The organism is Bacilliculturomica massiliensis (genome assembly GCF_900605495.1).
GTDB classification, from domain to species: domain Bacteria; phylum Bacillota; class Clostridia; order Peptostreptococcales; family Anaerovoracaceae; genus Bacilliculturomica; species Bacilliculturomica massiliensis.
On the sequence record NZ_LR027603.1, the window covers coordinates 844,023 to 959,365 of the forward strand.

Sequence of the window (115,343 nt, forward strand, 5' to 3'; positions counted from 1 at the left end):
GATCACCGATGCGGTCCACGAGTACAAGCCGGAGATCGTTATCTACGGCGCGACTCACATCGGCCGCGACCTGGCTCCCCGTGTGGCTGCCAGACTGAACACCGGTCTGACCGCAGACTGCACCAGACTGGACGTAAAAGTTTCCAGCTACATCGACTATGCGAAGAAGAACACCACGCTGGATACTTCCGATCTGGATCCCGAGTCCGATGATAAGGGTCTGAAGCAGACGCGTCCGGCCTTCGGCGGAAACCTGATGGCTACCATCATCTGCCCGAAGACGAGACCGCAGATGTCCACCGTACGCCCCGGCGTAATGAGCAAGAGAGAGAGAGATCCTCAGGCCACCGGCGATATCATCAAGGTCGATGTTAAGCTGGCGGAATCCGATATCAGAACCAAGATCGTGGAGATCGTAAAGGCTGCCAAGGAAATGGTATCCCTGACCGACGCCGACATCATCTGCTCCGGCGGACGTGGTCTGGGCGGTCCCGAAGGCTTCGAACTGATCCAGAAGTTCGCCGACAAGGTAGGCGGAGTTGTGGGTTCCTCCCGTGCCTGCGTGGATAACGGCTGGATCGATCACTCTCACCAGGTCGGACAGACCGGAACAACCGTTAAGCCGAAGATCTACTTCGCCTGCGGTATCTCCGGAGCCATCCAGCACCTGGCCGGAATGCAGAATTCCGAGATCATCGTTGCCATCAACAAAGATCCCGACGCTCCGATCTTCGGCGTTGCCGACTACGGCATCGTGGGCGACCTGTACAAGGTTATCCCTGAGATCATCGAAGAGTGGGAGAACGCGGAAGCGCTGTTCGACGCTCGTCAGGCCGGCAAATAAAAACCGGCGGTACGGGCGCTGCATCTGCTGATGCCGGCGCGGTCCGGCAAAGAGCGGGCAGCCGATGAAAACAAGATAGAATCAAAGGCGGTTGTAAAACAGCCTGAATAAAAATTCCCTGGGGCATCTCTCGATGCCCCAGGGAATTTTTTTGGCTGATGTGCGGTTCTGGACGGAAAGACTGTTTTGCCTGCCGGCTTCACTGGTTTTCGCGTATGGTATCCGCTAGGATCTTCAGGGCCTTTTCGATATTCTTCCGGGAGAGACCCGCGTAGGAAAGACGGATATGATCGCCGGGCTGGGTAGAATAGACTGCCTCAGGGTTGACTAAGACGCCGCGCTCGATACAGCGATAAAAGAGCCTGGTCATGGAAACTGGCCGGGTGATATGCAGCCAGATATAGATGCCCCCCTGAGGCGCGTCCCACCGGGCGATGTCCGTAAAGTATTTGTTCAGTATCTCCAGCATAAAGTCCCGCCGGATCTTCATTTCGCGGCGGAGGGAACTCAGGTGCGTTTCGTAAAGCCCCGTGCGCAGCAGTTCGCTCATAGCCAGCTGGGACAAGGTGCTGGCGCCGGTGTCGACCTGCGTTTTGATATCGGCAAGGCGATCGATCACCTGTTTGGGACCCACGATCCAGCCCAGCCGCAGGCCGGGAAAAAGCACCTTGGAGCAGGTTCCGATATATAGTACCAGATCGTTGTCGTCGTAAGCCTTTAACGGCCGGGGCGCGTCGCTGCCGAAATAGATCTCCCGGTATGAATCATCCTCGATAATGGGCAGTTTTCTGGTCCGGCACAGGGCCATCAATTCCTTTTTCTTTCCTTCAGTCATTACAGATCCAGTAGGGTTATGCATGTTTGGGATCGTATATAAAATCGAAGCTTTTGTCTGAATATGCGTCTTTTCCAACACGTCCAGTTTTATCCCCTGATCGTCGATGGGAACTCCGTAGAGCTTCATGCCGGCGGATTGAAATATGTTGACGAAATAGATCCAGGAGGGATTTTCCGTCAGAATGGTGGAGCCTTTGTGCAAAAGGCCTACTGCGATCAGATAAATGGCCTGCAGCGCCCCGGATACGATCAAAAGCTGATCGGGAACGACCCGAATGCCGCTCTTCTTCAGATATTTGCAGAGTTCAACGCGCAGGGAGCAGGTGCCGTTTTGATGTTCATATCCCAGTTTCTCCGCATCTGTCAGGCAGCTTTCAGATATCAGCGTCATCACATCTTTCTGAAAGAGTTCCGGAGCGATCTCCGGCCGGCTGAGACAGAGCATGTTTTCCTGATGCTCATAATAATTGATCGCGCGCACGATGTTTTTATTTGCCTGATAGTTTCCGGCCTGTATGTAAGAGACCCAGTCAGGCGGCGGGGGCGCGTTTCGGGATATGTGGTCGTTTTTCACCGACGTGCCGGATTTTCCTCTGCTTTCCAGCAGGTCTTCCGCTATCAGTTCGTCCAGAGCTGTAATGATCGTGCTCCTGTTTACATCGAACTGCCTGGCCAGCTGACGCTGAGTGGGAATCTTTGCGCCGATGGGAAGCTGACCTGAAGCGATCTGATGGCGAAGGAAATCGCGGATCTGTACATAAAGGGGAGTGGGACTCATTTTATCGGGTTTCCAGTCCTTGAACACAGGGTACCTCTCATGATTTATGGTTGGGATGGGCGATGCCAAAGCCGTTATTCGTATGGGCATTCTGATTTTCTGGTTGGGTGGTCTATTTTTTTCTGGATGAAGACAATCGCCGTAAATGTGGTAAACTGAAAAAAATTCACTTAATGATAACACTGAATGATGCAGATTGACAAGCCGGTTTGAGAGAAAATCATAACAGTGCAGGCGGCCGCTGCCGTTATGGATGGGAAGAGTGAGACGGAAGTTATCATGGGTGAACTCGCTCATTCGATGTAAAAAGGAGAAATGAAATGAGAAAAATAACCTTTAACGACATTTTAGAAGCGAAAAAAAGAGTGGATGGGATCATCAGAAAAACACCCTTCGAATACTCGCAGGATCTCTCGGAAATGTTCGATGCGGAAATCTATCTGAAGATGGAATTCCAGCAGAGATCGGGGTCGTTTAAGCTGCGCGGAGCAACGAATAAGATCTCCCTTCTGAGCGAAACGGAACTGGAGAAGGGAATTATCGCCGCATCTTCCGGCAATCATTCACAGGCCGTCGGTTATGTGGCCAGGGAAATGGGGATAGACGCTCTGATCGTCCTTCCTGAGAATGCTCCTGTCACCAAGATCGAACGGACGAAGAGATATGGAGCGGCGGTCAAAGTGGCAGGCAGGGATTTCGACGCCTGCGAGGCCGTCGCTCACGAGATCGAGAGAGAGACGGGAAGGACCTTTGTCCACGCCTTTGCCGACCCCGACACCATGGCAGGGCAGGGTACGCTGGGTTTTGACATGATGGAGGAACACCCGGATCTGGACATGGTGCTGGTGCCCGTGGGAGGAGGAGGCCTGATGACCGGCGTGGGCACTGCTGTGAAGGCCATGAATCCCAACACCAGGGTGATCGGCATCCAGACGGAAACATCCAAGCCCTGGGTGGAGGCATTCCGGCATAAAAAATATGTCAAAGTCAGCATCGAAGACTCTCTGGCGGACGGACTGCCGGGAGATATTATCGAACCGGAAATGATAGAGGGCTTTAACGCGGTGGTGGACCACATGATCGCCGTTGACGAGGAACCCATAGCAGAGGCTATTTTCTTCATGCTGGATAAGCACCATCAGGTAGTAGAAGGTTCCGGCGTCGTGGGGATCGCCGCGCTTCTTTCAGGGAAGCTGGACGTAAAGGGAAAAAAAGTCGGCATCGCGCTCACGGGGTGCAGCTGCGATATGAAGACACTGAAGGAGATCATAAACAAGTACGTATAAGAGCGAGTTGGCAGGCGAGCAGACGTCCGGACTTCGGAAAGGAGAAAAATGTGAGATGGATACAGTATTGCTGAATGCAAAAGAGGTCGAAGGACTGATCTCGATCGAAGATATAGTGGATGCAGTGCGGGAGGGCTTTAAAGCGTACAGCCAGGGAAAGGTCGCTCAGCCGCCCATCGTGTCCATTGAAACGGACAACGGCGGAGAAGTCGATTTCAAAACAGGCTATTCCCGGCAGGAAGAGATCATTGGGTTCAAGATGGCGGGTGGATTCTGGGATAATCCAAAAAAATATGATCTTGCTTCCACGATCGCGATGATCTGTCTGTTCGATGGGAAAAACGGAGTTCCTATCTGCGTTATGGACGGAACGCTGATCACGGCTTATCGAACGGCGGCCGCAGGCGCCCTGGGGGCCATCTGCCTGGCGCGAAAGAACTCCAGAAGGGCTGCCGTGATCGGAACAGGCGCCCAGGCGAGAATGCAGATCAGGGCCCTGGAAAAGTTTTTCCCGCTGGAAGAGGTCAGCGTCTACGGGAGAAGCCGCTGCGAAGCATATGTAGAAGAGATGTCTGCGCTGCTGCCACGGATCGAATTTACCGCAAAGCAAACAGTCAAAGAGGCCGTGGAGGATGCGGATATCATCGTGACGGCCACGGCCGGCAGACAGGCGCTGGTCATGGATGAATGGATAAAGCCAGGCACTCACATCAATGCGATCGGATGCGATATGGAAGGAAAACAGGAACTGGATCCTGAGATATTCCGAAGGGCAAAGGTGGTAAACGACAGCAGGGAGGAGTGTGTGAAACGCGGCGAAACGCAGCACGCGTTTAGGAAAGGATATCTTGAAGAAAATGAAATTTACGGTGAGATCGGCGAGATCCTTCTCGGCGAAAAAAAAGGACGAATAAGCGATGAAGAGATCACGATCTTTGACGCCACAGGGATGTCTGTACAGGACATCAATTCAGCGCTGTTTCTTTACCGAAAGGCGCTGCGTCAGAATGTGGGCCGTCGTATCGATGTAATCTAGAGATTTCCGACCAAAAGGCAAATATGGAAACGGTCATGCTGCAGGCATGGCCGTTTTTTTTTGCAGGAGAAAAAAGGAAGTCCGGCCCATTCATGATTTCACAGAGGTCGGGAAATACTATCATCAGCGAAGAAAATGACGATATGGAGGGAGTAGAAGTGAAGGATAAGGAGAAAGAACAGAGAAAACAGGAAGAGAAAAAGAAGCAGGCCAAAGAGTATGAACAGTATGTCAAGCAGTTCACGCCCAGCCCGAAATATTTCTCAAACTGCCTGAAGGCGTTTATCGTCGGAGGGCTGATCTGTGTGGCGGCGTTCTATGTCCAGGGACTTTTCATGGACAGGGGTATGAATGAGAAGGACGCAGGTACGCTGATCACAGTGATTCTGGTTTGTTCCGCCCAGCTGCTGACAGGTCTGGGCGTCTACGATACGATCGGAAAGTTCGCGGGAGCGGGCTCCATCATACCCATCACGGGATTTGCAAATTCCATGGTGGCGCCGGCGATCGAATATAAAAAAGAAGGTATCGTGCTGGGCGTGGGAGCGAAACTGTTCAGCCTGGCCGGACCGGTACTGGTCTGCGGGATCTCCGCTTCCGTTATCATCGGTATCGTATATTACTTTATATAGGAGGCGGAACATGGCAGCGCAGTCAAATAATAAGCAGTCAAATAATAAACAGTCAAATAATAAGCGGTCGGACAACAGGACGGGGAAACAGACCTTTGTATTTCACAATCGTCCCAATATCATCGGAGCCGCAGCCGTGGTCGGCGAGAAGGAAGGACAGGGACCGCTGAGTCAGTGGTTCGATCTGATCCTCGACGACGATACTTACGGGGAAAAGACATGGGAAAAATCGGAGAGCAAGATGTTAAAGAAGGCTATCACCATGGCGATGGATAACTCGGGAAAGACAAAGGATCAGATGGACGCCATGCTGAGCGGCGACCTGATCAACCAGCTCATGTCCTCGTCGTTTATGGCCCGGGATCTGGAGATCCCCTTTCTGGGGATGTACGGGGCCTGCTCCACGATGACAGAATCCCTGACATTAGGGTCTGTTTTAATAGATGGAGGCTACGCGGACAACATCGTTGCCGCAGCCTCCAGCCATTATTGTACGGCGGAACGACAATTCCGCATGCCCCTTGAACACGGAAATCAGAGACCGCCGTCAGCCCAATGGACGGCAACGGCCTCCGGCGCCATGATCCTGTCCTCCGGTCCCAGGGAGGGCCAGCAGCTCATCGGAGGAAAGCAGGCGCGCAATATCTGCGTCACACACGCCACCATCGGCAAGATCGTAGATGCTGGGATCAAAGACGCCAATCAGATGGGCGCGGCCATGGCCCCTGCCACCGTGGACACCATTTATCAGCATATGCAGGATACCAACAGGGAGCCTTCCTTTTACGATGTCATTCTGACCGGTGATCTGGGCCATATCGGCAAAAAGATCGCGGTAGACATGCTGCGGAAAAAGGGGATGGATCTGGATCCGGTCTACAATGACTGCGGAGCCATGCTGTTCGGCGAAGAACAGGATACCCACAGCGGCGGAAGCGGCTGCGGCTGTTCCGCGTCAGTGTATGCGGGCAGGATCTTCAAGGAAATGCGCGAGGGAACGATCAAAAACGCGCTTTTGATCTCCACAGGCGCGCTGCTCTCGACGATCAGCTCGCAGCAGGGAGAATCCATTCCGGGCATTGCCCACGCAGTAGCCCTGCACGCGGAGTAGAAGGGCTTGAGGAGGTAAAGATATGATGGATTATATTTGGACTTTTGTGATCGGCGGGGCGATCTGCGTCATCGGCCAGATCCTTATGGATACGACGAAATTGACGCCGCCGAGAATACTTGTCATTTTCGTGGTGGCAGGCGCCGTGCTGCAGGCCTTCGGGCTGTATCAGCCGCTGGTGGATCTGGCAAAGAGCGGCGCTACGGTCCCGCTGCCCGGTTTCGGATACGCTCTTGCCAAGGGAGCGATGGAGGAGGTCGCTAAAAACGGCTTTATAGGAGCCCTTACCGGCGGGATCACCGCCACAGCCGCCGGCGTCGGCGCTGCCATAGCCTTTGGATATCTGGTGGCCGCCGTCTTTTCGCCCAAGTCCATCCGATAATAGTCTAGTCGCGGAAAAGAGAGCCTGCGGGCTCTTTTTTTTGTTGAATTTTTAGAATTTTCTTGTTTAAGATTGACAGAAACATGGGAACGTGCTATTTTAAAAATAGGTACTACAATAGTACAGAAGTACTTTTGAACCTATCTAACAATAGAAAGGTCATTGGAGTCAGCTCAAAAAATTGCAGCAGGTTGCAGGCATTTGCCGGGAGGAAGACATGAGGATTACTAAAATTAAGGTGACAAGGCTGAAAATACCCCTGAAAAAGCCATATGTCTTGTCGAAGGAGTATGGCGTTTTAAAGGATACGCAGCCGGTGATCGTGACGGTATATACCGATCACGGTACGGAGGGATACGGCGAATGCGATCCATGGCCGCTGTTTACGGGAGACAGCGCGCCCATCAGTTATCTGGCGCTCTGCGCGCACATAGGGCCGGCGCTGATCGGAGCCGATCCCTGCAATATCAGCGAGATCCATCAGATCATGGACCGTACGATCCGCAATATGCAGCTGACGAAATCCGCGGTGGACATGGCGTGTTACGATATTCTGGGAAAACACTGCGATGTTCCGGTGCACTGTCTGCTTGGAGGCAAGCGGAGGGATGAGATCCCTGTCATGTGGTCGGTAGGTGGAGGATCGCCGGAAGAGATGGCCCAGGAGGTCCTGAAGGTCAAGGAGGAAGGCTATCAGGGCTGCATGATCAAAGTGGGAGGCGCGGATCACAAACTTGACGCCCGGCGCGTCATTCAGGTCAGACAGGCTGTGGGCCCGGATTTTCCTCTGGTGGCGGACGCCAATCAGGGATGGGATGTAAACACGGCGATCCGGTTTGCCAGACAGGTGGAAGAGTGCGGACTGATGTTTTTCGAGCAGCCTGTCCAAAGCTGGGATACGGAGGGACTGGCGCGGGTCAGAAGAAGCGTCCCCATGCCGGTATCGGCGGACGAGGGCGTCGCTACCATTCAGGATGCGGTCAGACTGGTGAAAGAGAAAGCCGCGGATATCTTCAGCATTAAAGTCACAAAACACGGGGGGATCGGACCGGCGAGGGAGATCTGTTCCTATGCACGGGCGAACGGGATCCAGCTTTTTTTCAACTCCATGATCGAGGAAGGGATCACACAGGCTGCAAGTCTGGCGCTGGGGGCGTGGGCGGAGGACCTTGTGCCTATGGGTCACGCCTATTTTTCACCGCTGCGGCTGGAGCGTGATATTTCTACTTTCTCAAGCCAGATCCACAGCGGCTTTATACAGGTGAACGGCTTGCCGGGTCTTGGCGTGGAGTTGGACGGGGAGGCGATCGAACGTTATTCGGAAGAGAGTTACACGGTGGAATGAAGTGACGACGTGACACGCGTCAGGAGGTTTCTCTATGAATATGTTGGTATTATCCGTAATCGGGTTCGTGGTCCTCATGCTTGTGGTGGGAATTATCGTATCAAAGAAGGTCAACGACGCGGAAGATTTTTTCGTGGGCGGACGTCAGGTCCCCGCCTTTCTGATCATTGCCACGCTTCTCGCCTCGGAGGTAGGAGGAGGAGTTATGCTGGGGTCTGTGGGTCTGGCATACTCTCACGGCTGGGGAGCCGTGTGGTATGTGGCTCCGGTGTCGGCCGGACTGATCCTGTTTGGAATTTTTATGTCGAGACGGTTGAAGCGCGATGCAGACGAAAAGGGGTATCAGTCGATGTTCGACTGGCTGGCCGGACGTTTTGAAAATTATAAGCCCCTTCGAGCCGTAGGCGGCACCGTTATGCTCATTGGCTTCATCGGCGCGCTGGCTTCACAGTTTGTGGCGATGGGGACCGCGCTGACCAGCGTTACGAACCTGAGTATGTCGGCTGCGATATTTATAGGCGGCGCGGTTATCGTGCTGTACAGCACCATGGGAGGATTGCTCTCCGTCATGTGGACGGATCTGCTGCAGGCCTGCGTCTTTCTGTTCGGAATGATCGTTTTGATGCCCATGCTGCTCAGCAGACCGGAGGTGGGAGGATTTTCGGGCCTGGCCGCGTCTGTGCCGGACAGTTTTTTCGACGTCTGGAATGTGAATACGGGCCAGTGGCGCCTGACTACCCTGGTAACAATGTCCATCGCGCCTTTTGTCCGCCAGTATTATTACCAGCGGATGTTTGCCGCCAGGACGCCGGCCGTCGCACAGGGGAGCATCTTCGCCCAGGCTGTGCTGGTGCTGGTGATCACAGCCTGGACCTGCGTGGTGGGGATGTGTACCTATCTGATCAATCCCAATCTGGAGAATCCGGAAAGCGCCATGCCCTGGGTGCTCTCCACGGTGCTGCCTCCTGTAGTAGCCGCCATCTTGCTTGGTGCGATCACAGCCTGCGTTATGTCCACGGCGGATACCTTCGTCAACTCTGCGTCGCTTACCTTTGTCCGCGACGTCTATGGGGCCATTGCGGGGGAACTGGACGGAAAGAAAGCGCTGAAGCTGGCGCGGGTATCCTCGCTTGCCATCGGCGCGCTGGCTCTGGTCATCGCACTGTTTTCCAGTTCTGTCATCAGTGCCATCATGAATGCGTGGGCCATACTGGGCGGAGGGCTGTTTGTGCCGATGATCGTCTCGTATTTCTGGAAGAAGGCCAGAAAGGAGGGCGTGATCGCGTCCATGGCAGGGGGACTGCTGATGACCCTGGCGCTGACGCTGTTAAAGACCCGGGTGCCGGCCATCATAGGCGGAGTGCTGGTGTCCTTCCTGTTGCTGGTGACGGTCAGCATTTGGGTGGATAAAACAAGATCGGTATCGCAGAAAAAAGTGGGGTGAGCATGATGAAAGAAAAAAAGTGGGCAGTGATAGGAGCGGGGAACGGAGGACAGGCGGTGGCCGGCCATCTGGCCCTGCTGGGACAGACCGTGAGGATTTTCGACGTAGTCAGGGAAACGGTGGACGAGATAAACCGCCGGGGCGGCATCTCCGTCTCACATGCACTGAGCGGGTTTGGAAAAATCGAATTTGCCACGTGCGAGATGGAGGAGGCGCTGAATGGGGCGGACAATGTGATGATCGTCCTGCCGTCGATCCACCATGAAAGCATCGCGGCAAAATGCGCGCCGTTTCTCAGGGACGGGCAGGTCGTACTGCTCCATCCGGAGGCTTCCTGCGGCGCATTGGCCTTCAGGAAGGCGCTGAGCGACGCGGGCTGCCGGGCGGATATAACGCTGGGAGCGGTCAACACGCTTCTTTATTCCTGCAGGTCCGTGGCGCCAGGCGATGTTTATATCTACGGCATCAAGAAGGAGGTCCAGCTGGCCGCCATGCCGGCGTCCAGGATCGTCACCCTGTCGGAAAATATCTGTTCGGTTTTGCCGTGGATGAAGCCTGTGGCCAATGTTCTCGTGACCAGCCTGAGCAATCCCAACGCTATGATGCATCCGGCGCCTATGCTGCTCAACACCTCCAGACTTGAATCCAACCAGCCCTTTGAGTATTATCATGAAGGAATTACGCCCAGCATCGGCCGATTTATAGAAAATATGGACCGGGAACGGCTTGCTCTGGGCGAAGCATTCGGTCTGAGACTGGACAATATACGCGAACTCTATGTAAAGATGTACGGCTGTGATAACGCAGATACGCCGCTGTATCAGATCTGCAGGAACAATCCATCCTATGAGGGGATCATGGCTGGAGATACCCTTCGGACCCGGTATGTTCTGGAGGATATCCCGTATTCCCTGCGGTCGATACAATCCCTGGCGCATATTGCAGGCGTGGAGACGCCTCACATTGATACCATCGTTTCTCTGGCTGAAGAGATGCTGCCCGGCGAGATCGACGAGGGCAGAACGGAAGCCGCATTGGGAATTGCAGGCATGAGTCCGGACCAGCTCCTGGGATACATAGGGTAGGCTTCTTATGCCGCGTGCATGGGGAATGTCTGAAAGGCGGAAAGGCGGGGACGGCCGGTGTGCTGTCCCCGCCTTGTATTGACATGAAAATGAAAAGTGAATATAATAGATAAATAGATAGAAATGGTAATTCGAGTCAGACATAAGGAGATGTGTATGATTCCCACTGTGAAAAAAGTAAATTTGAGCACGCAGCTGGTCGAAGCAATGGTGAAGCTGATCGAAACGGGCGACTGGAAGATCGGAATGAAGCTGCCCAGCGAGGTGGACATGGCTGTGTCGTTTCATGTGAGCCGCAATATCATGCGTGAATCTCTGAAGGTGATGGAAAAATTCGGGATACTGGATTCGCAGGCGGGAAAGGGGACCTTCGTCTCCGATACGGCGGTCATCAATATACACAACATGCACTTTTTCGAGAGCTTGAAAAGTAATTCTTCCATCGAGATGCTCCTGGAGACGAGGCTGATCATAGAACCGGAGCTGACCTATTATGCGACGCTGCGGTGTACGGATGAGGAGATCAGAAGTTTGCGGGATATTCTGCAAAATGATGTGAAGAAGCATGAGATCCTGAACTTTTTTCACACGGACGACTTTGATTTTCACGTTTACATCGCCCGGTATTCCCGAAATACCATCCTGTCCAATCTGCTGTTTACCATACTGGATCAGCTGAAATCCAGCGATTACGCAAAGTTCAATAATTATGTGGACGTGGATGTAAAAAATGAGAGCTTCGTCGATCATCTCACGCTGCTTGAAGCTATGGAGAAACGGGACCCTCTGCTTGCCAGGGACATCATGTACGATCATATTTTTTCCAGGATCACGATCATCAATTCATCCTACGATACGGATATGATCCTCTCCCGGAAGAGAAAAGAGGAGCGCATGGCGGAGGAAAAGGAAAAATAAGCCGCCGGCGCGAGAAGACAAAGAGAAAGCGAACAAGGGAATAAGAGAAGCGAAGGATAAGGATTACGATACCATGGAGGGATGCTTATGGCGCTGCGGCCAATGGACCGCAGCGACAGCAAGCATCTTTTTTTGTGGATTTTTAGGCTGTTTTACAGGGAATGGGCTGGTAAAGGCGGGCGGTTTGAAGAAGATCTGCGGGAGCGGAGGGTCATCCATATTTCATCTATATTTCAGCCATATTGGGTCGTTTTTGCCTGGCAGAACGAAGTCTGGAAATAAAACGGCAAAATATATATTTGAAATTTTTGTAAACTGTGCTACAATAGTATATACCATAATATTACATATGGAAGATATTAAACTATATCGAATGTTATTTGACAGACGGAAGCGGCAAGGGAGAGGAGATCATCATGGGCTTAGAGATGAATTTGAAACTGGTCCTGAAGACGGAATTGGGGCATTGGGGCGAGACGGAGGCGTGCCGGTACCTGCGGCGCTGCGGATATGAGATCGTGGATCGAAATTTCCGCTGCCGGATGGGAGAACTGGACATTGTGGCGAGGAAAGGCGAGCTGCTCTGCTTTGTCGAGGTGAAGACGCGGCGCAGCCTCCGCTGCGGACTGCCCGGCGAGGCGATCAACGGGAGGAAGAAAAGTCACATACTGCGGGCGGTACAGTTTTATCTGGTGTCGCACTGCATCATCGATATGGATTTCCGGGTGGATGCCATCGAATTGCTGCAGTGGGAGGACCGGTTTTATATCAGACATACAGAAAATATATTATCGTAAACAGAACTGGCGCTTGCCGCGTCTAAGAAAGGGAGAGCGCGGATGCCCAGTCCTGGGGCGGAGAATCGCAGATGATCGAGATAGTGTGAGAAAAGGGGGTACTGAATGTACGCGAGAGTGGAAACGGGCGTGCTGTACGGGCTGGCGGCGGAGTCTGCGTCGGTGGAGGCCGATCTGGCTCCGGGGCTTCCGGGATTTTTTATCGTGGGGCTGGCCGATCTGGCCGTCCGGGAAGCGAAAGAGAGGATTCGGGCGGCGCTTGGCAACGAGGGCTGCCGTTTTCCCAGCCGCAGGATAACGGTGAATCTGGCTCCGGCAGGGATCAGAAAAGAGGGCACCCATTTTGATCTGCCCATTGCAGTCAGCGTACTGGCGGCGGAGGGCAGGATACCTGCGGAAGCCTTGTCCGGCTGCGCCTTTTTGGGGGAGCTGTCCCTGGACGGCAGGGTGACCAGGGTGGACGGCGTGCTGCCCCTGCTTATTGGCCTTCAGCAAAAGAAGATCACCCGGATCTTCCTTCCCCAGGATAATCTGGAGGAAGGACTGCTGCTGAAAGATCTGATGTTGTATCCGGTCTCCAGACTTGGCCAGGTCCTGGAGCATTTCAGGGGAGAACAGAGCATCGAGCCCCGGCGGGCTTCGGGGAAAAGCACAGTGAAAAGGGCGGGCCGGCCGGTGGCCGCAGCGATGGATTTCGCGGACGTGGCGGGACAGGAAAGCGTCAAGCAGATCGTCACAGCCGCTGCTGCGGCCTCCCATGGACTGCTTCTGGTGGGGCCGCCGGGGGTGGGAAAGACTATGATCTGCCGCCGGGTGGCGGGCATCCTTCCGCCGCTTACATACGAAGAACAGCTGGAGGTGACGAAAATATACAGCGTGGCGGGAAAGCTGACGGAATCACAGCCCATCATTGTGGAGCGTCCCTTTCGGGCGCCTCACCACAGCCTTACCGCGGCGGCCTTCGCAGGAGGCGGGGCCAGACCCTGCCCGGGCGAGATCTCACTGGCTCACCGGGGCGTGCTTTTTCTGGACGAACTGCCCCAGTTTCAGGGAAAGATACTGGAGCTTTTGCGGACGCCGCTGGAGGACGGGGCGGTGACGATATCGAGGATAGGCGGAGACGTGACGTTTCCGGCCGATTTTATGCTGGTCGCCGCCATGAATCCCTGCAAATGCGGGTATTTTGGGGATGAAAACCACAGCTGCACCTGTACGGAAGCTCAGCTTCAGGCTTATCAGAGCCGTCTTTCCGGCCCGCTTCTGGATCGCATCGATATCCGCGTGGAGATGTCGCCGTCTGCCTGCCTGCCGGGGGCGGCGGAACAGATGAAGGAACAGATGGCGGAACAGGGAACAAGCCGAAAGCGGCGTCCTCTTACCTCGGCGGATATGCGCACCCAGGTGGAGGAGGCCAGAAAAATACAGCGGGAGCGTTATCGCAGGGAAAACATTTTGTATAATTCTGAGTTAACATCAGGGTTAATAAAGAAATATTGTACGCTCTCCGTCCCCGGCCGGGAGCTTCTCAGAGCCGCTTATTCCCATTATCATCTCTCGGCCCGGGCGGGGGACAAGGTCCTGCGCCTGGCGCGGACCATAGCGGATCTCTCGGGGTGCCGGACGATCGGCGAAGAGCATCTGGCGGAGGCCCTCCAATACCGGTGTACAGAGAAGATCTACCGCGGAAGGAGCTGAGTTGATGAAACATCCGTACAGAACGCCGGCGGCAGGCAGGACAGGATCCGTACCGCCGAAAGATGAAGGGCCGGCCCATGGACTGCCGGTGTGCGCACCGCAGGAGAATAAACTGATATATGATCTGTGGATGGACTCGATCCGTGGGCTTTCCCCGCAGAAAAAGCGGGAGCTGGCAGAGCGTTGGGGCGGCAGCAGAGGTGTATTTGAGGCGGGCGCCGCGGAGATCTGCTTTGCCGCCACGGGGAAAAACCTGAGAGAGCATCCCGAAGGGGAACGCTGGAAGGCTGTGTTTTCCACAGATATGGACCAGCCGGAGAGAGTGCTTGCGGTTATGGAGAAAAAGGGGATCCGCGCCGCTGCTCTGACGGATCCGGATTATCCGGCAAGTCTTCTGGAGATCCAGGATCCGCCCTGGCTGCTGTATTACAGGGGCTGCCGTCCTGTCTGGGATCGGGCGGGGTTTGGCGTGGTGGGAGCCAGGCACTGTACAGAGTACGGCAGATGGGCCGCCTTTGAACTGGGCGGAATGCTGGCTGGAGCCGGTATCACAGTGATCAGCGGAATGGCCGCAGGGATCGACGCGGAGGCGCACCGGGGAGCTCTGAGGGGAGACAGGGACGGCGGGAAAGACAGATCGGCCCGCGAAAGGGCAGCGACCATCGCAGTGTTCGGCTGTGGTGTGGATATCTGCTATCCCAGATCCAATTCAAAATTGATGGGAGAGATACTGGAGCGCGGCGCGGTGGTGTCCGAGGTGCCTCCGGGAACGGAACCCCGGCCTTATTTTTTCCCCAGGAGAAACCGCATCATCAGCGGACTTTCCTCGGGGGTAGCCGTGATGGAGGCGGGACTTAGAAGCGGTTCGCTGATCACGGCTGGGCTGGCGGCGGAGCAGGGCAGGGACGTGTTTGCCCTTCCCGGAGATATCAGCCGACAGGCCAGTATCGGAACGAACATGCTGATCCGGGACGGCGCTGTTCCCATTGTGGCGTTTGCGGACGTTTTGGAGGAATTGGGACTGCCCATCGAGAATGACAGAAATTTTACGGTCCGGGAACTGGGAAAGGATGAGCTGGAACTGGTAAGAGAGGTGAGCGCCTGCGGCGGCGCGACGGTGGATCTGCTGGCCCTGCGGCTGGGTTTTTCCGTGGGAAAAGTGAACGCGCTGGTGACCGTTCTGGAAATGAAGGGAATATTACGGACCGCTTTGGGAAAAATTTTTATTGCAAAATCATAAAAGAACAAATATAATCATTCTTTGTAGCGAAGATTTATTTTTTTCTATATATAATAATGTAGAAATACAAGTTGAGATTTATTTAAAGGGAGCACAGAGGAGGAACGTCGGATGAGTAAATCGCTCGTCATCGTAGAGTCGCCCTCCAAGGCGAAGACGATTGGAAAATTTCTGGGAAGCAAGTATAAAGTAGTGGCTTCCGTAGGTCACATCAGAGACCTGCCCAAGAGCAAGCTGGGCATTGACGTGGAAAACCGCTTTGAACCGCAGTATATTTCTATCCGCGGCAAGGGGGATGTGATCAAAGCCATCAAAAAGGAAGCCAAAGCGGCGGATAAAATATATCTGGCAACAGACCCTGACCGCGAGGGAGAGGCCATCTCGTGGCACATCGCACATATTCTGGACATCGATCTCGATAAGCCCTGCCGCATCGTGTTCAACGAGATCACAAAGGGAGCGATCCAGAATGCGGTGAAGCATCCCAGGGCCATCGACCAGAAGCTGGTCGACGCGCAGCAGGCCAGACGCGTGCTGGACCGCCTTGTAGGCTATAAGATCAGCCCTCTCCTGTGGCGTAAAGTGAGAAGAGGACTCTCGGCGGGCCGCGTGCAGTCGGCGGCGCTGAAGATTATCTGCGACCGCGAAAAGGCCATCCGTGAGTTTATTCCGAAGGAATACTGGAATATCAGCGCTCTCCTGGGAAAAGAGCTGAAGAGCGGCGAGAAGGACAACAAGAAGAAGCATTTTTCAGCCAGACTGGCCGAGTATAAAGGCAAGAAGATCACGGTAGAAAATGAAGAACAGGCGCTGAAGGTCACGGGGGAACTGGATCCTTCCGCTTTTGTGGTGAAAAAGGTGGAGCAGAGAGAGCGGTCGAAGAGACCCATGCCGCCGTTCACCACCAGCAGCATGCAGCAGGAGGCTTCCAATAAGCTGGGTTTCTATACAAAGAAGACAATGCTCATCGCGCAGCAGCTCTACGAGGGCGTGGAAGTAAAAGGACACGGTACCATCGGTCTGGTCACCTACATCAGAACGGATTCTGTGCGTATCTCCGATGAAGCCCAGGCCGCTGTCAAAAACTATATCTCAGAGAAGTATTCCAAGGAATACCTGGGCAATAACGTGTATTCCAACAAGAAAAAGGATGTGCAGGACGCTCACGAAGCCATACGGCCCAGTTATGTGGAGCTGCACCCTGAGGATATAAAGGATTCTCTGACGAAGGATCAGTATAATCTCTACAAGCTGATCTGGTCCCGCTTTGTGGCCAGCCGCATGACCCCCGCCGTCTACGACGGGATCTCCGCGGAGATCACCAATAACGATTATATGTTCAGAGCCAGCGGTTCCAGATTGAAGTTCGACGGTTACCTGAGGATCTACAACAACGCCGGCGAGGAGGACGAAGACAGAATGCTTCCCGAGCTGGCCGAAGGAGAGAAGCTGACCATGCTGGATCTGCAGAGCGAGCAGAATTTCACCCAGCCGCCGTCCCGTTTTTCAGAAGCCGGGCTGGTGAAAGATCTGGAAGAGAAAAATATCGGCCGTCCCAGCACGTACGCGCCCATCATCGCCACGCTCATCGAGCGGAAATACGTGAGCCGCGAGAAGAAAACGCTCACGCCGACGGATCTTGGATTCCTGGTGACAGAGCTTATGGAGACCTATTTCAAGGAGATCGTGGACGCCGGATTTACCGCGGAGATGGAAGATAAGCTGGACGACGTGGAAGTAAAGAATGTGGACTGGAAGTCCATCGTAGAAGATTTTTACGGCCCGCTGGAAAAAGAGCTGGAGGTGGCGGACAAAGCCATCGAAAAAGTAAAGATCGAAGATGAACTCACCGACGAGGTGTGCGAACTCTGCGGGAAGCCCATGGCTGTCAAACACGGGCGGTTCGGAGAATTTTTGGCGTGCTCCGGCTATCCGGAGTGCAAGAATACCAAGCCGCGGGTGAAGAAGATCGATGTGAAGTGCCCCAAATGCGGCAAGGACATCGTGGCAAGAAAGAGCAAGACCGGCAAGCTGTTCTACGGATGTTCCGGCTACCCCGAGTGCAATCAGCTGTTCTGGAACAAGCCGGTCAGTCAGAAATGTCCCAAGTGCGGGGCGCTGATGATGGAAAAAAAGACGAAAACCAGCAATTTGGTGTGTTCCAACAGCGAATGCGGGTATAAAGAATAATCAGAGAATCGTTTCGTATCATATCAACAGGATCAGATAGATGAAGTCCGGGACGCCCGGCGGCAGAGAGATGCAGCCGCGGTGAAGTCCGGGACTGAACGGGAAAGGGGAGATCAGGAAAATGGTACAGTTTCATGCCACAACTATCGTAATGGCCCGCAGAGGCAAAGACGACGTGTGCGTCGGCGGCGACGGTCAGGTGACCATGGGAGAGACCGCCATCATGAAAAATAACGCAAAGAAGGTGCGCAAGATCTATAAGAATTCCGTAGTCACGGGATTCGCGGGTTCCGTATCCGACGCCTTCACGCTGACGGAGCTCTTTGAGAAAAAGCTGGAAGAACATTCCGGAAATTTAAAGAGAGCGGCCGTGGCGCTGGCTCAGCAGTGGAGATCTGACAAGGGAATGAGAAATTTGGAGGCGCTGATGCTGGCCGCGGATAAGGACAGCATGCTGATCATCTCCGGCAACGGGGAGGTCATCGAGCCCGATGAGGAATTCGTGGCCATTGGCTCCGGAGGAAATTACGCCTACGCGGCGGCCAACGCGCTGTATAACCACACGGATATGGGGGCGGAGGAGATCGTGAGAGAAGCCCTGCGCATCGCCTCTTCGATCTGCGTCTACACCAACGACCATATTTCTGTGGAGAAGCTGTAAAGGGGGAGAATCATGACAACTCTGTATGAAATGACTCCGAGACAGATCGTCGCGGAGCTGGATAAATATATCATCGGACAGAACAGCGCCAAGAAGTCGGTGGCCGTGGCTCTCCGCAACCGCTATCGAAGGAGCAAGCTCTCCGAGGAGATGCGGGAAGAGATCACGCCCAAGAACATTCTGATGATGGGACCCACCGGCGTGGGAAAGACGGAGATCGCCAGGAGACTGGCCAGACTGATGGACGCGCCTTTCGTGAAAGTTGAGGCCACAAAGTTCACAGAGGTGGGCTATGTGGGCCGCGATGTGGATTCCATGATCCGCGATCTGGTGGAAGCGTCTATTCGCATCACCAAGCAGAAACGCCTGGCGGAGAAGTATTCCATAGCCGAGGAGATGGCGGAGGAGAAGATCATCGAGGCGATCATCCCGGGCAAAAAGAAAAAACCCGCGGCTACAGGCGGAGTCAGAGGACCCTTCGACTTCATCATGGGAGGCGGATATATGGGCGGTCAGCAGCAGAATCAGGAGCAGGAGGAAAAGCCCACCCTGTCCGAAGGCGATGTGGAGCTGGCAAGGGAGCAGGTAAAGCAGCAGCTGAAGGAAGGGCTGCTGGAAGACCAGTTCATTGAGATCGAAGTGACAGAAGCGCCCAAGACCGGCAATCTGGATCTGGGACAGGAAGGCGCCAGCATTTCCATCGGCAGCATCTTCGGCGATATGATGCCCAAGAAAAAGAAGAAGAAAAATGTGAGGGTAAAGGATGCGCGCAAGATCCTCATCGAGCAGGAGGCGCAGAACCTCATCGACATGGATCAGGTGACTTCCGAGGCGCTGGAGAACGCGGAGCAGAACGGCATTATCTTCATCGACGAGATCGACAAGATCGCTTCCGGCGGCGGCTACAAATCGGGAGCGGACGTATCCAGAGAGGGCGTGCAGCGGGATATCCTCCCCATCGTGGAGGGCAGCGTGGTCAACACGAAGTACGGACCTGTGAAGACAGACCATATCCTCTTCATCGGCGCCGGCGCGTTTCACATCGCCAAGCCCACGGATCTCATTCCGGAGCTTCAGGGACGTTTCCCCATTCGAGTGGAACTGGAAAATCTCACGAAGGAAGATTTTATCGCGATCCTGACCGTTCCGGAAAACGCGCTGCTGAAACAGCACAAGCTGCTTTTGGAGACAGAAGGCGTGAGGATCAACTTTACGGACGACGCGGTGGAGGAGATCGCCACCATGGCTTCCCTGACCAACGAGCAGACGGAGAATATCGGAGCCAGACGTCTGCACACCATCATGGAAAAGCTGCTTGAGGATATCTCTTACAATATTCCCGACATGGAGGAAGAGGAGATCACCATCGACGCTGATTATGTAAAGGAAAAGTTTGAAGACAGAATTCACGCGGACGATATCGACCGGTTTATCCTGTAGGAAGGCCGGCAGAATAAAATTTTTAGACTTTTCAGTATAATATATTGAATATCCTTTGCATTTTCAGAATAGTTCCTTTATAATAGATAACGACGACAACTTTGATTGCCGCATTGAGACTGATTTAGGCTGCAGATGTACCGGTCGCCGGGACCGGAAAAAAGCAGGAAACAGTAAGAAGAACAAAAAGATGATCAATAGAAGAAACAGGAGGGAATATGGCAAAGGAATTATTAGAGAAGATAAGGAAGCTGAACTGGATGCTCCAGCAGAGCGTTGAGGGGGTGTTTTCTTTCAACGAGCTCTGCGCGATCTTGAGCGATCTGATGAACGCCAACGTATATATCGCCAATAAAAGGGGAAAGGTGATCGGCGTTCACTACAAGATCCGTTCAGACAGCTCCACGATCACGGACCCGGAGACCGGGAATGAAAAATTTCCTAACGAGTACAACGAGGCGCTGCTGCGCGTAACAGAGACTACGATCAATCTGAAGGCGGAGGAAGCTCTGGAGATCTTCAAATACGATTACGATACCTATGACAAGCTGCACTGCATCATCCCGATCTGGGGCGGCAAGGAACGTCTGGGCACGCTGATCCTGGCCAGATATAAACCGGATTTTGCCAGCGAGGACGTGGTGCTGGCAGAATATGGAGCCACGGTGGTGGGCCTTGAGATCAACAGGAGAAAGGCGCTGGAAGCAGAAGAGGAAGAGCGCAAGAGCGCCGTGGTCCGCATGGCTATCGGCACGCTGTCCTACTCGGAAGCGCAGGCCGTAAAGCAGATATTCGAGGAGCTTGAGGGCGAGGAAGGTCTTCTGGTCGCCAGCAAGATCGCGGACCGTTCCGGCATCACCCGATCGGTCATCGTCAACGCCCTGCGCAAGCTGGAGAGCGCCGGCGTTATCGAGTCCAGATCCCTGGGCATGAAGGGCACGCACATCAAGATCGTCAATGAAAAGTTCAAAGAAGAACTTGATAAGTTTGCTGTTAAATAGAGGAAAGAGACGGAATCAGGCACACAAAATCCCACGCTTGCATATACTGATATGTGAACGGGGGATTTTTTTATAACATAGGAACTATCGTCCGCAGATATTTCCGTATGTTTCAAAAAAGTTCACCTTGTGAAAGTGAGCCCGCAGGGCGGATCTGTTTCTGAAGGAAGCTTTTTTATTGTAAGGCACAGGCCGTGTGATAGAAAGGCCTCCCGCAATGAGAAACAGGCGCGGCCGGCGTCCGCAAAGGAGACGTCTCATGGGAAGAAAGCTATGGTTTTTGCTGCTGGTGGCTGCGCTGGTGACGGCGGGTTATCTGGTGGGATATACGGTACAGGTCATCAATCCGGCTTTTGCTTCCGTGGCGGAGCTGAAGGTGAGATCCATGATGGCAAAGAATGTGAACGAAGCGGTGCGGGAAAAATTCTCGGAGGAGACGGATGCCGACGAGCTTTTTCAGGTGACGAAAGATGACAGCGGGAAGATCGCCATGGTGCAGACCGATACCGCGGCTATGAACCGTCTCACGTCGGATCTGACCTGGCGGATCCAGAAGCGGATCTCCGGGATGGGGGACGAGCGGGTGGAGATCCCTGTTGGAACGGTGCTGGGAAGCTCTGTTTTGTCCCAGATCGGTCCTTCCGTGCCTTTGAAGATCATTCCCCTCAGTTCGGCAAAAGTCAACTACAAATCGGAATTTGAGGCCGCCGGCGTCAACCAGACCAGACACAAGATCTATCTGCAGGTGGACTGCACGGCAAAGATACTGGCCCCCTTTACGCCGCGGGAGGTGGAGCTGCACAGTCAGATCCTCATCGCGGAGACCGTGGTGGTGGGAGACGTGCCCCAATCCTACATCATCGTGCCGAAGGAAAACGTGCTGGACGCGCTGGATTAGCGGAACCGGACTGAATGATTTGCATTTTTCCATGCCGGTTGGTATACTAAGGGCGAAAACGAACAGAAAACAGAATGAGAAAAAGAGGAAAGGATAAATCCGAAAACTCCGCCGCAGGCCATGGGGCGGAGAGCGGAGCGGTGCGCGTATGCTGCGTTTTAATGAAGAAAATGAAGTGCTGACCGGCGAAGACTACAGAGCGATCCTCGTGGGTATTCAGCTGAACGAGGATATTTCCTACTCCATGGAGGAACTGGCGGGGCTGGCGGAGGCTGCCGGCGTGGAGGTCATCGGTGAGATGATCCAGAATAAGGAGCGGCCGGACCGGGTAACGCTCATCGGGAAGGGCAAGGTGGAGGAGCTTTCGGAAATGTGTGCAAACATGGAGGCGGACACGGTCATTTTCAACGACGAACTGTCCGGCATGCAGCTGCGCAATCTGGAGGACCGTCTGGGCGTGCGGGTCATCGACCGCACGATCCTCATTCTGGATATCTTCGCCGCCCGGGCTACCTCCAGAGAGGGCAAACTGCAGGTGGAGCTGGCGCAGCTTCAGTACAGACTGCCCCGTCTGCTGGGATTCGGGAAATCTCTGTCCCGTCTGGGCGGAGGTATCGGAACGAGAGGACCGGGTGAAAAAAAGCTGGAGACAGACCGGCGGCACATCGCCCGCCGGATGGATGAGATCAAGCGGGAGCTGGCCGAGGTAAAAGCCAACAGAGGCGTTCAGCGGGCCAAACGGGAACGTTCCGGGATCCCGGTGGCCGCCCTTGTGGGTTATACCAATTCCGGGAAATCGGCGATCATGAACCGATTGCTGGCTCTGTCGGAGAAGGAGGAGAAGTCGGTCTTTGAAAAAAACATGCTCTTCGCCACCCTGGACACGTCTCAGAGACTGATCCGGCTGGATTCCAACCACGAGTTTATCCTCATCGACACGGTGGGGTTTGTGAGCAAGCTGCCCCATTCGCTCATCGAAGCCTTCAAAGCTACGCTGGAAGAAGTGCGGTACGCGGATCTGCTCATTCACGTGGTGGACGCGTCCTACGAGGCCTGTGAGTTCCATATCGACGTGACGGAAAAAGTACTGTCGGAGATCGGGGCGGGGGACAAAGAGACCATATTTGTCTACAATAAGATGGATCTGGTAGATGGGGCGGCGGAAGCGGTCCTCTTCGGCAGACCGGGAATCGAGCTGTCGGCGCTGACCGGGCAGAATGTGGACGAGCTGATCGGAGCGATCAGATCTTCTCTGTTTTCGGACCAGAAGATGACCAGACTTCTGATCCCTTACCACAGAGGCGACATATCCTCTTATCTCTGCGAGAAGGCGAAGCCGGAGAAAATGGAGTACCGGGACGAGGGAACCTACTTTGAGATCAGTCTGGGCGAGGCGGACAGAAACAGGCTGCAGGCTTTCTGCGCCGACGAGTAAACGGGACGGACAAGCGGACGGCAGTTATACAGACCGCCGGCACATTTACGAAATTGAGGGGGAAGGACCAGTGATCCGATACAAAACAGTAAAACAGAAAGGGGAGGCGGAGCAGGTCATCGAGCGCTCCCGCTTTTTATCCTACGCCGCGCCTGTGAATTCGCGGGAAGAGGCGGAGGCGTTTATCGCGGGGATAAGAGACCTGCACCGGCAGGCGACCCATAACGTGCCCGCGTTTATCGTGGGAGAAAAATCCGAGCTGAAGTGGTGCAGCGACGACGGGGAGCCCCAGGGGACCGCGGGGGCTCCCGTGCTGCAGATGCTGGATCGGGAGGGATTGACCAACGTGGCGGTGGTGGTGACGCGCTACTTCGGCGGCGTAAAGCTGGGAACGGGAGGACTGGTCCGCGCCTATACTGGCAGCGCCAAGCTGGCGGTGGAGGCGGCCGGCATCCATCAGGTCCGCGAGACCGTCTTTCTCACAGCGGAGATCGGCTACACCTTTCTGGGGAAACTTCAGAATCTGGAAAAGGACGGCGCGTTCGTCATCGCAGACACGGAATTCAGCGACGTGGTCAGGATAACGCTCACCTGCGCCCCGGAAGACTTACAGGCTGTCGAGGGGCTGTTATCCGAAGTCACCGGGGGAGGCTGCCGGGTCCTTGACCGGGAGGAGAAACTGGTCTGAAGGACTTTTTCCCGTTGCGCAGGAAAAAGACGCTCAGACAGACGGCGAACAGTTGGGAAAGGGGAACGGAGAGCCAGGTTCCGACGATCCCCGCCCCGGGGGGCAGGATGAGCAGCAGGAGCCCCAGGGAAAGCGGCTCCCCGTAGATCAGGAAATACGCCCGGCGGTTTTCTCCTGTGGCGTAGAAGTAGGCGATGGTCACCCGGGAGATGCAGATCGGCAGGTAACCGCAGAGGAAGATGGGAAGCGCGGCGGCCACGTCCCGCGTGATCTGAGCGGATGCGCCGAAGAGCAGGGCCGCATTCTCTCTGAACAGAAACAGAAACACGATGCAAATTACGCTTACCAGGGCTGAGAAGCGGTACGCCAGATCGCGCACCGCTTTTGTTTTATCCATTTTTCCCTCGCCGCAGGACAGACTCAGCAGCGGCTGGCTGCCGTCGCTCACGCCTTGAAGCAGGAGGATGACCACGGCGGAAATGTAACTGATGGGCGCATAGCAGGTGACCGCCGCCGCACCGCCCACCAGGGCGGCGCTTTTATTTACCAGTATGAGCGTGATGTTGGGGGAGAAGGTGAGCCCGAAAGGCGACAGGCCCACCTGCAGGATTTTTTTCAGCAGATCCAGACCGGCGCCGCCGAAGGAAAGGACAGGCATTTCCTTTTTAACGATAAAGAACGCCAGACAGACCAGAAGCGTCACCGTCTGGCCGACCACGGTGGCCGCAGCGGCGCCCGTCATGCCCCAGGGCAGGCGCCACACAAGGAGGTAGTCCAGAAAGATATTGGTCATAAATCCTGCGATCATGGCGGCCATGGCGGTGAGCGCGCCGTCCATGTTCCGGATAAAGGGCACCAGGCCGGTGGCCAGGATCTGAAACAAGGCGCCTGCCGTGATCCAGCGGATGTATTCCAAGGCCAGCCCGTAGATCTTGCCTGACGCTCCGAAGAATCGAAGCAATATGGGAGAAGCGGACAGGAAAAGGATCGCGAGCAGAATGCCGGCCGCCATCAGGGCCCCGCAGGAAACGCCGAAATACTGCCTGCCCAGCCGCCGGTCTCCTGCGCCCAGGCTGATCGAATATTGAATGGCCCCGCCCATGCCGATCCCTGTGCCTGCGGCCTGAAGCAGCGCGGTGATAGGGTAAGCGATGTTGATGGCGGCCAGCGCGCTGTCACCCAGCGCGTTTCCCACAAAGAAACCGTCGGCGATAGCATATACGCCCGACAGAGCGAAAGCCAGCATGGACGGGATCACATATTTATAAAATTCTCTGCGTACGTTCATGGATCTCAGTCTCCTTTAAAAAATGTATTATACAGAGAGGTGATCCGGATCAGTTCACCCGCGCGTTCTTCTCCCAGTTTGCTGAGGACAGAGCACTCGTGTTCCTGGAGTTCCGCGGCCACCGCGCCGAGAGATTCCCGGCCGGATCCGGTCAGATGGATGGCCTTGTTGCGCCGATCGGCCCCACAGGGCGTCAGCTCGACCCAGCCGCGACTTAAAAAGTTTTTCAGGATGGTATTGACCGTCTGCTTCGGCAGCAGCCACTGAGCGCAGATATCCTTCTGCTTGCAGACGCCGTCGGCCTCCGTGAGGGAGAGAACGACCAGAAGTTCATAATAAGAGAGACCGTGTTTTTTCGCCCAGTCGCCGTACATGGCGTTAGCTTCCCTCCAGAGTGCATTGTATTGTTTTATCCGATCGGATGCGTTGAACATATGGTACCTCCAGCTGAATGGAATAAGACTGAAATAATTAGTCCGTTATCGGACTAATGGTAACACAAAGGTTTTCGTGATGTCAAGATCTGTTTTCCCCGTGATATTCTGTTGACAGGCTGGATTTTTCAGGATATTATAGTGTATATACACTGAAAATGTTGAGGATCATTCTAAGGAAACAGGAGGGTAAGGCCATGACTGATTTATTTTCGGAAATTACCGTAAGAAACTGCAGGATCAGGAATCGGATCGTGTTCCCCGCGATGGTGGTATGCGATCTGGAAGCGCCGGAAGGGAAAGTGACGCCAGCCCATCTGGCGCATTACCGATGGGTGGCGGACAGAGGTCCGGGGCTGATCGTTACGGGGGCCATGTGCGTCAGTCCGGACGGCAGGCTGAACGAAAATCAGCTGGGCATCTGGAGCGATCAGCTGGCAGAGGACTTGACTGAGATCCCGGAGATCTGTCATCAGCGGGGAGCCCGCGTGCTGATGCAGATCCACCATGCGGGATTCAGGACCGTTCCTTCTGTCTCCGATGATCCGGTGTCGTCATCGGACTATGAGGAGAACGGCGTGAGGGCCAGGGCGCTGACGGCGGGGGAGATCGCTGAATTGAGGGAGAAATATGTCGCCGCCGCGGTCCGGGCGGAGAAGGCCGGATTCGACGGCATAGAGCTGCACTGCGCGCACCTCTATCTCCTGGATCAGTTCTTCTCATCCGCCATCAATAAGCGGACGGACGAATACGGGGGAAGCGCCGCGAACCGCGCGCGTTTTGCCTTGGAGATCCTGGCGGGGATCAGAGAACGAACAGGACCGGATTTTATCATTTCCTGCAGAATGGGATGCAACACGCCGGATCTTGAGGACGCGGGGGAGATCGCCCGGCTGCTGGAACAGGGAGGAGCGGATCTTCTGGATATATCCTACAGCACCATTCCGCTGGCGCAGATCGTGGACGGAGGAGGTCTCCCGGTGCCGGAGGGATTTGAGCACAGCGGTTTTGTCTACGGAGCGAAAGGGATCCGGGATAAGGTAAACGTGCCGGTGTGCGCTGTGTGGCAGATCGGTACCAGGGAAGCGGCTCAGCTGGTTTCAGAGGGATTCGTCGACTTTGTGGCCGTGCTGAGAGGAATGCTGGTAGACCCTGACTGGGTGAGCAGGGCGCGCGCCGGAGAGGAGGGCAGCCGCTGCTATGACTGCAGACCGGTGTGCCGCTGGTATTCGGACAGGAACAGCTGCCCTGGGTGGCAAAAGCTGGACCCGGCCGTAAGACTGCAGAAATAAAGCCGGTCACAGGATCGCGTCTGTGACCGTGCAGTGTAATGATGAAAGAACAGGAGATCATATATGAAAGAGAGCGGGGAAAAGAAAAACAGCGCGTGCTACTGCATCAACCTGAGAAGGGCGGCCAACGCCGTCACAAAATACTATGATCGCCAGCTGAGGGAGGGAGGACTGACGCTGAATCAATATTCCCTGCTCATCAATCTGAGCAGGCTGCAGCCGGCCAGCGTTACGGCGCTGGCCGGCGCCGTGAAGCTGGAGCGCACCACCGTTACCCGGAATCTCAGGCCTCTTTTTGACATGGGGCTGATCGAGGATGCGTCGGCAGAAGGAGAGCGGGACCGGAGAATGCGGCTGACCCCGTCCGGCTCTGTCAGAATAGAGGAAAGTAAAAAACGATGGAGCCGCGCGCAGCGAAAGATCGAGGAGACCCTGGGACCGGATTCCCTGGAGTCGCTCATGAAAAATTTAATGACGCTGGAAGAATTGATCTAGCCATACGGAACAGATAAAATGGGAAAATCATGTAATTCATCTCAGCGGTCATAAAAGCGGACAAACCGGGCAAAATGAAGGAGGTGGTGGTTTCTGGGAAAAAACATGAAGAAAAGACGCATGTTTTGTATTGACAACAAAAAATCCTTGTGTTAATATAATTCTCGACCGTCAATGAGATGTGCAACGTTCCAAGGTAGCTCAATGGTGGAGCACTCGGCTGTTAACCGATAGGCTGTGGGTTCGAGCCCCACCCTTGGAGCCAGTTTGAGGGCTGCGGAGAGAGGAGAGATCCTCTCTCCGGAGTTTGTTCAAGAGACAGGCGCATCCCCGGTCTTCTTCAGAAGCGACAGCCCGGACCGTCTTCAGGGGCGGTGGAATAAAAAGTCGAAATTGAAGAGAAAAATAAAAAAATTGAAAATAACGCTTGACACTTTGAAAGAAATGCTGTATAGTTAATAAATGTGTCAGATAGTTAAAAAATGCAACACCAGGGCGCTTAGCTCAGCTGGGAGAGCACCTGCCTTACAAGCAGGGGGTCACAGGTTCGAGCCCTGTAGCGCCCACCATAAGAAATTATGGCCTGGTAGTTCAGTTGGTTAGAATGCCAGCCTGTCACGCTGGAGGTCGTCGGTTCGAGCCCGATCCAGGTCGCCATTTTTTTAACTGAGATACAGTCAAGCGATAATGCGCTGGCGTGGCTCAACGGTAGAGCAGCTGATTTGTAATCAGCAGGTTGTTGGTTCGATTCCGATCGCCAGCTCCACAACTTAAAATTGGAGGGATTCCCGAGTGGCCAAAGGGGGCGGACTGTAAATCCGTTAGCTGAGCTTTCGATGGTTCGAATCCATCTCCCTCCACCAATTAAATATGCGGAAGTGGCTCAGGGGTAGAGCATCGCCTTGCCAAGGCGAGGGTCGCGAGTTCGAATCTCGTCTTCCGCTCCAAATCTGCGGATGTAGTTCAATGGTAGAACTTCAGCCTTCCAAGCTGATAGTGTGAGTTCGATTCTCATCATCCGCTCCAACGTTTTCAAATGAGCGCCGGCGTTTGGGCGCCGACCTCATACAATACAGCGTCTGACTTGGCGAAAACTGCATGGGCCCATAGCTCAGCTGGATAGAGCAACGGCCTTCTAAGCCGTGTGTCTGGGGTTCGAATCCCTATGGGCTCACCAATTTTTATTTAAGAATGGGGTATAGCCAAGTCGGTTAAGGCAACGGACTTTGACTCCGTCATTCGTAGGTTCGAGTCCTGCTACCCCAGCCATATGACCCATTAGCTCAGTTGGCAGAGCACTTGACTTTTAATCAAGGTGTCCCGCGTTCGAATCGCGGATGGGTCACCAATAAACTGAAGGATGCAGAACTCATATAATGGAGAGGTGTCCGAGCGGTTTAAGGAGCTGGTCTTGAAAACCAGTGACTCCGAAAGGGGCCGTGGGTTCGAATCCCACCCTCTCCGCCAAGACAGCTTTTGCACCTGCACTGACGAGGAGAAGTACTCAAGTAGGCTGAAGAGGACGGTTTGCTAAACCGTTAGGGTTCGTAAGGGCCGCATGGGTTCGAATCCCATCTTCTCCGCCATTTTTATCAAGCAAGGTATTATAGGGGTATAGCTCAGTTGGTAGAGCAGTGGTCTCCAAAACCACGTGCCGTGGGTTCAAGTCCTACTGCCCCTGCCAAATTTTTTAAGGATTTGATAGCGGGGTGTAGCGCAGCTTGGTAGCGCAACTGGTTTGGGACCAGTGGGCCGCGGGTTCGAATCCTGTCACCCCGACCATCTTTGGTGTGGGCCATTAGCTCAGTTGGTCAGAGCATCCGGCTCATAACCGGCAGGTCCCGGGTTCAAGTCCCTGATGGCCCACCAAAACAATGCCTTACGATCTACAATTACATAAGTTTTACGTATGCCCAGATAGCTCAGTCGGTAGAGCAGAGGACTGAAAATCCTCGTGTCACTGGTTCGATTCCGGTTCTGGGCACCATTTTCCTAAAAGTAGCCTCTTGCTGACAATGAGTCCGAGGGGTTATTTTTTTATGCAAAATTTCCGAACTCAACTGACTGTCGCAAAAAATTTAAGTACTTTACATCAGTTTTCACCTATGTTAGAATGATTTTAAATTGAAGTGAGTGATCACTCACTTTTTAAGAGCGACAACTCAGAGCCGGGACGGGAGGAAGTCATATGGACAGCTGCATCTCGCTGAAGCATGTCAATCATTTTTTTGGAAAAAAACAGATCCTTTCCGATATCTGCCTTGAAGTTCCATACGGCTGCATTTACGGCCTATTGGGTCCTTCCGGCGGAGGAAAGACAACCATGGTAAAGATCATGGCAGGGATTTTAGCGCCAACGACGGGGGAGGCTTTTCTGATGTCAAAGAAGATGCCAGAGCGCCGTATCATGGGGCAGATCGGTTATATGACCCAGGGGGACGCGCTGTATCCGGCACTGTCTTCGGAAGAAAACCTCCGCTTTTTCGGCGCGCTGTACGGCATGGGGAGACGGGAGCTGGATAAACGGATCCCGGAGGTGATGGATTTAGTGGATCTGGCGGGGGATCGGGAAAAACAGGTGAAAAATTTTTCGGGAGGCATGAAGCGCAGGCTTTCGCTGGCTGCCGCGCTGCTGCACAGACCGGGGGTTCTGATACTGGACGAACCCACGGTGGGGATCGATCCTCTGCTGAAGAAGACTATTTGGGAGCAGCTCCGCAGGATCAGTGCGGGCGGAACGACCATCGTCATAACCACTCATGTAATGGATGAGACGCAGAACTGTCACCGGCTGGCCATGCTGCGGGAGGGAACGATCATCTCCGATGGCACGCCGGAAGATCTGGTCAGGCGCAGCGGTACCGCAAGCGTGGAAGAAGCGTTTCTCTACTACGAGAGAGAGGGGGAGCGTTTATGAGAGTAAAAGCTCTGGCGATGCGGATCTTATGGCAGATGCGCAGGGACAAACGGACACTGGCGCTCATGATCATGGCCCCCATCATCGTACTGACTCTGGTCTCCGTCGTACTTGCCGGCCCGGCCCTGCAGGTGACGGTGGCCGTAGTGAACGCGCCGTCCGCCTATATTCAGGCCCTGGACGACAACAATATCAGAGTGATTCAATGCGGGGAGGACGCGGCACGGGAAGCGCTGGAGACCGGCGCGGTGACAGCCGCCGTCCGTATTGACAGCGGCAAACTGTCCGCTCTGGTGGACGGAAGCGACACCGCTCGTTCTCAGATCGCAGTACAGGCGTTGACCGCGGCGCAGAATGGGATGACTCTGCGGGGGATCTCCGGCGGGCGGCCGGATCTGACACCGGATATCACCTATCTCTACGGCAGCGACGACCTGACCGATTTTGATCATTTTGGCCCGATGCTGATTGGAACGATCATCTTTTTTTTCGTGTTTCTCGTGGCCGGTATTTCTTTTTTGCAGGAGCGTAATTCGGGGACGCTGGAAAAGCTGCTCTCATCGCCGGTGCGCAGGTGGGAGATCGTGGCCGGTTATGTAACGGGTTTCGGTATATTTACGGTGCTGCAGTCCACGCTGATATCCGTCTATGTTATCTATGTGCTGGACGTGATGATGGTGGGGGCTTTTCCGTTGGTCATTCTGGTCACCGGGCTGACTGCTGTGACCGCGCTGACTCTGGGGATCCTGCTGTCGACTGCTGCCGGAAACGAGTTTCAGATGATCCAGTTCGTGCCCGTGGTCATCGTTCCGCAGGTGTTTTTTTCCGGGATCTTTGAGTTGTCTCCTGCAATGGAAGTCGTTGGAAGATTCATGCCGCTCTACTACGTGGCGGATGCCCTGGAAGGCGTGATGATCAGAGGAGAGGGACTGTCGGACATTATCGGCGACCTTGGTGTGCTTCTGTGCTGTGCAGCGGTTTTTATGACAGCAAACGTTCTGCTGCTGAAGCGGTATCGGAAAATTTGATGGAAGACAGAGACGGGCGGAGGCCAGGTATAGGAGGGGACTGCTGTGAAAAAAAGAGAAATGCGGGATCAACAAGGTAAGCAGGATCGCGCGGGAATATCAGAAGAACTGGAGCGGCAACTACGCGGTCTGCTGGCGCAGGATGAGAACAGCATGACGGAAAAGCAGTTCCGTATTTTGCTGACTGCCATCGTTCTGTTTGGAGAAAAAGGGTACGCATCCACATCCACCAAAGAGATCGCAGATGCGGCCGGAGTGGCGGAAGGTACGATATTCAAACATTTTGGATCGAAGAAAGAGTTGATGATGTATCTGTCCGAGCGGCTTGCAAGTCAGGTCATGCGGCCGCTGGCAAGCGCAGGATTAGAGGAGATATTCAGCGCAGACTATAACTCTCTGGAAGATTTTCTGTACGTGCTGATGCGCGACAGGTTTAAGCTGGCGATGAAGGTGATGCCGATCTTCAAGGTATTGCTTCAGGAGATCCCTTTTCAGCCAGAAGTGCGGGACATACTCATAAAAAATATGCCGTTGAGGGAACTGGAACAGCAGATGGCGGTCCTGCGGGATAAAAAGCTGGTGGTGGATCTGCCGGAGAACGCTCTGGCCCGGTTGTTTCTCAGTTGTCTGTTCGGATATGTTTTCACGCATTTTATGATGCTGCCGGAACAATTTGCGGGCAGAGAAGAAAAAGAGACGGAGTATTTTGTGCAGTTTATGACGCGGGGAATGAGGAGAGAATGTGATGCTGAGAATAAAGAACATCGGTAAGCTGATCCGCACATCAGCGGCCGGACTGTGCGTCCTGCTTTTGTTTTCCGGCTGCGCGGACAGCGGCACGTTGACATTGACGGGAGTCGTTGAGGCCGACGTGGCCGCTCAGGTGGCAGAGGTCTCGGGAAAGATCAAAGAGTTTCAGGCTGTGCTGGGCCAGCAGGTGGAGCAGGGCGACGTGATCGCGGTTCTCGATGATGAAGATGAGCGATACACGGTAGAGCAGCTTCAAGCGGTGCGTGATCAAAAGCAGGCTGCCCTGGACGGGCTGCAAAAGGGCGCTGACGGGGAGGAAGTGATTCAGGCGGACAATCAGGTGGCGATTGAACAGAGCAATGTAAACAGCGCCCAGGCGGCCTGTGAAAAGGCAGAGGAGGATCTGGCCAGAATGGAGATCTTATGGCAGGAGGGCGCAGCGGCTCAGGCTGACTACGACGAAGCGAAAGAACGGATGGTCACTGCCAGGGACGCGGTGAACAGCGCGCGGGCCCGCCTTTCAACGGCGGAGCAGCAGAAAAAACAGCTCCTGCAGGGGCCGGACGACTATGAGATCGGCCAGGCGGCCGCCGCGCTGCGTCAGGCGCAGTCGCAGCTGGATCAGGCGGCGGAGAAATTGAATAAATATGTAATCCGGGCGGGCTGCGGTGGAACTGTTATGAGTGTCAATTTCTCGGTGGGCGACGTGGTGAGCGCTGGAAGCAATCTGATGGATATTTCCGACCGGGGAGGACGCTATCTCGTCGTATACCTGCCGGAGGAAGATCTCTATGCCGTTTCTGACGGTCAAAAGGTAGGGATCGCCGGAAAAAAAGAGAACAGTGAGGGAGAGATCGCCTATATTGGCCTGACCGCCCAGTATACGCCGAAGGATATGCAGACTCAGGCTAACAAAAATAAAGAATGCGTGAAACTGAAAATTCGCCTGACCACCGAATCTTCGCTGAAGCCGGGGGAAAAGGCCGACGCGCTGATCCCTCTGGAATGATCCCAAAGGGGAATTGCGCCTTGATTTTGAACCATTTCTCGCTTAGAATAGGTAGGGACGATAGTTGATGATTGCCTTGCCGGTTCCGGCGGACGAGAAGAAGGAGAGCGAAACATGGCGCAGCTTTATTATAGATACAGTACGATGAACGCGGGAAAATCCCTTGAATTGATCAAGGTTGCATATAATTATGAGGAGCGGGGAAAAAACGTGTGGGTCCTGACTTCTGCTGTGGACGACCGTTACGGAGCGGGACAGGTGACCTCGCGTCTGGGAGTGAGCCGGGACGCGGTGATGATCAACGACGAGACGAACATCCTGAAACTGTTCATGGAGGCGGATACCTATAAGCGTATCGACTGCGTGCTGGTGGACGAATGTCAGTTTCTGAAAAAGCATCACGTGCAGGAACTGGTGGAGATCGTGGACAGCTTCGATACTCCGGTGCTGGCCTACGGTCTGAAAAACGATTTCCGCAACGAACTCTTTGAAGGCTCCTATTATATGCTGGTCTACGCGGATAAGATCGAGGAGATCAAGACCATATGCTGGTGCGGCAGAAAAGCCACCATGGTAGCCCGGGTGGTGGACGGCAAATTCGTAAAATCGGGAGAACAGATCGTCGTAGGAGGAAACGACATGTATGTATCCCTGTGCAGAAAACACTATAACGACGGGCGTCTGGGTCCTATGGAGGTCATCGAGGACCAGATCAAAATGTTTTAGCGCCCGGTGGGAATAACAACGCCCCGCGCGGCCGGCAAAAATGTTGAGCCGGTCTCCGGGGCGTTTCAGGTTTGTGAAGAAAAGATCCTGATTCTCCCAAGTCGCAGACGGCGGCCCGGGCTGCGATGAAGAACATGGAAAACGCCGGTCAACTGAGGAAAAAAATACAGGACGGCTGTGGTATAATGGCCAAAAGCCAGTATCGGCGGATGCAGTGCGCAGGGGACGCATGGGCTATCAAAATAGTGAGGGACAATAGATCGATCGAATGGCCGGACTAAGGGGAGGTTTAAAATGAGAGGGATCATAAGGCGTATGACAGGCGCCGCAATGGCGTTGACGGTGTTTCTGTGCGGGTCCTTCTGTGTTTACGCCGAAGAGACGGCAGGACCGGAGCCGCAGGGACAGTTCGTTTTCAGCGATATACCCAGCTGGGAATGGTATGAGCCATACGTAACGAGACTGAATGGAGCCGGGCTGATCAGCGGATACGAGGACGGGACATTCCGTCCGGAGAATACGATCACAGTGGGGGAATATATGGCGCTGTGCGTGTACGCGGTGGATGTGAAGGCTCCGCTGCGCGCCAGACGGGAGGGCGAGCACTGGGCCGCGCCTGTCTTTGAGTACGCTCTGAGCCGTGGGATCGTCACAGCGGAGGATGGATTTGACCGCGTGCTGGACCAGCCTGTCAGGCGGGAGGACATGGCATATATTTTGATGAACGCCGCCGCCTGCAGGGGCGAGAATATCAGGGCGGTGACAAACATCCGTTATATGATGACGGATCACGGTCAGATCGCAGCTGACCGCAGGGATGCCATGGAACGGGCGTATTCGGCAGGAATGATGGTGGGAACATACGGAATGTTTTATCCTCAGTCTTCCGCCACCAGAGCGGAGGCGGCCACTGTGCTGACAAAGCTTTTGTGGCCGGAAGAGCGGCCCAAGATCACGGTGGCCGACGTCCAGTTTGTCAATAAGGAGATGACCCCTGTTCAGGTCAGAACAGAAGCAAAAAAAATGGTCGCAGACATCGACAGGACCTGGGATCAGATCAATGACCTGTGGGTCAGATGGATGAATATAGAGAATGAAGAAAAATTATACTTGCTGGACTGGGAGGAAGGAAATCCGTATTTTGATCTGGATCGGCGCATGCAGGCTGCAAAAGACTCTGGGGACGCCGCGCTGACAGCAGAACTGTCGGCGCTTGCGCAGGAGTATGAGCGTAAACGGAAGCTGCATGAGGCGATCAATGACGTTTACCAGTCTCCGGACAACAGCGCCCGTCTGAACGCCCAGACGGACAGGATCCCGCAATTCACACAATATGCGGATACCTTTCCGCTGCAGCTCATCGCCGCTGAGACCAGCCAGTTTTTAACAGCGCTCAGGGGCAAGGAGTCCTGGCTGCAGGGTATTTACGACGAGTATATCGCTGCGGGCGCGGCGCGGCCCCAGTCCTGACAGAGAAGACGGATCAGGGGACTGTGCAGGATCTTCCCTGCCAGCTGTCCCGCCGCTTAAATTCCTTTTGAATGCCGTTGAGCACGGAGCGCTTGTCGGTGCTCCACAGGGGCGCCAGCAGTTCCTCCGGCGGCGCGTCGCCGGTGACCCGGTGAATGGTAATATCCTGGGGGAGACGTTCGAGTACATCGACGATCAGATCGATGTACTCTTTTTGTTCAAAGATATGCCAGTAGAAATCCGCGCCGGCATTCTCCGAAAAACGCAGCTGGTACAGATCCGCAAGAGCAGTATTTCTCATGACGTGCAGCATGTGCAGCTTGACGCCGAAGGGATGAAGAGCGCCCACATAATCTGCGGACTGAAGCATCATCTCCCGGGTCTCCCAGGGAAGCCCCAGGATCAGATGGACCACGGTGCGTATGTTCCGCGCGGACAGAGCGGCCATGGCCTGATCGAAGACGGCCAGCGGATAGCAGCGGTTCAGCCGCTGCGCCGTGCTGTCGTGGATGGTCTGAAGCCCCAGCTCGACCCACAGGAACGTTCGACGCTCATATTCGGAGAGAAGATCCAGCACATCCTCCGGCAGACAGTCGGGGCGGGTCGCCACGGCCAGTCCCACGACGCCGGGCTGTGAGAGGGCCTGGTCGAACAGGCTGCGCAGTGTCTCTGTGGGGGCGTAGGTGTTGGTGTGACTCTGAAAATAGGCGATATAGCTGCCCTGGGGCCATTTGTTGTGCAGCAGACGGATCTGGCCGGGTATATCGCTGGCGTAGTGACCGGCGCCGTCCTCAGAGCAGAAGATACAGCCGCCGGTCCCTTTGGAACCGTCGCGGTTGGGACAGGTAAAACCGGCGTCCAGCGACAATTTCATGACGCGGCAGCCAAACTCCTTTTTCAGCCAGGAACCGATGGTATTGAAGTGATTGCTGCCGAAGATATTTCCAGTTGTTTTCATGTGATCCTTACTCCAAAATTTGATACAAAAAACACGGGATCAGCAAAGTTTATTTGCCTGTCTCGTTTGCAGTGTGACTGATTTGTGGTATAATTATAACTTAAGTTGTCTGGATGTACCCTCTCCCGGCGTCGCTGCAGGGCGGGGCCAGGCGGGGGAGTCCGTGAATCTATTGAAGCACAAAAGGACGGAAAATGCAAGAATGCGAGGTGACGGGAATGAGCGGCGAAAAGGGAAACACGAGACCGGAGCTCCTGCTGCACAGCTGCTGCGGACCATGTAGTACGGCTGTGATCGAGAGGCTGATCTCCCGTTATCGCCTGACGGTTTTTTATTATAATCCGAATATAACGGAAAAAGCGGAATATGAAAAGAGAAGAGAGACGCAGAAGGCATATCTGGAGGTCTGCAATCAGTGTCTGCCGCCGGATGACTGGATACGATTTCTGGAGGGAACCTACGATCCACAGAGATATTTTGAACTGGTAAGGGGTCTGGAAGGGGAGCCGGAAGGCGGGGCGCGCTGTACCGTCTGCTTCCGCATGCGTCTCGCGGAGACGGCGGCGGAGGCCAAGCGTCTGGGATTTACTCATTTCACCACCACGCTTTCCGTCAGCCCTCACAAGAACTTTCCGCTCATCGCCGCCCTGGGCGAATCCATCGGCGCAGAGCAGGGCGTTTCGTTTCTGGCGGAGGATTTTAAGAAGAAGGCTGGTTATCAGCGTTCGGTGGAGCTTTCGAGAGAATGGGGGCTCTACCGTCAGAATTTTTGCGGCTGCGAGTTTGCCAAGGGCCATCTGAAGCAGACGGAGCCCGCGTCTGCTCTGAGACCACATACAGAGCAGAAATGACGGAATAAGGGTCCGGGGAGATACGGTCGAGATGAGATAAAAATTTGGAGAGATAAAAAATCAGTAAATGAAAACGAGGCAAAGGAGAAAAAAATGTCTAAAATAATTTTGCCGGAAGGGTATCGTCCCCTTCTGGATGTGATGGAAAGTCAGATCGCGATCAAAAAGGTAAAGGATTTCTTTCAGGTAGAGTTGGCGAAAGCGCTCCGGCTGCAGCGCGTCACGGCGCCGCTTTTCGTATTTCCGGAAAGCGGGCTCAACGACAACCTCAACGGAGTGGAGCGCACCGTTGATTTTACCATTAAGGATATGGATGAGAAGCGGGTGGAAGTCGTTCAGTCGCTGGCCAAGTGGAAGAGAATGGCTTTGGGAAAATACGGATTTGAGCCGGGAACGGGTCTCTATACCGACATGAACGCTATCCGCAGAGACGAGGAACTGGACAATCTCCATTCCATCTATGTGGATCAGTGGGACTGGGAGAAGGCCATCCGCAGGGAGGACCGGACGGAGGAATATCTGCGGGAGACGGTCCGCGCCATCTACAACGCCATGAAGAAGCTGTCGCGGTTCGTCTATGTGGAATACCCGCAGCTGCGTTTTGAGATGCCGGACGAGATCTGTTTCATCACCGCCCAGGAGCTGGCGGACCGCTACCCCGGAAAGACGGCGAAAGAGAGGGAAAACCTCATCGCGGAAGAGCAGAAGGCCGTGTTTATCATGAAGATCGGCGGCAGGCTGAAGTCCGGGGAGCCCCACGACGGACGGGCGCCGGACTATGACGACTGGGAGCTGAACGGGGATATTATACTCTGGAACGAGGTGCTGGGCATGGCCTATGAGATCTCGTCCATGGGTATCCGGGTGGACGAGACGGCTATGGAGCGCCAGCTGGCGCTGGCCGGCGCGGAGGACAGGAAGGAACTGGCCTTCCACAGAGCCATTCTCTCCGGAGAGCTGCCCTATTCCATCGGAGGGGGCATTGGACAGTCCAGACTTTGTATGTTTTTCCTGAAGAAGGCCCACATCGGCGAAGTCCAGGTGGCGGTATGGCCTCAGGACATGATCGAGGAGTGCGGCAGAAACGAGATCCATCTGCTGTAAGGACGGAACGCGTCTGCCGCAGCACAGAGGGGCCGCGCGCTTAAAGAGAGACGGGCCTCGCAGAGCGGTGAAAGGCGTTTTGAATGAAATATGTTAACGTGGTGATCGACAACAGCAGCGACAGCACCGACGGGTTTTACACCTACGGTTCGGAGGACGAGAGCATTCAGATCGGCGACAAGGTGCAGGTGTCCTTCGCCAGAGGGAAGAAGCTGCGCGATGCCTATGTCTTTGAAGTGATGGATGAACTGCCGTCGCCGGTCAAAGGGCTGAAATACATAGCGGAAAAGGATCCGGAGGTGTGTCTGGGCCAGGAGGCCGTGGCCACCTGCCGGTGGATGCGCAGCCGTTACCTCTGCCGCTACATCGATGCGGTAAAATGCTTTACGCCGGCGGGCAGCCCCTCCAAGCGGGGGAAAAAGAGAAATCCCCTGGGGGAGGCGCAGTTTTCTTCCACGGAAGCCAGAGCGCTGACGGAGGAACAGCAGAAGGCCATGGACGCCATGGAACCGGTGCTGGGCAAGGGCGTGCATCAGGTCTTCCTGATCAACGGCGTTACCAGCAGCGGCAAGACAGAGCTGTACATGCAGGCCATCGCCAGAGTGATCGAGGCGGGAAAAACAGCGATCATGCTGGTTCCGGAAATCTCGCTGACCACTCAGACCATCGAGCGGTTCATCGGTCGTTTTGGAGCGGAAAATACCGCTGTGCTCCACAGTAAACTGTCGCTGGGGCAGAGATACGACGAGTGGATGCGTGTGAAGAAGGGTGAGGTGAAGATCGTCATCGGAGCCCGCTCCGCCGTATTCGCGCCGCTTTCCCATATCGGGATCATCGTGCTGGACGAGGAACACGAGACCACATATAAATCCGATATGTCGCCCAAGTACGACACGGCGGAGGTGGCCATCAAGCGCGCCATGCTTCACGGGGCCGCGGTCCTTCTGGGCAGCGCTACGCCGTCTCTGCAGACAGCTTACCGCAGCAGAAACGGGATCTTTACGGAGCTTACGCTGAAGCAGAGGTACAACAAAACGCCTCTGCCTCAGGTCGAGATCGTGGATATGCGGGAGGAACTGCTGGCGGGAAACAAGAGTATTTTCAGCAGAGAACTGTTCCGGCAGATCAGCGGGACGCTGGAGAAAAAACAGCAGGTCATACTATTTTTGAACAGAAGAGGGTATTCTACCTTTGTATCCTGCCGGACCTGCGGTTATGTAGTCCGCTGTCCGGACTGCGGCATCTCCATGACTTACCACAAGGATGAGCGGTCCTGCATCTGCCATTTCTGCGGTAAAAGACAGACTCTGCCGGAACTGTGCCCGGACTGCGGAGGAAAGTACATCCGCTATTTCGGTACGGGGACGGAGAAGGTGGAGGAGGCCGTGAAGGAAATGTTTCCGGAAGCGGCGGCGGCCAGGCTGGACCTGGACACGGCCAGGAAAAAGGGCAGCGCCGACAAGATCCTGAAGGATTTCCGCAGGGGAAAAACAGACATTCTCATCGGCACCCAGCTTGTAGCCAAAGGTCTGGATTTTGCAGGCGTAGGGTTGGTGGGCGTGGTATCGGCGGACGTGTCGCTGAACATCCCGGATTTCCGCGCGCCGGAGAGGACTTTTCAGCTGATCACACAGGCGGCGGGCCGGGCCGGCCGGGGGAACGATCCGGGAACGGTGATCATCCAGACCTATACGCCGGATCACTATGCGGTGACCTGCGCCTCCCATCACGATTACGAGGCATTTTACAGTCAGGAGATCCGGCTGCGCAGGCAGATCAACTATCCGCCCTTCTGCGATCTGTTTCAGCTGATCGTCTCGGCGGAAAAGGAGAGCGACGCGGCGGAGGCGGCGGGCCGGGCGGCAGAGATGCTGCGGCGTCTCCTGGCAGGACAGAAGCGTCCGTGCGTCATGGGACCCAATCCGGCGCCCATGAATAAGATCAACGGATTTTACCGCTATCAGATCTTGATGAAAGCGCCGGCGGGCACGCGCAGAGCCCATGCTGCGGCAGTAATGGAGATGAAGCAGGAGCTGTTTGTGAAGAAAAAGACAGATGTGCTGCTGACGGTGGATATCAATCCCTTCAGCTTTATCTGAAGCGGGGAAAGACGGCCGCACAGGCGGCCGGAAGGTTTTCGGCGGGCCGGGATCAGGTCTGCAAAGGCGGGAATTTTCGCGGTTCTGATGGAAGCTTTGGAAAAACAGCGGCAGAAAAACGATTGAAAACGGGAGGAACGACATGGCAGTCAGAAATATAGTGATTCGGGGAGATCAGGTTTTGGCGAAGCGGGCCAAGGAGGTGGATGAGATCAACGATCATGTCCGCATGATCCTGGACGACATGCTGGACACGCTTCACGAGCAGCAGGGCATCGGGATCGCGGCTCCCCAGGTGGGGATCATGCGCCGCATGTTTATCGTGGAGCTGGACGATCATCTCTACGAGCTGATCAACCCGGAGTTTGTGGCCCAGGAAGGCACGCAGTTTGAGGAAGAAGCCTGTCTCAGCGTGCCGGGATACGCCGGAAAGGTAGAGCGGCCGGCCTATGTGAAGATAAAAGGACTGGACCGCAGCGGCCAGCCGGTGGAATACGAGGGCAGAGATCTGCTGGCCGCGGCCTTCTGCCACGAGTACGATCATCTGGACGGCATCCTCTACATTGATAAAGCGGTGGATGTGAGAAAGATGGATGAAGAACCGGAGGAAATGGAGTAAAATACCGATGAAAATCGTTTATATGGGTACGCCGGACTTCGCGGTGCCGGCGCTGCGGGGTCTCTGCGACAGCAGCTATGAAGTGTCCGCTGTGGTGACGCAGCCGGACAAGGCGAAGGACCGCGGGAAAAAAATACAGTTCACACCGGTGAAAGAGACGGCGCTGGAATACGGCATCCCGGTACTGCAGCCGGAGAAGGTGAAGGGAAACGAGGAATTTTTTGCTGAGCTTTCCGCCGCCGCTCCCGATCTCATCGTCGTAGCGGCCTACGGCAGGATCCTGCCGCCGGCCATTCTGGAACTGCCGCGTCTGGGTTGCGTGAATATCCACGCCTCGCTGCTGCCGAAGTACAGAGGAGCGGCGCCCATACACCGGGCCATCATCGACGGTGAGGAGACCACCGGCGTAACGCTGATGTACATGGCGGAGGGCATGGACACCGGAGACATGATCGCAAAGGCGGAGACGCCCATCGGCGATAAAACGGTGGCGGAACTCCATGAGGAACTGGCCGGCATGGGAACGGAGCTTCTGCTGGCCCAGCTGCCGCTCATCGAGGCGGGGACCAACAGCCGGACGCCGCAGGACGACGCTCTGGCCACTCACGCGCCGATGATCTTTAAGCAGGATTGTTTCGTGGACTTTCATCAAAGACCGGAACGGATCAAGCGTCTGATCCAGGGGACCAATTCCTGGCCGGTGGCGCATACGATGTATCAGGGACAGAGCGTAAAGCTCTGGGAGGCGGAAGTGCTTGACGGGGAAACGGAAGCTGGGGACGGCACGATCCTGGCCGTGGATAAGAGCGGAATGACCGTGGCTGCCGCGGGCGGAAGAATTCTCATCCGGAAGCTGCAGTTTCCGGGTAAACGGGCCATGTCGGTGGAAGATTATATAAAAGGAAACAAAATTGAAATCGGCGCGGTTTTAGGGTAAAATAGCCGTAGGGCGGCTATTTTACAAATTCTGTGCGCCGCAGACGCGATGCGCGGATTTTACCATGATCAATTACAGAAGACCTGGTGAGGGGGACACCGCAGGGGAGGTATAAATATGTTTTATGGATATGGATATTATAGTTCGATGATATTTTTGCTGCCGGCCATCATACTCACCATGTTTGCCCAGAGCAGGGTGAACTCCGCATACGCTACGTATGCGAGAGTGATGAGCCGCAGAGGTCTGACGGGCGCCCAGGTGGCGCGGATGATACTGGACAGAAACGGGCTCACCGGCGTGACCGTGGAGATGACCCAGGGCAGGCTTTCGGATCACTACGATCCGAGAAAGGGCGTAATGCGGCTCTCGCCGGCAGTCTACAGGGAGGCGTCTATCGCCTCAGCCTGCATCGCAGCCCACGAGTCGGGACATGCCATCCAGCACGGGAGAAGCTATATGCCGCTGATGCTGCGCAACGCGATAGCGCCGTTGGTATCGCTTGTCTCCAATCTGGCCTGGCCGCTTCTGATCGTTGGACTGATGCTGGGGCGTTCCTCTTCGGGAAATGTGGTGTTCGGCATCGGCGTACTGTTCTTTCTGGGAGCGGTGATCTTTCAGCTGATCACGCTGCCGGTGGAGTTCAACGCCAGCAGGCGGGCGCTGGCGCAGCTTTCGGAGATGGAGATCCTGTATCCGGAGGAAAACGAAGGGGCGAAGAAGGTGCTCTCCGCCGCGGCGCTGACCTACGTGGCGGCGCTGGCCATGGCTGTGGCCAATCTGATCCGTATTCTTGCCATGAGAGGGCGTGACTAAGTGGATAAAAACCGCAAGACAGCGTTTTTGGTTCTGAGAGATGTGGAGACGAAGGAATCCTATTCCAATCTGGCTCTGAACCACTATATGGAGGCGGAAAAACCGGATTCTCCCGCCTTTGTGCGGGAGCTGACCTACGGCGTTCTGGAGCGGAAACTGTGGCTGGATCACATGGCCCGTCAGCTTCTGGCAAATCCGAAAGCCCGGCTATCACCGGCGGTCCGGGTCCTTCTGCGGATGGGTATTTACCAGATCGCATTTATGGATTCCGTACCGGATTACGCGGCGGTGGACGGCTGCGTGAGACTGGCCAAAGCATTCTGCAGGGGACGCGAAGGCTTTATCAACGGCGTACTTCGCTCTTACCTGAAAAAAAAGGATGAACTTTCGCTGCCGGAGGAGGGGGAGGACCCTGCGGAATATCTGTCTGTGAGATATTCCTGCGCTCCGTGGATCGTCCGGCTCTGGCTCTCCCAGTACGGCAGGGAGGTCTGCGAGAAGCTGCTGGCGGCGGGAAACGAACGTCCGGAGCTCTCTCTGCGGGCAAACCGTCTGAAGATCACGCCGGAGGTCTTGACGCGGCGGCTGTTGGAAGAGGGAGCTGCGGTGAGTCCTGGAAAAGCGGTGCCGGAGGCGCTGCGCGTGTCCGGCGGGCAGCTTTTGGAAAGCAGTCTCTATCAGGAGGGCGCTTTTTCTGTTCAGGACGAGAGCTCCATGCTGGCGGTGGAAGCGCTGGACCCACAGCCGGGGGAGACTGTGGTGGATGTGTGCGCGGCGCCGGGGGGCAAGAGTCTCTTTGCGGCGGAGCGCATGAGAGACAGCGGAAAAGTTTATTCCCGGGACGTCTATGAGAAGAAGCTCCGGCTGATCCAGGCCGAAGCCAGGCGTCTGGGGATCCATATTATCGAGACAAAACAGTTCGACGGGGAGACCACCGACCGGGAGCTTCTGGGAAAAGCCCACCGGGTCCTGGTGGACGCGCCCTGTTCCGGGCTGGGAGTGATCCGGCGGAAACCGGAGATCAAATACAAGGAGGAGGCAGAAGAGGAAACGCTGCCGGAAAAGCAGCTCAGGATCCTGCAGACAGCCTCGCAGTACGTCCGGCCGGGGGGCGTGCTGGTGTACAGCACGTGTACGGTCAACCGAAGAGAGAACGAGGAGGTCGTCGCTGCGTTTCTCAGCGGGACTGAGGATTTCGCCGTGAAAAGTCAGCGGCAGATCTTTCCCTTCGAGGATGGGCTGGACGGATTTTTTATCTGCAAAATGGAGAAAAAGGGGAGAGAATAGAGGGGATAATCAATGGTGACCGCAGGCTTTAAAACAGATCAGGGAATGAAACGGGGCAACAATGAGGATGCCCTGTTTGTGCTGCCCGAACAAAAGCTTTACATCGTGGCGGACGGAGTGGGCGGTCACAACTCAGGGGAACTGGCCAGCCGCCTGGCCGTGGGAAATATCGCCGAGTACGTGGCGCTGCATCCCATACGGCAGATCACGGACGACAATCGTCTGCGCGATTATTTCACAGACTGTCTATCGGAAGCAAACCGCCTGATCTATGAGAAGGCGCACAGCGATCCGGAAAACGCGGGCATGGCCACCACGACGGTCATCGCCTATCTCAGTGAAAACAATAAGGCCTACATCGTGAATGTGGGCGACAGCAGGGCCTACCTGATCCGCGACAGGCGGATCTTTCAGATCACGGAGGATCACACGTATGTGAATCAGCTTCTGCGGGCCGGAAGCATTACGAAGGAAGAAGCAGAGCATCACCCGAGCAGAAATATGATCACACGGGCAGTGGGGGGAGAACGGAAAGTAGTGCCGGATTTCTTCCAGTTTGAGACGTATCCGGGGGATATGCTCATCCTGTGTACCGACGGTCTGTTCGGAGAACTCACAGATCAGGAGATCTGCGAGACGGCGCTGGCGCGCAAGTCCATGTACGGACTGGCGGGCGAGCTTGTAAAGATGGCAAACGAACGGGGCGGAAAAGACAATGTTTCCGTCATCTGTATTAAAATATAAACGGGTCTGATCAGGACAGCAGTGAAGGAAAATTTGAGGATACTCAGAAAATACGGAGAGAAAGTCACAGGAGGAGTTATATGAGCAGTAGAATACTCGCCGGGAGATATGAGCTGATCGAAAAAGTCGGTGAAGGGGGGATGGCCGTCGTCTATAAGGCGCGGGACCGTCTGCTCAACCGGTTCGTGGCGGTGAAGATCCTCAAGCCGGAATTTACAAAGGATCTGAAGTTCATCGAAAGTTTCCGCAGGGAATCCCAGGCAGCCGCCAGCCTGACCCATCCCAATATCGTGAATGTGTACGACGTGGGCAAAGAGGGAAATATCCACTACATTGTCATGGAGTACATAGAAGGGAAGGTGCTGTCGGATCTCGTCCGGGAAGAGGGGGCCATGGACCCCAGAAAGGCCGTTTCTGTGGCGAAGCAGATCGCTTCCGCCCTGAGTCTGGCCCATAAGAATCACATCATACACAGGGACGTCAAGCCTCACAACATCCTCATGACCGAGGATGGGGTGGCGAAGATAACGGACTTCGGCATCGCCAAGGCCATCAGCAACGCCACCATCGTGGGCAACCAGACGGGAACCATCATGGGGTCCGTCCATTACTTCTCGCCGGAGCAGGCCAGAGGCGGCTATGTGGACGAGAAGTCCGATATCTATTCTCTGGGGATCGTGCTCTACGAGATGCTGACGGGAAAGGTGCCCTTCGACGCGGACAATCCCGTGGCCGTGGCCGTGATGCACATGAACGAGGAAATGGTTCCTCCCTCGCAGATTGTGCCCAGTATTCCTCCGGATGTGGAGGCGATCGTCATGAAGGCCACCAGCAAGTATCAGGTCAACCGCTATAAAAGCGCGGATGAAATGCTGACAGCTCTGAATCTGGCCAATTATCATCCGGCCGTCCGCGGGGGAAGCGAGACGGATGAAACGGCGCTCACAGTGACGCCGGGACAGAAGGTGACGAAGACGGAACCAAAAGAAGGGGTAAAAGAGGATATGGGAAAAGACAAGAAGAAGAAAAAGTTCAGGATCAATAAACTGAAGATGGGGGCCATTATTCTGGCGCTGGTCTGCGCGGTGCCGCTCAGCGGCCTGATCTACGCCGGCATTCAAAATCTCACGGCGCCCAAGGTACTCACCGTACCGGACCTGAGAGGAAAGACGGAGGCGGAAGCCACGGCGGAGCTGGAAGAGATGGGGCTGAAGCTGCAGGTGGATCTGGAGGTCAACAGCGACGAATACGAAGCGGGCCAGATCGTTTCCCAGACGCCCAAGGCGGAAGCCGAGGTGAAGGAAGGCAAGACCATCACCGTCAATATCAGCAAGGGACAGAAGGGAAACAACAGCATTCCGGATATTACGGGAAGCACCATTTCCGACGCGGAATATAAGCTGGAGCAATACGGCTTTGTTCTGGGCAGCACCACGGAGGAGAGCAGCGACCGGCCGAAAGGCATTATTCTGGATCAGAACCCCAAGAGCGGGACGGAGGCGGAGAAAGGCGCGAGAGTCAACGTGACTGTCAGCAGCGGCGAGGACACTTCCGAGATCACCATGCCTAACCTGATCGGATTCGATCTGGACAAGGCCAAGGACGAGATCGTCAAGGCCGGGCTCAAGCTGGGCAGCACGGATAAAGATTACAGCAGCGCATACGCGAAGAATAAGGTCATCGATCAGAGCGTAGCCGGCGGAGCCACCGTGGCCCGGGGTACAGCCATCGATCTCACGATCAGCAAGGGAGCGGCGGGCCAGGTGAACAGCGTGGCCATCGACGTGCCCTTCGACAAAGCCAAGAATGATATTTTCAATATGTCTGTCATCGTTTCACTGGAAAACGGACAGGTAAGCACGCCCATCAGCAGCGAGACCAGATATAAGGAAGACGGGTCAGAGATCCTCAGCGTGTCCGGCAGCGGCAAGGGCACGGTGCAGATCTGGTTCGACAACGAGCTGGTCCTTCAGTATACGATAGACTTTGACAGCGGGGAAGTAAAATAATGGAAGGAACCATCGTAAAAGGCATCGGAGGCTTTTACTATGTGAAGACGGATGTAGGCTCTGTGCATGAGTGCAGAGCCAGAGGCATCTTTCGAAAAGACGGCGTGACCCCCTGTGTGGGGGACCGGGTGAAGATGACGCTCCGGGAGGAAGACGGGGAGGAAAAGGGCGTGGTCGACGAGATCCTGCCCCGCAGAAACGCCTTTATCCGCCCTCCAGTGACCAACGTGGACTGCTTCGTCATCGTCACTGCGGCTGCAAAACCTGAACCCAATCTGCTGGTACTGGACCAGTTCCTTGTCATGGCGGAAGAGCAGCGGACAGAGGTGGTGCTCTGTCTCAACAAGACTGATCTGGCCAAAAAAGATAAACTGGCGGAATTGAAAGAGATCTACGAAAAACTTTATCCTGTCTACCTGGTCAGCGGCAGATCGGGCGACGGGGTGGAAGAACTGAAAACAGCCCTCTACGGCAGGCAGGCGGCGCTGGCCGGACCTTCCGGCGTGGGAAAATCCACGCTCCTGAACCGTATTCTGGGCGGGACCCGCATGGAGACAGGGGAGATCAGCAGAAAGACCAGCCGGGGAAAGCACACCACGCGGCACGCGGAACTGTTTCCGGTGGAAGGAGGCGGCATGCTGTTTGACACGCCGGGGTTTACGTCCTTTGACGTGCTGGAGGCGGAGGAGGAAGAGCTGGCCTATCTGTTTCCTGAGATGGAGCCTTATGCGGGGCAGTGCCGCTACGACAACTGCAGACATCTGAAAGAGCCGGACTGCGCCGTGCGCCAGGCGCTGGCGGAGGGGAAGATCCATCCCTCCCGCTATGCCTCCTACGAGGAGTTTATCCGCATGATCCGGAGTAAGAAGAAGTGGTGAAACGGACTGAGAAAACGGAGGAATGGAAGAGATGAACAGATTAGCGCCGTCGATCTTATCGGCGGATTTTTCCCGGCTGGGAGAAGAAGTCAAGACTATTGAAGAGGCAGGAGCTCACGTGATCCACGTAGATGTGATGGACGGACATTTCGTGCCGAATATCTCCTATGGGGCCACGGTGATGAAAAGTCTGCTGGGAAAGACGGGACTTCCCTTTGACGTCCACCTGATGATCGAAAACGCCGACCGGTATATCGAATCCTTCGTGACTGAGAACACGGAGTACATAACGGTCCATGCGGAGGCCTGCGTCCACCTGCACCGGACGATCCAGCTGATCAGATCTTTCGGCGTAAAAGCCGGGGTTGCGCTGAACCCCGCTACTCCGCCGTCGGTTCTGGAATATGTTCTGGAGGATCTGGACATGGCGCTGGTCATGTCTGTGAACCCGGGGTTCGGCGGACAGAAGTTTATTCCCTCTGCAATGGACAAGCTGAGGACCCTGGCTGCCATGAAGGCGGAGAGAAACCCGCGCATGGTCATCGAGGTGGACGGCGGAGTCAGTCTGCAGAATGTTTCCCAGTTGACGGAGGCGGGAGCGGATCTCATCGTAGCCGGTTCCTCCGTATTCGGGGCCCCGGATATTTCCGCGAGAGTGAAGGAATTCCTGGCGCTGATGTAGACCTGGGATGAGAGGAAAAGAGAAGAACGAACGGAACGGAACAGAGCGCGTCCCTGGCGCGCGCACAGCGGCAGACCGGTCAGCGGCCGGTAAGGCCGCTGTTTTTTTTGTGTTTCCGCCTGTTTTCCAATGACGGGGGCAGGGCGTTTGCCGGAAATTGAGTCCTTCCGGCGTATGCCTGCCCGCCAAAACAAGATCGGCGCAAATCGGCGCAACAAAAAAACCAGGGAGACACATCCTGGTTTTTCGCGCTATACAGCTTGTGTGCATTTAACTTATGCACGGTGTGGGGACGGGTGAGATTATTCTGCCTTCTTCGCTTTGTTGTAAGCTCTGTTCATTCTGGAAACCTTTCTGGAAGCCATATTCTTATGAATAGTCTTCTTGGCCGCAGCCTGATTCAGTTTCTTTTCCGCCAGAGCCAGCTTCTCAGCCGCAGTGTTCAGATCGCCGGCAGCGATAGCCTTATCAAAATTCTTGATAATACCCTTCAGATGACCTTTAACTCTTCTGTTGGCAGCCGTTTTCTTTGCGATAACACTGATTCTTTTCTTTGCAGATTTAATGTTTGCCATATTGTTTCACCCCACTTTCGTAAAATATCGCAATTTGAAGTATATACGAATAGATTGAAAATTGCAAGGGAAAAATACGACTGAATGAAAAAAACAGCGAAAAACATGCGGCGGCGGGGCGTTGCGGCCCTTTGGAAGCCGTATTTGAGGAGAGGATGAAGGAAACATGATTCGCAGAACGGATTTGGCCATAGAAAATAAGGAGATGTTTGAAGAGGGAAACGGGGAGGGCAGTCAGATCCCCGGCGTCAATGTCAAGGCGGAACGGTACGGAGACGATGTGACCGTGACCAGGATCACCATCGAGGACGAGAGAGGAAGCGCCATCATGAATAAACCGCAGGGCAGATATATTACTGTGGAGATCAAAGGTGGAGTGAACGGGTCGGAGGAGATCAAGGAGATGGCGGCCAGGGCGGTGGCGGCGGAACTGACGGCGCTGATCCCGTTTCACCACTATCTGAAAGTGCTGGTGGTAGGACTGGGAAATGAGAAGGTGACGCCGGACTCGCTGGGGCCCCACACGGTGTCCAAGATCCGCGTGACCAGACATCTGTTTCTCCACTATGAGGTGGAAGGGGACGACGACCAGGCCAACGTCAGCGCCTTGAATCCGGGCGTCATGGCGTCTACCGGCATGGAATCCGGAGATCTGATCTACGGGGCGGCGGAGATCACCGATCCGGAGGTGATACTGGTGATCGACTCTCTGGCGGCCAGAAGCATTGAGAGGATCAACACCACCATCCAGATCACCGACACAGGCATATCGCCGGGAGCGGGGATGGGAAATCACCGCAAGGTGCTGACTTCTGAATCCATGGGCAGAAAAGTAGTAGCCGTGGGAGTGCCCACCGTCATCGACGCAGGGTCCATGGTGCTGGATTCTCTGGCCGATTATCTGTCGGACGCGGACAGAGCGGAGGATTATATTCAGCAGGCAAAACTGGACATGATCGTTACGCCCACAGACATCGACGAAGTGATCCACGATTTTTCGGAGATAATTGCTTCTGCCATAAATATTGCGCTGCATCCGGGCATATACTCTTAAAGGAACGGCCCGGAGACCGCCTTTGGCTGACAAAGGCGGCCAAGGGCAAGGAGGACAAAGCATGAGACGAAAATCACACAATCACCTGATCCTGATGTCGGTTCTTTTTTGGGTACTTCTGGCGGGCGGATTTCTGGCCTGGCTGTCCCAGGGAAGCGCGTCGGCCGATGGGCAGGAGACACAGGCGGAACAGCTGGTGGCGCAGCAGTGCATCGAAAATGCATTCCCCGTTATTTCAAGGGGCAGCGACGCCAGAGAAACGTCGGCAGAGCCGGCGGAGGGTTCCGCAGGTCTCTCAGAGGATCAGGGGACGGCAGAGGGCGGCGGGGCCGGTCCGGCAGCCAGAGAGCCGGAGGGACAGCCCGGCATTTTGAAAGCCATGATCGACCGGACTTTTCCTTTTATCGGAGGGGAGAGCGAAGAGCCCGGGCTCTCCGCGAATGCGGGAACGCAGCCGGGGGGAGAGACAGCGAAGGACGAAACGCAGACACAGGAAGAGAAAGACGGCGCGGATGCGGCAGGCGCGGAAAAGGAGCTTCAAGCCGCCGCTGAGCAGGAAAAACCAAAAGAAGTGCCGGTATTAGATACGGAAGAAAGCAAAAAACCGCTGGTATTGATCTACCACACCCATGCCACAGAGTCCTACCAGCCTGTCACCGAGGGAAATTTCCACTCGATCGGGGAGGATGGCACGGTACGGGAGGTGGGAAACGAACTGACGAAGGCCCTTGAAGCGAAGGGGATCCCCGTGATCCATGACAAAACGATCCACGACAATCCATCCTACAACCAATCCTATGACCGGTCCATACAGACGGCGAAAAATTATCTGGCGAAAAATCCCTCCATCAAGATCGTCATAGACCTTCACAGGGACGCCGCCAGCTACAGCGGAAACGTGGGCAAGACCGTCAACGTGAACGGGAACAAGGCGGCGACCTATAGCCTGGTCATCGGGAAGGGGAACGCCAACGTGGAAAAACTTCATCTGTTTGCCAACCGGATCAACGCGGAGGCGGATAAGCTGTATCCCGGCATGGCGGGAAAGATCATCGAGAAGCAATACCGGTTCAATCAGTACATATGCGATCAGGCCATGCTTCTGGAGGTGGGAAACAATGAAAATACCATCGATCAGGTGAAGCTGACCGGCAAATATTTCGCAGATATTATCGAGGCGTACTTGAAAGATTATCCGCCCCAATAGCGACAGCGGCGGAGCAGCGGGATGCGCCCCGATAGACAGGCAATAAAACGGCCCATTCAACGGACAAAACAAAAGATAAGGGATACAGGTGATCGGATGAGCGGAGGACAAAAACTGCTGCTGTTTCTGCTGGTGTTTGCGGGGACGGCCGGAGTGCTGAAAGTAGATCAGGCTTACAGTGATATGATGGATCAGGAAGGAATGCTGGGGCTTTCCGTCCGCCGTGTGGACGAGGAAAACCTGCGGGTCTCCGTCTTTGGGAGAACGGAGGAGATCAACGCGGCGGAAGTGGCGGAAAGCTGGAAGGACGTCCAGGAAAACGTGACGGCAGCGCTGGATTCGGCGGCTTCCGGAGTGAGGGAACTGCTGGGCATTTCCGGAGAGGAGAGCGGGGAAGAGGAACCTCTGCAGCGGGTAGTTTTTCCCGTGCAAACCTTGTAAAGGAAACAAAAATTATGGTATACTAATAGGGTTAACGGGGCGGATTCAGCCGTCCCGAGGACCCTATCTCACTTTTTTGGAGGGAATATGAATTCATATCAGCAATATATCAGGAATTTCAGCATTATCGCTCACATCGACCACGGCAAGTCCACGCTGGCGGACCGTCTTCTGGAGAAGACAGGATCCGTGGCCACCAGGGACATGAAAGAACAGTTTCTGGACAATATGGAGCTTGAGCGGGAGCGGGGCATCACCATCAAGCTGCAGACCACACGGCTGGTCTACAAGGCGAAGGACGGTCACGAATATATACTGAATCTCATCGACACGCCGGGACATGTGGACTTCAACTATGAGGTCTCCCGCAGCCTGGCCGCCTGTGAGGGCGCGATCCTGGTGGTGGACGCCACCCAGGGGGTGGAGGCCCAGACTCTGGCCAACGTGTATCTGGCTCTGGATGAAAATCTGGAGATCGTGCCGGTCATCAACAAGATGGACCTGGCCAGCGCCAGGCCGGACGAGGCCAAGGAGGAGATCGAGGACGTGATCGGCATCGACGCGTCGGACGCGCCGCTGATCTCGGCAAAGGAAGGACTGAACATCGAGGACGTGCTGGAAGCCGTGGTGGCCAAGGTCCCGGCGCCTAAGGGGCAGGAAGACGGCAAACTGAAGGCTTTGATCTTTGATTCTTATTACGACAATTACAAAGGCGTGGTCATTTACGCCCGGATATTCGACGGCTCCGTGAAAAAAGGGGACGTGATCCGGCTGATGAACACCAAAAAGAAGTATGAGGTGACGGAGGTGGGCGTCAACGCTCCCGGGCAGCAGCCCGTGGCCGAACTCTCCACAGGTTCCGTAGGATATATCTGCGCCAGCATCAAACAGGTGTCGGACGCCCGGGTGGGAGACACCATTACCCTGGACAGCGATCCCACGGAGGAGGCTCTGCCCGGTTATAAAAAAGTGCAGCCCATGGTCTACTGCGGCATCTATCCGGCGGAGGGCGAAAAGTATGAGAATGTGAAGGACGCCCTGGAAAAACTGCAGGTCAACGACGCGGCGTTTCTCTTTGAACCGGAGACGTCCACGGCGCTGGGCTTCGGTTTCCGCTGCGGTTTTCTGGGACTGCTGCACATGGAGATCATCGTGGAGCGGCTGGAACGGGAGTTCGATCTGGGCATCATCACCACATCCCCCAGCGTGATCTACAGAGTCGTCATGAAGGATCAGTCTGAGCAGATGATCCAGAATCCATCCAATCTGCCGGACATTATGGAGATCGATCACATCGAAGAGCCCATGGTCAAGGCGGATATCATGCTGCCGAAAGACTACGTGGGAGCGATCATGGAGCTCTGTCAGGAGCGCAGAGGCAGGATGCTTCACATGGAGTACCTGACGGAGACCCGGGTGACGCTGCACTACGATATGCCTCTGAACGAGGTCATCTACGACTTCTTCGACGCGCTCAAGTCAAAGACGAGAGGGTACGGATCGCTGGATTATGAATTTGACCGTTACGAAAAGTCCGATCTGGTAAAAATGGACATCCTGCTGAACAAAGAGCTGGTAGACGCCTTTTCCATGATCGTGCACGAGTCCAAAGCGTACGCCAGAGGCAGGTTCGTCTGTGAAAAGCTGAAGGACATTATACCCAAGCATCAGTTTGAGATCCCCATTCAGGCGTCCGTGGGACAGAAGGTCATCGCCCGGGAAACGGTGCGGGCGTACCGCAAGGACGTGCTGGCCAAGTGTTACGGCGGCGATATCTCCCGAAAGAGAAAGCTGCTGGAGAAGCAGAAAGAAGGAAAGAAGCGCATGCGGCAGTTCGGCAGCGTGGAGGTCCCCCAGGAAGCGTTCACCGCGGTGCTCAAATATGACGACAATAAATAAAGAGCTGTTTTCCGCGGACAAACTGGGGATCTACCTGCATATTCCCTTCTGCGTCCAAAAGTGCGCCTACTGTGATTTTACATCCTTCGGAGGCGCTTCGGAGGAGGAACAGGAGAGATACGTCCGAGGGCTGATCAGGGAGATCCGGGAGTATGGCGCCGGCGGGGAAACAGGACAGGTCCGTGATGAGTCGGGACCGGCCGACGGGAGACCGGAGCCGGCGGGGACTGCGGAGGACGAGGGACCGGCGGGGACTGCGGAGGACGAGGGACCGGCGGGTCCCGGCATCCGCGGGTATCTGGCGGAGAGCGTCTTCTTTGGAGGCGGCACCCCTTCTCTGCTGGAGCCCCACTTAATAGAATCGCTGCTGGCTGAGCTTAAAAATGTGTTTCGCGTGAGCGGAGAGGCGGAGATCACTCTGGAGGCCAATCCGGGAACGCTGTCTGCAGAAAAACTGGCCGCTTACCGGCGCATGGGCATCAATCGCCTGAGCATGGGCGTACAGTCCATGGACGACGGCATCCTGCGGACGCTGGGCCGCATCCACGACAGGAAGACGGTGCTGGAAAACTGGCGGCAGGCCAGAAGCGCCGGGTTTGACAATATCAATCTGGATCTGATGTTCGGCGTGCCGGAGCAGAGACTGGAGGACTGGGAAAAAACGCTTTCGGAGATCCTGGCTCTGGAGCCGGAGCATCTCTCTTTTTACAGCCTGCAGATCGAGGAGGGGACGGAATTTTACCGCCGGTTCTGCAGCGGGAGTCTCTCGCAGATCCCGGAGGAGCTGGACCGCAGAATGTACCATACAGCGCTGGAGGAGCTGGAAAAGCGGGGATATCATCACTATGAGATATCCAACGCCGCGAAGCCCGGCTTCGAGTGCCGCCACAATCTGAAATACTGGTCCATGGAGGACTATCTCGGGCTGGGGCTGGCGGCTCACTCCTATATCCGCGGCGTGCGATTCTGCAACACCGGGGACAGAGACGCCTATGAGCGGGGAGACCGGCTGGAGGAGGTGCATCGAAACGACCGGAGAGATTCCATATCTGATTTTCTTTTTACAGAACTCCGGCTGATCCGCGGCATTTCTCTCAGCGAATTTGAGCTGCGATACGGACAGCCCCTGACTGAACTGTTCGGACCTCAGGTCCGCCGGTTCACGGGGGAAGGGCTGCTTGAGACGGAGGGCGATTTTCTCCGCTTTACAAAAAAAGGACTGGATTTTACCAATACAGTAATGCGGGAGCTGATGACAGCAGGAGGCGCGCATGAATAAGATGGGTAAGTACATCATGGCACTGGATCAGGGAACCACCAGTTCCCGGTGTATTCTGTTCAACCGCAGGGGCGAGATCGTCACCGTGGCGCAGAAGGAGTTCACACAGCACTATCCGCAGCCCGGCTGGGTGGAACACGACGCCATGGAGATCTGGTCCACTCAGATCGGCGTGGCCCAGGAGGCCATGTACAAGGTGCAGGCGACTTTCCGCGACATCGCGGCCATCGGCATCACCAATCAGAGAGAGACCACTGTGGTCTGGGACAGGGAGACGGGGCTGCCCATTTACAACGCGCTGGTCTGGCAGTGCCGCCGCACGGCGGATTACTGCGACCAGCTGAAAGCTCAGGGGTACGGAGAAATGTTCCGGGAAAAGACGGGACTTCTGATCGACGCATATTTCTCCGCCACGAAGATCCGCTGGATACTGGATCACGTGGAGGGAGCCAGAGAGCGGGCCCGCAGAGGAGAGCTGCTGTTCGGCACGGTGGACACGTGGCTGATCTGGAATCTGACAAAGGGAAGGATCCATGTCACCGACTATTCCAACGCGGCCCGGACCATGCTTTTTGACATCAATAATCTGTGCTGGGATCAGGAGATCCTGAAGCTTTTAGATATCCCGGCGGCCATGCTGCCGCAGCCTGTGCCCTCCAGCCAGATCTACGGCTATACGGACGAGACCATCTTCGGAGGTCCCATCCCCATCGGCGGAGCGGCGGGAGATCAGCAGGCAGCGCTGTTCGGCCAGACCTGCTTTGAGCCGGGAAGCGCGAAAAACACCTATGGGACCGGCTGTTTTCTGCTGATGAACACAGGACAACAGCCCGTTCATTCCAAAAACGGTCTGCTTACTACCATCGCCTGGGGCATCGACGGCAGAGTGGAGTATGCGCTGGAAGGGTCGGTGTTCGTGGCGGGCGCTGCCATTCAGTGGCTGCGGGACGAGATGAAGCTGGTGGAGACCGCCCCCGATTCAGAGTCCATGGCCCGGGAGGTGGAGGATACCAACGGCGTTTATCTGGTCCCCGCCTTCGTGGGGCTGGGGGCTCCTTACTGGGATCCTTATGCCAGAGGAACGGTGGTGGGTCTGACCCGCGGCGCCAACCGAAATCATCTGGTGCGGGCGGCCTTGGAATCCCTGGCGTATCAGACCTGCGACGTGCTTTCCGCCATGGAGGAGGATTCCGGCGTAACGCTTTCCTCGCTGAGAGTGGACGGAGGCGCCTGCGCCAACGATTTTCTCATGCAGTTTCAGTCGGATATCATCGGTGTGCCGGTGAAGCGGCCTGTCTGTATCGAGACCACGGCCCTGGGAGCGGCGTATCTGGCCGGCTTGGCGGCAGGCTACTGGGAGAGCCGGGAGGATATTCTGAAAAACTGGCAGGTAGAACACACTTTTGAGCCCCAAATGGAAGAGAGGCGCAGATCGGAGGCGCTGGCAGGCTGGCACAGGGCAGTGCGCTGCAGCCTGAGCTGGGCGCAGGATCCCGAAGGGGGAGAAGTGCGCTGAGGGCGGAGAACAGCTCTGAGGGCGGAGAACAGCTCTGAGGGCGGAGAGCCGCACAGGGGCAGGAAGGAAGAGCGGGAAGCGGAAAAACGTAGGAACAAGGGGAACAAAGGACAAAGAGTATAGGGGCGGCCCCGGAAGGCCGTGTTTCGAGTGAAAAGGAGAATAGACAGGAAAAATGGAAAAATATCTGGATTTGCTGCTTGCCATGCCCCTGTTTCAGGGGATCGGAAATAAAAAAGATCTGGCCTGGGTAATGAAGTGCGTCGACGGCAACGTAAAAGAATACCGCGCCGGCGAGGTGATCTTCGAAAAAGGGGAGGACGTGTATTTTGAAGGTATGATCGTCTCAGGGATCGCGCAGATGGAGGATGGGGATAAGGTCGTCAATATCGACACGTCAAAGCTGATCCCCATACCTTATGAGAGCGGAAAATCGGTGCAGTCGCCGGGCCGCGTCACGGCGAAGACCGACTGCCGCATCCTTTTCATGCGCTGGATCCGGCTCATGAAGATATGTAACTTCGAATGCGCGTTTCACAAGCAGCTTTTAAAAAATCTGGAAAATCTCAAGAGTATTTAGGAGGACTTTCCCATGACTGCGCAGGAAGCGCAAAAAAAGCTGAAGAAACAGAAAAAAATAATACAGATCGAAGAGCGGGCGCTGCAGGTATCCATGTGGGGCGGCATCTTTTTCGTTATACTGGAACTGATCGTTGCGATCTTTTCCCAGTCCCAGGCGGTCCTCATGGACACGGCCTTCGATGGGGCGGAGCTGATCACCACAGTGGTCTCGCTCCTCATCGTACCGCTTTTATATAAGCCGCTGACAGAGAAACGTCCCTTCGGCTATTCAGCAGTGGAGACCTGGTTTATCATGATCAAAGGTTTTATGCTGATCGCCATCACGGTGGGACTGGTCACCAACAACATTCAGATCATGCTGTCTGGCGGCCGTCACGTAGATTTTTCACTGGTAGCGTACTTTGAACTGTTTGCGGCTGTGGTCGGCATCTTCGTCACCATGCTGCTGAAAAAATGGAATGAAAAAAGCCAGTCGCCTCTGGTGAGAGCAGAGATCAATTCCTGGGAGATCGACGCCATCGCCAGCGGGGGAATGGGCCTTGCATTTTTGCTTCCCGCGTTCACAGCGGGGACGACTCTGGATCAGGTGAGCCCGTATCTGGATCAGATCGTAGCCATCGTGCTGACGGTGTTCATCCTTCCGCGGCCGGTAAAGATGGTGATAACGGGCATGCGGGAGCTGCTTCTCCTTGCTCCGGAACAGGAAGTAGTTGACCGCATAAAGGAGATATCCTCAGAGGTCATGGCCCGGGAACACTTTCGGGATCAGTTTTCAGAGGCCAGCTACGACATCGTGCGCATGGGCCGAAAATTCTGGGTGGCGATCTATCTGACGCCCAAGAGCGAAGAACTCTCCATCAGAAAATGGTCGGAGATCCAGCAGGCGGTGGAGGATGCGCTGATCGAGGAATTCAACGACGTGTATCTGGAGCTGCTGCCCGAGATCGACTAGCGGGGACGGAGGCGGCGGCCGGGGATCCATCAGAGTCGTGCCGGCGGCCGGCTGGTGGCTGCTGGAGGATCCGCAGAGGGTTATGCCGGCGGCTGGCTCAGGATCCGCAGTGAGCAATGCCGGCGGCTGGCTCAGGATCAACAGTGGGCAATGCCGGCGCTGGTCCGGGATCTACAGGGGCTGTATCGACGGTCTCTGGAGCATCTGCCAAGGTCATGCCAATAGCCGCCTGAAGATCCGATAACATGATCTTTTTCTGGCTACCTTCCGCAAACGGGGACACAATAAAACTGTGGAACTGTGAACGAAAACAATTCAACCGAAAAGAGGAGAGGGTTATGTTAAATGTAGGTTTTGACGTGGGAGGGACGAACATAAAGGTGGGCGTGGTGAACGAAAAAAATCAGATCGTCGCCCAGCGCCGGCAGCCTTTTCCCACAGGCAGATCCTATCAGAAGGTGGCTGCGATCATGGCGGAAATGACAGAGAGCATGGCGGAGGAGTTATCTGTTCCTGCCGCGTCCTTTGGATCTGTGGGCATCGCCATACCTGGGGATCTGGACGCTGCGGGCGAAACGATCATCAATGCTCACAATCTGCACTTTCACAATATACCTATGAAAAGGGAAATGGAAAAGCATTTTCCACGGACTCCGGTTTTCCTGGGAAATGACGCCAATGTGGCGGCGCTGGCGGAGCTGCATGCCGGAGTATTTCAGGGCTGCCGCACCGCTGTGCTCCTTACGCTGGGAACCGGCGTGGGAGGAGGACTGATCCTGAACGGCCGTATGTTCAACGGCGGCATGGAACATGGAGTGGAGCTGGGACACATGATACTGGTCCACGGCGGAGATAGATGCAGCTGCGGCAAAAAAGGCTGTGTGGAGGCTTACTGCGCCGGTACATGGCTGGTGCGTCAGGGACGAAAGGCCATCGTGGAATATCCGCTCAGTCTGATCTATAAGGCGGCCAGGGGGAGCATGGAACGCGTGTCGGCGAAACTGGTCATCGACTGTGCAAAGAAAGGCGACGCGGTCGCTCAGGACATCTTTGACGACTATGTGGAGCACCTCAGCTCAGCTATCACTTCCATCGCGTCGCTTCTGGATCCGGAAGTCATCGCGCTGGGCGGCGGGGTCAGTCTGGCGGGCGATTTTCTTTTCCGACCGCTGAGACGGCAGGTAGAAGAGAAATCCTTCTTCCACTTCGCCCACAAGGTAATGCCGGCCAAACTGGGCAATGAGGCCGGGATCATCGGAGCAGCAAACCTGATCCGAAATCAGGATTAAAAATATGGCCGCCGTTTTTTACGGCGGCTTTGTTTGTGGCTGGCATCGGCGAAGGCTTGTGTTGGACGCGGGCTGGTGTCCGTTGCCGGCTGTGAGTGATGCATCTGGGAACCGGGGACCATACGCGCTGGCGTCCTGGGGCCTTCAGATGTATCCAGGAATTTCTATAAACATTGATGCTTCCCGGCTGGAGGCATCAATGCACGGCACAGGGGTGTATGGTCTCATTGACGCATGGGTGAAAACTGAGATTTTTTACTGAAAACACCGAAAACGGCTGAAAAAATAGGTGAAAAACGATTTTTTCTAAGTTTCTCACCTATTTCCGTGTAATATTCTGGATATTCTCGATCTTTTTCATGATAAAATAGGTGAAAAGGATTTTTTTTTGCACTTTTCACCTATTCGGATCTCTGGAAAGGATCCGGAATTTTTTCAAAGGAATGAAAGGGATATTTTAGAATCTGTTCTTGGCCAAAGTTTTACAAGCGGCTCGGCCGCTCCATGCCCTGGCATGTGCTGCCGGGGCTCCAGGCCGCCAAGTCTGCGGTGCTGGCGGACCCGGGCTGTTAGACTGCGATGCAGGCCGATGCGCATGCAGATCTGCATTGCTGGGGATTCTCCGACGCTCGGCCTGCAGCAGCAGTAAACCCGGGCCGCCCGACCTGCGGTGCGGCGGATCAGCCGTCGCCTGCAGGCTGACAGCCTATGGCGGATCAGTCGTGGTCTCCGCCGTGGGCATGTTTCTGTTCACGCTCCTGGGTGCCGCCATTCTCCGTTTCGGATCGGGAGTCGTGGCCGTGTCCCTGGTGGGAGCTGCCGGCGGCTCCGGAGCCCTGGCTGTTGTGGCCCGAACATTTCTCGATCTCCTGATGGATCTCGCTGATGCTGCAGTGAGCGTATTCTTCGACCTGAGCCTCCGGAAGGACTTCCTGAAGCTGAAGGATCGTCATATATTTACCGGCTGTCAGATGATGGCTGTGGGCGCTTGAAACGGTTTCCTCGCTTACAGGATAGATGTCGACCGTCGCTCGTTCGGTCTCCGGGTACCGGGAGAGCAGCGCGTCGGTGGACTGCTTCAGAACCGAGATCAGATCCTTTTCCTCCGATCGGTTTTTCGCCTGCACGGAGTAGGTGATGTAGGGACTGCTTCGAAGATAGCTTTCCAGCCCGCCGGAAAACAGGGACGTGAGGGCGCGGTCAAGACTGTGGCCGCTTACGGCGCTGTCCTCCACGATCACCTGCGCCTCACGGTTGTAAGCGCGGCAGGAGATGACGCGGTCAAAACGGTTGATCTGCAGCTCGATGGATGGGTTTATATCGAGACTGACCAGTGAGACCGGCGTATTCCAGAGACCATAGCCCACCGATGAGAGGGAGAGGAAGAAGAGCACGCAGGCGGCCGCGGCGAGAGATCGGCGGCCAAATGCCGGCGTCTTTTCGCGGAAAGACACGGTATCCCCTTTTTGCCACTGGGGCAGTGCAGGGAGGGAGATAAATTCTCCGCCGCTTTTCATGATCGTGGCTTTGCCGTTCTTTATTTCAAGTATGATGCCTGTTTTCTTCATCGAGTCACCTCCTCCGCCATTGGCAGGAACGCCTGAATACAGGGGTAGTCCCCCATGCGCAGAACCGCCAGAGTCACTATGTATTTCCGATGTTTTTCTATGGTTTTAACGGACAGGTGGAAATGTTCCGCAAGCTCGTTTTGGGCCAGCCGGCACGTTCCCATCAGTTTTCGCCGGTGGTCTGCGTTTCGGGATATATAGTCAGCGACGGCCACGCACAGCATCCGGGCTTTTTTCTGTTTTGGACAGATGCGCGGAAGGTCGGAAAACACTATGCCGAATGGACTCAGCCGCTCTGAGAATTCGTCGATCTCTTCGCAGAGCTGCCGGCGCTCCCGGTCTCTGTCATATTGAAGGAGGGAGGCGGAGACTTCGACGGGATCCGTCTCCATTTCGCCGCCGTTTGCAGAAAAGGAAAGGGATACGGTATTTTTGGCGGTTTTGCGCGCTTCATCGATCAGACGGTTGCGGATGCAGGTGCGGGCGAAGGACAGAAAACCGCCTCGGCCCGCCTCATACTGCAGGACGCAGTTGGTGAATACTATCATGGCGATGCTCTGAGCGTCTTCAAATTCAAGGGAAGTCAGCTGAAGGGATGCGGCCTGTTTCTTTATGAACGGAAGGTAATCGGCGATCAACCGGTTCAAAGCGGTCTCGTCGCGCCGGGCCATCTCCACCCGTTTTTCCAGACTGTCTGTTTCAGAATCCTCTGCCGGGACCGCGGGACGGGCCGCCCCCTTTTGCTCACAGGATTCGCACATGGCTCCGCACCTCCTTTCTGATGTAGTATGTTTGACATCGTTTCGCTGTATTTTACCATGTTTCGGCCAACGATGCAAAAGAGCTCCGGCGAAGAATGGATCAGCCGCTCTTGTTTGTCTGTGTCATGTTTTTGGCCGCCGGACGCTTTTTCGTGGGGCGGCGCGCGTTAGTGCAGAAATCGTGTCAGATGTGCCGGATCGCGTCAGGCGGCCAGGCGGCCCCTGATCACATACCAGGCCGATTTGAATAGCTGAAAATTACACGATATTAGAAAGATACGGATCAGGAGCAGTGTTTCATAGGGTGTAAACAAAATAAAAGGGAGGATCCTGCAATTTTTTTTATTTGTGCAAAACCCTACGATATTCCCGGACCTGTTCGTATTCTGATAGCAGATAGATAAAACAAAAGGATTACAATGAAAGAAATGGGGATCGATCAAATGAAATCAAAACGTATTTTATCTGCCGCCGCGGCTGTGACTGCGGCGCTTGTCCTGACCATGACCACCGCTTCCTTTGCCGCCGGCGGCACGACGCCGTCATCTCTGCCTCTCTGCGGCGCGGAGGACTGCAGCGTCAGCGGAACGCACAGCCACAGCGGCGTGTCGTATGCTGGACACTGGATCGGAGACGGACACGACCACAGAGCCTGCATGCTGGGAGACTGCACGCAGGACGGCGCCCATCTGCATGATGGCAGCTGTTATGACGGACACACCGGAGCCGACGGCTCCGCCTGCGGCGGCTGCCATCAGGGGACAGCGAGCAGGAACTGGGTTGCGGGTCAAGGCAGCGGCCACGGAAGTGGTCATGGAAGTGGTCATGGGGGCGGACATCCCCGCGGCGGACACCACTAGAAATTTGGCCGCCGGCATGGCGTAAGGGGCGGATGACCGCCGGCGCGGCCCATAGGACCCCGGCGTGACGAATGGGGCGGACTGGGCGGATGACCGCCGGCGCGGCCCATAGAACTCCGGCGTGGCGAATGGGGCGGACGGGGCAGATCGGACCGCCGTACCGTCCATAGGACCGCCGGAGCTGGAGCCGGAACGGGGATCACCATGCAGCTGAAGACGGGCAACAGGAAAGACGCACCGGGAAGAGAGTTTCCGCGGTGCGTCTTTTGACGTTCAGCCTTGGGAGAGCGCCCGCTCGCCCGGGCGCAGCCTTCGTTTAGGCCTGCTTCAGTTCGATAAATTGATAGATGAGATCCACGGTCTTGTCGATCCCCAGAAAGCTGCTGTCCACCGCCAGATCATAATGGTCGATCTGACCCCATTTTTCACCCACATAATAGTCGTAGTAGGCGGCCCGGCGTTTGTCGGTTTTTTTCATGACGTCCTTCGCCGCTTCTTCCGGAACGCCGTAGGAATGGATGATGCGGTCGAGTTTATCCTCGTCATTGGAATGTATGAAGATATGTACTGCGCCAGGCTCTTTGTCAAGAATGTAGTCCGCACATCGACCGACGATGACGCAGGAGCCTTCTGACGCGACTTTCTTGATCACGTTGGATTGTATGAGGAACAGGCGGTCGTTCATGGGCATGTCGTTCATGGTGGGGATCCGGTTTCCGAAGGTACCCACATTGAAGGCCAGAGAAGACCAGAATGGGTTGGTAGGCTTCTCGTCTGCGTTGGCAAAGAGGTCCTCGTCGATCCCGCTTTCCTTGGCGGCCAGCGTGATCAGCTCCTTGTCGTAAAAGGCAGCGTTCAGCTTTTTCGCCAGTTTCTGGCCGATCTCTCTGCCTCCGCTGCCGAATTCTCTGGCAATAGTCACAATTACTTTTTTATCCATAACGAACATCTCCTTTCGATGCTATAAACTCTCCTTCCGTTCCCGGCTGTTTTTGGGAACAGGCTGCGCCGCCGTCTGTGATAACGGCGTATCTGCCGTCCCCGCGCAAAAAACGGAAAAGAATTTATAGATAATTTTATTTTCCTAATTTTAGAGAGAATTGTCAAGGGAAAAAATGTTCTTCATTTTAAAATAGTATACAAAACATTACAGGACTTTCCGAAAAGTTTTTGAAATGGTATTGACATTCGTATAGGCGGGTGGTAAATTTAAATTGTTGTTAGCACTCATGATTAAAGAGTGCTAACAAAGGGTAAAAGAAAGGAGGCCGGGTAATGAGCTTAAGTGAAAGAAAACTGAAAATACTGCACGCTATCGTGGCCGACTTCATCCATACCGCGGAACCCGTAGGGTCCAGAACGCTGTCAAAGAAATACGATATGGGAATCAGTCCCGCTACCATCCGCAATGAGATGGCGGATCTGGAGGAACTGGGGTATCTGACCCATCCCCATACTTCGGCGGGGCGTGTGCCTTCCGATAAAGCGTATCGGCTGTACGTCGACAATATGATGAGAAATTATGAGCTTCCCGAGCAGGAGAAAGCAGAGATCGCGGTGAAGCTGGCGGCTAACGTGGCGGAGCTGAACCGCACCATCGAACACGCGGCCATGCTGCTGTCGGAGATCACCAGTCTGACCTCTTTTGCCATCACGCCAAAGCAGGATCAGAACAGGCTGAAATACATCAATCTGCTCCCGGTGGATGAGCGCACGGTGGTGCTGATGATCGTGGCGGAGGACGGTAAGGTCTCCAACACGGCTCTGAAGTTGTCCGTTCCTTACACGGAAGAAAATCTGCAGCTGCTGTCGAAGGTCATGACCTACAATTATAAAGGAAAAGCGCTGAGCGATATTCTGACGGTGGACATTATCCGAAACTTCGAGACGGATATTGAAGCCATGAGCAGGCTGGCGGCCAGTATTATGCCGAACTTCATGTCCACGCTGGAGAATATGCTGAATGTGGATCTTTATCTGGAAGGGCTTACAAATATATTTTCCATACCTGAGTATAATGACATTGAACGGGCAAAAATGTTTCTTGAAATGGTGAACCAGAAGAAGCATTTCACGGATGTCCTCGTCAATCGGGAGAATGGAGTCATCATCACCATCGGGGATGAAAATTCGGATGAGATCATGCGGGACTGCAGTCTGGTAACGGCGGATTACCGCATCAACGGCAAGCTGGTGGGTAAGCTGGGCGTTATCGGTCCCACAAGAATGAAGTATGACGAAGTCACTTCGGTGATCAAATACATGACCGAAAATCTGAGCAGTGCATTTCGTTTAACGGGAGGAGAAGAAGATGAGTGATAAGGAGAAGGACGAAGTCCTGAAAGACGGGGCGTCGTCCGGGGATGGGATGAACGGGGATACCGCGGCGGAAAAGGAACAGGAAAAGAAAGCCGATGAAACGGCCGATGCTGCAGATTCCGGAGAGCGGGCGGAGGATCGGGAAGCATCGCAGCCGGAGGAGAAAGAGTCTGAAAAAGAGGATGAGGATCTGAAGAACCAGTATCTTCGGCTGGCGGCGGATTTTCAGAACTACAAACGGCGGACGGAAAAGGAAAAGAGCGACATTTATGCATACGCCAACGAAAAGATCGTGACGGACTTGCTTGATGTGATAGACAACTTTGAGAGGGCCATCGCTCATCAGGGGAACTGCGCCGACGACAGTATGGCGGAAGGGATGAGCATGATCTTCAAGCAGCTGAAGGGGGTACTGGAAAAGAACAAGGTAGAAGAGATCAAAGCACAGGGGGAGGAATTCGATCCGAATTTCCACCACGCCGTTATGACGGAGAATTCCGTAGAGTTCGAGAGCGGCAAAGTGACACAGGTATTGCAGAAGGGATATTTACTTAACGGAAAAGTAATCAGACCGGCTATGGTAAAGGTAGCTGAGTAGTGTATAGAAGGAGGAACATAAAATGAGCAAAGTTATTGGTATAGACTTGGGAACAACAAATTCGTGCGTGGCCGTTCTGGAGGGCGGCGAGCCGACAGTGATCGCCAACGCGGAGGGAAACAGAACCACTCCGTCCGTGGTGGGATTCGCGAAGAACGGGGAGCGTCTGGTAGGAGAGACCGCAAAAAGACAGGCTATCACGAACCCGGACAGAACCATATCTTCCATCAAGACCCACATGGGTTCCGATTATAAAGTGGAGATCGACGGCAAGCAGTATACGCCGCAGGATATTTCCGCAATGATCCTTTCCAAGCTGAAGGCCGACGCGGAAAGTTATCTGGGCGAGAAGGTGACGGAGGCGGTCATCACCGTACCGGCTTACTTCTCCGACAGCCAGAAGCAGGCGACGAAAGACGCGGGAAAGATCGCGGGCCTGGATGTAAAGCGTATCATCAACGAGCCGACGGCCGCTGCGCTGGCCTACGGCCTGGACAAAGACAACGCTCACCACAAGATCCTGGTATATGACCTGGGCGGAGGCACTTTCGACGTGTCCATTCTGGAACTGGGCGACGGCGTGTTCGAGGTCCTGGCCACCAACGGAGACACCAGACTGGGCGGCGACGATTTTGACAATGTTGTTATGAACTGGATCGCAGACAGTTTCGCCAAAGAAAACGGCGTGGATCTGAGAAAAGATAAAATGGCGCTGCAGAGACTGAAGGAAGCGGCGGAGAAGGCGAAGAAGGAACTTTCCTCTTCCCAGACCACGAACATCAATCTGCCGTTCATCACGGTCAACGCCGACGGTCCGCTGCACCTGAACATGGATCTGACCAGAGCCAAGTTCGATCAGCTCACCTCCGATCTGGTGAACAGAACCATCGAACCGATGAAGAAGGCGATGGCAGACGCCGGCGTCACCATGTCCGATCTGGATAAAGTGATCCTGGTAGGAGGTTCTACCAGAATCCCGGCCGTTCAGGATGCGGTAAAAAAGATCACCGGAAAAGAGCCCTTCAAGGGCATTAACCCCGACGAGTGCGTGGCTATCGGAGCTTCCATTCAGGCCGGCGTGCTGACCGGAGAGGTCAAGGACGTACTGCTTCTGGACGTCACGCCGCTGTCCCTGTCCATCGAGACTCTGGGCGGCGTGTCCACCAGACTGATCGAGAGAAATACCACTATCCCCACCAAGAAGAGTCAGATCTTCTCCACCGCTGCGGACAATCAGACAGCTGTTGACATCCACGTGCTGCAGGGAGAGAGAGAGATGGCGGCGGACAATATTACCCTGGGAAGATTCCAGCTGTCCGGTATCCCGGCCGCTCCCCGCGGTATTCCGCAGATCGAGGTGACCTTCGATATTGACGCCAACGGCATCGTAAACGTCAGCGCCAAGGACCTGGGCACAGGCAAAGAACAGAAGATCACCATTTCTTCTTCCAGCAAGCTGTCGGATGACGAGATCCAGCAGAAGATCAAGGAAGCGGAGCAGTTTGCGGAAGCGGATAAGCAGAAGAAGGAGAGCATCGAGACCAGAAACAAAGCGGAGACGCTGGTATATGAAACGGAAAAGAGCCTGAAGGAGCTGGACGGCAAACTCTCCGCGGACGAGGTGGCGAAAGTCAACGCGGCGAAGGAAGCCCTGTCCAAGGCGCTGGAAGGCAACGATACAGAGGACATCAAGGCGAAGACGGAAGCGCTGACCAGTGAATTCCACACTCTGTCCACAAAGCTCTACGAGCAGGCCCAGCAGGCTCAGAGCGCCGCAGGAGACGGAGGTGCGGGAGCCGGCTTTGATCCGGGCGCCGGCGCGCAGCAGCAGTCCGGTCCCTCGGGAGACAACGTAGTAGACGCGGACTACGAAGTCGTAGATGATGAAAAATAAAGCCGAATAGGTAACGGGCTTAAGCACTTCTCTTGACGGGGAGTGCTTTACCCGTTAAAATGGAGAAGCTGTGGAAATGAATGCAGAATAAATAATATGCGCGGATCCCGGAGGGCAGACCGCCCTGAACCGGAAATCAGCGCACAGTCGGGGGAATGAAGAATGGCAGAGAAAAGAGACTATTACGAAGTCCTTGGGATAAAGAAAGGCGCCAGCGAATCGGAGATCAAGTCCGCCTTCCGCAAGAAAGCCATGCAGTATCATCCGGACAGAAATCCCGGGGATAAGGAGGCTGAGGAGAAGTTCAAGGAAGTCAACGAGGCGTATTCCATCCTTTCCGATCCGGAGAAGAAGGATAAATACGACCGCTTTGGTCATGCGGGCGTGGATCCCAATGCGGGCTTTGGCGGCGGAGGCGGTTTCAGCGGAGGCGGCTTCGGCGGTTTTGAAGACATCTTCAGCGATCTGTTCGGCGGAGGCGGTTTCGGCGGCTTCTCTCAGGGAAGAAGAAACGGTCCGCGAAAAGGACAGGATCTGCAGAAGCATGTGGACATATCTTTTGAAGAAGCGGCGTTCGGCGTAAAAAAAGAGATCAAACTGACCAAAAACGTGGTCTGCGACGAGTGTCACGGCAGCGGAGCGGAAGCGGGAACCTCAAAGAAAACGTGCCCGGTCTGCAACGGATCAGGACAGGTGCAGAGCGTACAGCGGACTCCCTTCGGGCAGTTCGCCACCTCAAGACCCTGCGACCGCTGCGGGGGGACGGGTCAGATCATTGAGAAGCCCTGTGCGAAATGTTCCGGCAGCGGCCAGGTGAGGAAGACCGTGACCATCGCCGTAGACATACCGGCGGGCGTGGACAACGACTCGGTCATCACCATCAGAGGTCAGGGAGAGCCGGGCAGCAACGGCGGCCCCAACGGAGATCTGTATCTGGTGATGAACGTGAAGCCCCACAAGCTGTTTAAGCGGAAGGGAAACGATCTGTGGATCGAGATGCCCATTACCTTTACTCAGGCCGCGCTGGGAGACGAGCTGGTGGTGCCGACGCTGTCGGAGAAAGTGCAGTACAAGATCCCCGCGGGGACGCAGCCTGAGACGGTGTTCCGCCTGAAGGGCAAAGGGATCAAGGGCCTTCGCTCGGGAAAACCGGGAGACCTGTACGTAAAGGTGAATCTGGAGGTGCCCACCAAACTTTCGGCAAAGCAGAAAAAGCAGATCCAGGAGCTGGGGGAATCTCTGAGCCAGGATAGCTATGCGAAGAAAAAGAGTTTCGGAGAAGCGATGAAGGAGCTGTTCAAGTGAAATATATCGAAGTGACGATTCACACGGAACCGAATAACATTGACCCGCTGACCTGTGTCCTCATGGACATGGGGATAGCGGGTTTTGTTGTTTCCGATCCCGGGGACGTGGATGAATTGTTAAATAAAGAGCACGAGTATGACTGGGATTACGTATCGGAGGATGTGCTTCGCCTGAGAGAGGAAAAGGCGGGCGTCACCTTCTATCTGGACGACGATGAAGAGGGCCGCGGCCTGCTGGACCGGCTGAAGGCCATGGCGGCCTGTGGGAAGGCCGGTGGAGCCGGGGAAATGGAGGGCGACTGGGGCCTTCCGCGGGACGCGTCCTTTGAGCTGATCTTCCGCGGGGCGGACGACAGTGAATGGAAGGATAACTGGAAGGCCTATTTCAAGCCGGCCAGGATCTCCGACCGGATCGTGGTAAAACCTACGTGGGAAGCCTATGAAAAGAAAGGGGACGAGCTGGTCATCGAGATCGATCCCGGAATGGCTTTTGGCACGGGCACCCATCCCACCACCAGTCTCTGCGTAAAACTGCTGGAAAAGTATATTGAATCTCCGGACGATGTGGTGCTGGACGTGGGCTGCGGATCAGGGATCCTGTCCATCGCATCGGCTCTTCTGGGGGTCAAAAAGACTGTGGGCGTCGAGATCGACCCCGTAGCGGTGGATGTGGCCAGGGAAAACGTGGAGCGCAACGGACTGGCGGACAGGGTGGAAGTCCTGCAGGGCGATCTGACCAAAGGTCTGGATCTGAAAGCGGATATCGTGGCTGCCAATCTGATGGCGGACCTGGTCATGATGTTGTCTGCCGACGTGGCAAAGCACCTGCGGGGAAGATCCATCTATATCTCTTCAGGCATCCTCATCGAAAAACAGGAACAGGTGGTCCGCGCGATCCGGGACTGCGGTTTTCGGATCCTTGAGATCCTGGAGGAAGGCGAATGGTGCGCCGTGGCAGCCGCTCTGTGAGAACGGCTGCCGCGCTTCGCTTGTCCGATCATGCGCAGCGGCTCAGCCAGACCGCCAGACGAAAACAGCCCTGAGGGGCGTTGAGCGGCGCTCTGTTGCTGATCTGCCATCTTCAAATAAAAAGGTGAAAAACGCTTACCTGGCAGTTTTTCACCTTTTTTTGTGCTTTTGCCGTACCAGAGACTGAAAGACGGAGAAAAAAATTGATCTCGATTACGGGGTCTGACCGCCGGAAGCGTCCGTGGTCCACTTTTGATCGGTGAGGAAATCTTCAACGGACAGATGGGCGAAATTCAGGTCGTTGATATCGACGTACCGCTTTATTTCGTCTACGATGGGCTGAATGCGGTGGATCTGCCTGCGATTGTAGATGATATAATTTTCCTCCAGAGGAAGGGTGTCGGAATGATCAAAATCCAGCAGCACAAATTCCCCTTTCCGAAGGTAGTGCTGGGCGATGCGCAGCGGCAGAAAACCCACGCCCATTTTGTTGCGTAAAAGCCGCAGGAACAGCCAGGTCTTTTCGACCTCGATGAAGTGGGAGCGGACGCAGTAGGTGGCCTTGAACCATTCGTCAAAGGTCTCGCCCCAATAGCAGTAGATCAGCGGAAACTGGCTCAGGTTTCCGGGCGTGAGCCGATGGCCGGGGATCGCCAAATTCTTGTGGGCTACCAGTACGTAGGGATTTTTCATCAGAGGCTCAAAGATCACGTTGGGGTGGCGGACCGGGATAAAACTGATCCCCACGTCCAGATCCCCTTCGATGAACATGTGATTCAGCACCCAGGAATGATCGGCGAAGATTTTAAAAGAGATCTCCTTGTGACTGAGGAAATAAGATTCTAAAGCGGGAAAGAGGATGTTTTTCCAGAAGGACTCCGGAGCGCCGATGCCTACCTTGTAGTTGAAACCGTTTACTCCCACGGCCTGCAGGCCTTCCTGATAGAGCTGCTTGATCTGCACCGCGTAGTTGAGAAAATCCTGACCGGCGGGGGTGAGCTCAATGTGTTTTGTGGTGCGCTTGATAAGGGGGCGGCCGATCTGTGCCTCCATGTTCTTGATGCGAAAGCTGATCGTTGGCTGCGACGTATACAGGAGGTCCGCCGTGCGGCTGAAACTTTTACTCTGCGCCAGCGTTATAAATGTGTTCAGATCGTCAAAAGTCATGGAAACATCCTCCTTATTCTGCCTGATTTTCTCTGGTATCAATTTATATATTTTATAAATAAAGACTAGCAATGCTTAAGGATAGCGCTTCTATTCAAATATTATATTTGGTTTTGTGCCAAATTTCAACAGTTATTATCGTTAAATTCTATGAGACACTGTTCGTTTATTAGTTTTCTTGATAAATGAAGCAAAATACGTTTATTTGACTTAGGGATAGACCCAGGTTATCCTGATGATAAGCAGTCATGACGCTGACCGTTAAAGTTCCTGAGAGATAAAGTTTGAGACAAGTAAAGGAGTGTCATTATGGGCAGTAATGTTTTGTATGAAAAGAAAGGCTACAAGGCCTACATCATCTTGAATAAACCCGAGAAGCTGAATGCTCTCGACGGCCAAATGTATTCCGACGTGTTGGAGCATCTCAAGGACGCGGACGGGGATGAGAATATTCGGGTGGTCATTTTAAAGGGCGCCGGAAGGGCGTTCTCCGCCGGTTATGACATCAACGCTGAAATGAATCTGGTCGAGACCCCGCTGGAAGAGCGGGCCGGTTTCCGCGACGGCAGCAACGCCGCCCGCTGGAAGATGTGGGAGATGGGCAAACCGGTCATCTGTCAGATCCAGGGCTACTGTCTGGGCGGCGGCTGCGAACTGATGATGCCTGCCGACTACGTGATCTCTTCCGACGACTGCCAGATCGGCGAGCCGCAGATCCAGTTCGGCGCTGCTTCCGTGTATCTGATGGTTCCCTGGCTGACCGGCCTGCGCAAGGGAAAAGAACTGATGCTGACCGGCGAAAAGGTAAACGGCAAAGAGGCGGAGGCCTGCGGGCTGATCACCAAGTCCGTTCCGCTGGAAGAGCTGGAGAGCTATGTTGAAGCTCTGGCCGACAAGCTGATCAAAATGCCGCCCGAGATCGTAGCGGTGCAGAAGTGGGGCATCAACAAGCAGTTTGAGATCATGGGCCTGCGTTCCGGTTTGGATACGTGGCTTGATTACACGATGTATTTCCGCTTTTTCAAAACGCCTGAGATCGAAGAATTCAGCCGCATTTCCGCGGAGAAGGGCGTGAAGGCGGCCCTGAAGTGGCGCGACGATTACTTCGCCGGCAAGGCGGGGATCGGAGACTGAGGTATTTCTGCAGAGAAAGCAACAGTGAGGTTATGAGATGAATTTGTTTGAATATCAGGGTAAAGCACTGTTTGCCTCCCACGGCGTCAGGGTCCCCCAGAGCGTCCTGGTCTCCTCGCCGGATGAGGTTCCGCAGCTGGAAAAAGGCGGCGTGGTAAAGCCGCAGATACAGATCGGAGGCCGGGGCAAGGCCGGGGCGATCCGCATGTGTGAAAACGCAGAGGAAGCCAGAGAACTGGTATCTTATTTTCTGAAGACGCCTGTCAAGGGACATCTGGCCAGAAAAGTTCTGATCGAAGAGCGGGTCGAGATCGCCAGGGAGTATTATTTCAGCATTTCCATCGACCGCAGGAGCAAGGCCATCGCCATGATGTTCAGCGGCTTTGGCGGCGTGGAGATCGAAAATAACGCGGATAAGATCAAGACGGTGACCGTCAATCCGCTGATCGGGCTGCAGCCGTACATGGTACGAAACCTGCTGGCGCCTTTTGAGCTGGACAGCCGGGATCAGATAGCCGAGGTGGTCGAAAAGCTGTTTGCGCTGTTCATGGAGAAAAAGATGAATCTGCTGGAGGTCAATCCTCTGGTGGTCACGGCAGCCGGCGAAGCGGTGGCTCTCGACGCGAAGGTCATATTGGACGACTGGGTGGCCGCGGAGAGCGATAAGGACGCCGGGGAAAACACGGCCAGCCAGACGCCCTTTGAGGAGCTGTTTGCATCTGTGGGCGCCAACGCCGTGGAGATGGACGGCGACGTGGCCGTCTATGCGGGCGGCGCAGGGGCGGCGATGGCCTCCGGCGACTGCATCATCAGCCGCGGCGGAACGCTGCGCTGTCTGGTGGATAGAGGAACCATCGCCTCCGACACGTCGGATGACGAGCTGTCCCGGGAACTTGCCGGAGTGATCCGAACGATTCTGGATCTGAAGCCTAAAGTGATCTTTTTGAACGTTTACTTCCAGGCCGGGCGGATGGATTACGAGAGCCGGACTCTGAAGCGCGCCTTCGGGGATGCGGACCGGACCGTGCCCGTGGTGGCCCGTCTGGCGGGCCGTATGGCGGAGGAAGGCAGAAGAAATCTGGAGGATACGGGTATTTTTGTGACAGATTCTCTGGAGGCCGCCGTGGATAAGATCATGGAGTACTTGAAGGAGGAGGCGTAACTATGGCGATTTATATAGACAAGTCATCCCGCGTCATCATTCAGGGAATCACCGGCCGGATCGGACGCATCTTTGCCGAGCGCATGGCGCAGCACTATCCCAACTTTGTGGGAGGCGTGACGCCGGGAAAGGGCGGTCAGGAAGTATTCGGAAAACCTGTTTACGATGATGTGGAGACAGCTGTGAGCGCGCTGAACGCAAACACCTCCGTGATCGTGGTGGCGGCTCCGTTTATGAAGGGGGCCGTCTTTGAAGCCATCGACGCCGGGATCAAGACGATCTGGTGTTATACCGACCGCGTGCCGGTGCATGAGACGCTGGAAATGGTACAGTACGCTAAACTTTCCGGAGTCACGCTGATCGGGCCCAACTCGGCGGGCATCGTTTCTCCCGGGAAAGCGTCTGCCGGCGAGCTGAATGAGAATTACCTTCCGCTGAAAGAGGGCAGCGTGGGTCTGCTGTCCAAGAGCGGAAGTCTGAGTTATGAGGTGATCAATCTGATCGCGGACGCGGGATTTGGTTTTTCCACGATCATCTGTATCGGAGGCGATCCGGTCCTGGGGACTTCCTGCTGCGAAGCCATGGCCGCATTCAAAAATGATCCAGAGACCAAAGCGGTGGTCATGCTGGGTGAGGTGGGCGGCACCGATGAGATCGACGCTATCGAGATCATCCGCGAGATGGATAAACCGGTGGTGGCCTATATTGCAGGGCACTGCGCTCCGGCCAAGAAAAAGATGGGTCACGCTGGGGCTATCGTCAACGGGACCGCCGACACGGCGGACGCCAAAACTGCGGCTCTGCGCGCGGCGGGCGTACACGCGGTGAACGCCATCGACGAGATCCCGCAGGAACTGAATAAGCTCGACTTTTAAATCCGGATAGAGCGGATGGACAGCCGGCCAGTCTGATCTCTTTTTCTGGCCGGATATCCGCTCGCCAAAGATTAAGAGCAGTGTCCGAAACCTTTACGGAAGGAGGAAAGAATCAATGGAAAACAACGAAACCAAAACTCGCAAAGAACCATCCTTCGCCCTTTCACTGGGGGCGATCGGCATCCTTGTCCTCTTCGTTGGCGTCGGCTATATCGCCATGAACCTGAAAGTCGATATCATGCTGATCTGTTCTGCCGTCTGCGTCAGTATTCTTGCCATGTCCCTGGGTTATACCTACAAGGATATCGAAGAATTTATCTGCACCAGACTGTCCAGGACGCTGGCCACGATCCTGATCATCTGGACCATCGGCACGGTGATCGGAACGTTTATGTTCTGCGGCGCCATTCCCATGGTCATCCGCTATGGAGTCCAGCTCATCAAACCGGAGCTGGTCATTCCCATGTCCTTTGTTCTGTGCGCGATCTTCTCTACGGTGACCGGCACGTCCTGGGGATCCGCAGGCACCGCCGGCGTAGCCTGCATCGGCATCGCTTCCGGTCTGGGCGTCTCACTGCCCATGACCGCTGCCGCCATCGTCTGCGGCGCCACCTTCGGCGACAAGATCTCTCCGCTGTCCGATACTACAAATCTGGCTCCGCTGTGCGCCGGCTGTACGCTGTACCAGCATATCGGATCCATGATGTGGACCACCACTCCCGCCAGTCTGCTGGCCCTGGTCGGCTTCTTTATTCTGGGCGGCATGGAAAAGGTGGCGGGATCTGGACTGCCTCAGGAGGCGCTGGATATGATGGGGACCCTCGACGGCATGTTCTCCTGGAACCTGCTGCTGATCCTGCCGTTCCTTGTCATCGTCGCCGGCGCTGTCACCAAAAAACCGCCTGTGCCCACTATGCTTGCAGCTTCTTTCGTCGCTGTTCTCATCGGTGTTTTTTATCAGGGCTTTTCGCTGCAAAACGGCGTTCTGGCTGCGTACAGCGGTTTTAAGATGGACATGGTACCCGGACTGGATGTGGCGACGGCGTCTGCCATGGTGCAGAAACTGCTGGTCCGCGGCGGCATCACTTCCATGGCCAGCATCGTCATCATTATTTTCTGCGGGTACGCTTACACGTCGGTGCTCAGCGGCGCAGGGTTCATGGACACAGCCATGAGGCCGGTCACCTCCCGCATCCGGGGCAGAGGTCCTCTGATGGCTGCGGCGTTCTGCACCAGCTTTGTTCTGCTTGCTCTGTCGGGCATTACTTATGTGAGTTCCATCTGTCTGCCCGACATGTATAAGCGTTCTTTCCTGGAACACGGCATGCCCGCCAGAGTTTTGTCCCGTACCATTGAGGACGGTTCCACCATCATGGCCGGACTGATCCCCTGGGGGACCTCCGGACTGCTGTACGCTTCCACTCTCGGCGTGGAAGTATGGGGGAGCGGCGGCTACGCCCCGTACTGCTTTACCTGCTGGTTCACGCCGATCATTGCAATACTGCTGGCTGTCACCGGCATAGGCATCTACAAGATGAATGACGAACAGATCCGGCAGGCTCTCGCTGAATACGATGCGGAGCAGGCCGCGCTGAAGGGCAACGCGTGATCGTTATTTTCCATCGCAGCAGCCGATGGATCGGCCGTCACATAAAACGCCGGACTCAGACTCAAGAGTAGATATCCTGCATAAAAATGCTTCTCAGAGCGCCCAGGTGCGTTCGGGAAGCATTTTTGCAGTATACATATATTTATCAGAGGGAGGGAAATACGGTTTCTTATTGACGAACGGCATCGAATCTGATATTTTTTAATATGTTATTAAGTACCTTCGGCTGACAAAAAAACACATGCATGAAGGGGAAGGGGGGAAGTATCATCATGATAATAAAACGCAACATTGCACTCTGCATTGTCTTCAGCATCATCACCTGCGGCATCTACGGCCTCTACTGGCTGGCCTGCCTGGCAGACGATACCAATCGCGCCAGCAGCCGGACCAATGAGACCTCGGGAGTCCTGGTCGTCGTTTTCAGTATTATCACCTGCAACATTTATCACATTTACTGGTGTTACAAGGCCGGAGAAAAGATCGACGAGGCGCGGCAGATGCGGGGACTGGCGGCAAAGAACAGCGGCATCGTATATTTGCTGCTGACGCTGTTCGGACTGTCCGTCGTATCCTGGGCGCTGCTTCAGAACGAACTGAACGAGATCGCCGATATGGAAGGAACGGCAGGCGGAATGAAGACATGGTAATATGGGAAAGGGAACGGCTGCGGCAGACGGTCTGCGCGGCCGCGCTGCTGGCGCTGCTCGGAGCGGCGGGATTGCTGCTGTCACAGGAGGGAGCGGGGATCCCCTGCGTGTTTCACCTGATCACGGGACTGGATTGTCCCGGCTGCGGGGTCACGCGGATGCTCCGCGCGCTGGCCGTGGGAGACATAACCGCCGCATGGAGATACAATCCCTTTGTGATGGCGGTCTCTCCGCTGCTGCTTCTGCTGCTTTTGCGTCTGACCGTGCGCTATGTAGCCACGGGAAACAGAATGCTGACCCGGGGAGAAAACGCGTTTGTATGGGCTCTGATCGCGGGCCTGATCCTGTTTGGCATTTTGAGAAACATGCCGTTCTACCCGTACTGACCGGGAGGCGAACGGCGCCTGCACTGGGGTGTCGCTCTGATGACATCCTTTTTTTACGGAATTTCGATAACGATTGCATTCAGTTGCCGGGGACGCTTGCCGGAACCGCCCGGATCTCTGTGCCGGCCGGGTTCCCGCCTTCGTCCCCGCCGGCTGTGAGCAGGGAATATAGATAAAGGATAAAAGAAAATATGGCTCGTTTTTTTGTCACAAAAGAAAATGTCGGGGAGGATGTGATCGAGATCACCGATCCGGAGGATATCCGGCATATCGTCAAGGTACTGCGCCTGGCGGAGGGAGATTTTATCGACGTGTCCGACTCGGAGGAGTATGAATATCGTGTGGAACTCAGCCAGGTGTCGAAGGAGGCCGTGGTGGGGAAGATACACGACAAACAGAGCTTCAGCAAGGAGCCTGGCCTCAGGGCAACGCTTTACCAGGCCGTTCCCAAACAGGGGAAGATGGAGACCATCGTCCAGAAGACAGTGGAGCTGGGGATCCATCGCATCGTCCCTGTTTTTACAAAGCGGTGCGTAGTCACAGACAGCAGAGGGAACGCCGCAAAGAAGGCGGAGCGCTGGCAGAAAGTGTCCGCGGAGGCGGTCAAGCAGTGCCGGCGCGGCATCGTTCCGCAGGTGGATCTGCCCATGGATTTTAAGAAAATGATGGAGGAGATCCGCAATGATTACGATCTGGTGCTGTTCCTTTACGAAAATGAACAGCGGACCACGATCAAGCAGGTGCTGCGGGAGTTCAGCGCCGAGTGGGTGCTCAGTTCTGCAATGGAAGGAATGAGCGCGCTGGAGGAATGGGACGGCGAGCCCCAGGATGAAAGTTCCCTGCTTCCGCCGAGAAAAGCGCCCTCTGTGGCGCTGATCGTCGGCCCGGAGGGCGGTTTTTCCGACGAAGAGGCCGCGGAGCTGAAGGCAAGCTGCGCGAAGTGCGCCACGCTGGGACGCACCATACTGCGCACGGAGACTGCGGGGATGGCCGCGCTGGCCATGGTGATGTACGAGCTGGAACTGTAGACGCCGGGAAAGGCGGCCCGCCCGGAACGTCCGGAACGGCGGGATGTACGGGCCTGCATGCGGGGTGAAGGAGGAAGCATGAGAGTGTTGTGGAAAGCGCTGCGGATTTTTCTCTATCTGTGCCTGATGAACGGCGCGCTGCTCCGGGAGAGAACGGCGTTGAGCGGTGCAGGCTTCGCTGCGCTCATGGCCGCGCTTTTTGTATTCTACGCGGTGAGTCTGGTCCTGCCGGAAACAGAGAAGGGGAGCGGCGCCCGGCTTGCGGTCATGAAGGGCGGGCATACGCTGATCCTGTCGGCCGCTCTGTGCTTCGTATTCGAGGCGCTGCTCTACGCGGGAGTTTTCGGCGCCGCGAAGATCCCTGTGAGCTGGCAGACGGCTCTGATCAATGGGGTGGCGGCGCTGCTGCTGGCCTCTTTTATGATGTTCGTGGGATTTGTAAGGATCATCTTCACGTCCACTCAGCTGGGGATCGTCACCCGGCTTCTTCTGCTGCTCACCTGGTGGATCCCCGTGTGGAATCTGTTTCTGTTTTTCCGGGCCTGCGGTCTGGTCAGGCGGGAGTACCATTACGAGATGGCCCGGCAGGAGCTGAATCAGGCGCGAAAGGAAAATGAAGTCTGCGGTACGAAATACCCCATTCTTTTGGTCCACGGCATCTTTTTCAGAGATTGGCAGCTGCTGAATTACTGGGGAAGGATCCCCGGAGAGCTGATGCGAAACGGCGCCTCTGTCTTTTATGGAGAACAGCAGTCGGCGGCTCCCGTGAGCCGAAGCGGGGAGGAATTGGCGGCGCGTATTCGGGAAATACTTGAAGCAGAGGGCTGTGAAAAGGTCAATATCATCGCGCATTCCAAGGGCGGTCTTGACTCCAGATACGCCATAAGCCGTCTGGGAATGGGGCAGCACGTAGCGTCGCTGACGACGATCAACACGCCGCATCGCGGCTGCGTCTTCGCTGAACGACTGCTGAAACTGTTTCCGGAGGGGCTGGTCCGCTTTATCGCAGACAAATATAACGCGGTGTTCCGGAAGCTGGGCGACAGGGAGCCTGATTTCCTGGGAGGAGTCCTTGATCTCACCGCCGGCCGCTGCGCCAGATTCAACGAAGAAGTGCGGGATGACGACCGCGTCTATTATCAGAGCGTGACATCGAAGATGAAGGGCATGTTCAGCTTCGGTTTTCCTCTGATATTTACCTATCCTATCGTTAAATTTGTGGAAGGGGAAAACGACGGGCTGGTCACGCCGGATTCCGCCAAATGGGGGAATTTCCTTGGTCTGGTCACAGGATCCGGGTATCGCGGCGTGTCCCACGGGGACATGGTGGACCTCATGAGGGAAAACATAGCGGGTTTTGACGTAAAAGAGTTTTATGTCAACATTGTTTCCGGGCTGAAAGAAAGAGGCTTGTAGGCCGCCGGGGTCTCCGGCAGTTTAAAACAGAGAGAGGGATCAGGAAAACAACAGATGAATGATTTATCAGAATGGCTGAGAAGCCGCGGCCGCCGGGCGGTCTATCCGCAGATGGGAGGCGTTGGGCTGAAGCTGACGCCGTACAGAATGTTTCAGGTCTACGAGGACCCGGAAAAACAGCTGGAGATCTCCCTGCGGATCGAAGAGACGTTTTCCACAGATTTTACGTATCCGGTGGATTTCGGTTACGTGTTTCTGCACGATCTGGGTCTGGACATGCTGAAGCCGGATCACGACTTTCCCAGCGTATTGGAAAATCCGGCCAAGACAGCAGAGCAGATCGAACACTTCCGCAGGGCCTGGGAGCAGGGCCTCGATCTCTGCGGGGAAAAAGGCGGGAAGGCGCTGCTGCCCGCCTATCTGGAAAGCATTGAAAAAATCGCGTCGCGGATACCGAAGCCGGAGATGGTGGCGGTGCCCGGGCCTTTTACGCTGGCCGGCGAACTGGTGGGCATAACGGATCTGGCAAAATTTACGCTGAAAAAACCTCAGCTGGTAGAAGCGGCGCTGGAGCTTACGGAGGAGATCCTGTGCGGATTTATCACGGAAGCAGTCGACAGAGGCGCCTCTCTGATCCAGATATCGGAACCGACGGCGGTCATCCTCTCGCCGGCCATGTTCAGAAAGTGGATCACGCCCGGCCTTCGGCGCATGTTTGGGCATATCAACGGACGGGCCTGGTCCGCTCTTCACATCTGCGGAAATGTGGACGCCTATCTGGATGAAATGATCTCCGCGGGGCCCATGGTTTTGAGTCTTGATCAGATCATGGACATGAAGGCGGCGGCAGAGCGTACGCCGGGAAACATTATTCTCGCCGGAAACACAGATCCGGTGGGGATAATGCTGCAGGGCACGCCTGAACAGGTGCGCTCTGCGGTGGAAACGCTGCTGAATGAGATGGCGCCGTACGATAATTATATGCCTTCCTTCGGATGCGACTGCCCGGTAGATACTCCTGTGGAAAACATGCAGGCGTTTACCGAGGCTGTTTACGGGTGGAAGAAAGGCGATGGCGGACAACAGAGGTAGAAGGCGCAGCGGGAGCGAAGCCGGAGAGTGCCGCGGGGAACTGCGGCGGACGAGACAGGAAGGGAGAAAGCTATGAAAAATGAATGGCAGGCAGGGTGGAAGCGGGGAATCGCGGCAGCGCTGTGCGGTCTGATGATCTTTGCGCTGGGCGCATGTGGAAGCGATTCCGGAGAGTCGGGTGGAACGCAGGAGGGAAAGGAGTTCGCCGGGGAAGAGATCGCGGTGCTGCTTCCGCCCTGGTATGAGGAGGGGATCGCAGCCACGATCCCTGAATTTGAGGAGGCCACCGGTATCAAAGTTAATCTGGAGATCCTCGACTGGGATCCGCTGCGGGATCGGATCGTAACCGCCTGCTCCAGCGGAAAGGCGCCGGCCGACGTGACTGAATTCAGCTGGGACTGGGTAGGCAACTTTGGAGCGGCGGGCTGGTACGCCCCGCTCAACGACAGTCTGGACGACGCATTCTGGGCGGACAGCATGACAAAGGATACCTTCAAATACGGGGAAGATTATCTGGCTGTGCCCATCTACAACGATTTCCGGCTGACCTACGTGAACAAAGCTGACTTTACCGCGGCAGGCATCGAAGCAGTACCGGCGGGAGCGGATGAAATACTGGAGGCGGCCAGGAAGATCAAGGCCAGCGGCGTGGAGGAATATCCCGTGGCCCTTCCGCTGTCCGCAGTGGCGGCCACCACCACGCCCTGGTTCATGCTGACCAAATCCTATGGGGGCGAGCTGTTCGATGAAAATTACCAGCCGCTGTTTCTGGAGAAGGATTCCGCCGGATACAGGGCCATGAACTGGATCATGACCGGACTGTCCGAGGGCCTGATCGATCCGGCGTCTCTGGACTATCAGGGCATGGACGTGGTGGACCGTTTTAAGCTGGGGCAGGGTTCCATCGACATTGCGGGATGGGCCGGAAATGTGACGGAGTATTTCAACAGCGAAAAAAGCCAGATCTCCGATTCAGTGGAAGTGATCAAGGTACCGGGAGCAGAAGGCGTCAGCCGGACCTACGGACTGCTGGAAGGCGTGGGAATACCCGCGGCCAGCGAGCATAAGGGCGCTGCGGCGGAATTTATCAAGTGGATCAATCGGCCGGAATTCGTGGAATCCTTCTTCGTGGATTACGGAATTTTCCCCAGCAGCCAGGCTGTCATCGACAAGCTGGTAGGAGAAGGAAAGATACCGGGAGGCGAAGTGGTGTCGGAGGTCCTTGGCACCATCGAACCGCTGTTTCCTCAGGGAGCGCCGGAGTGGTACGGAAACTGGGAGAGCGAGACGGCCGCTGTCATGAATCAGATGGCCAAAGGCCAGCTGTCGCTGGACGCAGGGCTGGCCGCTATCGCCGACGCGGCTGCTAAGCTGCAGAAGTAAAAAGATCCAGACCGGTCTGGTCGTATGGAGGTGAGACGATGAAACGGAGAGACAACGATATATTTTTGCTGTGGCTGCTGCCTATGGCGCTGGTCCTGCTCTGTTTCGTCATCCTGCCTCTGCTGGTGACGGTCGTGGACAGCCTGTATTCCGTAAGTCTGCTGAACGTATCGGACCGCAGCTTTGCGGGCGCAGACAACTATCTGACGGTGCTCAAGGACGCCAATGTGCGCACGGCGGCGGGAAACACGCTGTTTTACACTGTCGTATCGCTGACGGCGGAGACCGTACTAGGAATAGCGGCGGCTGTGGCGCTGAAGGAAAAGTATAGGGGAAGGAGCGTCATTCTGGCTGTGCTGAGCATACCGTGGGCGCTGCCCCCCATGGTCAACAGCATGACCTGGAAGCTGATCTTCGACCCATCGGTGGGCATCTTAAACGAAATTCTGCTGCAGTGGGGCGTTATCGACGCTTATCAGGTGTGGCTGAACAATCCGGAGTTGTCCAAGTGGTGCGTGACGACCGTTCACGTATGGAAGATGCTTCCTTTCATCGTGATCATAATGCTGGCCAGACTGCAGACCATGCCCCGGGAAATAATGGAGGCCGCGGAGACGGACGGCGCTTCCGCGGTTCAAAAATTCCGTTATTTCACCTTTCCCTATCTGCGGCCCGTGCTGTTTATCACCCTGGCTCAGGGGACCATCGGGGCGGTGCATCTCTTTGACGAGCCCTACGCCATGACAGGGACGGCGCTGGACACGCGCACGCTGCTGATCCAGGATTATCTGACGGCGTTCCGGGAATATAATCTGGGAACGGGTATGGCGCTGGCCCTGCTGATTTCCGTGTCGATCCTACTGCTCATGGTGCTCTATGCGAAGCTGGCGGGGAGGCAGGAGGAATGGTAGAAAACAGAAGATGGCCGGGCATCCGTCCGGCGCGGAAGCTTCACAGAAGAACGAATCTTGCGGCTCTGCAGGCCGCCGTGTCGGCGCTGATCCTGCTGTACAGCCTGCTGCCGCTTTACTGGCTGCTGCGCACCAGCCTGATATCGAAAGAAGACCTGCTGAAGGCGCCGCCTGCGCTGCTCCCGTCTCCTGCTACGGCGGAACATTTCGCTCGGATCCTGGGGCTGGATGGAAGCAGCCATGTGATCTCTGCGAATTTCGTGCGGGCCTTCTGGAATTCGGCGGCCGTATGTCTGGGAGCGACGGCGGCGGTGTGCGCCATCGCCGTACTGGCCGGATACGTGTTCGCCAGATGGCGCTTTCCCGGAAGCAGAGCGCTGTTTGGCCTGCTGCTGGTCACTATGGTGCTTCCCGCCTACAGCGTTATGCTGCCTCTGTATCGGGTGATGACGGCGCTTTCGCTCATCGACACAGGTCTTGGGCTGGGGCTGATCTATGTTTCTGCCTTTATGCCGCTGGCTGTCTGGCTTATGAGGAGCTTTTTCCTGACGGTGCCTATCGAGCTGGAAGAAGCGGCGCAGATGGACGGGGCCGGCCGGTGGCGGCAACTGTTTCTGGTGCTGCCCCTGGCCGCGCCGGGGCTGATCTCGGCTGCCACCATTACCTTCCTCAGCTGCTGGAGCCAGTATGCGATCCCGCTGGTGTTCGCATCGTCCAAGGCGCAGCCGGTCACTGTATTTCTGTCCACGCTGGTGGGGAAGACCTCGGTGGAATACGGCCTGATGGCTGCGGGAGGCGTTCTGTCCATACTGCCGCCGCTGCTGGTGGCGGTTTTTCTCAACCGTTATCTGGTGGCCGGGCTGATGAAGGGCGCGGGCAGGTGAAGAACGCGGCAGGCGATGGGTGCTGGAACAGATGTGCGGCGGGACCGATGCCAGAGCGGCGAAGAGCGCTGGCAGGTTAAGAGCGCTGGCAGGCGATGGACAGCTACAAGATCCCGTGTTTCTGGAAAAAGTCGGCGGAGGAAAGATTGGGCGGCCGCAGGATGCGCTTCAGAACATAGAGCGAATCCTCCGACCGCTCCGCCTTTTTCAGCGGGAAATAGTTGATTCCCTCGGTACAGCTCAGAGTAGCTTCAAAGCCCATGCTTTTCAGCAGATCTGTGGAGCCGTCGCTCATGAACCCGAAGGGATAGGCGAAGGTGTTGGGCAGCCATCCGGTCTGTTCCAGAATGCGCTGCTGCAGCCGCACTACGTCCTGCTCCAGCACGTTTTTGTAGACCTCCACGGTCTCGCCGGGGTTTTGAGAGCAGCCTTTTCGCCCCTTGTCGTAGGTGTGCATATTGTAGGTGTGATTTTGGATCTCCACGTGTCCTGATTCGATCATTTCGTTGATCTCATCCCAGGTGACGTGGGAGTAATTGGGATGATCCGCGTCCTTTAAGCTGAAATCATCGCTGCACTTTCCGATGATGGAGATGACGGCCTTTGCGCCGTATTCCTTCAGAAGGGGATAGGCGTAGAGGTAGTTGTTGTAATAGCCGTCGTCAAAGGACAGAACAATGGGTTTTTCCGGCAGGGGAGAGCCCTTTTTTACATAGTCGATGAGCTGAGTCATGGTGATGGTCTCATAGCCCTTCTCCTTCAGATATTTCAGGTCATCTTCAAAACGGTCGGGGGATATGACGAATTTGTTCTGCCTGGCGGCGTCCTTCAGAAGACCGTGGTACATGATGATGGGAACAGACAGACTGTCTTCCGGCACTTTTGAGGCGGCCGCCACGGCCAGCGTCTCTTTGTCTGCGCCCCCGGCGCTGCCTTCCGCCGCCGAATCACGGTAGCCGTAGACCCGGGTAAATTCTCTGGAACCCTCTTTCTGTTCCACTGTCACTCTGTGCTTTGAGAGCAGGCGGGTGATATCGTAGAGGTCGATCCAGATCTGACTGGGGCTGTCTTTTTTATCCTCTTCAAAAATAAGCTGCATGCCGTAGTGCAGATGGGGCTCGTCGATGTTGTTGACATTTTCTTTGAGACTGTAGCCGGTCTGACCGGAATAGCCGATCACATCCCCGGCGGTAACGGCTTTTCCGATGTAGAGATTGGCGGCGTAGGGGGAATCCTTGCGCAAATGGGCGTAATAGTAATATCTGGTGTTATCCAGACTTCGGATGCCGATGCGCCAGCCCCCGTACTGGTTCCAGCCCAGAGCTTCCACGATGCCGCTTTCCACGCTGACCACCGGCGTGCCGGTGCTGATCATCAGATCGTGTCCCAGGTGCTTTCTGGCGTAGCCATAGGTCCGGCCGCTCCCAAAATCGTCGTAGTCGTTGTACCAGTAGCCCTCCGCAATGGGGGAAAACGCCTTCAGCCCGTACTGTTTCACCCAGGTCAGCTGATCCGAGCCTTCCTTCTTCACCTGCACCTCATATTCGCCTACCATGCCGCCCAGCACGGCGGTATAGGCGCGCAGATAGTAGTTGTAATACTTCATTTTTTTTGCCAGATGGGCCGTGTATTCGCCTTCCTTCAGCTGCGCCGCCAGCTTTTCCATATCGTCGGCGCGGTATTGAGAGAAGTCGCCGCCGTATTTGGCGCCCAGATAGGCCAGCAGTTCGATCCAGTTCACATGCGTTTCCGACCTGTAGCTTTCCACGTCGTAGTTCAGCGCCTTTTCCATGGCCTCATAGGGGACGTCGAACTCTACCCATTTGATAGGCTGGTCGTTTCTCACGGGAAGGCTGGCGGCCAGTCCGGGACGCACAGGTCCCGGGAGCAGGTAAACTGCAGCCACGGAGAGCAGCAGGACAAATGCCAGAAAAGGCGGCAATATTTTTTTCAGTCGCAAGGTCTAACCTCCTGTATTTTACGCGCCGTATGCCGTCCGCCGTTCTGACGGCAGCGGGCGCCCGCAGGGCTGATACGGCTTCTGTCAGATGGAACGGGCGCGCCGCGCTGCGCCGCCGGCGGACGGACGCGGGGCGTCAGCGCCCTTTATGGAAAATAACTATGCAAATCACCGTCAACTTATGTATAATAGAAGGGGCGGCAGACAGCGCTTTGGCTCGTTGCCGGCGGTACGCAGACAAGGGTTAACACCCAGCCTGCAGGCGGCGCACAGATAAACAAAAGAGGAGGGATCGGCCATGGCATTTCTTGATAAGGTCACAGACATGGGGAGAACAGCGGCGAAAAAATCCGAGGAGATGATGGACGTCGCAAAGACGAAGCTGAAGATCAGTGAGAACAAGTCGATCATGAAAGATTTTGAGATCGAGATCGGAAAGCTGGTGTACGCAAAGTATCAGAAGGGGGAGGCGCTGGATGTGCAGCTCCTGGAGCTGTGCGAGAAAATAAAGGAGAAGGAAGCGGAGAACTCCCGTCTGGAGTCTGCTCTGTAGACGAGTCGATTTATGAAAATTGCGTTTTACACCCTTGGGTGCAAGGTAAATCAATACGAAACACAGGGATTAAAAGAAAAATTTATAGCCCGCGGAGATGAAGTGGTGGGCGATCTGGACTATGCGGACGTGTATGTGATCAATACCTGCACGGTGACGGGGCTGTCAGACCGGAAATCCCGCCAGTACATCCGCAGGACGAAGCGGATCAATCCGGACAGCATCACCGCAGTCATCGGCTGCTACGCCCAGATCAGCCCCGAGGAGGTGGCGGCCGTCGAAGGCGTGGATATCGTGGCGGGCACCAATGAAAAACACCGCCTGCCGGAATTTGTTGACGAGCTGTTGTCGGAGAGAAAAGCGGCGGCTTCCGGAGAGGGAGACGGTCCGTGTGCGGGGCTTCCAGCAGGACAGTCCACTGGAAAGGCCGGGGAACAGGCCGCGGAACAAGCTGCGGGGCGGAGAACGGGGGCCGCGGCGGGTCCGCTGCTTCACGTGCTGGATTACAGCCAATTGACCGCTTATGAAGAGACGGGGATCATCACGTCCATGGAATCCCGGACGAGAGCGTTCATCAAGATACAGGAGGGCTGCAACCGGTTCTGCACGTACTGTGTGATCCCCTATGCCAGAGGCACGCTGCGCAGCCGGCGCAGGGAAGATATACTGCGGGAGGCGGAGAGCCTGATCGCAAGGGGTTTTCGGGAGCTGGTGCTCACGGGGATCAACACTGCTCTTTACGGCATGGAGCCGGGCTTCCCGGAGGAAGAGGACGGGACCCGCGGCGTGGAGGTGATCATCCGCGAACTCTGCGCGCTGCCGGGGGATTTCCGGATCCGTCTCAGCTCTCTGGAACCCACGGTAGTCAACGCCGAGTATGTGGCGGGACTGATGAAATACGATAAGCTGTGCCGTCACCTGCATCTGTCGCTGCAGAGCGGAAGCGACAGCGTGCTCGCTGCCATGAACCGCAGATACGACAGAGCAGAATACCTGCGCATCGTCCGGGCGCTGAAGGATTTCGACCCTAACTACGGGATATCAACGGACATTATCGTGGGCTTTCCCGGAGAGACGGAGAGCGATTTTCGGGACACCCTGGACATGGTAGAGCAGGCGGGTTTCTGCAAGGTCCACGCGTTTAAGTATTCCCGCAGGAAAGGTACGAAGGCGGCGGAGATGAAAGGGCAGGTAGCGCCGGAAGTGAAAGCCCGGCGCAGCGCGCAGCTCATCGAAGCAGGACAGCTGCAGGCCCGGGCCTTTTTCCGGAAAAACGCCGGGACTGTGCGCAGAGTGCTCTTCGAGGAGTTTGATGAAAAGACCGGTTATTTTCGCGGCCATACGGATAATTTTATCGAGGTCTACTGCGGCGGGCCCGAGGACGGAACGGATCTGTCAAACACCTTTGCCCACGTCCGGCTGACCGAACCCTTTGCCGGGGGGATGAAAGGTGTTCCCGTGGGAAAATAAAAGGCGTTCCAGTCGGAGAGACGGGCCGTTGCGGCTCTGGCCGCCGGAGCGAGGGCGCACCCGGAATAGGGGCAGAAAGAGAAAACATCCATTGACATTTTCCGGGACTGTGCTATGATAGTTTAAAAGTTTCCTGTGGAAACTTATCCGCGCTCCGCGCTTATTTATTTTTTTACAAAAGAACAGGAGATGAAAACCATGTCGGACTGCATATTCTGCAAGATCGCGAATCGAGAGATCCCCTCGGACCTGGTATACGAGGATGATGTCATCGCAGCGTTTCACGATCTGGAGCCCCAGGCTCCCGTCCATGTGCTCATCGTTCCGAAAAAACATATCGAATCTTTAGACGATGTGGATTTTGAGGATATGGAAGCGATGGGCTGGCTGATGAAAAAAGTGAAGGACATCGCAAAAGATCTTGGGTTGGAAAACGGCTACCGCCTGGTGTGCAACACCGGCGAAGACGGGATGCAGACCGTAAAGCATCTGCATTTCCATCTGCTGGGCAGGCGCAAAATGACCTGGCCGCCGGGCTGATGGGGACAGGCATCGGGATTTATACTTTTGAATCAAAAAAACCTTGCGTAAATCCGAAAAAGCATGTATAATATTCACGTTATAGGCGAATTCGTTCGGATAAGCATCAAAATGATTTCGAAAAAAGTCAGGAGGTGAAACGAATAAATGGCACAGGTAATTGTGAGAGAAAACGAAAGCTTGGAAAGCGCGCTGAAGAGATTTAAGCGTTCCTGCGCGAGAGACGGCGTAATGTCTGAACTCAGAAAAAGAGAACATTACGAGAAGCCCAGCGTAAAGAGAAAGAAAAAGTCCGAAGCCGCGAGGAAAAAGGCGAAAAAGTTCTAAAAGCTAAAAGAGGTGTTCACCTATGTCTTTAAAAGACAAACTTGCTGCGGATTTCAAAGAGGCCATGAAGGCCCACGACGAAGTGCGCAAAAATACGGTTAATCTGGCCCGTGCCGCTGTGAAGCAGTACGAGGTGGATAACAGAAAAGAGCTTGATGATCAGGGGATTATCGAAATCCTGACCAAACAGGTTAAGATGCGGAAAGATGCCCTCTCTGATTTTGAAAAAGCAGGAAGAACGGATTTAGCCGAAGCATATAACAAGGAAATAGAGGTCCTCATGACCTATCTGCCGGAGCAGATGACGGAAGCGGAGATCGCGGAAATCGTGAAGCAGACGGCGGCGGATCTGGGAATCGAAGGCGGCAGCGGAAAGCCGAACTTCGGTAAGCTCATGGGAGCCGTTATGCCGAAAGTCAAGGGCAGAGCGGACGGCGGAGCGGTCAAAAAGGTACTGGAAGAATTTCTCGCTTAGCTCCGAAGACCTGAGGGGCTTCTGAGTCGATGAATTTTACATGTAAAAAAGGCTGTAGACAAGAAATAACTTGGATGCAGCTTTTTTTGTGCTGGAAAGGGGTTGTTCGATACCGTTCGTGGGGCTGCAGCCAGGAGGGGGGCCGGCTCGTTCCGGCTATATGCTGGCGCGGAATAACAGGGGCTGGGATTCATTGGACTGGGAAAGCGCCGGGCTTGAGGGACCATTCGACTGAGGAAAGCGCCGGGCTGGGGGCTCGCTCTTTGGACTGGGAGGCGTCGGATCACTGGATCCTGCGATCATGATCGGACTGCTGGATCTATCGTTAACAGCGTGGGTGTAGGGCGCTTTGCTGCTCAGCGGAATGGGCAGCCCGGCGGCATCTTTGAGCTTCAGAATAGGCGAAAACAGCAAAAAAAATTGGATATCACCGAAAATCCCACGGAAATGGGAGAAAAACTCGTGATATTCGCTGTGAAATAGGTGAAGTAACAATAAATAAATGGATTCTCGCCTATTTGAAAGCTCTTTTTGGGTGAGATCGAGAAAAAAATCTGGATTTCGCCTATCACCCGCTGAGATCCCCCGCCGATCGCAGACCGAACAGCCTGAGGAGAGGGAGACCGGCCAGCTCCGGGAAGTCAGCGGCCCTGGGGAGAGGGAGACCGGCTATCCGCCGGAAATCAACAGTCAACGAGAGACCGGCCAGCTCCGGGAAGTCAGCGGCCCTGGAGAGAGGGAGCCCGGCCATCCGCCGGAAACCAACAGTCAACGAGAGACCGGCCAGCTCCGGAAAGTCAGCAGTCTCCGGGAGCCCGCTTCATCTGCCGGGAATGCCCGGCCTCCTTTTTACATATAATGAAGGGATAGAAGTGATTTTATGGCAGAAGGAGGCCGTTTGAATATGGGAATGAAAGATGAAATGCTGTTTGACTTCAGCCTGCGTCTGCCGCGCGTACTGATCAGCGGGAGAAACGGAGTGCTGGACAACGTGAAGAAGATCGTGCTCATCAGCGACACCAGCATCGTCGTAGACTGCGGCAGGAAGTTCACGGGCGTGTCCGGCGCCGGGCTGACGGTAGACTGGCTGGGGGAGGAACGCATGCTGATCTCAGGGGAGATCCGGTCGGTGGAATTTTACGGAGGAGACGGCGATGAGAATTGATGCTGATTTTCTGAAGCACAGCGTCCGTCTGCGCGTGGAGGGCTTTGAGCAGCAGAAGCTGTTGTCCGCCTGCCTGAGCCGGCATATTCTGGTGAAGGATATTCGCTTCGAGAATGAGATATCCATGACCCTGCGGATCTCCAGGAGGGATGTGGCGCAGTTTAAAAAGACTGCCGGAAGCAGATACCGCATTACTGTGCTGGCCGAGGTGGGAGCGCGCCCTGTGGCCGGAAGGCTCTTTGCGAAAAAGAGTACGATCCTGGGTCTTGTGGTGTTTGCAGCGCTGCTGTTTTACCAGAGTTCCTTTGTTTCGGAGATCCGGATCTACGGCTACGAGATCAACCAGGAATCGGAAGTCCGGGCGGCGCTGGAGGAGGCGGGGCTCTATGAGGGGGCCAGCAAAAGCGTGGATCTGAACGACGTGGAAGCGCAGATGTACGGAAAACTAGATAATCTTAGCTGGATCGGGATAAAATACATAGGGAACATGGCAGAGGTCACCATGGTGGAAGGTTCGTCGGCCCCGGAGAAAATGCCGGTGGGCGGACCGGCCAACGTGGTGGCTGACAAAGCGGGCTACATCGAAAAGGTGATCCCCAGAGTGGGACAGCAGGCGGTGGAAAAAGGAACTTACGTCAATCCCGGCGACGTGGTCATCACCGGTCTTCTTCCGGTCAGCGATACCACTTACAAACAGGGTGAAAATGTCATGCGCGCCGTTCGGGCGGAGGGCGAGGTGTGGGCCAGGATCCTCTACCGCTTCACCAGGTACCAGGAGCGGTACGAGATCATTCGCAGGGAGACAGGACGCAGCTTTTACGGAGTCAGCCTTCAGATCGGAGATCTGAAGCTGGATACCGGGGACTGCTTCTGGCCCTATAAAGCAGCCGACAGGGAGGAACGTCAGATCTTTCGGTGTATTCGCCCGTTCCCGGTCAGATTTGCGGTAACGAAGCAGTCGGAGGTGGAGTTGTTCCGACGGGAGCGTACGGAGGACGAGATCAGGAAACTGGCCGCGGCTCAGAGCAGAGAGGCCGCCAAAGAAAATATACCGGAAAACACGCAAATATTAAATAATAGTTTGAAGTTTACCGACAAAGAAAATATAATAGAGGTAACTATAATGCTGCACGCCCTGGAGGAGATCGGGAAAGAACAGAGCTTTGAGTTCAATACCACAGGCTCCGGGATCGGGCAAGGCACAGGAGGAACAACTGCGTTTGGAGAATCAACTGAGTGAAGATGTAAGACTGAAGATCGACGGCGGACAGAATACCACGGAGCTGTTTGGCAGCCAGGACGCCAATCTGAGGCTGATCAAAAATCATTACAAAGCCGATCTCATCCTGAGGCAGGATGAGATTATTATAATGGGGGAGGACCGTGAGAAAGCTGCGGTGGTGGTAAAAGAACTCATGAGTCTGCTGGAGGCCGGCGAGACGCTGGATGAACAGAAGGTCAACTATGTGATCAGTCTGGCGGAAAACGGCATTTCCTACCGGGAGAGCAAGGTCAACAAGGATGTGATCTGTTATACCCACAGGGGTAAGCCCATCAAGCCCAAGACCATGGGGCAGACCGCTTACGCCAGAAGTGTGAAAAATCACGATATCGTGTTCGGCGTAGGACCGGCCGGAACGGGCAAGACTTATATGGCCGTGGCTATGGCAATCAATGCGTTTAAGAATAAGGAAGTGGAGAAGATCATACTGGCCCGCCCCGCTGTGGAGGCCGGAGAACGGCTGGGCTTTCTGCCCGGCGACCTGCAGGAAAAGGTCGATCCATATCTTCGTCCCCTATACGACGCGCTTTATGATATACTGGGAAGGGACAGCGCGCTGCGTCTGAAGGAGAGGGAGACCATCGAGGTGGTTCCTCTGGCCTATATGAGGGGGCGCACGCTGGACAACTCGTTTATTATTCTGGATGAGGCTCAAAATACGACGAAGGAGCAGATGAAGATGTTTCTGACTCGTCTGGGCTTCGGTTCTAAGGCTGTGGTCACAGGCGACATCACACAGATCGACCTGCCCCGGGGAAAACGCTCCGGTCTTCTGGACGCGGTGAAGGTATTGACCGGTGTGGAAGGGATCGATTTCTGTTTTCTGAAGGACGCCGACGTGGTGCGTCACCCTCTGGTGCGCCGGATCATACAGGCTTACGACAAGTACTCGGACCCGACGTCCGGGGAAGAGGGAGAAGAGGATTAGAATGAATATTATTTTCAGCGATGAGAGAATGCCGGGACAGACTGTAGTCGATCTGATGATCAAGGCTGCGGTGCTTTGCTCGAAGCAGGAGGGCGTGGACCCGGAGCGGGTCAGCGTCAGCGTGACCTTTGTCAGCTCGGAGGAGATCCGCGAATTGAACCGGATCTACCGAAACAAGGATGCGGTGACGGACGTGCTGTCCTTTCCGCAGTTTGAGACTCCCTCGGATACGCCGGAAGAGGGGGAAGTCTGCCTGGGCGACGTGGTCATCTGTTCAGAGCAGGCCCTCATTCAGGCTGACGAATACGGTCACTCGGGAGAGCGGGAGCTGGTCTATCTGTTTGTCCACAGCGTTTTCCATCTGCTCGGCTACGATCATATGACAGAGGAGGACAAGTCCGACATGCGTACCAGAGAAGAGAGCATCATGGAGCAGATCGGACTGACCAGATAGAAACGGAGAGTGGGGAGGCGATGGTCATGACCTACGAAGAATTATATGAAAAGGCGCGGGCTGCGTCGGAATTGGCGTATGCGCCGTATTCCGGATTTAAAGTGGGCGCCGCGCTGCTGACTAAGACCGGGAAAGTGTTTACCGGGGTCAATGTGGAAAACGCATCCTACGGCGGGACCATCTGCGCGGAGCGCACGGCGGCGGTAAAAGCTGTGTCGGAGGGATTTCGGGAGTTTGCGGCTCTGGCCGTTGCGTCCTCCGGGGGCGAAGCGTGGCCCTGCGGCATCTGCCGGCAGTTTCTCTTTGAGTTCGGAGACGATCTGACGGTGATCACGGGAAAGGATTCCGGGCATCTGGAGGTGTGCGGGATCACCGATCTGCTGCCCAACGGGTTCCGCCTGTAGCGCGGCGCGAAATGAGACAGCGCTTACAAACGATACGAATAGCCCTTTGGACTGCAGGAGACGCAGGGACGTTCCGCGGCGCGGAGGGAAATATGGAGGAAATATGCACTCTGGATTCATAGGAATTATCGGGCGGCCCAATGTGGGGAAGTCCACGCTTCTGAACGCCATACTGGGCGAGAAGATCGCCATCACCACGGATAAGCCGCAGACCACGAGAAATACCATACGCGGTATCTACACCAGACACGAGGGCGGACCGGACGACTGTCAGCTGATCTTCATCGATACCCCGGGTATTCACAAGCCGAAGAACAAGCTGGGGGATTATATGACGGAGACGGCGCTGTCCACCCTGCGGGAGGTGGACGCGGTGGTCTTCATCGTGGACGACGGGTTGTCGGCGGGGCCGGGCGACCAGTATATCCTGAACATTTTGAAGGACGTGAAGACGCCCAGGATCCTGGTGATCAACAAGATCGACAAGCTGCCGCCGGACCGGTTCAGGCAGATCTACGAGGAGTACGAGGCCACCGGCGTCTTTGAAGGGATATTTGGAACGGCGGCCATCGAGGGGAAAAATGTAAATGCTCTGCTCGCAAAGATCGAAACGCTGGTGGGCGAAGGCCCCATGTATTTTCCGGAGGATATGGTCACCGACCATCCGGAGCGTTTTATCGTCAGCGAGCTGATCCGGGAGAAGATCCTGATGTACCTCTCCGATGAGGTGCCCCACGGCGTGGCGGTCGAGATCGAGAGTTACCGCGAGGGCCCAAGGCTCACGAAGATCGGCGCGGTCATCTACTGCGAGAAGAAGTCTCACAAGGGCATCATTATCGGGAAAGATGGAAAGAAGCTGAAGGGTATCGGCAAAAGCGCACGTATGGAGATCGAGGCGCTGCTGGGGACGAAGGTTTTTCTGGAGATCTGGGTCAAGGTGAAGGAAAACTGGAGAGACAGCGAAATTGCAATCAGCAATTTTGGATATCAAAGCGAACGGTAGCCGGGCTGACAGGCGGCGTTCGCCGGATCATAACAGAGTTATCACAGTCAGAAAACAAGGAGGGATTCCATCTAAATGGAAAGTCACAGTAGCATCTACATTTTAGTTATCGTCATTTTAATCGTTATGTCGGCTTACTTTTCCGCCACGGAAACTGCTTTCTCGTCGTTTAACCGCATCCGTCTCAAGAACATGGCGGATAACGGCGACAGGCGGGCGAGGGCGGTTCTGCGTCTTTCTGAGGACTACGACAAGCTGCTTTCCACCATTCTGATCGGAAACAATATCGTCAATATCGCAATGACTTCCGTGGCCACCGTGATGTTCATCGATCTGGTCGGCAGCTACGGTCCCACGGTTTCCACGGTGGTGATGACTGTTCTTGTGCTGATCTTCGGCGAGATATCGCCCAAGAGTCTGGCCAAGGAGACCCCGGAGAAGTTCGCCATGTTCTCCGCCCGTTTTCTGCCGGCGCTGATGACGGTGCTGTCTCCGCTCAATTTCCTGTTTTCTCAGTGGAAAAAGCTGATCGCAAAGATCTTTAAAGTGTCTGCAGACGGCGGGATCACGGAGGAAGAACTGATCACCATGGTGGAGGTGGCCGAGACGGAAGGCGCCATCGACGAGCAGCAGAGCGAGCTGATCCAAAACGCCATCGAGTTTGACGAGGTAGAAGTCTGCGACATCCTGAAGCCCAGAACCGACGTGGTGGCCATCGACGCGGACTGTCCCAAGGAACATCTGAAGGAGATATTCCGCGACACGGGATACTCCCGCGTTCCGGTCTATGGAGAAAACATCGACCAGATCCTGGGCGTCATCAATCAAAAAGATTTTCACAATTTTGTGGTCAATACGGATAAGACCATACGCGACTATATTCAGCCCGTCTTTTTTACGGTGGAATCGGCGAAGATCTCTCAGCTGCTGAAAAAGATGCAGAGCGCCAAGACGCACATGGCCGTGGTGGTGGACGAGTACGGCGGCACGGTGGGCATCGTGACGCTGGAGGATATCATCGAGGAGCTGGTAGGAGAGATCTGGGATGAACACGACGAAGTGGAGACGCCGGATTTCCTCTGGCTTGCAGACGGCAAGTGCAGAGTGCGGGGAAACGCAAATCTGGAGAAAATGTTCGATCTCTTCGGTCTCTCGGAAGAGCGGGACGCTACCACGGTCAATGGCTGGGCGGTAGAAGAGCTGGATAAGCTGCCGGAAAAGGGAGACCGCTTCGTCTATCGGAATCTGGAGGCTGAAGTCACCGACGCCGACGGAAGAAAGGCCACGGAACTGATCATAACGGTGCATCCTGTGGAAGATGAGGATGATGAGGATTCAGACAGAAAAGCGGACAAGCGATCTGACAGAAAAGAGTAGCCCCCATGTATACAGATACGGAAGGCATCATATTTAAACAGATAAAAACGGTGAACGGAAGACGTATGATCCTTCTGTTTTCCAAGAAATACGGAAAGATCAGCGCCGGAACGGGGATCAGCGAAAAGGGAAGAGGCAAGTCGGCTCTGGCCATGCGCCCCTTCACTTATGGGAAATACGAGCTGTATAAAAATCGGGATTCCTACAATATCAACGGCGCGGAAGTGATCAGGAGCTATTACCGCATAGGAGAAGACGTGGAAAAATACATGGCGGCTTCCTATGTTATGGAATTTACGGAACAGCTTCTTTCAGAGAACGATCCCATGCCGGAACTGTTCGTGCTCCTTACGGATTTTTTCGAGGTGATCGAGGCGCGGAAAAAGCGGTATGAGACGCTGGTGCTGGCCTATCAGCTGAAAGCGCTGAAGGCGTGCGGTCACATGCCGTGCGTGGACTCCTGCGTTCTCTGCGGTGCGAAGGATGGATTGGTCGGCTTCCATGTGAAGGAGGGCGGACTGATCTGCGAAAAGTGCGCTTCCGCGCTTAATCACAATGACGCATTGATTTATGACGTAAATTTTGGTATAGTAGATATATTAAGATACTTTTTGAGAAACCCGCTGCAGCGGCTGGAAAAGCTGGCTCTGGATGAGAAAGTGGAGGAGCGGCTCTCGCGGATACTCAAGTCGTATATCGAATATCATCTGGATATTCGGAATCTGAAAAGTGAAGGGTTTGTATTATTTTAACTAAGTTGGTATTAAGAGAAAAGGCGGGTGTTTATCATGGAAATCACACTGGAAAAGATCGAACTGGTGAAGGATCGCACGGGGGTCAGCTATAAAGAGGCCAAAGAAGCTTTGGAAAAAGCGGAAGGCAGCGTAGTGGACGCGATCATCAGCATTGAAGAGACGATCGACATCAACAGTAAGAGCCGTATGGGAGAGCAGGGGGCTCAGATCATCGACAAACTGAAGGAAGCGATCCGCAAGGGCAACGTTTCCAAGATCACGATCAAAAAAGACGGCGAGATTCTGCTGAATCTGCCGGTAAATATCGGAATCATCGGCACCGTACTGTTTCCGTGGGCAGCTGTGGCGGCAACCATCGCGGCGTTCGGAACCAAATGCAGCATTGAACTTCTGAAGGACAACGGAGAGATCGTGGACGTCAGCGAGATGGCCTGCGATACGTTTGAAAACGTGAAGGAAAAAAGTTCCGCTATCGCCGACGAGGTGAAAGTGAAGGGCGCCGACGTGATCAATACCGTGAAGGAAAAGGCTTCCGACGCTATGAGCCGAAGCAGAGACGAGGACGGCGAGGACGAGGACGAAGATGAGTGCGGCTGCTGCTGCGGAGACGAGTTCGATTGCGACGACAGCTGCTGTCTGGAGGAAGAGAAGGAAGATCCGAATAAAGACGACAGTCTCTAAAAGGAGATCAGCCGGCCGGTCATGCCGGCCGGCAGTAGAAATGCAAATATCACAAGGAGAAAACGAAGTTAAGATGAAAAAAGATTTGACAATGGATAAGATCGTGGCTCTGGCCAAATCCAGAGGATTTGTATTCTCAGGCTCCGAGATATACGGGGGACTGGCCAATACCTGGGATTACGGTCCGGTGGGTGTGGAGCTGAAGAACAACGTTAAGAAGGCGTGGTGGCGCAAGTTTGTGCAGGAGTCCAAGTACAATGTGGGATTGGACGCGGCGATCCTCATGAATCCCCAGACCTGGGTGGCTTCCGGTCACGTGGGCGGTTTTTCCGACCCGTTGATCGACTGCAAGGCCTGCAAGTCCAGATTCAGAGCCGACAAGCTGATCGAAGAGTTCATGATGGACAAATTCGGTGAAGCGGAAACGGTAGACGGCTGGGGCAATGAAAAGCTGGAAGCTTACATCAGGGAAAACGGGATCAAGTGTCCGGACTGCGGCAAAACCGATTTCACCGGCATCCGTCAGTTCAATCTGATGTTCAAAACGTTCCAGGGCGTCACGGAGGATTCCAAGTCGGAGATCTTCCTGAGACCGGAGACGGCTCAGGGTATTTTCGTCAACTTCAAAAACGTGGCCCGGACCACGAGAAAGAAAATGCCTTTCGGCATCGCGCAGATCGGAAAGTCCTTCCGAAACGAGATCACGCCGGGCAACTTCACGTTCCGTACCAGAGAGTTCGAACAGATGGAGCTGGAATTTTTCTGCGCTCCCGGAACAGATCTGGAGTGGTTTAAGTACTGGAAGGATTACTGCTATAACTGGCTCTCGGCTCTCGGCATGAATATGGAGCACGTTCGCATGAGAGATCACGAGAAGGAAGAACTGTCCCATTACAGCAACGCCACCACGGATATCGAGTTCCTGTTCCCCTTCGGATGGGGCGAACTGTGGGGCATCGCAGACCGGACGGATTTCGACCTGACGCAGCATCAGAATCACTCCGGACAGGACATGAAATATACGGATCCGGTAACCAACGAAAAATATGTTCCTTATTGCATCGAGCCGTCTCTGGGAGCGGACCGCGTCACGCTGGCTTTCCTGGTGGACGCCTACAGCGAAGAGACTGTCACCGATGCGAAAGGCGGGGAGGACACCCGCGTGGTCATGAAATTCCACCCGGCGCTGGCCCCGTTCAAAGCCGCCGTCCTGCCGCTGACGAAAAAGCAGGCGGAGAAGGCGGAAGAACTGCACGCCGAACTTTCCAAGTACTTTATGGTGGACTATGATCTTCCTGGAAGCATCGGAAAGCGCTACAGAAGACAGGATGAGATCGGTACGCCGTTCTGCATCACTGTGGACTTTGACACGGAAGAGGACAACTGCGTCACCGTCCGCGACAGAGATACCATGGAACAGGTGCGTCTGCCTCTGAGCGCGATCAGGGAATACATCGAGGAGAAACTGGTTTTCTAACACCATAAATATATTAATGCGGATGCGGCCGGAATGTCCGGACCGCGGGTGCCGGGCGCGAAGCGCCGGGGCGTAACAGCGGAACGGACGGCCGGCAGAAAATGAGCAGGAGGGAGAAAAGAAATGGGCAAGAAGTACGTATATCTTTTCAAAGAAGGAAACGGCTCTATGCGTGAGCTTCTGGGGGGCAAGGGTGCAAACCTGGCCGAAATGACCAACCTCGGAATGCCTGTACCGCGGGGGTTCACCATTACCACAGAAGCTTGCACACAGTATTATGAGGACGGCGAGAAGATCAGCGATGAGATCCAGGCCGAAATCATGCACTACGTCGCTGAACTGGAGAACATGACAGGCAAGAAGTTCGGCGATCTGGAAAACCCGCTGCTGGTATCGGTCCGTTCCGGCGCGAGAGCCTCCATGCCGGGCATGATGGACACGATCCTGAACCTGGGACTGAACGACACGGTGGTAGAAGCATTTGCCAAGAAGACGGGAAATCCGAGATTTGCTTATGATTCCTACAGACGTTTCATTCAGATGTACTCCGACGTGGTCATGGAAGTGGGCAAAGCCTACTTCGAGAAGCTCATCGACGAGATGAAGGAGAAGAAGGGCGTAAAGCTGGATACCGAGCTTGACGCGGACGATCTGAAGGAACTGGCAGAGCAGTTCAAAGCTGAATATAAAAAAGAAGTGGGAGCAGATTTCCCCACAGATCCCGTGGACCAGATGATGGGCGCCGTGAAGGCCGTATTCCGTTCCTGGAACAATCCCCGTGCGATCTATTACAGAAGAATGAACGATATTCCGTCCTCCTGGGGCACAGCGGTAAACGTACAGGAGATGGTATTCGGAAACATGGGCGATACCTCCGGCACAGGCGTTGCATTCTCCAGAAATCCTGCAACCGGCGAGAAGAAGCTGTACGGCGAGTTCCTGATGAACGCTCAGGGCGAGGACGTGGTGGCGGGCGTGCGTACACCTCAGACCATCGACCAGCTGAAGGAACAGAATCCCGCGGTCTACGATGAATTCTACAAGATCGTATATACACTGGAAAAGCACTACAGAGATATGCAGGACATGGAGTTTACCATCGAAGAAGGAAAGCTCTTCATGCTGCAGACCAGAAACGGCAAGAGAACAGCCGCTGCGGCTCTGCAGATCGCCTGCGATCTGGTGGACGAGGGCATGATCACCGAGAAGGAAGCGGTGTCCATGATCGACCCCAAACAGCTCGACGCGCTGCTTCATCCGCAGTTTGATCCCACGGCGCTGAAGGCTGCAAAGCCTGTTGGCTCCGCGCTGCCCGCTTCGCCGGGAGCGGCCTGCGGCCAGGTAGTATTTACGGCTGAGGACGCTACGGAATGGGCGACGAAGAAGGGCGCCAAGGTCATCCTTGTTCGTCTGGAGACGTCCCCCGAGGATATTGAAGGTATGCACTACTCTCAGGGCATCCTGACTGTGAGAGGCGGAATGACCTCCCACGCTGCCGTCGTCGCCCGGGGAATGGGGACCTGCTGCGTATCCGGCTGCGGAGAGATCAAGATCGACGAGGCCAGGAAGGTGTTTACGCTGGGCGGAAAGGAATTCCACGAGGGAGACTTTATCTCGCTGGACGGCTCTACCGGAAATATCTACGGTGAGGCCATCAAGACCGTTGAAGCGTCTATCTCCGGCAATTTTGACCGTCTCATGAAGTGGGCGGACGAGTACAGAACGCTGAAGGTAAGAACCAATGCGGATACGCCCAAGGACGCCGCTCAGGCTATGAAGTTTGGGGCTCAGGGCATCGGACTGTGCAGAACAGAGCACATGTTCTTCGATTCGGAGAGGATCGCCGCCATGAGAGAGATGATCGTTTCCAAGAACGTGGAGCAGAGAAAGACCGCGCTGGCCAAATTGCTGCCCATGCAGAGAAGCGACTTTGAAGGTATCTATGAGGCGATGCAGGGCTACCCTGTGACCATCCGGTTCCTGGATCCGCCGCTTCACGAATTCCTGCCCCAGGACGAGGAGGATATCGCCGCCCTGGCAAAAGAGATGAAGATGGAAGTGGGCGACCTGAAGGCCGTTATCTCTTCGCTGCATGAGTTCAACCCCATGATGGGACACAGAGGATGCCGTCTCGCCGTCACCTATCCGGAGATCGCAGAGATGCAGACGACCGCTGTGATCCAGGCGGCGCTCAACGTGCAGAAGAAGCATCCCGAGTGGGATCTGGTTCCCGAGATCATGATCCCGCTGGTCGGCGAGGTCAAAGAGCTGGCTTACGTGAAGAATGTGGTCGTGGAGACCGCTGACAAGATCATCGCGGAAGCCGGGTCCGATATGAAGTACATGGTGGGAACCATGATCGAGATCCCCAGAGCGGCGCTGACCGCCGATGAGATCGCAAAGGAAGCGGAGTTCTTCTCCTTCGGTACAAACGATCTGACCCAGATGACCTTCGGGTTCAGCCGCGACGACGCCGGAAACTTCCTGGATGCTTATTATGAAAAGAAGATCTACGAGAACGATCCCTTTGCCAGACTGGACCAGATCGGCGTAGGCAAGCTGGTAGAGATGGCCGTAGAGCTGGGCAAGCGTACCAGACCGGATATCAAACTGGGTATCTGCGGAGAGCACGGCGGGGATCCGTCTTCCGTGGAGTTCTGCCACAATGTAGGCCTGAACTACGTATCCTGTTCTCCGTACCGCGTGCCCATCGCAAGACTGGCTGCGGCGCAGGCGGCGATCAAGGCAAAATAGCATTAAAGGCGAAATTGTTTAGGGGCAGTGCCCCAAGACAGAAATTGCATTAAGATGAACCGGATTGCCTGAGGGTATTTCCGTGAAAGGAGATAGGGCGCGCTGTCATTCCGTGTTTGGAAGGAACGGCGCGCCCTATCTGCGTATATGGCACGCTGCGGGCTATGGGGAAAAATCCGGCGCTATGCAGATCATTGCAGATCATCCATCATTTGCGGCAGGATCGTTTTAAGGATGTGGGGATATTGATCGTGAAAAAGTATCGATGCGATGAAGGGCGCCTTCCATCCTGATGAATAGTTCTACATCAAAGATACAGAATAGGCCGCATCTCGCGGCGGCGGGACGTCTGGAACGGGTCTGTTTTGCTCGTACAAAACTCGTTTAAAAATAGGGTGTGCTGAAAATCCGTGTTTGGAACAATGGCACACCCTATTTGCATATGGGCAGGGCGCTGACGCTGACGCCGGCGCAGTGACTTCCGGGCAGCTGGGGAAGGACGGAACTTGAATCTCTGGCGCCGGCGACAACGCGGCACAGTGACTTCCGGGCGGCCGGGGAAGAGAAAGCGTGCCTTCTGATGAGATCGCGGTCTCTGGCTGAGATCTGAGTCTCTGGCTGAGATCTGAGTCTCTGGCTGAGATCTGAGTCTCTGGCTGAGATCGGAGCCTGGTGGCTGTGATCGGAGCCTTCTGGCTGAGATCGGAGCGTGGTGACTGTGATCGGAGTCTCTGGCTGAGATGGGAGTCTGGTGACTGTGATCGGAGTCTGGTGGCGGAGGACCAGCGCGGTCAAAATATTTCCGGATTTCGTCGAGGGGGACCGGGAGCTGGCGGCTCCGCCGGCCGATGCTGCGTCAGGGCGGCTGTATCAGGACTACTGCATCACGGCAGATGCATCACGGTAGAGGAATGGGTGAGAACGGAAGAAAAAACTCATTTTCACCGAAATCGAGCCGTGTTTTATGCGAGTTCGATTATTTTTTTCGAAAGTGGCACAAATCCTGTAAATATATAGTAAAAACAGTGCTGAAACGGCGGCGATTTAGGTGAAACAGCAGATTTTTAGCGATTCTTGCATACGGAGCAGGCCGCCAGAAGGGTTGGAGCAAGACAGGGAGAGTGAATAAGGCCGGAAACGCATAAATCTTTCCGGTGAGATGAGAGATGAAGTCGAGCCCAGGTATATGGAGGAGTGACGATGAAGCAGTTAAAGAGATGGACGGGGTGTTCGCTGGTTATCCTGATACTGACGGGGCTTTTTCCCGTGTCAGGTTTTGCGCAGGAAACTCTCCCCATTGACGCCCGTACAGCCAGCGTGTATGGGGAGGTTTTGACCGGAGAGATCGGACAGTACGGTATAACCGATGGTCGTGAGGATCCGGTTAACAGAAGTCCGGCGGACAAGGGTATTCAGTATGCCGGATTAATCGACATGAATGAGGACGGGACTGATGAACTGGTGATCTTTCGCTATGAAAGCGGCAACGCCGCCAACATTGGGATCTGGACCTGTAAAAATGGACAGGCGGTGAAAACTGCGGAGCATAACGTACCGGCGGACGGATGGGTGATGAACTATGTCATACCCATGTCCCGTTACGGAGAAATGGCGATCTATATATACGCATCCGAAGAGTTCCTTTACATGGACGGCTCTGTATCGGATGTGCACGAGAGAGTCATACTCGATCTGGATGACGCTTTCGCCTACGGAGAGGGGACCGTCTGGTTCTATAATGAGAAGCGGGCAAAAGCGGTGAGCGAGCTGCAGGCAGATCTGGAAAAGCGGGCGAAACAGCAGGGAGCAGGAGGCACCGGCGACACTGGTGATGCTGGTGATGCCGGCGCAGGGACGTCCGTGGGGCCGGGGACGGTAAGCGTGCCTTCCGACTGGGCCCGGAGTCTGGCGGAGGAAGCCGACGGGGCTAAAATCGTACCTGATTCCGTGAAGGCGGATTATCACAGGGCTATCACCCGGGCGCAGTTTGCCGAGATGGCGGTTCAGGCCATCGAAGCAGGAGGAATGACGCTGCCCAAGGGAGATGCCTTTGCCGACTGTTCCCTGGATTACGTTCTGAAAGCCCGGGCTGCGGGAATTGTCAGCGGCTCCGGAAATAACATGTTCGAGCCTGATTCGTTTATCCTCAGAGAGGAAATGGCGGCGATGATCGTGAATACCTCGCAGTATATGATGAAGCAGGGAGGGTATTCCTACATCAGCGGTATCAATGACGCCGAAGCGGAAGAGTCGATCATGGCCAGACCTGAATACCAGGAGGTATCGGACTGGGCCCGGAAGTTCATGCGTCGGGCGCAGGACGAGGGGCTGATCCTGGGGACGGGTTCAGGCTTTGCACCGCGGCAGAATACCACCTGCGAAGAGGCGGTCATCATCGCGTGGAAGGCGGCCCATCCCTATATCGATGCGATGAAGGGCGCATTCGATCCTGATAAATATTTCTATATCAAAGACACAGAATAGGCCGGCAGACTGGCGGGCCCGCCGGCCTATTGTGCATCAGAGCAGCTGCATCACAGCAGAGAAATGGGTGAGAATTGAGAAAAAAACTCATTTTCACCGAAATCGAGCCGTGTTTTAGGCGAGATCGATTATTTTTTTCGAAAGTGGCACAAATTATGTAAATATATAGTAATCATGGCGCTGAAACAGCGGTGATTTAGGTGAAATAGCAGATTTTTAACGATTCTTGCATACGGAACAGGCTGTCGGAGGAGTGGAAGCAAGGGGGAGGAGTTGGAACAAAGCGGGAGTGACAGTGCAGGGGGGAGTTGGATGCAAGGCGGGAGTGACAGTGCGGGAGGGAGTTGGAAGCAAGGCGGGAGGGACCGTGCAAGGCGGGAGTGGACAGCGCAGGAACGGAAGGAAAACAGCGCAGGGCGGGGAGATGGAGAGGGAAGCGGGGGAGGGTCTTTGCAGGCTTGCCGTGGGGCCTGGATATACGTGAGAAACGTGAATTCCGTTGCATTGGCTGCCGCGGGGTTGTATAATATCACATAGCAAAGCAGGATAAACAGATCGATGTTGGGAGGATGCAGAATGGGTTTTGTAATTGAAGCTTCAGATCTTTCAAAGGGCAGCGTAAAAGTATTTCCGTACACGTCGATGAACAGTGTGCCGGGCAGAGTGAGGGAATTGCTTGAGGGCGGAGCGGACTACGCAGTGCTTCGCTATGAAGGCAGGGAGGAGGCGGCCGTATTCTCCAGTGACGGCGTTCCTGTGAAAAACCCTGGTTTTGATGGGGAATTGACCAGATTGTGGAAGGCTTTCTCCAGAAGTGAATACCGGCGTATCACGGGCAGTGTCGGAAGAAAGCAGAAAAATCCGCGCTACTATCATATACCGGGAGTCGAGGATTCGGCGATCTCTCTTTTTATCGACAACGAGAGCCTGACCGTCCGTAAAGTCTGCGTGGAGGAAGCGATCGGCGCCATGGAGGATCAAAATGTGGCCGCCAATGAAAAGCAGAACGACAAATGCGGTCTGAGAGGGATATCTGTGTATGACGCCAGAGCGGGAGCGATGAAACAGGGATGAGCGTAAATAAAAGCGGAGGACCCATGCTCAGGCGATATGTGGAGCAGCTTCTGAGCATTTACAATTTTATAGACGGTCTTATGATCGTGAATGCGGAGGGCTATGTGGAGTACTTCGGTACCTTCCGGCCGGATGTGAATAACCTGAAGGAACAGGACGTTCTGGGAAAACACATTCTGGAGGTCTATCCGAACCTGACGGAGGAGACGAGCAGTCTTCTGCAGGTGTTGAGACAGGGGAAACCCATCTCAAACCAATACCAGACGCTCTCTACATTCAAGGGGCAGAATATCAACGCGGTCAACACTACCATGCCTATCAAAGATGGGGACGTGGTCATCGGCGCCGTGGATGTCTCACGATATTTGGATTCACCCTACGAGCGGCAGAATATCGCACTGACGCTGAGAGATGCCAACACTTCCGGCGCCTACTATACGGTGGACGATATCATAACCAACTCCCAGAGTATGATGATGATCAAGGAACGCATCCGCATGGTGGCGGATACGGATTCCTCCGTGCTGATCTACGGGGAGACGGGGACTGGGAAGGAGCTGGTGGCGCAGTCGATCCATACCAGCAGCTGCCGCAGAAAAAAGAAGTTTGTCTCTCAGAACTGCGCTGCGATCCCGGCAAATCTGCTGGAGAGCATTCTGTTTGGCACTACAAAGGGAAGTTATACGGGAGCGGAGAACCGCCCGGGACTCTTTGAGATAGCCAATGGAGGAACGCTGTTTCTGGACGAGATCAATTCCATGGAAATGAGCGTACAGGCTAAAATACTGAAGGCTATCGAAGAGAAACGCGTGACCAGGCTTGGCGGACTGGAGCCCATTCCCATCGAGGTCAAGATCGTTTCTGCCGTCAATGAAAATCCCATCAAATGCATCAGCAGCCGGAAGCTCAGGGAAGACCTGTTCTATCGTCTGAGCGTGGTCCAGCTCACCATTCCGCCGCTGCGGGAGCGGATCAACGATCTGTTTTTCATGGTCAGCCATTTTATCCGGGAGTACAATATAAAGATGAACCGCAGCATTATCGGCATTGACGAGCGCGTGGAAGCAGTCTTCAGAGAATACGACTGGCCGGGCAATGTGCGGGAACTGAAAAATGTCATTGAAGGAGCGTTCAACGTGGCTTCCTCCGATTTTATCCAGGCAAAGGATCTGCCTGAATATCTGCTGCACAATGTGGCCCGAATCGAGGAGATGCCCGGCGCGGATGTCTTTGAAGATCCCGAATTCGCCTTGGACAGGGCGGTGGCGGATTATGAGAGCAGTCTCATCCGCAGGGCGCTGTCCGAATCGGATAACCTGGTAGAGGCCGCAAAAAAGCTGAAGATATCCAAACAGTCTCTTCACTATAAAATGGGGAAATACGGAATCGATAAATAAATGCAGGATCATTACCAGACAGGTGAAAACAGTTTTGTTTTCACCTTTTTAATGGAATCGAACGGGATGTGTCCCTACTCTGAGTAAAAGGATTTTTACTGAACGAGTAAAAAATAATTGACCAAGTTCATGTTATTTACAGATATTAAATAATATTGAAGATAAAAACGTTGTTATTTCAACGCTTTTTCATTGGCATGTCTATTGCAAACACATATCTTTAACCGGCAAGTCTTTTGTCGGCAGAAGATATCGTTGCGGAAGCGATCACTGCGCGCTGTCCGCAGATCATTTCAGATCCCAGAAGGAGAGAGAAAATGGACAAAAATGCAAGATATGTCGATGTGGATGCGATTCCTGGCGAGCGGTGGTTTCCGAAGGAGACAGGCTTTGAGGATGATCTGGGCCTGTACTGGGGCGACTGGGGCGTGGCGTCTGAGGTAGATACCCTGCGGGCGGTGCTCCTGCGCAGACCGGGAAAGGAGATCGAGAACTTTGACGCCGGCGAATACCGTTTTTCCGATCAGCCCATCGACGTGGAGCTCATGAGAAAGCAGCACGACAGCGTGGCGGAGCTTTACCGCAGCCACGGTGTGAAAGTGTTTTATGTGGAAGAACAGCGGGAGGACAGACCGAACGCGATCTTCTGCCGTGATCTGGTATTCATGACGCCGGAGGGCGCTATCATCACGCGGCCCGGCATGGCGGCGAGACGGGGAGAGGAACGCTATATCGCCAAAGCGCTGGCGGATCTGGGCGTGCCTATCGTGCGCACGATCAACGGCGACGGCATCTTTGAGGGAGCCAACGCAATGTGGGTGGACCGGAAGACGGTAGTGCTGTCCACCGGCAGCAGGTGCAACCGCAGCGGCTTTGAACAGGTAGAGACGGAGCTGCGGCGCATGGGCGTCACGGAAGTTCTGCACATGCAGCAGCCCTACAGCAATATTCACATCGACGGCGTGATGAATCAGGCCAGCAACGACGTAATTCTGATCCACGCTTCCCAGGTACCTTACGACGTGCTGGATGTGCTGAAAAAGAAGGGATATAAGTTCGTGGAGGCTCCGTCCCAGACGGAGGTTCGAGAGTCGTTCGGCTGCAATTTTGTGGCGCTGGAACCGGGACTCATCGTGATGCCGGAAGGCAATCCCAGATGTCAGGAAGCCTTGGAGAACAGCGGGATCAAGGTGATCACCATCGATATCTCCGAAATACTGAAAGGGCGGGGCGCGCTTCACTGCATTACGGCTTATCTCAAGAGAGGTTAAGAAATTTGTGCCGTCCGTCAAAAGGACAATGAAAAATAATGAGTTTTTCGCCGTCAGCCAGTAAACTGGCTGACGGTATTTTTATACATCCATTACCTTCAGCTGACGAGGACACACACGCCTGAACAGCCCAGATCTCAGCGCCGCCAGCATTCTCGTCCCCGCCTTGCCCCAGTAACGCTCTTATCACAGCTTCACCAGCGTTTTTTCTTAGGAAAGAGAGTAAAAACCTGTTGTGAAATTATTTTGTTTTTTTATCTAAAATTGCAATTTTTGAGTTAAAATCTGCATCTATATTTATATAAGGATAATTCACAGCGCGCCGCGTCCCACAGCCCTTCGGGCTTGCGGCAATTTTTGTCTGAGACAGAGGGAGGTAAGCTTATGGCTGAAATGCTGATCCGTTTTCGGAGCGATACCGATCTGGAATCTCTGCGGGAATTCGTCTCTGCGGAATCCAGGTGGAAAGACAATGTGAAAGAGATCATTATTCTTGATGGTGAGAAAGAAAGGTCCGAATTAGAGAAGAAAGGGTGGCTGATCCTGCCGAGAAAAAGCGGGGTGCATCCGGTGAGAGTCCACAAAATATGCTATCTGGAAAAATCCGGGCGCTGCGTACTGCTGCATCTGATGGACGGAAGCAAACATGTATTTTACGGAAGGTTTGAGGATGTCCTTCCAAACCTTTCGTCCTGCTTTGTGCGCTGTCACAAAAGCTTTGTGGTAAATATGGAGCATACGGAGGAATTAGCGCGGTATTCGTTTTCTCTGAAAACAGGGGCTGTGGTGCCCGTAAGTCAAAAACGCTATCAGGAAACGAAGGCGCTGTATAAATCATTTCTGAACAGCGGGGATTATTTTTGAAAAAACCGCACATTCCTTGAAAAACAATGATTTTTTTCTTGCGAAGAAAGGCAAAATATAGTATAGTATTTAAGGCGTGCGAAAGAAGTCGCCGTCATATCAAATTCACACATCCGGCTCCTTGATGCTGGTGCCCTTGATCCACGTAAGAGATCGGGTTGTTTTTCAAGGATGAGCCGGGTGGCGGAAAAACCAGGAGGTAAAGAATTATGGCAGTTATTTCGATGAAACAGTTACTGGAAGCCGGAGTTCACTTCGGACATCAGACGAGAAGATGGAACCCCAAGATGGCTCCGTACATTTTCACTGAGAGAAACGGAATTTACATCATCGATCTGCAGAAGACTGTGAAGAAGATCGAGGAGGCTTACAACTTCATGAAGGAAGTTTCCGCCAGCGGAAAACCGATCCTTTTCGTAGGTACGAAGAAGCAGGCACAGGGCGCGATCTTCGATGAAGCGACCAGATGCGGTCAGTTCTATGTAAACGAGAGATGGCTGGGCGGCATGCTGACCAACTACAAGACCATTTCCCTGCGTATCAAGAGACTGAACGAGATCAAGGCCATGGAGACCGACGGCACATTTGACGCGCTGACAAAGAAAGAAGTCATCAAGCTTCGTGCCGAGCTGGAAAAGCTGGAAAAGTTCCTGAACGGAATTAAAGATATGAAGGGTATGCCCGGCGCACTGTTCGTCGTAGACCCGAAGAAAGAAAAGATCGCGATCAAGGAAGCTCGGATCCTGGGCATTCCCATCGTGGGCATGTGCGACACCAACTGCGATCCCGACGACGTGGACTATGTCATTCCCGCCAACGACGATGCGATCAGAGCAGTCAAGCTGATCTCCGGAAGAATGGCTGACGCTGTGATTGAAGGAAAGCAGGGCGAGTCCTTCGACGAGGGAGAACCTGCCGCAGAGGAAGCCGCTCAGGTTCCCGAAGCTGCGGAGGAAGTTGCTGAGAAGGCTGCCGGGGATAACGCGGAAGCTTAATAGATCGCGGCGCGGTCCGGCTGGTCCGGATCGCTGTGGATCTGATGAAATGAATGACGATAGATGAAATGGAGGATGAACATGGGCGTTACTGCTGCTATGGTAAAAGACCTGCGTGAAAGAACCGGCGCAGGAATGATGGACTGCAAAAAAGTACTGGTCGAGACGGACGGCGATATGGATAAGGCCATTGAGCTGCTGAGAGAAAAAGGGCTGGCAAAGGCCGCGAAAAAAGCGGGCCGCGTTGCCGCCGAGGGTCTTGTAAAGCTGGCTTTCTCTGATGATGCAAAGACGGCGGCTCTTGTAGAAGTCAATTCCGAGACCGACTTTGTCGCAAAGAATGAAGAGTTCGTGGAATTCGTAGACGGGCTGGCCAAGCTGGCGCTGGAAACGGAAGCCACCGATATGGACGCCTTCCTGGCGGTGGATTATAAGGGCGAAGGGACTGTCACCGAGGTCCTGAACGCGAAGATCGCGAAGATCGGCGAGAACATGAACGTTCGCCGCTTCACGAAGCTGAACAGACCTAACACTGTATATGTAGGTTATATCCACGGAGCCGGAAAGATCGGCGTTATCGTCGGTCTGGAGACTGAGGCTTCTGTGTCTGAAGTCACTGCGGTGGGCAAGGACATCGCCATGCAGGTAGCCTCCATGAATCCGAAGTTTGTGGACGATTCCTCTGTTGATCCCGCCTGGCTGGAGGAAGAAAAGAAGATCGCGGTCCAGCAGCTGCTGAACGAGGGCAAGCCCGAAGCTATGCTGGACAGGATCATCCCCGGAAAGATCAAGGCGATCCTGAAGGAAGTCTGCCTGGTAGACCAGAAGTTCGTAAAGAACGGGGACATGACGGTCAGCCAGTATGTGGACAGCGTAGCCAAAGAGATCGGAAAATCCATCAAAGTCGTGGAGATGATCCGTTTCGAGGTCGGCGAGGGAATCGAGAAAAAGGAAGAGAACTTTGCTGAGGAAGTTGCAAAGCAGATGGGAAACTAATCTGACTTGAAGCACTGATAAAAAAACCTTTTAAATTCAATGTTTTCAAGGCATGGAAAGTGTATAGGAAAAGAGAGGTGTTATACCTCTCTTTTTTTATTTGTAAAGGCATAAAGCTGGAAAAAACTTCACAGACCAACAGACAGGGGAACTTCAGCAGTCTAAGATATACAATTATGAAAGAAGATGTGCTTAGAAAATAATTTGAAAGAGAAAATATTTTGGGAAAAAGAGTTTATTCCCTGTTGTTTTCGCCCCAAACGCACAATTGGTCTAAAACATTCATCAATGATCTGCCTCTGTCGCTTAAGCTGTATTCAACCTTTGGCGGTATCTGAGGATACTCTTTCCTAATAATGAGACGATTTGCTTCTAATTCTTTTAGATTATTGCTAAGAGTTTTATCTGTCACATTTTTTAGATAACGTTTTAATTCGTTGAACCGAACGACTTCAAATTCCATTAAACAATAAAGGATAACCATTTTATGTTTTCCGGAGATAAGAGATAATGTGTAGCTGAATCCTGTCTCTTCAAAATTAGAATTTTCAATATAATTCTTTATCATGCATACTTTCTCCTGAGATAGTACCTGTCATATTTGACAGTACTTGCATTTTTTCTGTTGCTTGATAAAATTATAAATGAGGAAAACAGTTCTGTCAAATTCTTAATTAGAAAAGGAGCAACAATATGCGAAAGAAACTAAATGTAACGGAAGGTATTTTTCCAATGCCTGTTTTAATGGTAGCAACTTACAATGATGATGACAGCGTTAATGTCATGAACGCTGCATGGGGGACGATGCAAGCTAGAGATACGGTGGTCCTACAATTAACAGAATCACACAAAACAGTACAAAACATTAAAAAAAGAGGAGCGTTCACAGTCAGCATTGCAGATGCGAAACATGTAGCTGAAGCGGATTACTTTGGCGTTGTATCGGGCAACAAAGTAGCAGACAAGTTTGAAAACAGCGGTCTGACTTCAAGTAAAGCAAATACGGTAAATGCACCGGTAATCAATGAATTCCCTATCTGTTTAGAGTGTGAGTTTATCGAATATCAAAATAATACGTATGGGTGTGGTGTTATCGGTAAAGTTGTAAATATCACAGCAGACGAAAGCGTTATGGTTGATGATAAAATCGATATGTCCCTAGTAAATGCTATAGCTTTTGACCCTTATACACATGGGTATTATAGAGTGGCTGAAAGAGTGGGAGAAGCGTTTAAGGATGGTCTACAACTAAAGTAGGTCGATTTTGTTATCTGAGGTTTACAGTTGCTTTTTTGTACCTTATAGATTACTTAATACAGCAAGTTTAAGCTCATGGCATAATAAAACCAGAGGCTGACCTACATCAAAATGCCGCCATTGGAGACAATAGACGGCGTTTTTCGTGTAAGGCGAGAAGCCCAACTATTCCAATATCCAGTATTTTTGTGGATGTACCTCAAAGATACCGCCATTGATCCTTTCGAGGATCTCTCCTTTCAAATTTCGAGAGATCGTTTCTTCATGATATTCATAAACAGGTTCTTCTTTTTCCCACCAATTATGAAAATAAAGAATCTCACCCTCTGCATGAGAAAATGATTCATGTTCTTTTATTTGAAAGCCGATATCCATGAGCCCATTCGCTTCGGTCCATAATATTTGAAAATAGTTGTCTGATGACTGACGAGTCAACATCACCGGCGCCGTCTTCAACAGCAAGTTGTAACAGTCGTCTGCGATCCACAGCGGCAGGATAGCCACTGTCTGTACTGCGGCGCCGTCTAACACTTCGTCAGGATTAAAGGCTAAGATGTGGATCTCATTCTGGGGGAAATCCACTAACAGTGTATAAATGATGTCTGCGTGATAAAGAGAAGGAACACCGAAGTATTGGCCTTCTTTTGCAATGACAGGCTCGATCAGTCTCCCTTCCGGGAAGCGAACATACACGGCTCTGTTTTTACTGAACGGATGCCGGGCTTTGTATAATTCCGCAGCTTCATATAAATCACCGCCTGTGTGATCCGTACCCCAGTACCAGATATGGCTGTTGCCAACTGGGGAAAGATGATAGATTCCGTTTGTTTTTATTGTTTTCATACGATTGCGATTCTCCCAATTTCCATGTGACGATCCCAGCGACATACACATTATACCGTCTGACTGCGGCTTTTCCTATCGTTTTTACCGCCAGTTGGGGTTATGGAGCGTAATTTTCATAAGACATACCGGGTCGCCCATCTTTATGCTCTTCAGCAGCTCCACATCAACGTCGCAGGCAAACGCTTTTTCAAAAAGGACTTTGCTGTAGCCGGTAGTACACTGGCACCATGTATCAGTCTCTAACTTATCTACTTCTCCAAGCATAGGGCAGGGACAGAAACCAAACTGCAGATAAAGTTCGCCGTCTCTGCAGAAAAGCCCAGCGGCTCTTGCTTTTTCTGAATCTGTAAATTCTTCTATATTTGTCGAGGCTGCCATCAATTCCTTTACAAGCGCAAGTTTTTCGTCCATACCGTAACCGCATTGACAGTTCATTCGTATTTTCTTTATGGTACCGGGTTCAAATTTGCTTTCCAGGCGCTGCATGGTGGATCTTACCCAATCCGGGTCTCTTTCCGCCTGTGCCGCCTGCTTATGTCCATACACCACTTCCATGGCTGCATCAGCATCGCTTTCCGCTTTGACGGCTTCATAAATTACATTCTCCTGTATTCTTCTTATATTAAACATACGTTCCTCCGCATTCTTCATTAACAATAAGCCAATAAGCTTAATATCCAGTATCGCCACGGTAGAGGGGGGCAATGATCCCAGGTGACAGGGGTTACTTCTTTAATGACAGCACAGGGCGGCCTCCTTCCTGATAAAGCATTCTAAATACTTCTCAATTATAGAAGGAAAGCCGCCCTGTTGACTTCTGAATTCTTGCTCTTATGAAATCGGGATACACAAATCCATAACAACGCTGTGATTGTCCCGGTCAATGTGACGATAGATATTCAATCCATACCGCCGCGCCATCTTATAGCCGCTCTGAGGGAGCCAAACGCTGAAGATCCCCTGCAGCGTCTGAAAGATGTCTTTGATCTCACCGTCGAAATGATATACGATCCATTGGCCGCTGTTGATCCGCATAACATTACTAAGGCCACAATCATGTTCCACAGTCATGCAGATATCGCAGATACACTGCTCCGGTTCCGTAATGGACGGATCATGGAAAAAGCGCTCTGCCAAAATGGTCTTTTCATTCAAAAGCGGTGTATGCTTATCTATAAACTCATACCAGTTTTTTTCAAGGCCCGCATAGTCTCCAATAAACCGTTCATACAGTACAAAGAGATCGCCCAGCTTTTGAACTTCGATCTGCGCGGCATATTCCTCTGCCGTTTTGAAGCGAACGACCCGGGGCGGGGCGAAGGGAACGGCCGCGCTATGGATCGGTATGGACTGCCGAAACGCAGAGGGCGAAGTTTCATGAAGCTTTCTGAATGCAGTGCTGTAATTGGACGCGCTGTATCCGTAATCCAGACCAATCTCTGTGATCGCTTTCGTTGGATTCAGTTTCATATCGATGGCGCTTTGATCGATCTTACAGCGTTTAATAAAAGAATAAAGGCTTTCGCCGGTCTCCTCTTTGAAAATTCGGCTGAAATGGTATTTGGATATAAAAAAATGAGCGGCTACCGTGTCAAGGGATAAATCTTCATCTAGATGCTGCATAATGTAGTCAATGCTTTGATTGACAAGCTTTGTTCTGTCCATATCGTTCCTCAAAGTTTAAAGGTTTTATTGATCTCTTCATACCGACCGGCCACTGGGAAATATAGTATACCATTATAAGTTCCCAGCTTCAAGGTTGTCCATTCCTCATTGACGTAATCCTTCGCCATCTCTCGCCAAACAGTTGCTATTTACCCCTGATTTTGCTATACTGATCAATATATATGTATGTGAACAATCTGAGGCTGCGGGTGCTTATTGTGGCATGCATGGACTGAAAAAGAATAAATGATCCTCATTTTTCATAGGGAACAGGCGGTTAAATCATGGGAGATAAGTGTGTGACTGTACATAGCGGGAAGGCGGCTCATATCCAGTGCCCGGCAGCGGTGGAAATGCTGAAAACGGGTGTGATCTGCTGTCTATTGGACGATGATCTGACGTTTTGCTGGGGGAATTCCAGCTTTTTTAAAAGTATTGGTTATTTGAGGGATGACTTTTGCGGCAGTTTCCGCGATCTGCGGCAGTATTATAAGGAATTTCCCGATGAGTTCGATTCGATCCGGCAGAGCCTGCAGAGAGCCGGTGAAAACGGCGGCGGGGATATGGAAGCGGCTGTCCGCCTGCCTCTGAAGGCCGGGGGATTTTCCTGGGCGCGTCTTTGCGCAACGATCCGGAAAGATCCAGCGTGGGGAGTGCCGGTGCTGCAGGCGGAGTTTTCTGACGTGGACCGGCTGGTTGCGGAAAAAGAGGAACAGACGCGTCTCTGCAGGCAGAAACTGCAGTATTTTCACTGGATGCTGGATGCCTATGAGGGCAATGTTTATGTCAGCGACATGGACACTTACGAACTGCTGTATGTGAATAAAGCATCCTGCAGGGTACTGGGTGCTCCGGCTGCAAAGTTAGTGGGCCGGAAGTGTTATGAGGTGATCCAGGGAAGAACATCTCCCTGTCCTTTCTGTACCAACAGCAAACTGACAGAGGATGATTTTTACGAATGGGAGTTTTCCAATCCGGTGCTGGAACGGACCTTTATGATCAAGAACCGGATCATCGACTGGGATGGCCGGCGTGCGCGTCTGGAGCTTTCCTATGATATGTACAGCACGGAATATAAGCTGGCGAAGAAAGATCAGGAGCGGGATGCGCTGATCCGCAGCGTGCCGGGAGGGCTGGCGCGGGTGGACGGACGGGATATGAATACAGTCCTCTGGCACAGCGGTGGTTTTTTGAATCTCATCGGCTATACCGAAGAACAATTTGAAGAAGAACTGAATTCCGGCTGCGGTTATATGCATCCGGACGATGCGGAACACGTGTCCGCCGTCATGCGGCAGTCCGGAGAGACCGGCGAGCCCACAGTGGTGGAGGCACGCATCATCACCCGGGACGGGAGCGTCAGGATCGTGCTGATGACCTGCAGCTATGTCGGCGGCGAGGACAGCTGGGACGGGATCCCTTCTTATTACAGCGTGGGTGTAGACGTGACGGAGGAGCGGACGGAGCAGGCCCGGCAGAGGCAGGCTCTGGAAGACGCCTGTAAGGCGGCGCAGATCGCCAACGAAGCCAAGACTAATTTTCTTTCCTCCATGTCCCACGATATCCGAACGCCCATGAATGCGATCATCGGCATGGCGGTCATCGCTCAGGCAAATCTGGAGTATCCGGAAAAGATACGGGACTGCCTGAACAAGATCAATGCATCCAGCCGGCATCTTTTGAGTCTCATCAACGAGGTGCTGGACATGTCCAAAATCGAAAGCGGAAAAATTGATCTGGTTTCCGAGAACGTTTCTCTGTCGGAGCTGATCGAAGATGTCATGGATGTGTTCCGGCCGCTGGCGGCGGAAAAGCATCAGCGGCTGCAGATCAACGCCGACCATGTGCGGCATGAGTGGATCGTGACGGATCGGAACCGCCTGCAGCAGGTTTTGGTCAACCTGCTCTCCAATGCCGTTAAATATACTCCCGATGGGGGCAGCGTGGGACTGCGGGTCCGTGAAGTTCCGTCTTTTGCCAAAGACA

107 protein-coding genes and 16 tRNA genes (2 of these 123 cut by a window edge) are annotated in these 115,343 nt (G+C 54.5%); 109 read left to right on the forward strand and 14 right to left on the reverse strand.

The window, feature by feature from the left end; all coding sequences use genetic code 11:
* On the forward strand, window positions 1–844 hold the 3' portion of the coding sequence (locus E0E37_RS13195) for an electron transfer flavoprotein subunit alpha/FixB family protein (RefSeq protein WP_130863482.1). The gene continues 464 nt to the left of window position 1, outside the view; 844 of the gene's 1,308 nt are visible here — the last part of the coding sequence; the start codon falls outside the window, past its left edge; the stop codon is at window positions 842–844.
* 199 nt (window positions 845–1,043) lie between these two features.
* On the opposite strand, the gene E0E37_RS13200 is transcribed toward E0E37_RS13195, so the two are convergent.
* The gene (locus tag E0E37_RS13200) at window positions 1,044–2,486 is read right to left on the reverse strand and encodes an aminotransferase-like domain-containing protein (RefSeq protein WP_165445357.1); all 1,443 of its coding nucleotides are present in this window, start codon (window positions 2,484–2,486) and stop codon (window positions 1,044–1,046) included.
* Window positions 2,487–2,779: 293 nt separating this feature from the next.
* Here E0E37_RS13200 and E0E37_RS13205 point away from each other — a divergent pair, with 293 nt between their 5' ends.
* From E0E37_RS13205 to E0E37_RS13295, 19 genes are all read left to right on the forward strand, one after another.
* Window positions 2,780–3,745, forward strand: coding sequence for a threonine ammonia-lyase (locus E0E37_RS13205; protein WP_130863484.1), 966 nt, complete (start codon window positions 2,780–2,782; stop codon window positions 3,743–3,745).
* A gap of 55 nt (window positions 3,746–3,800) precedes the next feature.
* Entirely contained in the window at window positions 3,801–4,781 is a 981-nt protein-coding gene (locus tag E0E37_RS13210) for an ornithine cyclodeaminase family protein (RefSeq protein WP_130863485.1), read from the forward strand.
* Window positions 4,782–4,873: 92 nt separating this feature from the next.
* On the forward strand, window positions 4,874–5,413 hold the full coding sequence (spoVAC, locus tag E0E37_RS13215) for a stage V sporulation protein AC (RefSeq protein ID WP_330548584.1): 540 nt from the start codon (window positions 4,874–4,876) through the stop codon (window positions 5,411–5,413).
* A 10-nt stretch (window positions 5,414–5,423) separates the two neighbouring features.
* Entirely contained in the window at window positions 5,424–6,524 is a 1,101-nt protein-coding gene (spoVAD, locus tag E0E37_RS13220; RefSeq protein WP_130863486.1) for a stage V sporulation protein AD, read from the forward strand.
* A 22-nt stretch (window positions 6,525–6,546) separates the two neighbouring features.
* Window positions 6,547–6,906 (forward strand): stage V sporulation protein AE, encoded by a 360-nt coding sequence (gene spoVAE / locus E0E37_RS13225; protein ID WP_207302967.1) that lies wholly within the window; start codon window positions 6,547–6,549, stop codon window positions 6,904–6,906.
* A gap of 217 nt (window positions 6,907–7,123) precedes the next feature.
* Window positions 7,124–8,251, forward strand: a complete 1,128-nt coding sequence (locus E0E37_RS13230) for a mandelate racemase/muconate lactonizing enzyme family protein (protein ID WP_130863487.1) — start codon at window positions 7,124–7,126, stop codon at window positions 8,249–8,251.
* A gap of 34 nt (window positions 8,252–8,285) precedes the next feature.
* Entirely contained in the window at window positions 8,286–9,695 is a 1,410-nt protein-coding gene (locus E0E37_RS13235) for a sodium:solute symporter family protein (protein WP_130863488.1), read from the forward strand.
* A 2-nt stretch (window positions 9,696–9,697) separates the two neighbouring features.
* Window positions 9,698–10,780 carry an NAD/NADP octopine/nopaline dehydrogenase family protein gene (locus E0E37_RS13240; RefSeq protein WP_130863489.1) on the forward strand — a complete coding sequence of 361 codons (1,083 nt, stop codon included), beginning with the start codon at window positions 9,698–9,700 and terminating at the stop codon, window positions 10,778–10,780.
* A 156-nt stretch (window positions 10,781–10,936) separates the two neighbouring features.
* Entirely contained in the window at window positions 10,937–11,698 is a 762-nt protein-coding gene (locus tag E0E37_RS13245) for a FadR/GntR family transcriptional regulator (protein ID WP_165445358.1), read from the forward strand.
* 416 nt (window positions 11,699–12,114) lie between these two features.
* Entirely contained in the window at window positions 12,115–12,495 is a 381-nt protein-coding gene (locus E0E37_RS13250) for a YraN family protein (RefSeq protein WP_130863491.1), read from the forward strand.
* A 105-nt stretch (window positions 12,496–12,600) separates the two neighbouring features.
* Window positions 12,601–14,190 carry a YifB family Mg chelatase-like AAA ATPase gene (locus E0E37_RS13255; protein ID WP_130863492.1) on the forward strand — a complete coding sequence of 530 codons (1,590 nt, stop codon included), beginning with the start codon at window positions 12,601–12,603 and terminating at the stop codon, window positions 14,188–14,190.
* Window positions 14,191–14,194: 4 nt separating this feature from the next.
* The gene (dprA, locus tag E0E37_RS13260; RefSeq protein ID WP_130863493.1) at window positions 14,195–15,430 is read left to right on the forward strand and encodes a DNA-processing protein DprA; all 1,236 of its coding nucleotides are present in this window, start codon (window positions 14,195–14,197) and stop codon (window positions 15,428–15,430) included.
* A gap of 111 nt (window positions 15,431–15,541) precedes the next feature.
* Complete coding sequence (gene topA / locus E0E37_RS13265; protein WP_130863494.1) at window positions 15,542–17,620, forward strand: type I DNA topoisomerase; 2,079 nt, start codon at window positions 15,542–15,544, stop codon at window positions 17,618–17,620.
* Window positions 17,621–17,741: 121 nt separating this feature from the next.
* Window positions 17,742–18,281: an ATP-dependent protease subunit HslV gene (gene hslV / locus E0E37_RS13270; RefSeq protein WP_130863495.1), complete on the forward strand. Its 540-nt coding sequence runs from the start codon at window positions 17,742–17,744 to the stop codon at window positions 18,279–18,281.
* A 12-nt stretch (window positions 18,282–18,293) separates the two neighbouring features.
* Window positions 18,294–19,721: an ATP-dependent protease ATPase subunit HslU gene (hslU, locus tag E0E37_RS13275; protein WP_130863496.1), complete on the forward strand. Its 1,428-nt coding sequence runs from the start codon at window positions 18,294–18,296 to the stop codon at window positions 19,719–19,721.
* A gap of 218 nt (window positions 19,722–19,939) precedes the next feature.
* Window positions 19,940–20,722 carry a GTP-sensing pleiotropic transcriptional regulator CodY gene (codY, locus tag E0E37_RS13280; protein WP_130863497.1) on the forward strand — a complete coding sequence of 261 codons (783 nt, stop codon included), beginning with the start codon at window positions 19,940–19,942 and terminating at the stop codon, window positions 20,720–20,722.
* A 259-nt stretch (window positions 20,723–20,981) separates the two neighbouring features.
* Window positions 20,982–21,620, forward strand: coding sequence for a sporulation protein YunB (gene yunB, locus E0E37_RS13285; protein ID WP_165445359.1), 639 nt, complete (start codon window positions 20,982–20,984; stop codon window positions 21,618–21,620).
* 148 nt (window positions 21,621–21,768) lie between these two features.
* The gene (gene hflX, locus E0E37_RS13290; RefSeq protein ID WP_130863499.1) at window positions 21,769–23,055 is read left to right on the forward strand and encodes a GTPase HflX; all 1,287 of its coding nucleotides are present in this window, start codon (window positions 21,769–21,771) and stop codon (window positions 23,053–23,055) included.
* A gap of 70 nt (window positions 23,056–23,125) precedes the next feature.
* Window positions 23,126–23,743 (forward strand): YigZ family protein, encoded by a 618-nt coding sequence (locus E0E37_RS13295; protein WP_165445360.1) that lies wholly within the window; start codon window positions 23,126–23,128, stop codon window positions 23,741–23,743.
* Here E0E37_RS13295 and E0E37_RS13300 read toward each other — a convergent pair.
* Both E0E37_RS13300 and E0E37_RS13305 read right to left on the reverse strand, forming a co-directional pair.
* A complete protein-coding gene (locus tag E0E37_RS13300; protein ID WP_130863501.1) occupies window positions 23,694–25,031 on the reverse strand; it encodes an MATE family efflux transporter in 1,338 nt (445 codons plus the stop codon). The genes E0E37_RS13295 and E0E37_RS13300 overlap by 50 nt on opposite strands.
* A 5-nt stretch (window positions 25,032–25,036) precedes the next feature.
* Window positions 25,037–25,465, reverse strand: a complete 429-nt coding sequence (locus E0E37_RS13305; RefSeq protein ID WP_130863502.1) for a MarR family winged helix-turn-helix transcriptional regulator — start codon at window positions 25,463–25,465, stop codon at window positions 25,037–25,039.
* A gap of 197 nt (window positions 25,466–25,662) precedes the next feature.
* On the opposite strand from E0E37_RS13305, the gene E0E37_RS13310 reads away from it, so the two are divergent.
* From E0E37_RS13310 to E0E37_RS13425, 24 genes are all read left to right on the forward strand, one after another.
* Window positions 25,663–26,757, forward strand: a complete 1,095-nt coding sequence (locus E0E37_RS13310; protein ID WP_165445361.1) for an NADH:flavin oxidoreductase — start codon at window positions 25,663–25,665, stop codon at window positions 26,755–26,757.
* A gap of 63 nt (window positions 26,758–26,820) precedes the next feature.
* Complete coding sequence (locus tag E0E37_RS13315; RefSeq protein ID WP_130863504.1) at window positions 26,821–27,252, forward strand: MarR family winged helix-turn-helix transcriptional regulator; 432 nt, start codon at window positions 26,821–26,823, stop codon at window positions 27,250–27,252.
* A gap of 190 nt (window positions 27,253–27,442) precedes the next feature.
* Window positions 27,443–27,517 (forward strand) — tRNA-Asn (locus E0E37_RS13320).
* A 228-nt stretch (window positions 27,518–27,745) separates the two neighbouring features.
* A tRNA-Val gene (locus E0E37_RS13325) sits at window positions 27,746–27,821 on the forward strand.
* An 11-nt stretch (window positions 27,822–27,832) separates the two neighbouring features.
* Window positions 27,833–27,909: transfer RNA gene (locus E0E37_RS13330), tRNA-Asp, on the forward strand.
* Between the two features lie 34 nt (window positions 27,910–27,943).
* A tRNA-Thr gene (locus tag E0E37_RS13335) sits at window positions 27,944–28,018 on the forward strand.
* A 12-nt stretch (window positions 28,019–28,030) separates the two neighbouring features.
* Window positions 28,031–28,115: transfer RNA gene (locus tag E0E37_RS13340), tRNA-Tyr, on the forward strand.
* A 9-nt stretch (window positions 28,116–28,124) separates the two neighbouring features.
* Window positions 28,125–28,199: transfer RNA gene (locus E0E37_RS13345), tRNA-Gly, on the forward strand.
* Window positions 28,200–28,204: 5 nt separating this feature from the next.
* Window positions 28,205–28,278, forward strand: a tRNA-Gly gene (locus E0E37_RS13350).
* A gap of 74 nt (window positions 28,279–28,352) precedes the next feature.
* Window positions 28,353–28,429 (forward strand) — tRNA-Arg (locus E0E37_RS13355).
* A 15-nt stretch (window positions 28,430–28,444) separates the two neighbouring features.
* A tRNA-Gln gene (locus E0E37_RS13360) sits at window positions 28,445–28,521 on the forward strand.
* A gap of 3 nt (window positions 28,522–28,524) precedes the next feature.
* A tRNA-Lys gene (locus E0E37_RS13365) sits at window positions 28,525–28,600 on the forward strand.
* 30 nt (window positions 28,601–28,630) lie between these two features.
* Window positions 28,631–28,719, forward strand: a tRNA-Ser gene (locus tag E0E37_RS13370).
* Window positions 28,720–28,746: 27 nt separating this feature from the next.
* Window positions 28,747–28,838 (forward strand) — tRNA-Ser (locus tag E0E37_RS13375).
* Between the two features lie 22 nt (window positions 28,839–28,860).
* Window positions 28,861–28,936, forward strand: a tRNA-Trp gene (locus tag E0E37_RS13380).
* 21 nt (window positions 28,937–28,957) lie between these two features.
* Window positions 28,958–29,034: transfer RNA gene (locus E0E37_RS13385), tRNA-Pro, on the forward strand.
* Between the two features lie 10 nt (window positions 29,035–29,044).
* Window positions 29,045–29,121, forward strand: a tRNA-Ile gene (locus tag E0E37_RS13390).
* 42 nt (window positions 29,122–29,163) lie between these two features.
* Window positions 29,164–29,239 (forward strand) — tRNA-Phe (locus E0E37_RS13395).
* A gap of 201 nt (window positions 29,240–29,440) precedes the next feature.
* Entirely contained in the window at window positions 29,441–30,169 is a 729-nt protein-coding gene (locus tag E0E37_RS13400; protein WP_130863505.1) for an ABC transporter ATP-binding protein, read from the forward strand.
* On the forward strand, window positions 30,166–31,197 hold the full coding sequence (locus E0E37_RS13405) for an ABC transporter permease (RefSeq protein WP_130863506.1): 1,032 nt from the start codon (window positions 30,166–30,168) through the stop codon (window positions 31,195–31,197). The genes E0E37_RS13400 and E0E37_RS13405 overlap by 4 nt, the downstream gene beginning before the upstream one ends.
* A gap of 45 nt (window positions 31,198–31,242) precedes the next feature.
* Entirely contained in the window at window positions 31,243–31,968 is a 726-nt protein-coding gene (locus tag E0E37_RS13410; protein ID WP_130863507.1) for a TetR/AcrR family transcriptional regulator, read from the forward strand.
* A complete protein-coding gene (locus tag E0E37_RS13415; RefSeq protein WP_130863508.1) occupies window positions 31,943–32,956 on the forward strand; it encodes an HlyD family secretion protein in 1,014 nt (337 codons plus the stop codon). Before E0E37_RS13410 ends, E0E37_RS13415 begins: the two co-directional genes overlap by 26 nt.
* 114 nt (window positions 32,957–33,070) lie before the next feature.
* The gene (locus E0E37_RS13420) at window positions 33,071–33,682 is read left to right on the forward strand and encodes a thymidine kinase (RefSeq protein ID WP_130863509.1); all 612 of its coding nucleotides are present in this window, start codon (window positions 33,071–33,073) and stop codon (window positions 33,680–33,682) included.
* 294 nt (window positions 33,683–33,976) lie between these two features.
* On the forward strand, window positions 33,977–35,152 hold the full coding sequence (locus E0E37_RS13425) for an S-layer homology domain-containing protein (RefSeq protein ID WP_130863510.1): 1,176 nt from the start codon (window positions 33,977–33,979) through the stop codon (window positions 35,150–35,152).
* 13 nt (window positions 35,153–35,165) lie between these two features.
* Here E0E37_RS13425 and E0E37_RS13430 read toward each other — a convergent pair whose 3' ends face one another.
* The gene (locus E0E37_RS13430) at window positions 35,166–36,110 is read right to left on the reverse strand and encodes a TIGR01212 family radical SAM protein (protein WP_130863511.1); all 945 of its coding nucleotides are present in this window, start codon (window positions 36,108–36,110) and stop codon (window positions 35,166–35,168) included.
* Between the two features lie 194 nt (window positions 36,111–36,304).
* Between E0E37_RS13430 and E0E37_RS13435 the strand changes: the two genes are divergently transcribed.
* The 11 genes from E0E37_RS13435 (at window position 36,305) to rpe (ending at window position 48,136) form a co-directional block, all read left to right on the forward strand.
* The gene (locus E0E37_RS13435; RefSeq protein ID WP_130863512.1) at window positions 36,305–36,961 is read left to right on the forward strand and encodes an epoxyqueuosine reductase QueH; all 657 of its coding nucleotides are present in this window, start codon (window positions 36,305–36,307) and stop codon (window positions 36,959–36,961) included.
* 93 nt (window positions 36,962–37,054) lie between these two features.
* Window positions 37,055–38,065, forward strand: a complete 1,011-nt coding sequence (asnA, locus tag E0E37_RS13440) for an aspartate--ammonia ligase (RefSeq protein ID WP_130863513.1) — start codon at window positions 37,055–37,057, stop codon at window positions 38,063–38,065.
* 83 nt (window positions 38,066–38,148) lie between these two features.
* Window positions 38,149–40,164 (forward strand): replication restart helicase PriA, encoded by a 2,016-nt coding sequence (gene priA / locus E0E37_RS13445; protein ID WP_130863514.1) that lies wholly within the window; start codon window positions 38,149–38,151, stop codon window positions 40,162–40,164.
* A gap of 142 nt (window positions 40,165–40,306) precedes the next feature.
* Window positions 40,307–40,783: a peptide deformylase gene (gene def / locus E0E37_RS13450; protein ID WP_130863515.1), complete on the forward strand. Its 477-nt coding sequence runs from the start codon at window positions 40,307–40,309 to the stop codon at window positions 40,781–40,783.
* Between the two features lie 7 nt (window positions 40,784–40,790).
* On the forward strand, window positions 40,791–41,720 hold the full coding sequence (gene fmt / locus E0E37_RS13455) for a methionyl-tRNA formyltransferase (RefSeq protein WP_130863516.1): 930 nt from the start codon (window positions 40,791–40,793) through the stop codon (window positions 41,718–41,720).
* A gap of 117 nt (window positions 41,721–41,837) precedes the next feature.
* Window positions 41,838–42,536 (forward strand): zinc metallopeptidase, encoded by a 699-nt coding sequence (locus E0E37_RS13460; RefSeq protein WP_130863517.1) that lies wholly within the window; start codon window positions 41,838–41,840, stop codon window positions 42,534–42,536.
* Window positions 42,537–43,823: a 16S rRNA (cytosine(967)-C(5))-methyltransferase RsmB gene (rsmB, locus tag E0E37_RS13465; protein ID WP_130863518.1), complete on the forward strand. Its 1,287-nt coding sequence runs from the start codon at window positions 42,537–42,539 to the stop codon at window positions 43,821–43,823.
* Between the two features lie 12 nt (window positions 43,824–43,835).
* The gene (locus E0E37_RS13470) at window positions 43,836–44,567 is read left to right on the forward strand and encodes a Stp1/IreP family PP2C-type Ser/Thr phosphatase (protein ID WP_130863519.1); all 732 of its coding nucleotides are present in this window, start codon (window positions 43,836–43,838) and stop codon (window positions 44,565–44,567) included.
* 80 nt (window positions 44,568–44,647) lie between these two features.
* Entirely contained in the window at window positions 44,648–46,576 is a 1,929-nt protein-coding gene (pknB, locus tag E0E37_RS13475) for a Stk1 family PASTA domain-containing Ser/Thr kinase (protein ID WP_130863520.1), read from the forward strand.
* Window positions 46,576–47,454, forward strand: a complete 879-nt coding sequence (gene rsgA, locus E0E37_RS13480) for a ribosome small subunit-dependent GTPase A (protein ID WP_130863521.1) — start codon at window positions 46,576–46,578, stop codon at window positions 47,452–47,454. The genes pknB and rsgA overlap by 1 nt, the downstream gene beginning before the upstream one ends.
* Before the next feature lie 31 nt (window positions 47,455–47,485).
* The gene (gene rpe, locus E0E37_RS13485; protein ID WP_130863522.1) at window positions 47,486–48,136 is read left to right on the forward strand and encodes a ribulose-phosphate 3-epimerase; all 651 of its coding nucleotides are present in this window, start codon (window positions 47,486–47,488) and stop codon (window positions 48,134–48,136) included.
* 302 nt (window positions 48,137–48,438) lie between these two features.
* Here the strand turns inward: rpe and rpsT are convergent, their stop codons facing one another.
* Window positions 48,439–48,711, reverse strand: a complete 273-nt coding sequence (gene rpsT / locus E0E37_RS13490; protein WP_130863523.1) for a 30S ribosomal protein S20 — start codon at window positions 48,709–48,711, stop codon at window positions 48,439–48,441.
* A 166-nt stretch (window positions 48,712–48,877) separates the two neighbouring features.
* On the opposite strand from rpsT, the gene gpr reads away from it, so the two are divergent.
* The 9 genes from gpr (at window position 48,878) to E0E37_RS13535 (ending at window position 58,930) form a co-directional block, all read left to right on the forward strand.
* Window positions 48,878–49,765 carry a GPR endopeptidase gene (gpr, locus tag E0E37_RS13495; RefSeq protein ID WP_130863524.1) on the forward strand — a complete coding sequence of 296 codons (888 nt, stop codon included), beginning with the start codon at window positions 48,878–48,880 and terminating at the stop codon, window positions 49,763–49,765.
* Window positions 49,766–49,826: 61 nt separating this feature from the next.
* Window positions 49,827–50,972: a stage II sporulation protein P gene (gene spoIIP / locus E0E37_RS13500; RefSeq protein WP_130863525.1), complete on the forward strand. Its 1,146-nt coding sequence runs from the start codon at window positions 49,827–49,829 to the stop codon at window positions 50,970–50,972.
* Window positions 50,973–51,068: 96 nt separating this feature from the next.
* A complete protein-coding gene (locus E0E37_RS13505; protein WP_130863526.1) occupies window positions 51,069–51,413 on the forward strand; it encodes a hypothetical protein in 345 nt (114 codons plus the stop codon).
* An 87-nt stretch (window positions 51,414–51,500) separates the two neighbouring features.
* Complete coding sequence (gene lepA / locus E0E37_RS13510; protein ID WP_130863527.1) at window positions 51,501–53,312, forward strand: translation elongation factor 4; 1,812 nt, start codon at window positions 51,501–51,503, stop codon at window positions 53,310–53,312.
* The gene (hemW, locus tag E0E37_RS13515) at window positions 53,296–54,591 is read left to right on the forward strand and encodes a radical SAM family heme chaperone HemW (protein WP_130863528.1); all 1,296 of its coding nucleotides are present in this window, start codon (window positions 53,296–53,298) and stop codon (window positions 54,589–54,591) included. Before lepA ends, hemW begins: the two co-directional genes overlap by 17 nt.
* A gap of 1 nt (window position 54,592) precedes the next feature.
* The gene (gene glpK / locus E0E37_RS13520) at window positions 54,593–56,107 is read left to right on the forward strand and encodes a glycerol kinase GlpK (RefSeq protein WP_130864478.1); all 1,515 of its coding nucleotides are present in this window, start codon (window positions 54,593–54,595) and stop codon (window positions 56,105–56,107) included.
* A 175-nt stretch (window positions 56,108–56,282) separates the two neighbouring features.
* Window positions 56,283–56,687, forward strand: coding sequence for a cyclic nucleotide-binding domain-containing protein (locus tag E0E37_RS13525; protein WP_130863529.1), 405 nt, complete (start codon window positions 56,283–56,285; stop codon window positions 56,685–56,687).
* A gap of 12 nt (window positions 56,688–56,699) precedes the next feature.
* Window positions 56,700–57,641, forward strand: coding sequence for a cation diffusion facilitator family transporter (locus E0E37_RS13530; protein ID WP_130863530.1), 942 nt, complete (start codon window positions 56,700–56,702; stop codon window positions 57,639–57,641).
* A gap of 338 nt (window positions 57,642–57,979) precedes the next feature.
* Window positions 57,980–58,930, forward strand: a complete 951-nt coding sequence (locus E0E37_RS13535; protein WP_165445362.1) for an ROK family protein — start codon at window positions 57,980–57,982, stop codon at window positions 58,928–58,930.
* A 716-nt stretch (window positions 58,931–59,646) separates the two neighbouring features.
* On the opposite strand, the gene E0E37_RS13540 is transcribed toward E0E37_RS13535, so the two are convergent.
* Window positions 59,647–60,498 (reverse strand): anti-sigma factor domain-containing protein, encoded by an 852-nt coding sequence (locus E0E37_RS13540; RefSeq protein WP_130863532.1) that lies wholly within the window; start codon window positions 60,496–60,498, stop codon window positions 59,647–59,649.
* Window positions 60,495–61,259: a sigma-70 family RNA polymerase sigma factor gene (locus E0E37_RS13545; protein WP_130863533.1), complete on the reverse strand. Its 765-nt coding sequence runs from the start codon at window positions 61,257–61,259 to the stop codon at window positions 60,495–60,497. Before E0E37_RS13545 ends, E0E37_RS13540 begins: the two co-directional genes overlap by 4 nt.
* Window positions 61,260–61,702: 443 nt before the next feature.
* Between E0E37_RS13545 and E0E37_RS13550 the strand changes: the two genes are divergently transcribed.
* Window positions 61,703–62,119 (forward strand): hypothetical protein, encoded by a 417-nt coding sequence (locus E0E37_RS13550; RefSeq protein WP_130863534.1) that lies wholly within the window; start codon window positions 61,703–61,705, stop codon window positions 62,117–62,119.
* Window positions 62,120–62,435: 316 nt separating this feature from the next.
* Here E0E37_RS13550 and E0E37_RS13555 read toward each other — a convergent pair whose 3' ends face one another.
* The gene (locus E0E37_RS13555) at window positions 62,436–63,059 is read right to left on the reverse strand and encodes a cytidylate kinase-like family protein (RefSeq protein WP_130863535.1); all 624 of its coding nucleotides are present in this window, start codon (window positions 63,057–63,059) and stop codon (window positions 62,436–62,438) included.
* 335 nt (window positions 63,060–63,394) lie between these two features.
* Here E0E37_RS13555 and hrcA point away from each other — a divergent pair, with 335 nt between their 5' ends.
* The 5 genes from hrcA (at window position 63,395) to prmA (ending at window position 69,206) form a co-directional block, all read left to right on the forward strand.
* The gene (gene hrcA / locus E0E37_RS13560; RefSeq protein WP_130863536.1) at window positions 63,395–64,438 is read left to right on the forward strand and encodes a heat-inducible transcriptional repressor HrcA; all 1,044 of its coding nucleotides are present in this window, start codon (window positions 63,395–63,397) and stop codon (window positions 64,436–64,438) included.
* Window positions 64,431–65,036 (forward strand): nucleotide exchange factor GrpE, encoded by a 606-nt coding sequence (gene grpE, locus E0E37_RS13565; protein WP_130863537.1) that lies wholly within the window; start codon window positions 64,431–64,433, stop codon window positions 65,034–65,036. The genes hrcA and grpE overlap by 8 nt, the downstream gene beginning before the upstream one ends.
* A 22-nt stretch (window positions 65,037–65,058) precedes the next feature.
* On the forward strand, window positions 65,059–66,930 hold the full coding sequence (gene dnaK, locus E0E37_RS13570; RefSeq protein ID WP_130863538.1) for a molecular chaperone DnaK: 1,872 nt from the start codon (window positions 65,059–65,061) through the stop codon (window positions 66,928–66,930).
* A 162-nt stretch (window positions 66,931–67,092) separates the two neighbouring features.
* On the forward strand, window positions 67,093–68,235 hold the full coding sequence (gene dnaJ / locus E0E37_RS13575; protein WP_130863539.1) for a molecular chaperone DnaJ: 1,143 nt from the start codon (window positions 67,093–67,095) through the stop codon (window positions 68,233–68,235).
* Complete coding sequence (prmA, locus tag E0E37_RS13580; RefSeq protein ID WP_130863540.1) at window positions 68,232–69,206, forward strand: 50S ribosomal protein L11 methyltransferase; 975 nt, start codon at window positions 68,232–68,234, stop codon at window positions 69,204–69,206. The genes dnaJ and prmA overlap by 4 nt, the downstream gene beginning before the upstream one ends.
* A 213-nt stretch (window positions 69,207–69,419) precedes the next feature.
* On the opposite strand, the gene E0E37_RS13585 is transcribed toward prmA, so the two are convergent.
* Window positions 69,420–70,373: a LysR family transcriptional regulator gene (locus tag E0E37_RS13585; RefSeq protein WP_130863541.1), complete on the reverse strand. Its 954-nt coding sequence runs from the start codon at window positions 70,371–70,373 to the stop codon at window positions 69,420–69,422.
* A 309-nt stretch (window positions 70,374–70,682) separates the two neighbouring features.
* On the opposite strand from E0E37_RS13585, the gene E0E37_RS13590 reads away from it, so the two are divergent.
* The 12 genes from E0E37_RS13590 to E0E37_RS13645 all read left to right on the forward strand — a co-directional run bounded on the left by E0E37_RS13590 (window position 70,683) and on the right by E0E37_RS13645 (window position 82,903).
* The gene (locus E0E37_RS13590; RefSeq protein ID WP_130863542.1) at window positions 70,683–71,507 is read left to right on the forward strand and encodes an enoyl-CoA hydratase/isomerase family protein; all 825 of its coding nucleotides are present in this window, start codon (window positions 70,683–70,685) and stop codon (window positions 71,505–71,507) included.
* A gap of 37 nt (window positions 71,508–71,544) precedes the next feature.
* The gene (locus E0E37_RS13595; protein WP_130863543.1) at window positions 71,545–72,669 is read left to right on the forward strand and encodes an ATP-grasp domain-containing protein; all 1,125 of its coding nucleotides are present in this window, start codon (window positions 71,545–71,547) and stop codon (window positions 72,667–72,669) included.
* Window positions 72,670–72,671: 2 nt separating this feature from the next.
* Window positions 72,672–73,544: a succinate--CoA ligase subunit alpha gene (locus E0E37_RS13600; RefSeq protein ID WP_130863544.1), complete on the forward strand. Its 873-nt coding sequence runs from the start codon at window positions 72,672–72,674 to the stop codon at window positions 73,542–73,544.
* A 115-nt stretch (window positions 73,545–73,659) separates the two neighbouring features.
* On the forward strand, window positions 73,660–75,153 hold the full coding sequence (locus tag E0E37_RS13605) for a Na+/H+ antiporter NhaC family protein (RefSeq protein ID WP_130863545.1): 1,494 nt from the start codon (window positions 73,660–73,662) through the stop codon (window positions 75,151–75,153).
* 272 nt (window positions 75,154–75,425) lie between these two features.
* On the forward strand, window positions 75,426–75,803 hold the full coding sequence (locus tag E0E37_RS13610; protein WP_130863546.1) for a DUF4234 domain-containing protein: 378 nt from the start codon (window positions 75,426–75,428) through the stop codon (window positions 75,801–75,803).
* Window positions 75,797–76,189 (forward strand): DUF2752 domain-containing protein, encoded by a 393-nt coding sequence (locus E0E37_RS13615; RefSeq protein ID WP_130863547.1) that lies wholly within the window; start codon window positions 75,797–75,799, stop codon window positions 76,187–76,189. The genes E0E37_RS13610 and E0E37_RS13615 overlap by 7 nt, the downstream gene beginning before the upstream one ends.
* 191 nt (window positions 76,190–76,380) lie before the next feature.
* Complete coding sequence (locus tag E0E37_RS13620) at window positions 76,381–77,217, forward strand: RsmE family RNA methyltransferase (RefSeq protein WP_130863548.1); 837 nt, start codon at window positions 76,381–76,383, stop codon at window positions 77,215–77,217.
* A 78-nt stretch (window positions 77,218–77,295) separates the two neighbouring features.
* Window positions 77,296–78,633 carry a lipase family alpha/beta hydrolase gene (locus E0E37_RS13625; RefSeq protein WP_246019733.1) on the forward strand — a complete coding sequence of 446 codons (1,338 nt, stop codon included), beginning with the start codon at window positions 77,296–77,298 and terminating at the stop codon, window positions 78,631–78,633.
* A 54-nt stretch (window positions 78,634–78,687) separates the two neighbouring features.
* Window positions 78,688–79,725, forward strand: coding sequence for a uroporphyrinogen decarboxylase family protein (locus E0E37_RS13630; RefSeq protein ID WP_130863549.1), 1,038 nt, complete (start codon window positions 78,688–78,690; stop codon window positions 79,723–79,725).
* Window positions 79,726–79,797: 72 nt separating this feature from the next.
* Window positions 79,798–81,108, forward strand: coding sequence for an ABC transporter substrate-binding protein (locus E0E37_RS13635; protein WP_130863550.1), 1,311 nt, complete (start codon window positions 79,798–79,800; stop codon window positions 81,106–81,108).
* Between the two features lie 38 nt (window positions 81,109–81,146).
* The gene (locus E0E37_RS13640) at window positions 81,147–82,019 is read left to right on the forward strand and encodes a carbohydrate ABC transporter permease (RefSeq protein WP_130863551.1); all 873 of its coding nucleotides are present in this window, start codon (window positions 81,147–81,149) and stop codon (window positions 82,017–82,019) included.
* The gene (locus E0E37_RS13645; RefSeq protein ID WP_130863552.1) at window positions 82,013–82,903 is read left to right on the forward strand and encodes a carbohydrate ABC transporter permease; all 891 of its coding nucleotides are present in this window, start codon (window positions 82,013–82,015) and stop codon (window positions 82,901–82,903) included. The genes E0E37_RS13640 and E0E37_RS13645 overlap by 7 nt, the downstream gene beginning before the upstream one ends.
* Before the next feature lie 103 nt (window positions 82,904–83,006).
* Here the strand turns inward: E0E37_RS13645 and E0E37_RS13650 are convergent, their stop codons facing one another.
* On the reverse strand, window positions 83,007–84,863 hold the full coding sequence (locus tag E0E37_RS13650) for a polysaccharide deacetylase family protein (protein ID WP_130863553.1): 1,857 nt from the start codon (window positions 84,861–84,863) through the stop codon (window positions 83,007–83,009).
* Between the two features lie 298 nt (window positions 84,864–85,161).
* On the opposite strand from E0E37_RS13650, the gene E0E37_RS13655 reads away from it, so the two are divergent.
* The 25 genes from E0E37_RS13655 (at window position 85,162) to tsf (ending at window position 109,589) form a co-directional block, all read left to right on the forward strand.
* Entirely contained in the window at window positions 85,162–85,416 is a 255-nt protein-coding gene (locus E0E37_RS13655) for a hypothetical protein (protein ID WP_130863554.1), read from the forward strand.
* Window positions 85,417–85,428: 12 nt separating this feature from the next.
* Window positions 85,429–86,886: a tRNA (N(6)-L-threonylcarbamoyladenosine(37)-C(2))-methylthiotransferase MtaB gene (gene mtaB / locus E0E37_RS13660; RefSeq protein ID WP_130863555.1), complete on the forward strand. Its 1,458-nt coding sequence runs from the start codon at window positions 85,429–85,431 to the stop codon at window positions 86,884–86,886.
* A gap of 198 nt (window positions 86,887–87,084) precedes the next feature.
* Entirely contained in the window at window positions 87,085–87,426 is a 342-nt protein-coding gene (locus E0E37_RS13665) for a histidine triad nucleotide-binding protein (protein WP_130863556.1), read from the forward strand.
* A gap of 147 nt (window positions 87,427–87,573) precedes the next feature.
* Window positions 87,574–87,753 carry a 30S ribosomal protein S21 gene (gene rpsU / locus E0E37_RS13670; protein ID WP_067539822.1) on the forward strand — a complete coding sequence of 60 codons (180 nt, stop codon included), beginning with the start codon at window positions 87,574–87,576 and terminating at the stop codon, window positions 87,751–87,753.
* Between the two features lie 22 nt (window positions 87,754–87,775).
* Window positions 87,776–88,228: a GatB/YqeY domain-containing protein gene (locus E0E37_RS13675; RefSeq protein ID WP_130863557.1), complete on the forward strand. Its 453-nt coding sequence runs from the start codon at window positions 87,776–87,778 to the stop codon at window positions 88,226–88,228.
* A 904-nt stretch (window positions 88,229–89,132) separates the two neighbouring features.
* The gene (locus tag E0E37_RS13680; RefSeq protein ID WP_165445363.1) at window positions 89,133–89,393 is read left to right on the forward strand and encodes a YabP/YqfC family sporulation protein; all 261 of its coding nucleotides are present in this window, start codon (window positions 89,133–89,135) and stop codon (window positions 89,391–89,393) included.
* Complete coding sequence (locus tag E0E37_RS13685) at window positions 89,383–90,633, forward strand: sporulation protein YqfD (protein WP_130863559.1); 1,251 nt, start codon at window positions 89,383–89,385, stop codon at window positions 90,631–90,633. Before E0E37_RS13680 ends, E0E37_RS13685 begins: the two co-directional genes overlap by 11 nt.
* Window positions 90,614–91,603, forward strand: coding sequence for a PhoH family protein (locus tag E0E37_RS13690; RefSeq protein ID WP_207302968.1), 990 nt, complete (start codon window positions 90,614–90,616; stop codon window positions 91,601–91,603). The genes E0E37_RS13685 and E0E37_RS13690 overlap by 20 nt, the downstream gene beginning before the upstream one ends.
* A gap of 1 nt (window position 91,604) precedes the next feature.
* Complete coding sequence (gene ybeY, locus E0E37_RS13695) at window positions 91,605–92,057, forward strand: rRNA maturation RNase YbeY (RefSeq protein ID WP_130863560.1); 453 nt, start codon at window positions 91,605–91,607, stop codon at window positions 92,055–92,057.
* 26 nt (window positions 92,058–92,083) lie between these two features.
* Window positions 92,084–92,461 (forward strand): cytidine deaminase, encoded by a 378-nt coding sequence (gene cdd / locus E0E37_RS13700; RefSeq protein WP_246019734.1) that lies wholly within the window; start codon window positions 92,084–92,086, stop codon window positions 92,459–92,461.
* Between the two features lie 103 nt (window positions 92,462–92,564).
* Window positions 92,565–93,464, forward strand: coding sequence for a GTPase Era (gene era, locus E0E37_RS13705; protein ID WP_130863562.1), 900 nt, complete (start codon window positions 92,565–92,567; stop codon window positions 93,462–93,464).
* Between the two features lie 75 nt (window positions 93,465–93,539).
* The gene (locus E0E37_RS13710; RefSeq protein ID WP_130863563.1) at window positions 93,540–94,841 is read left to right on the forward strand and encodes an HlyC/CorC family transporter; all 1,302 of its coding nucleotides are present in this window, start codon (window positions 93,540–93,542) and stop codon (window positions 94,839–94,841) included.
* Window positions 94,842–94,846: 5 nt separating this feature from the next.
* On the forward strand, window positions 94,847–95,593 hold the full coding sequence (gene recO / locus E0E37_RS13715; RefSeq protein ID WP_130863564.1) for a DNA repair protein RecO: 747 nt from the start codon (window positions 94,847–94,849) through the stop codon (window positions 95,591–95,593).
* A 36-nt stretch (window positions 95,594–95,629) separates the two neighbouring features.
* Window positions 95,630–96,277, forward strand: coding sequence for a DUF4342 domain-containing protein (locus E0E37_RS13720; RefSeq protein ID WP_130863565.1), 648 nt, complete (start codon window positions 95,630–95,632; stop codon window positions 96,275–96,277).
* A 73-nt stretch (window positions 96,278–96,350) separates the two neighbouring features.
* On the forward strand, window positions 96,351–97,754 hold the full coding sequence (locus E0E37_RS13725; RefSeq protein WP_130863566.1) for a glycine--tRNA ligase: 1,404 nt from the start codon (window positions 96,351–96,353) through the stop codon (window positions 97,752–97,754).
* 123 nt (window positions 97,755–97,877) lie between these two features.
* The gene (gene ppdK / locus E0E37_RS13730; RefSeq protein WP_130863567.1) at window positions 97,878–100,508 is read left to right on the forward strand and encodes a pyruvate, phosphate dikinase; all 2,631 of its coding nucleotides are present in this window, start codon (window positions 97,878–97,880) and stop codon (window positions 100,506–100,508) included.
* A 757-nt stretch (window positions 100,509–101,265) separates the two neighbouring features.
* On the forward strand, window positions 101,266–101,415 hold the full coding sequence (locus E0E37_RS18585) for a hypothetical protein (RefSeq protein WP_165445364.1): 150 nt from the start codon (window positions 101,266–101,268) through the stop codon (window positions 101,413–101,415).
* Between the two features lie 293 nt (window positions 101,416–101,708).
* Window positions 101,709–102,992: an S-layer homology domain-containing protein gene (locus E0E37_RS13735; RefSeq protein WP_130863568.1), complete on the forward strand. Its 1,284-nt coding sequence runs from the start codon at window positions 101,709–101,711 to the stop codon at window positions 102,990–102,992.
* Window positions 102,993–103,245: 253 nt separating this feature from the next.
* Window positions 103,246–103,476, forward strand: coding sequence for a hypothetical protein (locus tag E0E37_RS13740; protein ID WP_130863569.1), 231 nt, complete (start codon window positions 103,246–103,248; stop codon window positions 103,474–103,476).
* A 92-nt stretch (window positions 103,477–103,568) separates the two neighbouring features.
* Entirely contained in the window at window positions 103,569–104,066 is a 498-nt protein-coding gene (locus E0E37_RS13745; protein ID WP_130863570.1) for a hypothetical protein, read from the forward strand.
* Window positions 104,063–105,463, forward strand: coding sequence for a sigma-54 interaction domain-containing protein (locus E0E37_RS13750; protein WP_130863571.1), 1,401 nt, complete (start codon window positions 104,063–104,065; stop codon window positions 105,461–105,463). Before E0E37_RS13745 ends, E0E37_RS13750 begins: the two co-directional genes overlap by 4 nt.
* Before the next feature lie 317 nt (window positions 105,464–105,780).
* Entirely contained in the window at window positions 105,781–106,734 is a 954-nt protein-coding gene (locus tag E0E37_RS13755) for a dimethylarginine dimethylaminohydrolase family protein (protein ID WP_130863572.1), read from the forward strand.
* Window positions 106,735–107,118: 384 nt separating this feature from the next.
* Entirely contained in the window at window positions 107,119–107,598 is a 480-nt protein-coding gene (locus E0E37_RS13760) for a LytR/AlgR family response regulator transcription factor (RefSeq protein ID WP_130863573.1), read from the forward strand.
* A 209-nt stretch (window positions 107,599–107,807) separates the two neighbouring features.
* Window positions 107,808–108,593 (forward strand): 30S ribosomal protein S2, encoded by a 786-nt coding sequence (gene rpsB, locus E0E37_RS13765; protein ID WP_130863574.1) that lies wholly within the window; start codon window positions 107,808–107,810, stop codon window positions 108,591–108,593.
* Between the two features lie 81 nt (window positions 108,594–108,674).
* Entirely contained in the window at window positions 108,675–109,589 is a 915-nt protein-coding gene (gene tsf, locus E0E37_RS13770; protein ID WP_130863575.1) for a translation elongation factor Ts, read from the forward strand.
* A gap of 235 nt (window positions 109,590–109,824) precedes the next feature.
* Here tsf and E0E37_RS13775 read toward each other — a convergent pair whose 3' ends face one another.
* The gene (locus E0E37_RS13775; protein ID WP_130863576.1) at window positions 109,825–110,157 is read right to left on the reverse strand and encodes a winged helix-turn-helix transcriptional regulator; all 333 of its coding nucleotides are present in this window, start codon (window positions 110,155–110,157) and stop codon (window positions 109,825–109,827) included.
* 125 nt (window positions 110,158–110,282) lie between these two features.
* Between E0E37_RS13775 and E0E37_RS13780 the strand changes: the two genes are divergently transcribed.
* Window positions 110,283–110,846: a flavin reductase family protein gene (locus E0E37_RS13780; protein ID WP_130863577.1), complete on the forward strand. Its 564-nt coding sequence runs from the start codon at window positions 110,283–110,285 to the stop codon at window positions 110,844–110,846.
* Window positions 110,847–111,011: 165 nt separating this feature from the next.
* On the opposite strand, the gene E0E37_RS13785 is transcribed toward E0E37_RS13780, so the two are convergent.
* The 3 genes from E0E37_RS13785 to E0E37_RS13795 all read right to left on the reverse strand — a co-directional run bounded on the left by E0E37_RS13785 (window position 111,012) and on the right by E0E37_RS13795 (window position 113,357).
* A complete protein-coding gene (locus tag E0E37_RS13785) occupies window positions 111,012–111,689 on the reverse strand; it encodes a hypothetical protein (protein ID WP_130863578.1) in 678 nt (225 codons plus the stop codon).
* A gap of 84 nt (window positions 111,690–111,773) precedes the next feature.
* Entirely contained in the window at window positions 111,774–112,322 is a 549-nt protein-coding gene (locus E0E37_RS13790; RefSeq protein WP_130863579.1) for a DUF6144 family protein, read from the reverse strand.
* A gap of 201 nt (window positions 112,323–112,523) precedes the next feature.
* Window positions 112,524–113,357, reverse strand: coding sequence for an AraC family transcriptional regulator (locus tag E0E37_RS13795; RefSeq protein WP_130863580.1), 834 nt, complete (start codon window positions 113,355–113,357; stop codon window positions 112,524–112,526).
* Between the two features lie 284 nt (window positions 113,358–113,641).
* Here E0E37_RS13795 and E0E37_RS13800 point away from each other — a divergent pair, with 284 nt between their 5' ends.
* Window positions 113,642–115,343, forward strand: the 5' portion of a protein-coding gene (locus E0E37_RS13800) for a response regulator (protein WP_130863581.1). 1,082 nt of this gene lie beyond the right edge of the window; only the first 1,702 of its 2,784 coding nucleotides appear in the window; it begins with the start codon at window positions 113,642–113,644; its stop codon lies off the right edge, out of view.

Bases quoted from the DNA above. Each gene is read 5' to 3' on its own strand.
- hslU (WP_130863496.1), top strand. From the start codon at position 18,294: ATGACAACTCTGTATGAAATGACTCCGAGACAGATCGTCGCGGAGCTG.
- E0E37_RS13300 (WP_130863501.1), bottom strand. From the start codon at position 25,031: ATGAACGTACGCAGAGAATTTTATAAATATGTGATCCCGTCCATGCTG.
- E0E37_RS13535 (WP_165445362.1), top strand. From the start codon at position 57,980: ATGTTAAATGTAGGTTTTGACGTGGGAGGGACGAACATAAAGGTGGGC.
- spoVAE (WP_207302967.1), top strand. From the start codon at position 6,547: ATGATGGATTATATTTGGACTTTTGTGATCGGCGGGGCGATCTGCGTC.
- E0E37_RS13645 (WP_130863552.1), top strand. From the start codon at position 82,013: ATGGTAGAAAACAGAAGATGGCCGGGCATCCGTCCGGCGCGGAAGCTT.
- spoVAC (WP_330548584.1), top strand. From the start codon at position 4,874: ATGATTTCACAGAGGTCGGGAAATACTATCATCAGCGAAGAAAATGAC.
- E0E37_RS13725 (WP_130863566.1), top strand. From the start codon at position 96,351: ATGAAAAAAGATTTGACAATGGATAAGATCGTGGCTCTGGCCAAATCC.
- E0E37_RS13745 (WP_130863570.1), top strand. From the start codon at position 103,569: ATGGGTTTTGTAATTGAAGCTTCAGATCTTTCAAAGGGCAGCGTAAAA.
- E0E37_RS13755 (WP_130863572.1), top strand. From the start codon at position 105,781: ATGGACAAAAATGCAAGATATGTCGATGTGGATGCGATTCCTGGCGAG.
- recO (WP_130863564.1), top strand. From the start codon at position 94,847: ATGTATACAGATACGGAAGGCATCATATTTAAACAGATAAAAACGGTG.
- E0E37_RS13540 (WP_130863532.1), bottom strand. From the start codon at position 60,498: ATGAAGAAAACAGGCATCATACTTGAAATAAAGAACGGCAAAGCCACG.
- E0E37_RS13625 (WP_246019733.1), top strand. From the start codon at position 77,296: ATGAGAGTGTTGTGGAAAGCGCTGCGGATTTTTCTCTATCTGTGCCTG.
- E0E37_RS13415 (WP_130863508.1), top strand. From the start codon at position 31,943: ATGCTGAGAATAAAGAACATCGGTAAGCTGATCCGCACATCAGCGGCC.
- E0E37_RS13250 (WP_130863491.1), top strand. From the start codon at position 12,115: ATGGGCTTAGAGATGAATTTGAAACTGGTCCTGAAGACGGAATTGGGG.
- hslV (WP_130863495.1), top strand. From the start codon at position 17,742: ATGGTACAGTTTCATGCCACAACTATCGTAATGGCCCGCAGAGGCAAA.
- E0E37_RS13760 (WP_130863573.1), top strand. From the start codon at position 107,119: ATGGCTGAAATGCTGATCCGTTTTCGGAGCGATACCGATCTGGAATCT.
- rsgA (WP_130863521.1), top strand. From the start codon at position 46,576: ATGGAAGGAACCATCGTAAAAGGCATCGGAGGCTTTTACTATGTGAAG.
- E0E37_RS13630 (WP_130863549.1), top strand. From the start codon at position 78,688: ATGAATGATTTATCAGAATGGCTGAGAAGCCGCGGCCGCCGGGCGGTC.
- glpK (WP_130864478.1), top strand. From the start codon at position 54,593: ATGGGTAAGTACATCATGGCACTGGATCAGGGAACCACCAGTTCCCGG.
- E0E37_RS13795 (WP_130863580.1), bottom strand. From the start codon at position 113,357: ATGGACAGAACAAAGCTTGTCAATCAAAGCATTGACTACATTATGCAG.
- E0E37_RS13720 (WP_130863565.1), top strand. From the start codon at position 95,630: ATGGAAATCACACTGGAAAAGATCGAACTGGTGAAGGATCGCACGGGG.
- E0E37_RS13400 (WP_130863505.1), top strand. From the start codon at position 29,441: ATGGACAGCTGCATCTCGCTGAAGCATGTCAATCATTTTTTTGGAAAA.
- yunB (WP_165445359.1), top strand. From the start codon at position 20,982: ATGGGAAGAAAGCTATGGTTTTTGCTGCTGGTGGCTGCGCTGGTGACG.
- mtaB (WP_130863555.1), top strand. From the start codon at position 85,429: ATGAAAATTGCGTTTTACACCCTTGGGTGCAAGGTAAATCAATACGAA.
- E0E37_RS13780 (WP_130863577.1), top strand. From the start codon at position 110,283: ATGCGAAAGAAACTAAATGTAACGGAAGGTATTTTTCCAATGCCTGTT.
- E0E37_RS13680 (WP_165445363.1), top strand. From the start codon at position 89,133: ATGGGAATGAAAGATGAAATGCTGTTTGACTTCAGCCTGCGTCTGCCG.
- E0E37_RS13245 (WP_165445358.1), top strand. From the start codon at position 10,937: ATGATTCCCACTGTGAAAAAAGTAAATTTGAGCACGCAGCTGGTCGAA.
- grpE (WP_130863537.1), top strand. From the start codon at position 64,431: ATGAGTGATAAGGAGAAGGACGAAGTCCTGAAAGACGGGGCGTCGTCC.
- E0E37_RS13675 (WP_130863557.1), top strand. From the start codon at position 87,776: ATGTCTTTAAAAGACAAACTTGCTGCGGATTTCAAAGAGGCCATGAAG.
- E0E37_RS13685 (WP_130863559.1), top strand. From the start codon at position 89,383: ATGAGAATTGATGCTGATTTTCTGAAGCACAGCGTCCGTCTGCGCGTG.
- fmt (WP_130863516.1), top strand. From the start codon at position 40,791: ATGAAAATCGTTTATATGGGTACGCCGGACTTCGCGGTGCCGGCGCTG.
- ybeY (WP_130863560.1), top strand. From the start codon at position 91,605: ATGAATATTATTTTCAGCGATGAGAGAATGCCGGGACAGACTGTAGTC.
- E0E37_RS13735 (WP_130863568.1), top strand. From the start codon at position 101,709: ATGAAGCAGTTAAAGAGATGGACGGGGTGTTCGCTGGTTATCCTGATA.
- E0E37_RS13555 (WP_130863535.1), bottom strand. From the start codon at position 63,059: ATGGATAAAAAAGTAATTGTGACTATTGCCAGAGAATTCGGCAGCGGA.
- E0E37_RS13585 (WP_130863541.1), bottom strand. From the start codon at position 70,373: ATGACTTTTGACGATCTGAACACATTTATAACGCTGGCGCAGAGTAAA.
- E0E37_RS13655 (WP_130863554.1), top strand. From the start codon at position 85,162: ATGGCATTTCTTGATAAGGTCACAGACATGGGGAGAACAGCGGCGAAA.
- E0E37_RS13240 (WP_130863489.1), top strand. From the start codon at position 9,698: ATGATGAAAGAAAAAAAGTGGGCAGTGATAGGAGCGGGGAACGGAGGA.
- E0E37_RS13550 (WP_130863534.1), top strand. From the start codon at position 61,703: ATGAAATCAAAACGTATTTTATCTGCCGCCGCGGCTGTGACTGCGGCG.
- E0E37_RS13590 (WP_130863542.1), top strand. From the start codon at position 70,683: ATGGGCAGTAATGTTTTGTATGAAAAGAAAGGCTACAAGGCCTACATC.
- E0E37_RS13430 (WP_130863511.1), bottom strand. From the start codon at position 36,110: ATGAAAACAACTGGAAATATCTTCGGCAGCAATCACTTCAATACCATC.
- spoVAD (WP_130863486.1), top strand. From the start codon at position 5,424: ATGGCAGCGCAGTCAAATAATAAGCAGTCAAATAATAAACAGTCAAAT.
- hflX (WP_130863499.1), top strand. From the start codon at position 21,769: ATGCTGCGTTTTAATGAAGAAAATGAAGTGCTGACCGGCGAAGACTAC.
- def (WP_130863515.1), top strand. From the start codon at position 40,307: ATGGCAGTCAGAAATATAGTGATTCGGGGAGATCAGGTTTTGGCGAAG.
- asnA (WP_130863513.1), top strand. From the start codon at position 37,055: ATGTCTAAAATAATTTTGCCGGAAGGGTATCGTCCCCTTCTGGATGTG.
- E0E37_RS13530 (WP_130863530.1), top strand. From the start codon at position 56,700: ATGACTGCGCAGGAAGCGCAAAAAAAGCTGAAGAAACAGAAAAAAATA.
- E0E37_RS13205 (WP_130863484.1), top strand. From the start codon at position 2,780: ATGAGAAAAATAACCTTTAACGACATTTTAGAAGCGAAAAAAAGAGTG.
- E0E37_RS13665 (WP_130863556.1), top strand. From the start codon at position 87,085: ATGTCGGACTGCATATTCTGCAAGATCGCGAATCGAGAGATCCCCTCG.
- dprA (WP_130863493.1), top strand. From the start codon at position 14,195: ATGAAACATCCGTACAGAACGCCGGCGGCAGGCAGGACAGGATCCGTA.
- codY (WP_130863497.1), top strand. From the start codon at position 19,940: ATGGCAAAGGAATTATTAGAGAAGATAAGGAAGCTGAACTGGATGCTC.
- E0E37_RS13620 (WP_130863548.1), top strand. From the start codon at position 76,381: ATGGCTCGTTTTTTTGTCACAAAAGAAAATGTCGGGGAGGATGTGATC.
- hemW (WP_130863528.1), top strand. From the start codon at position 53,296: ATGACGACAATAAATAAAGAGCTGTTTTCCGCGGACAAACTGGGGATC.
- E0E37_RS13310 (WP_165445361.1), top strand. From the start codon at position 25,663: ATGACTGATTTATTTTCGGAAATTACCGTAAGAAACTGCAGGATCAGG.
- E0E37_RS13505 (WP_130863526.1), top strand. From the start codon at position 51,069: ATGAGCGGAGGACAAAAACTGCTGCTGTTTCTGCTGGTGTTTGCGGGG.
- E0E37_RS13210 (WP_130863485.1), top strand. From the start codon at position 3,801: ATGGATACAGTATTGCTGAATGCAAAAGAGGTCGAAGGACTGATCTCG.
- E0E37_RS13470 (WP_130863519.1), top strand. From the start codon at position 43,836: ATGGTGACCGCAGGCTTTAAAACAGATCAGGGAATGAAACGGGGCAAC.
- dnaJ (WP_130863539.1), top strand. From the start codon at position 67,093: ATGGCAGAGAAAAGAGACTATTACGAAGTCCTTGGGATAAAGAAAGGC.
- E0E37_RS13790 (WP_130863579.1), bottom strand. From the start codon at position 112,322: ATGTTTAATATAAGAAGAATACAGGAGAATGTAATTTATGAAGCCGTC.
- E0E37_RS13785 (WP_130863578.1), bottom strand. From the start codon at position 111,689: ATGAAAACAATAAAAACAAACGGAATCTATCATCTTTCCCCAGTTGGC.
- topA (WP_130863494.1), top strand. From the start codon at position 15,542: ATGAGTAAATCGCTCGTCATCGTAGAGTCGCCCTCCAAGGCGAAGACG.
- E0E37_RS13605 (WP_130863545.1), top strand. From the start codon at position 73,660: ATGGAAAACAACGAAACCAAAACTCGCAAAGAACCATCCTTCGCCCTT.
- rpsU (WP_067539822.1), top strand. From the start codon at position 87,574: ATGGCACAGGTAATTGTGAGAGAAAACGAAAGCTTGGAAAGCGCGCTG.
- rpsT (WP_130863523.1), bottom strand. From the start codon at position 48,711: ATGGCAAACATTAAATCTGCAAAGAAAAGAATCAGTGTTATCGCAAAG.
- E0E37_RS13615 (WP_130863547.1), top strand. From the start codon at position 75,797: ATGGTAATATGGGAAAGGGAACGGCTGCGGCAGACGGTCTGCGCGGCC.
- pknB (WP_130863520.1), top strand. From the start codon at position 44,648: ATGAGCAGTAGAATACTCGCCGGGAGATATGAGCTGATCGAAAAAGTC.
- E0E37_RS13460 (WP_130863517.1), top strand. From the start codon at position 41,838: ATGTTTTATGGATATGGATATTATAGTTCGATGATATTTTTGCTGCCG.
- rpsB (WP_130863574.1), top strand. From the start codon at position 107,808: ATGGCAGTTATTTCGATGAAACAGTTACTGGAAGCCGGAGTTCACTTC.
- E0E37_RS13595 (WP_130863543.1), top strand. From the start codon at position 71,545: ATGAATTTGTTTGAATATCAGGGTAAAGCACTGTTTGCCTCCCACGGC.
- E0E37_RS13635 (WP_130863550.1), top strand. From the start codon at position 79,798: ATGAAAAATGAATGGCAGGCAGGGTGGAAGCGGGGAATCGCGGCAGCG.
- E0E37_RS13255 (WP_130863492.1), top strand. From the start codon at position 12,601: ATGTACGCGAGAGTGGAAACGGGCGTGCTGTACGGGCTGGCGGCGGAG.
- E0E37_RS13775 (WP_130863576.1), bottom strand. From the start codon at position 110,157: ATGATAAAGAATTATATTGAAAATTCTAATTTTGAAGAGACAGGATTC.
- E0E37_RS13710 (WP_130863563.1), top strand. From the start codon at position 93,540: ATGGAAAGTCACAGTAGCATCTACATTTTAGTTATCGTCATTTTAATC.
- E0E37_RS13305 (WP_130863502.1), bottom strand. From the start codon at position 25,465: ATGTTCAACGCATCCGATCGGATAAAACAATACAATGCACTCTGGAGG.
- E0E37_RS13435 (WP_130863512.1), top strand. From the start codon at position 36,305: ATGCAAGAATGCGAGGTGACGGGAATGAGCGGCGAAAAGGGAAACACG.
- E0E37_RS13315 (WP_130863504.1), top strand. From the start codon at position 26,821: ATGAAAGAGAGCGGGGAAAAGAAAAACAGCGCGTGCTACTGCATCAAC.
- E0E37_RS13610 (WP_130863546.1), top strand. From the start codon at position 75,426: ATGATAATAAAACGCAACATTGCACTCTGCATTGTCTTCAGCATCATC.
- cdd (WP_246019734.1), top strand. From the start codon at position 92,084: ATGACCTACGAAGAATTATATGAAAAGGCGCGGGCTGCGTCGGAATTG.
- E0E37_RS13545 (WP_130863533.1), bottom strand. From the start codon at position 61,259: ATGTGCGAATCCTGTGAGCAAAAGGGGGCGGCCCGTCCCGCGGTCCCG.
- spoIIP (WP_130863525.1), top strand. From the start codon at position 49,827: ATGAGACGAAAATCACACAATCACCTGATCCTGATGTCGGTTCTTTTT.
- gpr (WP_130863524.1), top strand. From the start codon at position 48,878: ATGATTCGCAGAACGGATTTGGCCATAGAAAATAAGGAGATGTTTGAA.
- E0E37_RS13525 (WP_130863529.1), top strand. From the start codon at position 56,283: ATGGAAAAATATCTGGATTTGCTGCTTGCCATGCCCCTGTTTCAGGGG.
- E0E37_RS13600 (WP_130863544.1), top strand. From the start codon at position 72,672: ATGGCGATTTATATAGACAAGTCATCCCGCGTCATCATTCAGGGAATC.
- rpe (WP_130863522.1), top strand. From the start codon at position 47,486: ATGAACAGATTAGCGCCGTCGATCTTATCGGCGGATTTTTCCCGGCTG.
- era (WP_130863562.1), top strand. From the start codon at position 92,565: ATGCACTCTGGATTCATAGGAATTATCGGGCGGCCCAATGTGGGGAAG.
- priA (WP_130863514.1), top strand. From the start codon at position 38,149: ATGAAATATGTTAACGTGGTGATCGACAACAGCAGCGACAGCACCGAC.
- tsf (WP_130863575.1), top strand. From the start codon at position 108,675: ATGGGCGTTACTGCTGCTATGGTAAAAGACCTGCGTGAAAGAACCGGC.
- E0E37_RS13750 (WP_130863571.1), top strand. From the start codon at position 104,063: ATGAGCGTAAATAAAAGCGGAGGACCCATGCTCAGGCGATATGTGGAG.
- lepA (WP_130863527.1), top strand. From the start codon at position 51,501: ATGAATTCATATCAGCAATATATCAGGAATTTCAGCATTATCGCTCAC.
- E0E37_RS13405 (WP_130863506.1), top strand. From the start codon at position 30,166: ATGAGAGTAAAAGCTCTGGCGATGCGGATCTTATGGCAGATGCGCAGG.
- E0E37_RS13235 (WP_130863488.1), top strand. From the start codon at position 8,286: ATGAATATGTTGGTATTATCCGTAATCGGGTTCGTGGTCCTCATGCTT.
- ppdK (WP_130863567.1), top strand. From the start codon at position 97,878: ATGGGCAAGAAGTACGTATATCTTTTCAAAGAAGGAAACGGCTCTATG.
- dnaK (WP_130863538.1), top strand. From the start codon at position 65,059: ATGAGCAAAGTTATTGGTATAGACTTGGGAACAACAAATTCGTGCGTG.
- E0E37_RS13640 (WP_130863551.1), top strand. From the start codon at position 81,147: ATGAAACGGAGAGACAACGATATATTTTTGCTGTGGCTGCTGCCTATG.
- E0E37_RS13230 (WP_130863487.1), top strand. From the start codon at position 7,124: ATGAGGATTACTAAAATTAAGGTGACAAGGCTGAAAATACCCCTGAAA.
- hrcA (WP_130863536.1), top strand. From the start codon at position 63,395: ATGAGCTTAAGTGAAAGAAAACTGAAAATACTGCACGCTATCGTGGCC.
- E0E37_RS13425 (WP_130863510.1), top strand. From the start codon at position 33,977: ATGAGAGGGATCATAAGGCGTATGACAGGCGCCGCAATGGCGTTGACG.
- E0E37_RS13420 (WP_130863509.1), top strand. From the start codon at position 33,071: ATGGCGCAGCTTTATTATAGATACAGTACGATGAACGCGGGAAAATCC.